Here is a 114,245-nt window from a genome sequence, read left to right on the forward strand (position 1 = left end):
TGTTGCGCATGGCGATCCTCGTTGCGTATCAAGTGATGGAGGACCCGATGGCCGTCATCGAGAACCCGGAGATCCTGCTCTACTCGCGGATCAGGAAGTCGCCGTACTTCTATGCCTCACGCCGCCACGGCGTGGCCAAGTACAGCGTGTACAACCACACCTACCACCCGCGCCACTACGGCGACCCCGTGGCCGAGTACTGGCACCTGCTCAACGGCGTCACCCTCTGGGATGTCGGCGTGGAACGCCAGGTCGAGATCACCGGCCCCGACGCGTTCACCTTCACGAACATGCTCGTCCCGCGCGACCTCACCAAGTGCAAGGTCGGGCAGTGCAAGTACGTGTTCATCACCGCGCCCGACGGCGGCATTATCAACGATCCGGTCCTACTGCGTCTCGGTGAGAACCACTTCTGGCTGTCCCTCGCCGACAGCGACGTCCTGCTGTGGGCCCAGGGCCTGGCCTACAACAGCGGGCTCGACGTCACGATCCGCGAGGCCGACGTCGGCCCGGTGCAGGTCCAGGGGCCGAAGTCGCGCGATGTGATGGTCGACCTCTTCGGTGAGCGGATCCTGGACATCGGCTACTACTACTGCGCCGAGTTCGAGCTCGACGGCATGCGGGTGGTCGTCTCGCGCACGGGCTACACCTCCGAGCTGGGCTTCGAGATCTACCTGCGCAACGCCTCGCGCGACGGCGTCCGGCTGTGGGACCGGGTGATCGAGGCCGGGACCCCGCACGGGATCGAGGTGATCGGTCCGTGCCACATCCGCCGCATCGAGGGCGGCATCCTCGCCTGGGGCTGCGACATCGGGCTCGACACCAACCCCTTCGAGGTCGGCTACGGCTACGAGGTGAGCTGGATGGTCGACCTGAAGCAGGAGGCCGACTTCATCGGCAAGGAGGCGCTGCGCCGCATCCGCGACAACGGCATCGACCGCAAGCTCGTCGGCGTGGAGATCGGCGGCATGCCGCTGGGCAGCTTCAACGACGGCTCGATGATCGACCCGTTCCCGGTGTATGCGCCCGGCGGCACGGAGCCGATCGGCAAGGTCACCTCCGCCTGCTTCTCGCCGCGGCTGGAGCAGAACATCGGGTTCGCCATGGTGCCGATCGAGCTGGCCGGACCGGGCACGGATCTGGCCATCGAGCGGCCCGGCGGGCTCGTGCCCGCCACGGTGGTCGAGAAGCCGTTCATCGACCCCAAGAAGTACGTGCCCAAGCAGGACCTGCACCAGCTCGCCACGGGCTGAGCGTACCCGGTGCGGGTGCCGGCGGCCGCGCGGCACCGACGGCGGTGAGCGGCGGGTGACGGCGCGCCGCGGGGTGCGGGGGTGCCACCCCGCGCCCCGCGGCTGCGCCCTGTGCTGTCTCGTGGGGCACAACTGGCGCCGCGCCCCGGACCTGCCCTGGTGTCCGGGGCGCGGGCTGCGTTGTCCTCCTGCGCCGTCGCGCTGATCAGCCGCGGCGGCTCCGCCTCCGCTTTGGTGTCCCGGGTGACCGGGATGTGCCGGAACTCCGCGCGGTAGGAGGCGGCCAGCGTCGCGGCGTCGGGATGGCTGGAGACCACCAGCGGGACCTCAATGCCGAGCGTGCCCCACCGGCGTCGGGACGTCGGGGTGGCGCGGGATGAGCGGGACCCCTGCCCGTGACCGCGCGCCGGGCAGGAGTCGCCGCCGGAGACTGTTGCATAGTTAGCAACTCATCCCTGTATATGAAACACTGAGAGCTCGCGTGGTGTTCCGTCGCGGGGCGTGCGGCATGCGAAAAGAGGCGAGAATCCGCCCCTTGACAGCGCGCCTCGGTGCGTCGGACCCTGTTGCGTAACACGCTGGTTGTTGCGCTGATAGAAACTCCGACGGTGAAGGTAGGGCTGCCATGGCCGCACCTCGTCCCGCCCCTCGGACCGTCCCCCGAATCGTGATCATCGGCGCGGGTATCGTCGGCTGCGCGCTCGCCGACGAACTCACCGTGCGCGGCTACACCGACGTCACCGTGGTCGACCAGGGCGATCTCTACCGCACCGGAGGCTCCACCTCCCACGCTCCCGGCCTGGTGTTCCAGACCAACGGCGCCAAGACCATGTCCGACTTCGCCGACTACACCGTGCGCAAGTACGGCGCGCTGCGCACGGCCGACGACCGCCCCTGCTTCAACCCCGTCGGCGGACTGGAACTGGCCGCCACCCCCGAACGCCTCGACGAGCTGCACCGCCGCTGTGGCTGGGCGCGCTCCTGGGGGATCGAGGCCCAGGTGCTCGACCCGGACGCCTGCGCCGCCGCCCACCCCCTCGTCCACGCCGACCGCGTCCTCGGCGGCCTGCACACGCCCACCGACGGCCTGGCCGCGGCGCTCCCGGCCGCGCGCGCCCAGGGCGAGGCCGCCATCCTGCGCGGGGCGCGCTTCCTGGCCCGGCACCGCGTCCTCGACGTCGAGACCACCGGTGGGCGGGTCACCGGCGTCGTCACCGACCAGGGCAACATCCCCGCCGACCTGGTGGTCTGCTGCGCGGGGATGTGGGGCCCGCGCATCACCCGCATGGTCGGGATGACGCTTCCGCTCACCCCCCTCGCGCACCAGTTCGGCTGGACCGGCCCGGTCCCCGCGCTCGCCGGGGCCCCGGCCGAGGCCGTCCACCCGATCCTGCGCCACCAGGAACACGACCTGTACTACCGGGAGAAGTTCGACCGCGTCGGCGTCGGCTACTACGGCCACCGGCCCATGCCCGTCGACCCCGACGCCATCGGCGCCCCCGGCCCGGCGGACGACGAGGGCATGCCCTCGGAGCAGCCGTTCACCCCCGTCGACTTCGACCCGGCGTGGACCGCCACCCTCGACCTGCTCCCCGACCTCGCCGAGACCAAGCTCGACGAGGGCATCAACGGGCTGTTCTCCTTTACCCCCGACAACATGCCGCTGCTCGGGGAGTCGCCCGACGTCGCGGGGTTCTGGGTGGCCGAGGCCGTCTGGATCACCCACTCTGCCGGGGTCGCACGCGCCGTGGCCGAGTGGATCGTCGACGGCACCTCCACCTTCGACCTGCACGCTTGCGACATCAACCGGTTCCAGCGCCACCAGCTCGCCCCCGGCTACCTGCTCGAACGCGACTGCCAGAACTTCGTGGAGGTCTACGACGCCCTCCACCCGCTCCAGCCGATGGAGGAGCCCCGCCCGCTGCGCGTCGCCCCCTTCCACTCCCGCCAGCACGAGCTCGGCGCCTTCTTCCTGGAAGCCAACGGCTGGGAGCGCCCGCACTGGTACGAGGCCAACGCCGACCTGGTCGAGGGGCGCGGCATCACCCCGCCCGGGCCGTGGGCCGCGCGCTACTGGTCGCCGATCGTCGGCGCCGAGGCCCAGGTCACCCGCGAGCGCGTGGCGATGTACGACATGTCCTCGCTGATGCGGCTGGAGGTCACCGGCCCCGGCGCCGCCGCGTTCCTCAACCGCATGACCACCGGCCGCGCCGAGCGCACCCCCGGCTTCGTCGCCTACTGCCTGCTGCTCGACGCCACCGGGCGGCTGCGCGGCGACATCACGATGGCCCGGATCACCCACGACCACTACCAGCTGGGCGTCAACAGCCCCCTGGACCTGGACTGGCTCCGCCGCCACCTGCCGTCCGACGGCTCCGTCCAGGTGCAGGACATCACCGCCCGCACCACCTGCATCGGGCTGTGGGGGCCGCGCGCCCGCCAGCTCATGCAGCCGCTGGCCGACCACGACCTGTCCAACCACGGCCTGCGCTACTTCCGCTGCGCGCGCATGCACGTGGGCGAGGTGCCGGTGCTGGCGATGCGCGTCTCCTATGTCGGTGAACTGGGCTGGGAGCTCTACACCACGCCCGACCTGGGCCTGCGGCTCTGGGACACGCTCTGGCGGGCCGGGCGGCCGCTCGGGGTCATCGCCGCCGGGCGCGGCGCCTTCAACAGCCTCCGGCTGGAGAAGGGCTACCGCGCGTTCGGCGTGGAGATGACCGACGAGCACGACCCCTACGAGGCCGGACTCGGCTTCGCCCTGCGCATGGCCAAGGACGACTTCCTCGGGCGCGACGCCCTGGCGGCGCGCGACCCGGGCGCGGTCCAGCGCCGGTTGTGCTGCCTGACCACCACGCCCGATCCCGCCGACACCGTCATGGGCGGCGAACCCGTCTACCTCCCCGGCGAGGACGGCACCGCCGCCGGGTACGTCACCAGCGCCGCCTACGGCCACACGCTCGGCACCGGCATCGCCTACGCCTGGCTGCCCGCCGACCGCGCCGAGCCCGGCACCCAGCTGGAGATCGGCTACTTCGACCGGCGCATCCCGGCCACCGTGGCCACCGACCCCCTGTTCGACCCCGAGATGGCGAGGCTGCGCGCATGATCGGCGACGCATCCCTGTGGCGGAAGCGCGACCCGGACGACCACTACGACGTGGTCATCGTCGGCTCGGGCGGGCACGGCCTGGCCACCGCCTACTACCTGGCGCGCGAACACGGCATCCGCGACGTCGCGGTGCTGGAGCGCGGCTGGCTGGCCGGCGGCAACATGGCCCGCAACACGGCCATCATCCGCTCCAACTACCTGTGGGACGCCAGCGCCGGGATCTACGAGCACGCGCTGGGCCTGTGGGAGGGGCTGGAGGAGGAGCTCGGCCGCCCCATGCTGCTCAGCCAGCGCGGCGTGCTCAACCTCGCGCACACCACCCACGACGTCCGCGAGTCCGTGCGGCGGGTCAACGCCAACCGGCTCAACGGCATCGACGCCGAATGGCTGGGGCCCGAGGAGGTCAAGAAGCTCGTCCCCATCATCGACACCACCCCCGCCCTGCGCTACCCGGTGCTGGGCGCCACCTACCAGCCGCGCGCCGGTATCGCCAAGCACGACCTCGTGGCCTGGGCGTTCGCAGCTGCGGCCGACGCGCTCGGCGTCCACATGATCGAGGACTGCGAGGTCACCGGCTTCCAGCGGAGCGGCGACCGCGTCGTCGGCGTGCACACGAGCCGCGGCCCCATCGGCGCGGGCAAGGTCGCGCTGTGCGCCGCCGGGCACACCTCCGTCCTGGCCGAGCGCCTGGGCCTGCGCCTGCCGGTGCAGAGCCACCCGCTGCAGGCCATGGTCACCCAGCTGCTGGAACCGGTCATCGACACGGTGGTCATGTCCAGCGCCGTGCACGTCTACGTCAGCCAGGCCGACAAGGGAGAGCTCGTCCTGGGCGCCGGTATCGACGCCTACAACGGCTACGGCCAGCGCGGCTCGTTCTGCACCATCGAGCACCAGGTCGCGGCGGCCGTCGCGCTCTTCCCGATCCTCGAGCACGCCCAGCTGCTGCGCACCTGGGGCGGCATCGTCGACGTCACCCCCGACGCCTCACCCATCATCGGCCCCACCCCGTTCGAGGGCCTCTACCTGAACTGCGGGTGGGGCACGGGCGGGTTCAAGGCCACCCCCGGCGCGGGGCACGTCTTCGCCGACACCATCGCCAACGACCGCCCGCATCCGCTGGCCGCGCCCTTCGGGCTGGAGCGGTTCACCACGGGGGCACTGGTCGACGAACACGGCGCCGCGGCCGTCGCCCATTGACCCGGCACACACCCACCCGGCACACCACGAAGGAGGAACCTCGGATGCTGCTCATCCCCTGCCCCTGGTGCGGCCCCCGGGACGAGGCCGAATTCCGCTACGGCGGCCAGGCGGGCGTCGCCTACCCGCGCGATCCCTGGGCCCTGGACGACGGCGCCTGGGCCGAGTTCCTGTTCGTCCGGGACAACCCCAAGGGATGGTTCGCCGAGCGCTGGTTCCACACCGCCGGGTGCCGCCGCTGGTGCCACGTCCTGCGCGACACCCTCGACAACCGCATCGCCGCCTCCGGCCCGGCCGGGACCCAGCTGCCGGAACCCGATACCGGCGATGTCGACGAACCCGCCGATCCGGCCACGGCGAATCCGGCCCGCCCGGCCCCGGGGAGCCGGGCATGAGCGGGCGACGGCGCCCCGCGTGGACCGACCCCAGCGGGGCCGAGGCACCGGAGGTCGGCGTCGTCTTCGACGGCCGGCCCCTGACCGCGCGCGCCGGGGAGCCGCTGTCCGCCGCGCTGCTGGCCGCCGGGGTGCGCACCGTGAGCACCTCCATCTCCACCGGGCGCCCGCGCGGCGTGTACGCCGTCGACTCCGCCGAGCCGTGCGCCTATGTGCGGGTGGACTCGCCCCCGGGCGAGGCCATGGCGCAGGCCACCCGTGTCGAGGCCCACGACGGACTGCGCGCCGCCGGGCTGGCCGGATACGCCCGCCTGCCCGACGACCGCGAACCCGCCCGCTCCGACAAGTCCTGGGCGCACTGCGACGTCCTCGTCGTCGGCGCCGGCCCGGCCGGACTCGCCGCGGCTCTGGCCGCCGCCCGTGCCGGGGCGCGGGTCATCCTCGCCGACGAGCGCCCGCACCCCGGCGGCGACCTGCTGGGATCGCGGCGCGACATCGACGGGACACCGGCCGCCGAGTGGATCGAGGCGGCCATCGCCGAGCTCCGCGCCCACCCCGAGGCGCGCGTGTTCACCCGCACCGCCGTCACCGGCCACTACGACCACGGCGAGCACATCGCGCTGGAGCGCCGACCGCGGCAGGAGGCGACCGGCGACGGCGCGTCGGACGAGCGGTCCCGGCCCGTCTCCTACCGGCTGTGGCGCATCCGGACCCGCCGCACCGTCCTGACCACCGGCGCCGGGGAGCGGCCGTTCGCCTTCCAGGGAAACGACCGCCCCGGCGTCATGCTCGCGGGCGCCGCCGCCCGGTACGCCTGGCGCTACGGTGTCCTGCCCGGACGCCGCGCCGTCGTCTCCGGCTGCCACGACGAGGCGCTGTGGGCCGCCGTCGACCTGCACGACGCCGGGATCGAGCTCGCCGCCGTCGCCGACGCCCGACCCGCCCCCGGAACCGCGCCCGTCGCCGCGCTGCGGGAGCGCGGCATCGACGTCCTGACCGAACACGCCGCCACCCGGACCGTGGCCACCGCCGACGGGGTGCTGTCCGACGCCGCGCTGGCCCCCGTCGACCGCCAGGGCCGCGTCATCGGACCGGACCAGACCTTCGCCTGCGACCTCCTCGCGGTCTCCGGCGGCCACGATCCCGCGATCGCGCTCGCCGCCCACACCGGCATGCGGCCCCGCTGGTCGCCGCCGCACGCCGCCTTCCTGCCCGGACCCCTGCCCGACGCGACGCACTGCGTAGGGGCGGCGGCCGGAACCCGCGGCGCCGACGCCGCCCGCGCCGCCGGACAGCAGGCGGGCCACGCGGCCGCCGTCGCGGCGCTGCGCACCGACGGCGGCGTCCCGGCACCGCGGGCCGGGAACGGCGCCCACGGGCAGGCGAGCGGGGAACACGGGGCCGGCGACGCGGCGGGCGGCACGCCGCCCATGGCGCTGTGGGCGGTCACCGCCCCGCACAGCGACGACGCGCTGACCTTCGTCGACCTGCACCGGGACGTCACGCTCGCCGACCTCCGCGCCGCCATCGAGGCCGGGATGACCTCCATCGAGCACATCAAGCGCTTCACCACCATCGGCACCGGCCCCGACCAGGGGCGCACCTCGGGCGTCCTCACCGCCGGGATCGTCGCCCAGTGGCTCGGCCGGTCCATGGACCAGGTCGGCGGCACACAGCAGCGCCCGCCGGCCGTGCCCATCCCGTTCGCCGCCCTGGCCGGGCCGGACCGCGGGGACCTGCTCTACCCGGCGCGCCGGACACCCATGCACGACTGGCACGTGGCCCGCGGGGCGGTCTTCGAGGACGTCGGGCAGTGGAAGCGCGCCCGCTACTATCCCCGGGGCGGGGAGGACATGCGCGCGGCGGTGCTGCGCGAGTGCCGGGCCGCCCGGGAGGGCGTGGCGGTCCTCGACGCCTCCACCCTCGGCAAGATCATCGTGGCCGGCCACGACGCCCCGGTGTTCCTCGACCGCGTTTACACCGGAAAGTTCTCCAGCCTGGGCGTGGGCCGCTGCCGCTACGGCGTCATGTGCGGCGCCGACGGCATGGTCCTCGACGACGGTGTCGCCGTGCGCCTGTCCGACCACCGCTACCTGGTCACCACGACGTCGGGCAACGCCGAGACGGTGCTCGCCTGGCTGGAGGAGTGGGCCCAGGAGGAGTGGCCGGACCTCTGCGTGCACTTCACCCACGCCACCGACCACTTCGCCACGGTCAGCGTGGTCGGCCCGCGCTCCCGCGACGTGATGGCGCGCATCGCCCCCGACCTGGACGTCTCCGCCGAGGGCTTCCCGTTCATGAGGTTCCGCGACGCCACCGTTGCTGGGGTCCCCGCCCGCGTGCTGCGCGTCAGCTTCACCGGCGAGCTCACCTTCGAGATCTACGTCTGCTCCTGGTACGGGCGCGCCGTGTGGGAGGCGGTCATGGCGGCCGGGGAGCCCCACGGAATCACCCCGTACGGCACCGAGACCATGCACGTGCTGCGGGCGGAGAAGGGGTTCATCGTCGTCGGGCATGAGACCGATGGCAGCGTCACCCCGCTCGACCTCGGCATGGGGTGGGCGGTCTCCAAACGCAAGGACTTCGTCGGCAAGCGGTCGCTGAGCCGCCCCGACACCGCGCGCGACGACCGGGAGCAGCTGGTCGGACTGCTTCCCGACGACACGGGGCACGTTCTCGCCGAGGGAGCGCAGCTGGTGGCCGGGCCACCGGGTGCCGCGAGCGGTGCCGCGTCCGGCGCCCCCGCGGCGTGGCCGATGCCGGTCGCGCCCCCACCGCGCCCGGCTCCGACCCAGGGCCGCGTCACCTCCGCCTACGACAGTGCGGCGCTGGGCCGCACCTTCGGGCTCGGCCTGCTGCGCGGTGGCCACGAGCGGCACGGCGAACGGCTCTACGCCGTGCACCTGGACCGGATCGTCCCGGTGACCGTGACCGATCCGGTGTTCTACGACAAGGAGGGCCTGCGCCGTGATGGATGAGACGACGACGGCCGAGGTTCCGGCCCCGCGCGCCGAACCGCGCAGCCCGGTCGCCCACCTGGCCGACCGCATCGGCGGAGCCGGCTCCGCCGACACCGCGCTCCTGCGGGAGCTGCCGTTCCTCGCCCAGGTCGAGCTGCGCGTCGACGCCGACGAGGAGCAGGCCGCCTCCCGCCTGGCCGGGGAGTTCCTGGGCTGCCCGTTGCCCGAGGCCGGCCGCGTGTCGGGGGGCGGGCACCCCTACGTGCTGTGGTGCGGCCCGGGCTGGTACCTGGTCGTGGACGGCGGTGCCACCGGGCGCGGGCTGGCCGCCGGGCTGTGCGCGGCGCTGGGCGGCGAGTACGGCGCGGTGTGCGGCAGCGTCGTCGACGTCTCCGGGCAGCGCACGGTGCTGGAACTGCGCGGCCCGCGCGCCCGCGACGTGCTGGCCCAGGGCTGCCCCCTGGACCTGCACCCGCGTGTCTTCGCGGCGGGAGCCTACGCGCAGACGCTGTTCGCCACGACCAACATCGGCATCCACCACACGGGGATGCATAGCAACGGAAACGGGGTAAGGGAGAAGGAGGGATCGGAGAACGGCGTACCGGTGTTCCGCATCCTCGTACGCGCGTCGTTCGCCGACCACCTCACGCGGCGGCTGCTCGATGCGATGGAAACCGAGACCCGGGGGAGTGCCACCACGAGCTGACGCCGGACTGTAGAGCCCAAAAAACCGCTCTGACCTGCGTGGATGACAGAACGGCCGCGCCTGTCCAGGGAGCGCTGACTCTCCCCCACTATCGTAGGACCATGGCTTCCAACGACCACCGCGCAGAGAAGATTCGGAACACACCACGAGGGGAACGGTCCGAGCGGGGGTCGGGTGGTGAAGCGGAGGCGACCAGGACAGCCTCCGGTAAGGATGGTGCGCCGGTGCAATCGGTGGACCGCGCCATCACCGTCCTGGAGATTTTGGCGCAGCACGGTGAGGCCGGAGTCACGGAGATCGCCGCGGAACTGGGAGTCCACAAATCGACGGCCTTCCGCCTGGTCGGCGCGCTGGAACGGCGCGGCCTGGTGGAGCAGCCGGGGCTGCGCGGAAAATACCAGCTCGGTTTCGGCATCATCCGGCTGGCCGGGACGATGGCAGCGGGGCTCGACCTCACCCAGCAGAGCCGTCAGGTCTGCGAGGACCTCGCCGCCGACCTCGGCGAAACGGTCAACATCGCGATCCCCAGCGGCGACATGGTCGTCAACATCGACCAGGTGCGCGGCTCCTCCGCCGTGGTCAGCCAGAACTGGATCGGCCGCCAGAACCCCCTGCACTCCACGTCGAGCGGCAAGGTGCTGCTCGCCTTCATGACCCGGCCCGAGCAGCGGCGGATCATGCGCGGGCACCTGGAGGAACTCACCCCCCGAACCATCACCGACCCCGACGCCCTGCGCGAGGAGTTCGACAAAATCCTGCGGCACGGGTACGCCACGGCCGTGGAGGAGCTGGAAGTCGGCCTCAACGCGGTCGCCGCCCCCATCCGCGGGCTGACCGGCGAGGTAATCGCGGCGGTCAGCGCCTCGGGCCCCTCGTACCGGATGGAGGAGTGCCGCCTCGACGTCATCGGTGAGACAGTCCTGAAGGCCGCCGAGGAGATCTCCGCCCGCATGGGGCATATGGCCTCCGCCTGAGACGCCTCACCACCCTCCCTCCCGCCCACCACCACCCACCATCGCCCACCCGATCCTGCCGGGCCACCGGCGCCCGCCCTACCCCTTCGGGGTCAGCCGCGGGCGCCCGGGACCCGCCCCAGACCCGCGGCGACGATGCCGACGACGCGCTCGACGAGGACGTCGGGTGTGGCTGCGATGTCCAGGGTGACGCCCTGCTCGTCGCGCTCCAGCGGTTCCAGGGCCTCCAGCTGGGAGTCGAGCAGCGCGGGCGGCATGAAGTGGTCCGAGCGCTCCGCCAGCCGCTGCGCGAGCAGGGATCGCGGACCGTGGAGGTGGAGGAACCGGATATCGGGCGCCCCCGTGCGCAGGATGTCCCGGTAAGCGCGCTTGAGTGCGGAGCAGGCCACGAGCGTCGGCTCACCGCGCCGCTCGTGCTCGGCGATCCACTCCGCCAGCGAGGCCAGCCAGGGGCGGCGGTCCTCGTCGGTCAGCGGCGCCCCTGCCGACATCTTCGCGATGTTGGCGGCCGGGTGGAACCGGTCCGCCTCGGCCAACGGCAGCCCCAGCCGCTCGGCGGCCCGCAGCGCGACCGTACTCTTGCCGCTGCCTGACACACCCATGACGACAAAGTGCATGGTTTCCCTCCCCGTGTGCGGGCACGCGACAATGTGACGTCCGCGCGCCCCGCGTACTAATAGTGTTACCAATGATTCGGCCCGGAGCATCGGCGCCCCCCGCGTTCGGCGCCGGTCCGGCCACAGCGAGGAGCCCGATGAGCGCCCACGCCGACCACGGCGGCTCGGCCCGCCGCACCCTGCACAACCGCGTTCTGGCGGAACTGGGCCCGGCGATCGCGGCCGGCGAGGTCGAGCCCGGCCACGTGTTCACGCTCGACCGCCTGGAGCGCGACTACGGGGTCTCGCGCACCGTGGCCCGCGAGGCGGTGCGGGTGCTGGAGTCCATGCGCCTGGTCGTCAGCCGTCCCCGCACCGGCGTCCGGGTCCGCCCGCAGGGGGAGTGGAGCGTCTACGACCCCCAGCTCATCCGGTGGCGGCTGGCCGGCCCCGGCCGCATGGCGCAGTTGCGGTCGCTGAACGAGCTGCGCGCCGCCGTCGAGCCTCCGGCCGCGGCCTCCGCCGCCCGCCGCGCCCGGCAGGAGGAGCGCGACGCGCTGGTCGAGGTGAACCGGCGGATGGCCGAGGAGGGCGAGCGCGGCGACCTGGCGGCCTTCCTCGACCTGGACATCGAGTTCCACCGGCGCATCCTGCTGCTGTCCGGCAACGAGATGTTCGCGGGGCTCTCCGACGTCGTCGCCGAGGTGCTCACCGGCCGCACGGCCTACCAGCTGATGCCGCACCGGCCCCGACCCCACGCGCTGCGCCTGCACGCCCACGTCGCCTCGGCGATCCACAGCGGCCTGCCCGAGGTCGCGGAGGCCGCCATGCGCGCCATCGTCACCGAGGTCGTGGCGGCCCTGGACGAGGCCGACACGGGTGCGGCGGGACCGGCGGACGCTCCAGGACTCACAGAACCAGGCTGAGCAGGAAGGCGAAGCCGAAGCCGATCACGCCGATCAGCGTCTCCATCACCGTCCAGGTGCGCAGCGTGGTCCGCACGTCCATGCCGAGGAAGCGGCCGACCAGCCAGAACCCCGAGTCGTTGACGTGCGAGAGCACCGTGGAGCCGCAGGCGATCGCGATGACGATCAGCGACAGGTCGAGCGTGGACAGCCCGCTGGTCGCCGCGACCGTGGGCGCGATGAGCGCCGCCGTGGTGGTCAGCGCGACCGTGGCCGAGCCCTGGGCCACGCGCAGCGCCGTCGCGACGACGAACGCCGCCACGATGACCGGCAGGCCGGTGGACTCCAGGCTGTGCGCCAGGGCCTCCCCGATGCCGCCGGCCCGCAGCACGCCGCCGAACATGCCCCCGGCACCGGTGATCAGGATGATCGAGCACACCGGCCCCAGGGCCTCGTTGCTGATCTGCTCGATGCGCTGGCGCGGGTGCCGCCCGCGGCCGAGCACCACCATGGCCGTGATCGCGGTGATGAGCAGCGCGACGGGCGTCTGCCCGAGGAGGACCAGCACCCGCACCCACGCCGCGTCGCCATCGACGGCCCCGATGGTGGAGAGCGTGGTCAGGCCGGTGTTGCCGAAAATCAGCAGCATCGGCAGCAGCAGGATTGCCAGGACGGTCGACAGGCGGGGCGGGTCGTCGTGGGCTGTGCCGTCGCCGAGGACGTCGTCGGGCACCGGGAGCTGCAACCGCCGCCCGGTGAACAGCGCGAACAGGTAGGAGGCCAGGTACCAGGTGGGAACGGCCAGCAGCAGCCCGACGACCAGCGTGGCGCCCATGTCGGCGCCGATGAGGCCGGTGGCGGCGACCGGCCCCGGGTGCGGTGGCACGAAGGCGTGCATGACGGCGAAGGCTCCCGCCACGGGCAGGGCGTAGAGCAGGACCGAGCCGCCCAGGCGGCGGGCGACGCTGAACACGATCGGCAGCATCACGATCAGCCCGGCGTCGAAGAAGATGGGGAAGCCGAAGAGCAGTGAGGCGACGCCGAGCGCCAGGGGTGCCCGCTGCTCACCGAAGGCCCTGATCAGCGTGTTCGCCAGGACCGCGGCACCCCCGGTGACCTCCATCAGGCGGCCGATCATCACGCCGAGCCCGACCAGCAGGGCGACACTGGCCAACGTGTCGCCGAACCCGTCGAGCATGGTCGGCACGATCTCGTCCGCGGGGATCCGGGTGGCCACCGCCACCAGCAGGCTGACCAGGGTCAGCGAGACGAAGGCGTGCAGGCGCACCTTCATCACCAGGAAGAGCAGGACGGCGACGGCGCCGACCGCTATGGCCAGCAGCGGCCCGGTGCCGTAGGCGGGTTCGATGGCTTCCACGAGGTGCCTCCCGAATGGTGCGCGCCGCGATCGGCGCGCGGTTGGGGTGATGCGGGGTGGTGAGTGGGGGTGGGCAGGCCTATCTGCTGTGCTCAGCGGCACATGGGAGGCAATGGTAATACCATTGTGAACCGCTGTGATCCGCCCCGTTCGGAATTGTTATCTCCTGTCCCGCCGCCGGTCGGCAGCGGACACGCCGGGTGGCCCGCCGTGTGCGCCCCGCTCGCGTCCCGCCGACCTTCCGACGATCGCGGTCCCCTCGTGCGAGGCGGACGGAAACCAGGGCTTGCACCGTGATCAGGGGGTACGGAGTTCGGTGTCTGCTGGGCGGCCTTGTCGGAGTTCTTCCTTTCCGATGTTCGGTGGTGAAAAGCGGCACCGACGAGGGCAGGGAGCTGGGGGCGCCGGTCGTCTGGCGGGTGCGGCCGGGCGGGGGCAGGGGTCTGCTGGGCGGCCTTGTCCGCGGTCGTCCTTTCCCATGTCCTTGGGCGAAAAGCGGCACCGACGCGGAGGCAGGGGTGGGCGTCGCCTGTCGGCTCCCGGACGGGCCCTGCGGGCGGCCCGGAACCCGCCTTGCGGCCCGCCGTGCGTCGGTTATGCCCGGATTGCCACAAGTTCCCCGCGATGATCATGGGGAATACTCCGGCAAAACGGACATCATCAGATGCACCCCCATGATCATCGCCAGCGGGGGCCTGCGGCGGGGGGTGCTCCCGTATCGCGGAAGCGGCTTCACGTCCAGCGGAAACGCGGCCTTCCGGCCCGCCCCCACTGCCGTTTCACCACCGCACCCACTCCTCTCTCCGTTGATCTCGGCGATATCGACCGAATACTCGCCGGTATTCGGTCGATATCGCCGAGATCAACGGAAGGACAGGACGGAGAGCGCTTTCCCGCTGCCCGACGCCGGTCCGGGCCCGTCCCGCCTGCGAGCCGACAGGGGCGCCCCAGCCCCCACCGCCCTCGGTGCCGCTTTTCACCCGAGAACGCCGGACAGGGCGACCGCCGACAAGGCCGCCCAGCAGACACCGGACTCCGCGCCCCGCTGATCACGGAAACCATCCGGCCGACCGGCCGGAACCAGAGGAAGCGCGTGATCACCGGCGCCATGGGAGCAGGCGACTCCCTCTATGGGGCCCTCCGCCATGAGCAGGGCGGATGAGAACGAACCGGAGAAGCCAGGCGACACCGCGGACCCCGGACTGTCACGATGAACTGGACAGCACAACCGGTTTGCAGATAAACCAGTCGGTAACATCGCCGGAACGTGTCGTCGGGTCGGTGGTGGTAGAGCAGGCACCACCCCGTCCTGTGGCGGTGCCGCTGCCGACGCGGCGATGACCCGTCCGCGAGACTGAGGGCTCCAGCGGTCCGACGAGGCGGGATGGGAAGAACAGAGCGGATGCACAGGCTGACCAACCAAGTACGCCCGTACGCGTGGGGATCGACGGTCGCCATCCCACGCCTGCTCGGCCGCGAGCCCGACGGCCAACCGCAGGCCGAGCTGTGGCTCGGCGCCCACCACGGCGCCCCCAGCACCCTGCGCACCGCCAACGGCGACATCAGCTTCGACGAGCTCATCGCCTCCGCCCCGAAAGACGTTCTCGGCAAGCAGGCCGTCAGCCGGTTTGGTGAACGCCTGCCCTTCCTGCTGAAGGTGCTGGCCGCCGAGGAACCGCTCTCCCTCCAGGCCCACCCGGACGCCGCGCGCGCCCGCGCCGGGTTCGCGGCCGAGGAGGCCGCGGGCATTCCCCTCGACGCTCCGCACCGCAACTACCGGGACCCCCACCACAAGCCCGAACTCGTGCTGGCCCTGGAGCCGTTCGAGGCGCTGTGCGGCTTCCGCGACCCGGACGACGCCCGCGAGGACCTCGACGGCCTCGTCAGCGAGCTGGCGGGCGCTCTGCGTGAGGACCTGTCCGCCCCCGACCCGCACCGCGCCCTGCGCGCCGCGCTGACGCGCGTCCTGACCCTGCCCTGCGAGGAGCGGGAACGGCTCGTCGGCGGGTTCATCGCCGAGTGCGAGCAGCGCGCCGCCGCCGGTGTCGCGACCGGGCGGCACAGCGACACCGTCATCGAACTCGCGCGGCGCTACCCCGGCGACCCCGGGGCGGTGGCCGCGCTGCTGCTCAACCGCATCACACTGCGTCCCGGCGAGGCCCTGTTCCTCCCGGCCGGCAACGTCCACGCCTACCTGCGCGGCACGGCCGTCGAGGTGATGGCCAGCTCGGACAACGTCCTGCGCGCCGGGCTTACCGGCAAGCACGTGGACGTTCCGGAACTCCTGGAGGTCGTCGACTTCTCCGTCCTCCCCGTCCCCTACTCCCAGCCGGTCGCAGCGGACGGGCGGACCGAGTTCCGGCCGGGCGTGGGCGAGTTCGCCCTCGCCGTGCTCGGCCCCGGCAGCATCGACTCACGCCTCCCCGACGGCTCGCCCGCCGTCGTCCTCGCCCTCGACGGCGCCGCCGAACTGCGCGCCGGGAACGGGTCCCGGCTCACCCTGGAGCGGGGCGAGTCGGTGTTCGTCCCTGCCGACTCCGGTGCCATCGCCGTCCAGGGCCGCGGTCACCTGGTCGCCGCCACGATCGGCGACTGACCCGCCGCACCCTCCGAGGGGCCCCGTGTCCCCCGCGCCGGTTTCCCGTTTCCCGCTGTCGGCGAACACGCGGTCGCACGGCGCCTGCCTGCGGCCACCGCCGATACCCTGAGGTGCTCATCTGTAGAGATCATCCTGAGGGGTAGCGATATGGCGCTCGAGCGTCCCGAGATCGACTTCATCGACGGCCCGCCTCCGGCGGACCTGGAGACCACCGACATCACCGTCGGGGAGGGCACGCAGGCCGGGCACGGCTCCCTCGTGGCGCTGCACTACGTCGGCGTCGCCCACTCCTCCGGCGAGGAGTTCGACGCCTCCTGGAACCGCGGCGAGCCGCTGCGCTTCAAGCTGGGCGCCGGCCAGGTCATCGCCGGATGGGAGCAGGGCGTGATGGGTATGCGCGTCGGCGGTCGGCGCCGCCTCGTCATCCCGCCGCACCTTGCCTACGGCGACCGCGGCGTGGGCCCGATCAAGCCGGGGGAGACCCTGGTCTTCGTCGTCGACCTGGTCGAGGTCGCCTAGCCGGGTCTGCGGCGCGACGCCGCGCGGGACCGCTAGGCGACCACACGCTGACCGAGGTCCCGCGCGGCGCCCGTTGTCCGGAGGATCTCCGCCGTCACGGCGCGCGGGTTATCGGACATCGGGATGTGCCCGCACCCCAGCAGCGTGACCTGCCGGGCGTGCGGGATCCTGCGCAGGGCGCGCCGGGCGCCGCTGGGCGGGAGCAGGCGGTCGCGATCGCCCCAGGCGACGGTCACCGGGCAGGGGACCATCGACGCGGAGAACGTGTAGGCCGCCACGTGCGGAGCGAGCCGCACATAGGGCGACCCGGCCGCGATCGCGCTCGCGTCGAAGGCGAAGTGCCGGTCGGCGGGGTCGGACGGATCGCCGCGCAGCGCCCGCCGCGCGAGCGCGCGTCCCGCCGGGCTGTGCGTCGCGGCCCGCAGCACCGACGGCGGCACGAACGCCGCCACCTGGGCAGCGCCCGCGAGCAGCCGCGCACCGGCCTCAGCGGGCGGGGTGTTGAAGCCGATGGGCGAGAGGGCCGTCACCGACGCCGCCGCACCGGACGCGCCCAGCTCCAGCGCGATCGCCCCGCCCAGGGAGTTGCCCACGAGATGCGGCCGGTCGAGCCCGAGGTCGTCGCAGGTCCGCCGCACTGTGTCGACGAGCGAACCGACGTCGTAGGCGCGTTCCCCGCCCGGAGCGGGGGAGTCGCCGAACCCCGGCAGGTCGAGGGCGACGACCTCGTGCCGCTCCATCAGGTCGGCCATGACCGGATACCACGCCTGGCGCCGATGCCCCAGCCCGTGCAGCAGGACCACGGGGGTGCCGCTACCCCCGCGCTCGTAGACGATGCGTGTCGTGTCCATGAACACCAGGTGTACCCGATGCGGACGCTTTTCGGCCTCGCCAAGTGGCGCTGTTGTGGGGGCCGCCGCGCGCGTGTCTGCGTTTTTCCAGATCAGTGCGTGTCGGCGGCCGCCAGGAAGTCATGGATGAGACCGTTCACAGCCTCTGGGCGCTTCGGCGCCGGAGATACGCGTGGTCTCGGGGAGACATCGTGTCGGCAGCCGAGGCGACGTAGAACCACCGATCACTCTGGGGCGGGGGTTAGATGTGACCGAATCCGGCCGCACATACGACGGCGTCTCGGGAACTCGACGCGAACCCCGTGGTCAAACAGGCGAACGCCAGGTCATGCGGTCAGCGTAGAGGCCGCGGCGACGCCACGGGCAGTCTCTTCTTCCGTCGGCTCGCGCTATCTTTGTGCTGATTTCCATCCACTGATGGATTCAGTGACCGGCATAACATCCGATGACAGGTTGAAAGTCAGCATCGTTCCGAGAACCGATGAACGGAAGGCGTCCATTACCGTGAACACCTCCGACGTCCGTCTCGCCACGCACGCCGACGTGCCCGCCGCAGTCCGAACGCTGTGCCGTGCCTACGCGACGTACCCCTTCACCCGCCACACCATTGCCGACGACGACAATGGTGGACGCCTTCAGCGGTTCAACGAGCTGTTCATCTCCCGAATCGGCCTCGAGCACGGGCGAGTCTGGATCGCGGACGGCGGTGCCGCGGTGGCTGTGGACGACCCCCGAAATTGCGGAGGCGGGCGACGTCTTCGCTGAACTCGCTCCGAAGTTCGCCGAGATCTCCGGTGACCGGGCGGAGGCCGCCGCACAGGCTGAAGCCGCGATGGCCCCGCACCGGCCGACCGAGCCGGTGTGGTTCCTCTGCTCGCTCGGTGTCGATCCGGACCGACAGGGATCCGGCCTGGGTCGCGCAGTGATCCGTCCCGGGCTCGAAGCCGCCGACTCGGCCGGGCTGTCCTCCTTCCTCGAGACCTCCGACAAACGCAATGTGCGGTTCTACCGGAATTTCGGCTTCGAGGTCAGCGCCGAGTACTCGCTTCCTGGCGGTGGGCCCGAACCTGGGCCATGGCACGCAGACCCGGAGCGTGAATTGCTGGGGCAGCGCCGTCGGCTCGCTCCAGTTGCGCGGCGCAAGGGCGTCTACGAGGGCCTGGAAGACGGCAGGATTGCCCTGACCGGGGACGTGGGGCGAGCCACCGAGGTCCGCGTCCACGAGAAAGCCCCCAGGGCGCTGTGCGCCGCTGGGGGCTTGTCGTCCGTACACTCGGCCCTCTTACGAGGAACCGAGGATACGAATGCGTTCGGTCTGGTGCGCGATACAGGATTCGAACCTGTGACCTCTACCGTGTCAAGGTAGCGCTCTAACCAACTGAGCTAACCGCGCCGATGCGAAGCATGGAGGCGGAGACGGGAATCGAACCCGTGTACAGGGATTTGCAGTCCCTTGCCTAAGCCACTCGGCCACTCCGCCACGAGCCGCGCTCGAGCCCGTGAGTGAACCCATGCGGCCTCTCCGAGCGGACGACGGGATTCGAACCCGCGACCCTCACCTTGGCAAGGTGATGCTCTACCAGCTGAGCCACGTCCGCGTGCTGCGGGGCTTGCGCCCGACAACCGTTTTTTACTGCGAGCGGACGACGGGATTCGAACCCGCGACCCTCACCTTGGCAAGGTGATGCTCTACCAGCTGAGCCACGTCCGCGCGGAGAGGGGTTCGTCCGGCCCGGTTTCCCGGGGCGTTGCCCCCTCGCTGCGTTAAGAACTCTAGCGGATATCGGCGCATGCGCGAAATCGAATGACCGACGGTGATGCCACGCGCTCCGGCGACCGGGATGCCCGAACCTCCGCACGGCCCGCTCACGCGGGCGGGCCGTGCCGACAGGGAACCGCCGACGCTGCCCCGAGGTGTGGGGCCTCGGGGCCGTCAGCGCTCCACATGCGCGGGCGTGGTGGGCATGTCCGGGCGCGGAGGCGCGGACAGGTACTCCCCGACGCGTTCGATCACCTTGTGCATCTCGAAGGCGACGGCGCCGACATCGCAGTCGGTGTCGGAGATCAGCGCCATGCAGGCACCCTCCCCGGCGGCCGCGACGAAGAGGAAGGCTTCGTCCATCTCGATGATGCTCTGCCGGATGCCGCCGGCTCCGAACTGTTTGCTGGCGCCTCCGGCCAGGCTGTGCAGCCCCGAGGTGATGGCCGCCAGGTGTTCGGCGGCCGAGCGGTCGAGTCTGCTGGATGAGGCCATCAGCAGGCCGTCGGTCGACAGCACGATGGCATGCTGCGTGCCTTGCGCGCGCGTGAGCAGGTCATCGAGCAACCAGCTCAGTTCGCCAGGGGCGGTGCTCTGTGAGGTCATAGCTCTCTTGATCTGTGTTCGTCCGGGTGGGCGGCGGCCGGCGACTGCGACCGGACCAGCCCACACATGGCCCACCGAGAGGCTCCGTGTATACGGGGCTCCCATAAGCGTTGCCCAGATGATAGCCATTCGTAACACATGTGTCCGGTTCCCCAGGGTCAGCCGGGAGTGGCGCGTCGGCGAACGGAGTGGAGATCACCGGCCGCGTCGTAACGGTACCCATCCGTAAGGTGCCTCTACAGGGATCGGCCAGAGTTGGTCACAGGACTTGCGTTCGGCCCCCGCGCCAACAGCCGCCCCGCCCGCGCCCCCGCGGCGCAATGCCTCCCGCGTGTCGCGACGCAGGTGGCAGGATCAGGGCTGAAGGTCAGTCCACGATGAGGAAAACCAGAACGAGGGGATGAGGACGATGCGGGTGTGGATCGCCGGTGCCGGATTCGGCCGGGGCGCGTACTCGACGCGGACGACGCCCGGATTCCGGTGCTGGACCACGGGATCACGGTGGGCGACGGCGTGTTCGAGACGGTGAAGGGATCGGAGGGGAGCCGTTCGCCCTCAGCCGCCACCTGCGTCGGCTGGCCCGCTCGGCGACGGGTATCGGACTGCCCACCCCCGACCTCGACCTCGTCGCCGACGGCGTGCGTCAGGCGCTGGACGCCAATCCGGACGTGCCCTCGTCCCGGATCCGGATCACCGTGACCGGCGGGCCGGGGCCCCTCGGCTCCCACCGGACCGGGGGAGAGCTCACCTACATCGTCGCGATCGGGCCCTTCCCGCCCATCGCCGCCACGGACGACGTCGTGGTGGTGCCCTGGCGGCGCAACGAGCACGGCGCTCTGACGGGGATGAAGACGACCTCGTATGCCGAGAACGTGGTGGCCGTTGAGTACGCGCGCAAGCGGGGGGCGGGAGAGGCGATCTTCGCCAACACCGCGGGAAACCTGTGTGAGGGGACGGCCACCAATATCTTCGTGGTGCTCGGGGGGCGGTTGGTGACGCCGCCGCTGTCGGCCGGGCCGCTGGCCGGAATCACCCGGGAGCTGGTCCTGGAGTGGGCCGGGGGCGAGGAGACCGACGTGCCGATGTCGGCGCTGTCGGACATCACCGAGGCGTTCCTGACCTCCTCCGGCCGCGACGTGCAGGCGATCCGCGCGATCGACGGCCGGGTGCTGCCCGGGGCACCGGGTCCGGTGACGTCGAAGGTCATCGACGTGTTCACCGAGCGCAGCGCCTCCGACTTGGACCCGTGATGGCGACGGCCGGGCGGCTGACCAGGCGTCACGGCGGATCACCGCAGGTCAGAAGGTAAGGAAAATGCCGCGGCTGCGAAGAGCCGCGGCATTTTTCTACGAATCCTGCCCATTACGGGTTTTGGTCCCAGGCCGTGGGGTAAACCAGCGACCGGAAACCTGTCTGTATCTCCGTATTTTCGGGCATGGTGGGTCCTGCGGGTGTCGATCCGGTGACCATCGGTTGCCCGTACGGTCCGTGCCACACAGGGGACCCGGCGGGGTCAGGTGAATGCCGCGGCGCGACCGCGGCCGACGCCTCAGGAGTAGAGGTGCCGCTCGATCTCGGAGTCCAGGTCGATGTAGTCGCCCTCCTGGCCCGCAGGCACGATCTCGTACGTGCGGTGCAGGAATTCCGCCAGCGGCGCGACCGGAGCGTCGAACTCGGCCTGCCCGAAGGGGGAGGAGAGCGCGATGTTGATGGTGCGCTCGCCCTCGCCGCGGGCGGGCCAGACCTTCACGTCGCCCTCGCCGACGGGGCGCACGATGCCCACCGTCAGGAGTTCGCGGGCGAAGATCCACTCGACGGGCTCGTCCTCGCCCGTGTGGAAGGCCACCTTGATGGCGTAGGGGTCATCGGCGGTGTAGTCGAGCCGCGCGACCAGAGGGACCGCCGTGCGGTCGGGGACCACGAGCCGAAGGCCCAGCTCGGCGCTGGCAGTGGTGCCGCTACTGTTCATGTTCGCCGTACCTTTTCTCGTCCGGCCCCGCGAAGTGCGGGTCGGTTACCGTCACCCGCTCTAACGCGGCCGGTCCAGACCTATGACGCGGAAAACCGGGAAGAATTGTTCTCGGATCCGGAGGGGGCATCGTCGCCACAGCTTCTCCGATCCTCCGCCACTGTAATGAGCTGGGGAAACCAGGAATTTCCGGATGATCTGTGTGCCGCGTCACGCACGACGGGGGGTCGGGGTGGGCCCCGTGTCCGCCAAGCGTCCAGACTCCCCGCCGCAGAGGGGATTCCACGTTGTGCGTGCTCTGGGACGACCCGACGAACCGTGCAATGAGACGTCGATCACAGCGCCGGACCCCTCCTGGGGAGCGGATGGCGCGTCAACCACCCGTCGGATGCGCTAGAGTCTTACTTGTTCGCCCCGCAGGGCAAGGCGGGCCAACACAGCAGGGCGATTAGCTCAGTTGGCTAGAGCGCGTCGTTCACACCGACGAGGTCACTGGTTCGAGTCCAGTATCGCCCACTTGCTCAGGGCCGACTCCATTATTCAGGAGTCGGCCTTTTTCGTTGCGTATCGGCACGGTCCGCGCACCGCGCAGCGGCGGCCGCAGAGCGGCCCGTCCCCGCCGCGCGGCGACCGTTGATTCCGGCTGCGTCGCAGGTCAGGGCGGGTAGAGGGGGCGCGGGAGCCATGTCGGTCCGGGCGGCGGACCGAACGACAGGATGTCCGGATCTGGTTGGGGCAGTGCTCCGAATTCGTGCCGACCGAATCTCAAAACGGGGGAGAACCGCCCCCCGGGACACCTACTTGCGGAAGCGCGACAGCAGTCCGTGGGGTCCCATGTGCCGCCGCTTCGCCCGCAGAGCGCGGTCCGTTGCCTTGACGGCCCAGCGTCGGGCGAGGCGAAGGGGGCGCCGCGCCCACGGGAACTCGGTGGCGAGGATCGCCAGCCCCATGATGATCCCGCCGATTCCCGGGCCGGGAGTGACGCACATGATGATGCCCGCGATCAGGACGACGGTGCCGACGACACCGACGAGGATCTGCCAGGTCCAGTGCAGGGCAGGGTGAGAGTGCATGCGCATCCGCCAGATCCGCAGGCGGGTGCGGAATCTGCGCCACCGCTTCGATCTACGTCGCGGTGGCGCGGAAAGGGAGGATGTCGCCGGGTCCGGATCCTCTGTTCTGGTCACGGTGCTCGGGGAACTCGGAGACATGCGCTTACGATAGCCGCCCCCACTCGCTAGATCCGATGATGGATGGCCCTGGACCGGAAACTTTTACCAGAACCACGCCAGGGCCTGAATCGAGCACTCTCGGTTACATCCTGGGGTGAGTGGGCTGATTCCCGTTGGAGGAGGAGGTTGCGGTCGTTCCGCCGTCGTGATCGGGGTCGTAGCCGTAGATCCAGCCGGCGTTGGCCATCTCGGAGTCGGCGAGGATGCCGCGCCGCTCCTCGGGGGCGGCCTGCGCGAGGGCCAGCAGCGACGTGCAGATGCTGGTGTGCACCTCCTTGACGCGCTGACTGCGCACCGTCGCGTACTCGGCCAGCGACCCGCCCACGGTCAGCGCCGTCGCCCCGCGCAGCCGGTCGGCCAGCACGATGGCGTCCTCCACCGCCAGGTTGGTGCCCTGGGCGAAGAACGGGAGGGTCGGATGCGCGGCGTCGCCCATCAACGCGATCCGGTCGGAGTGCCACACCGGCACCGCGGCGCGCTCCTGCAGCCCCCAGGCGCCGATCCACTCGGCCGCGGACAGCAGCGCGTGCACGTCGGAGTCCCAGCCGTGCAGCGCGCGCCCGAGGTCATCGATCCGCCCGGCGGCCGTCCACGACTCCGGATGGGGTTCCGCGGTCGGGATCAGCGCGTTGAAGCTGACCGTCTTCCCGCCCGAGACCGGGTAGCAGGAGAAGTACCGGTCCGATCCCATCCACACCCGCATCCGAGGCTCCGCCAGGTGCCCGGGGACGCGGTCCGACCGGATCAGGCCGCGGTAGATCACCCGCATTCCCGGATGTTGCCGCTCTTCGTTGAGCAGTGAGCGGATGATGGAGTGCACGCCGTCGGCGCCGATGGCGACGTCGCCGTTGACCTCCTGCCCGTCGGCACACCGCAGGGTCACCACGTCGCTGTTCTCCAGCACGTCGGTGACGTAGCGCCCGCGCCGGACACAATCGGGCGGAGCGGCATCCAGCAGGATGCCGTGCAGGTCGGAACGGAGCATGGTGTAGAAGGGGGCGCCGAAGCGCTTCTCGAACTCCGCGCCCATGGGGATGGAGTGCAGCAGCGTGCCGTCGGCCCAGTGGAGCATGTCCCGACTCTCCAGGGGCACGCCCACCTCGGCGAGCTCCGCGCCCAAGCCCAGCCGCAGCAGCGGGCGGGCGGCGTTCGGTGCCAGCTGCAGGCCCCCGCCTACCGGCGTGACCTCCTGTGTCTGCTCCAGTAGGACGGTCTCCACTCCGCTGTCGCGCAGAGCGGACGCCAGCGTCACCCCCGCGATGCCGGCGCCCACGACGACGATCCGCACGGAACCTCCTCGAGTTGTTCGACCCCACCCCGTGTAACTCCCCGGCTTGGGTTCCTACCCCGGCATCGCCGCGACGGCACCCTCGACTCCCCACTGTTCGTCGGGCAGCGGCTGCGAGCGCGGCTGTGCCCGCCTACGGATCGAGCGGGAACCCCTACGCCAGTAAGTACTATGAGGGGAGTCGGAGACCGTCCCTGGGCCAGGCTGACGTCGGCAAGGTCCGGCGGCGCTCCGACTCGTTCTTATTCGCGTTGCAACATCCCCGATGTGCTCTGAAGGAGTCACTGTGTCTGCCGTGCCTGAGCTGCGTGTCACCCTCGACGGAACCGAGCGTGTGGTGGCGGCCCGGACGACGGCCGGGCAGGCGCTGGACGCCGATGGGCGCACCGTGATCGCCGCCCGCGTCAACGGCGAGCTGCGCGACCTCTACCGCGAGCTGGCCGACGGCGACGTCGTCGAGCCGGTCGCCATCGACTCCGAGGACGGCCGCGCCATCCTGCGGCACTCCACCGCGCACGTGCTGGCGCAGGCGGTGCAGGAGCTGTTTCCCGAGGCCAAGCTGGGCATCGGCCCGCCCGTGGACAACGGCTTCTACTACGACTTCGACGTCGACGAGCCGTTCACCCCTGCTGATCTGAAGAACATCGAGAAGAAGATGCAGCAGATCATCAAGCAGGGCCAGCGCTTCGACCGCCGCGCCGTGAGTGATGAGGAGGCGCGCGCCGAGCTGTCCACGGAGCCGTACAAGCTGGAGCTCATCGGCCTCAAGGGCGGCGCGGGCGACGCCGCCGAGGGCGCGGGCGTCGAGGTCGGCGGAGACGGGCTGACCATCTACGACAACGTGCACCCGCGCACCGGGGAGCTGTGCTGGAAGGACCTCTGCCGCGGCCCGCACCTGCCGACCACCAAGGTCATCCCGGCGTTCAAGCTCATGCGTTCGGCGGCGGCCTACTGGCGCGGCAGCGAGCTCAACCCGCAGCTGCAGCGCATCTACGGCACCGCCTGGGAGACGAAGGACAAGCTCAAGGAGTACATCACCTTCCTGGAGGAAGCCGAGAAGCGCGACCACCGCAAGCTCGGTGCGGAGCTCGACCTGTTCTCCTTCCCCGACGAGCTGGGCTCGGGCCTGGCCGTGTTCCACCCCAAGGGCGGTGTGATCCGCAAGGAGATGGAGCAGTACTCGCGGCGCCGCCACGAGGAGGCGGGCTACGAGTTCGTCAACACCCCGCACATCACCAAGGCGAAGCTGTTCGAGACGTCGGGGCACCTGCCGAACTACGCCGACGCGATGTTCCCGCCCATGCAGTTCGACGGCCAGGACTACTACCTGAAGGCCATGAACTGCCCGATCCACAACCTGATCTTCCGGGCGCGCGGAAGGTCCTACCGCGAGCTGCCGCTGCGGCTGTTCGAGTTCGGCACGGTGTACCGGTACGAGAAGTCGGGTGTCGTGCACGGCCTGACCCGGGCGCGCGGCTTCACCCAGGACGACTCGCACATCTACTGCACCAAGGAGCAGATGCCGGGTGAACTCGACACCCTGCTCACCTTCGTGCTCGACCTACTCCGCGACTACGGGCTGAGCGACTTCTACCTGGAGCTGTCCACCCGCGGCGAGTCCGACAAGTTCATCGGTGAGCCGGAGGAGTGGGAAGAGGCCACCGAGATCCTGCGGCAGGCCGCCGAGAAGCAGAACCTGGAACTGATCATGGACCCGGGCGGCGCGGCCTACTACGGACCGAAGATCTCGGTCCAGGCCAAGGACGCCATCGGCCGTACGTGGCAGATGTCCACGCTCCAGGTCGACTTCCAGCAGCCCAAGCGGTTCGAGCTGGAGTACACCGCGGCCGACGGCTCGCGCCAGCGGCCGGTCATGATCCACCGCGCTCTCTTCGGCTCGATCGAGCGGTTCTTCGGAGTCCTGCTGGAGCACTACGCGGGCGCCTTCCCGGCCTGGCTCGCCCCGGTCCAGGCTGTCGGTATCCCGATCGCCGACGAGCACGTGCCTTACCTGGAGAAGGTCGCCGAGAAGCTGCGCGCCGAGGGCATCCGCGTGGAGGTCGACTCCAGCGACGACCGGATGCAGAAGAAGATCCGCAACGCCCAGAAGCAGAAGGTCCCCTTCATGCTCCTGGCAGGCGACGAGGACGTCAGCAAGGGCGCGGTGTCCTTCCGCTACCGCGACGGGTCGCAGAACAACGGCGTTGCCGTCGACGATGCGGTCGCTGAGATCCTGGCCGCTGTCCGCGAGCGCAAGTAGGCCGTGGCACGTAGCGGATAAGAACAAATAAGAGAGAACGAGGGGGCGCGCCACCGACCGAGCGCGCCCCCTCTTCCCAACCCTGAACGGAGATCCCCGTATCCGTTCAGAGGAGTCCTGTGGTGTGCAGAGGCCTGCACCGGCGTCGGAATAGTCCTCGCTCGACCTTCCACATAATCAGTTCGAGCAGGAATCTCCGGTCGAATTTGGACCGCCAGATAATGTCTCCGTCTTTGTTGACGATCTGGCAGTAGTAGCAGCCCTCTTGCTCGTCATCGGGGTACCAGGAGAATTCTCCTCCTTGCCACACTTCCAGTCGGCCGGACTCGGGGATGTCCGACTTCTTCATGATGATGTGTGTCCCGGTCATTGCAACCACCGGAAATAGCGGTGGAGGTGCATACCGGTGACGTAGGGGCGCACCGAGCTTGTGTTCCTCAGCCGAGTGCGGATCATGACCCGTCACCTCCTTTCGCTGACCTCTGCGGGCGTGGAACAAGCATCGCGCCACAAGCGGTGACCTTCCTCTATCGCCACAGATCCATAGCATCTTCGAGACTCCGTGGAATCTTGGAGACCAGCAGAGCATCCTGTGGACATGGCAGAAAAAGTTGATGCGGTCTGGGCTCAGTGGGGCGCAGAGCTGCGCCGTATTCGTTCTCTAGCTGGGAAAACGCAAGCGCAGCTCGCTCGGGACGCACCCCTCAGTAGGCAGCAAGTGAGTGCTCTCGAGAAGGGGACGAGAACCCCAAAGCGGGAGTATGCCGAAGAGTTGGACAGGGCGCTTGCCACAGGGGGTGCTCTCACTGCACTCTGGGATGAGATCAGTGACACGAAGGATGTCCCTGATCATCTGAAAAGTATTCTGAAAGTCGAGCGCCAGGCCGCTGAGATCCGGGAGTATCAGTCCGTAGTTGTCCCTGGGCTGCTTCAGACAGAGGACTATGCTCGTGCCATCCTGGGGCCGCGATACATGAGGCGAACCCCAGAGCAGCTCCAGCAGCTGGTCAAGGCTCGCACGAGTCGGTTGCCCGCGATTGTGTCGTCTGGGCCCCTCCTGTGGTTCGTTGTGCGCTCTCCCGTCATGCGGTGTCCTGTGGGAGGGGATGAGATCCTGAAGAGGCAGCTTGAGCGCATCATCGATCTTTCGGAAAAGGGTGAGATCGAGTTCCAGATACTTCCGGACTCCCGCACTGGTGCAGGTTTCCATCCTCCGTTTCGTGTCAGCACGATGCCCGATGGAAAGACTGTCGGGTACGCGGAACATGCCATGGGTGGCTTGACGTTCGACAAAATGAAGCGTGTTGCCGTACTGCAAGCAGCGTTCGGTGCCTTGCAGGCGGACGCGCTTTCCCCTGACGATTCGATAGCAATGATCTACAAGATCAAAGGAGGCCTCTAAGATGGGGTGCTGGCGTAAGTCCAGCTACAGCGACACTTCGGGTGGCAACTGCCTTGAGGTCGCCTCTTGGCATACCTCCAGATACACGGATGGCGGCCTGGGGCAGAACTGCGTTGAGGTTGCAGAGGGGAGAGTTACTGCGATTCGGGATACCTGGTATCGCGAGCATGGATTCCTTGAGTTCCCAGCGCGCGAGTTCATCTCCCTTGTGAAGGCCGTGCGTCAGGAATCGCTTTAGTCAACACAGACACCAGTCTACCTAACAACCGTTTGGTAGTCTGGTTGTCATGGAGCACAGGACATCGGCACCCGTATCTGTCTCCACTCACGGGCTACTGCGTGGCCGGACTGCCGTAGTCACCGCAGCGGCCGGGGCCGGCATAGGCGGCGCCACAGCACGTCGGATGCTCGATGAAGGGGCCCGCGTCCTCATCAGTGACGCCCACGAACGTCGGCTGAAGGATGCTGAGGCAGCGCTCGCCGCAGACTTCGGGCCGGGTGCCGTCGCCTCCGTCCCCTGCGATGTCACCGTCGAAGACCAGGTGGCGGCCATGTTCGACGCCGCCTGCGGTCGGTTCGGCCGCGTCGACATCGTGGTCAACAACGCCGGGCTCGGCGGCACCGCCAAGCTCGTCGACATGACCGACCACCAGTGGGACCGCGTGCTCGATGTCACCCTGAACGGCACGATGCGCTGCACCCGTGCCGCCCTCCGCCTCATGACCGCCAACGGCGGCGGAACCATCATCAACAACGCCTCCGTGGCCGGTTGGCGCGCGCAGGAAGGGCAAGCGCACTACGCCGCCGCCAAAGCCGGGGTCATGGCTCTGACCAGGTGCGCCGCGATCGAGGCGGCGCCGCACGGGGTGCGGATCAACGCCGTCGCCCCCAGCCTGGCCATGCATCCGCATCTGGCGAAGGTGACATCCGAAGAGCTGCTCGCCGAGCTGACCACCCGGGAGGTGTTCGGCCGATACGCCGAACCGTGGGAGATCGCAAACGTTATCGTCTTCCTGGCCAGCGATTACTCCTCCTACATGACGGGAGAAGTGGTCTCGGTATCGAGTCAGAGAGCATGAAGACGCAATGAGCCCACGGCGACGCGACGCCGACAGCACGGCCACGGCACGCACCCAGCGACGGGCGGAACTGCTCGGCATAGCCGCCGACATCTTCGCCGAGCAGGGGTACGCCGCCACGACGATCCGGGAGGTGGCCGACGCGGCGGGCATGCTCGCCGGAAGCCTCTACTACCACTTCGACTCCAAGGAGTCGATGGCCGACGAAATCCTCTCCACCTTCCTCACCGAGCTGTGGGAGTCCTACGACCGGATCCTCGCCGAGGACAAAGGCGCCCGGGAGACCCTGGAAGCGCTCGTCGCAGCGTCGTTCACCGCCATCGACGCGCACCGGCCGGCCGTGGTCCTCTACCAGAACGAATCCAAGCACCTGGCGCAGAGCCCTCGGTTCGCCTACCTGAACGAATCCCGGACCCGCTTCCGCGACATGTGGGTCGAACTACTGGAGCGGGGCGTCCGCGAGGGCGCGTTCCGCGCCGACATGGACGTGCCCCTGGCCTACCGGTTCATCCGCGACACCGTGTGGGTCGCGGCGAACTGGTACGCGCCGGGCGGGCGCCTGTCCGCCGACATGGTCGCCAAGCAGTACCTGACGATGATCCTGGAGGGTATCCAACCCCACCCCTCCTGACTACTGAGGCTTCACCGGCGATGTCGCCGGTGCCTCCGTTGATCTCGGCGATATCGACCGAATTTCGCCGCGAATTCGGTCGATATCGCCGAGATCAACGGAGGAGCAGGAGTATTAACTCTGCCGCCGAACCCAGTCAGCACCCGCGTGAGGAGAGTGTCCGCCGATGGCCGAGGCTTTCATCGTCGACGCGGTGCGTTCCCCTGTCACCAGGCGAGGCGGCGGACTGTCCGGCGTGCACCCGGCCGATCTGGGCGCGCACGTCCTCACCGCGCTCATGGAACGCACGGGCGCCGACCCCGCCGCCGTCGATGACGTCATCCTCGGCTGCGTCGACACCATCGGTCCCCAGGCCGGGGACATCGCCCGCACCTGCTGGCTCGCCGCCGGATTGCCGGAGGAGGTGCCGGGCGTCACCGTCGATCGGCAGTGCGGCTCCTCGCAGCAGGCGGTGCACTTCGCTGCGCAGGCGGTGCTGTCCGGGACCGCCGACCTGGTCGTCGCGGGCGGGGTGCAGAACATGTCGCAGGTCCCCATCGGCTCCGCGATGACCGCCGCCGAAGGGCTCGGATCCACCGAGGGACCCTTCGCCGGTTCCGAGGGCTGGCGGCGCCGGTACGGCACGCAGGAGGTGTCGCAGTTCCGCGGTGCCGAGATGATCGCGCAGCAGTGGGGCATCACCCGCGACGCCATGGAGGAGTTCGCCCTGGGCTCGCACCAGCGGGCGATCCACGCCATCGACTCCGGCCGCTTCGACCGCGAGACGGCGCCCCTCGGCGACGTCACAACCGACGAGGGGCCGCGGCGCGGGACGACCCGACAGGCGATGGCCGGACTGCGCCCGCTTGTCGACGGCGGGCGGCTCACCGCAGCGCTCGCATCGCAGATCTCCGACGGCGCCGCGGCGCTGCTAATCGCCTCCGAGCGGGCTGTGGCCACGCACGGGCTCACCCCGAGGGCGCGGATCCACCACCTGTCGGCGCGCGGTGAGGACCCGGTGCGCATGCTGTCGGCGCCGATCCCGGCCACCGCTCACGCCCTGCGCCGGACGGGCATGCGCATCGGCGACCTCGACGTGCTGGAGGTCAACGAGGCGTTCGCGTCGGTTGTGCTCGCCTGGCTGAAGGAGACCGGTGCCGACCCCGCCCGTGTCAACCCGAACGGCGGCGGCATCGCGCTCGGCCACCCCCTCGGCGCGACCGGCGCCCGGCTGATGACCACCCTGCTCCACGAACTCGAACGCGTGGGCGGCCGCTACGGCTTCCAGGCCATGTGCGAGGGCGGCGGTCAGGCCAACGTCACGGTGATCGAGCGGGTGTGAGCGGACGCCGCGTCCCTGTGGTCTCCGGGACGCCCCTACGATGCTCTTGGTATCGGCCGGGTCCCCCGCCCTCGTCGCCGTTCACTCCATCCCAGCGATCCGAACATTGGGAGAGATCATGTCTTCGGTGTCGATCGCTTCCGCGTCCTTCAGGTCGACGTTGTCGATGAGGCTGTTGTTCAGGGGGACGGTGTCCTCAAGCGTGTGAGTGGCCTTGTTCGGTGTGACCTTGTGGTTCGCGGTGGTGCCGGCGATGCTCTCGCCGCCGCCGACCACGGAGGTCAGGGTGTCGGCGTGGGCCGTTCCAGCGGACAGGCCCGCTATGGCGATCGCGGCGGTGGCAAGGGTGGCAGTGAGTATCAGCTTGGTCGTCGCCATGGGGGGATCCTTTTCTTGGCGCTCTGTGGACTTGCTTGAAGTCTAAAGGTTAGTGGCCAGAAATGTTTCGCATCGAGCCAATCGGATGCTCGCTCAGTCCAATTTGCGAATTCTATTGTGTTTAGTAGGCCCACGGTGGCGGATAGCTGGTGCATCCCCGGTGGTTCTGGCTTGGTGAACGGCGATCCTGTCGCTTGATGGTTGACGTGCTTGTTTGTCTCCTTCGCAGTTTGTGAGCCCCATTTTTCTCGTCTTTAGAGTATTGTGTTGGGAATCATGTGGAATTTATCTGAAGAGATTGATCTCCACTCTTGTCCGGAGAGAAGATGGAATGCCCGATATGGACGATGTGCTCTCTGCGGGCGGCTCATCTTCGGTATGTGGCTCCGGTGCGTTTCAGGCGTTCCAGGCCGTCCACGGTCGAGTGCGCATCGTCCATGATGTGGTCGATCAGCTCCGCGCGGGAGGGCAGGTCGTGCGTGTGGCGCAGAGTAGGCGGGCACGGCGCGTTCCAATGATGTGGCAGCAAACATCCAACTTTCGGTCACAGTCACCGTTTTCGGTGTCGATCCGCTTTGTCCCGGTAGTCACGTCATAGCGTGGGCAGAGGCGGCCACGTGCGTAGTGCACTGAGGTGACTTCAATGCGCACACAGCCGTGCTGTCAGGTATCGACGATCACAGGGGGCTCGTCATGGCGGTGTCAACCGTGGAACAACGCAATCAGGAATGTGTGGATGCCTGCGCCGAGTGTCAGCAGGCGTGCGAGGCGTGTAACTACAGGTGCTGCGCGGAGAACTCGGAGATGGCCGCGTGCGCGCGACTGTGCCTGGACTGCGCGGCGATCTGTGCGCTGTGCGTGACGTTGCTGTCGCGAGGGTCGAAGTGGGCGGCGCGGCTGTGTCAGACGTGCGCGGAGATCTGCGAGGCGTGCGCGGCCGAGTGCGAGAAGTACGACGCCGACTACTGCCGTGAGTGCGCGGCCGCATGCCGTCGGTGCGCGGAGCAGTGTCGGCAGATGGCCGGAGCGGGAGTCTAAGGTTCCCGACGTTCACGCGTTGAGGGAGGGGGACGGCCGTCGGCTGTCCCCCTCCCGCTGGTGGTTCCGCTCACTGACTGGGGTCTGGCGCTTCTCGTCCTCCAGGCTTGACCACGATGATCGAGCGGGTCTGAGGCGGCTCGATCTCCCATGGTTCCAGGCGAGTCGGGGCATCGAAGCGCTGCGCCACGTGCGCGACGCGACCTTCGGCGAGGATGTCGGCGAGGTTCGCTCGGGCGCAGGGCCGCCGGCCAACCTGGCGGCCCTGCGCATCCTTGCCGTCGTCCAACTGCGGGGGACTGGGGCGCGCGACGGTTCCCGACGCGATCCGCTGGCTCGCCTACGAGTGCTTTCAGCCGCCCCTCAGCCTGATCGCTATCCCCTGACCAGTACGGACTTCCGCGAACAGCGACAATGAATCATTCGTCCCAGAGGTCCGCGATGACCAGGGCTTCGACGTACCCCTTGAAGCCGATATCAAGTCGAGCCTGTGGAGCCATAGGGCGCAACTGCACCGTGAGGGTGACGCTACCGTCACCGTGTCCTCTTCCCGGATCCAGATCGAGCCTGATGTTCTCCCGACCCAGAAGGTACTCATAGACTCTGCCGTCTGTGAGGTACTGGAGGTCGAAGGACTTTAGCGCCACATCAACACAGGCGTGATGATGGTCGTCCCACCGGATGCGCTTACTGAAGTCGAATCGCTCTTCCTTCACCCAGTTATCCGTGGACGTGGTCACCGGGATGTCGAACCGGACGGTATAGAACGCGAGTGACACGAAACGTTCCTCTCATAAATATCGGCCGGGTCGCCGATATCCGCGTTGTAATCGAAAAGGATTAGCCCTTTGGAGTTCGTTGGTGAACTCCCTGTCACTGTGGCCAGCCTAAGAAGCTGCCGAAGGAAAGTAAAGAGAAAATCCGCATCTTTTCGAAGGGTTGGGATGATCAACGTTAATGATTAAATAATAGATGTATTTCTCAATTTTTGAATGAGGTCTCATCTCAAGAGGCCTGGTGGGGGATATTCTGCCTGGAATGTTCCCCGTCGTGAGTGATGTGCTGCCTGGGGGGTGGGGGAGACAGCCGGGCCGACACCTGGCCAGGGTCACGGGGACACGATCAGCTCTGCTTTGGGAATCGAGGCCTGCGAAATAGAGGTTTTCATCTCGTAGGCCAAAACCTGCTCAAGAGTGTTCATTCCTCCGGTCCCGCTCGTCGGGCGCATGTTGGAAGAAGATGTCGGCATTATCGAGTCTGGAATGGCTGACCTGCGAAATCGTTCACTCCCGTTTCATGACCGCAGTCGAGCCCCGCTCCAAGCGGTCGAGGGCCGCGTATGCCTCGGCCATGATTCGGTCGATCAGTTCCGCGCAGGAGGGCAGATCGTTTGGGTCGTCGATGACGCTGACGACCTGGCCGGACGCCATGACGCCGAGATCGGTGCGGCCGTCGACCATGGCGGACTTGAGCAGCATCGGAGTATTGGCCGCCATGAGCACTTGCGACCAGGACAAGCCGGTACCGCGCCGCAGCGCCGCGCCCTCGCGTAGGAGGCCCGGCCAGGACAGGCCGGAGAGGCGGCGGAAGCGGGCGGCGTTGCGGGCCGCGCTCAGGAGGCGTCGGGGGCGAGTGGAGGTCTCCAGAGAGTCGACGAGGTCGGTGCGCAGGACGCGGTGCGGCAGGCCGTCGACCTGGCGGGTCACCACGGTGTCGCGCGTTCTGAGGTAGAACCGCTTCACCTCGTCGGGGACCGGGCTGTCCGAGGTGAGCAGGAAACGGGTGCCCATCGCGATCCCGGCGGCGCCGTAGGCGAGTGCGGCGACGAGACCACGGCCGTCGAAGAAGCCGCCTGCGGCGATCACCGGAATCTCGACCGCGTCGACGACCTGCGGCAGCAGAACACCCGTGGCCACCGAGCCGGTGTGCCCGCCCCCTTCGCCGCCCTGGACCAGCACGGCGTCGGCGCCCCACGCCTCGACCTTCTCGGCGTGCCGCCGGGCGCCGACCGACGGGATCACCACCACACCGGCATCCTTCAGCCGACGGATCAGCTTCGGGTCGGGCGCCAGCGCGAACGAGGCGACCTTCACGCGCTCCCGGATCAGGAGGCCGACGCGGTCGCTCGCGTCCGCGGCATCGGCTCGAAGATTGACACCAAAGGGGGCGTCCGTCCGCTCCCGCACCTCACCGATGGCCTCGGCGAGCCGCTCCACGGGCATCGTCGCCGACGCCAGAATGCCCAGCCCACCGGCGTTCGCGGTGGCGGCGACCAGTTGCGGCCCGGCGACCCAGCCCATGCCCGTCTGCACGATCGGGTAGCGGCAGCCGACCAGTGCGGTCAGCGGGGTCGGGAATGGTGCCGGCTTCCTCTTCGGAGACGCCGAGGCCGGATGGGGGTCGGCGTCTCCGAGACCGGGGCTCATTCGGCAACCTCGCGGGCGCGCAGGCCGTCGGGGTCGAGTACGTCGCGAAGCAGGTGGAGCTCGCGCTCGGTCGGGTGGCGGGTGGTTCGTACACCGTCGCCCGGGACATGCAGGTCGAAGCCGGTGTTGTCACACACCTCCTCAACCGTGACGCCCGGGTGCAGCGACACCAGCCGCAGCGTGCGCCCCGGGCCGTCGAAGTCCAGCACCCCCAGGTCCGTGACGACACGGCGCAGGTCGTGGGCGTCGGTGGCGGCGACACCACTCACCATGTCGACCCTGTCCACGAACACGCGCCGAGTGTGGCGCGGGATCCAGTAGCTGGTGGTGTTCCGGATCGTGTTGCCTGGTGCCCCGCGAGCGCCGAGGAGCTGGGCGGTCGGCTGCGACCAGTCGCCGATACAGGAGATGTTGCTCCGGCCGTGCCGGTCGAGCTGGGCGGCGCCCATCATCACGTGTCTGCGTCCGTGGAGGACCAGCCACAGGTGGTCGCGGAAGGGGAGCCATCCCTCGGCCGTCGCGTCGGCGGCCGGACCGGCGGGGCGGCCGAGTGGCAACGGGTCGCGGCTGAGCAGTGCGCCGCCGTCCGTGGTGAGCAGGCCGGGCGCGAAGGTGAGGCGGGCCAGGCGGGCGCCGAGGGTCGAACAGGTCCCCATAGCGGCGGCCAGCACCTCGCCGTCGCCACGCCACGCGTCGGCGCAGGCGGTCACGCACATCTCGGCCCGCGTCGCTGGTGTCGACGGCGGCGTCCATGGGCCCGAGGGGGTCATCGCTGGCTCACCTCCCGCTGGTAGGAGCCCTCATCCACGTCCAGGTACCGGCTCCGGAACCGCCGCCATTCGGCGGGGTCGGAGGCGGCAGCCGCGTAGCGCCGCTGGAAGGGCTCGTCGCGTCCGTAGTCCGGCTCGCAGGTGGTGAAGTGCCCTCCGTTCGGGGTTTCCGCCACGCCCGCCACCATCATTCGGCTGATCAGGAGCGACTGCACCGGCCCCTCGAAGGCCTCGACCAGCCGCTCGCAGGACAGGTAGCAGTGGCGGGCGGCCTTGGCGAAGAGGTCGTCGAGGTAGGGATCGGGGCCGAGGTACTGCCCGTTGCCGCGCGCGTCGGCGCGGTTCATGTGCACCAGGGCGGCATCGAGGCGCAGCGGGGGCATGGCGACCAGCTCTTCGCCCGTGTCTTGTTCCTCTTCCTGGGCGCTGATGGGGCCGGGCCGGCTGGCGGAGGTGGGGTAGGGGGAGCGGATGGTCCGCAGACCGGGATTGACCCGCAGGACGTCCGAGGCCATCCCGGCGGGCGTGGGGAGGAACGGGAGGCCGTGGGCCGCCGCGAGGAGCCCGAACATGAACATGCCCTCGTCGTACTCGGTGAACCCGATGTCGCCGCGCTGGCGTGCCGTTCGGAACCAGGGGTCCAGCGGCATGGTGTCGAGCGTGACGAACGGGGCGACTACGTGCCGCACCTTGCCGTAGGCGCACAGCAGGCCGACGTCCGGGCCGCCGCAGGACACCACGGTCAGGTCGCGCACGGGGGAGCGGCAGATGGCCCGGACCAGCGCCATCGGCTTGCGGCGCGATCCCCAGCCGCCGATGCCGATCGTCATCCCGTCCGACAGTGACGCGGCGATCCCCTCGGGGGACATGACCTTGTCGGCGACGGTGGCGCTGTCCCCGTTCGTGTGTGCGCCCGTGTCCGCGTTCGGGCCGCTCACCGCGTCGTGCTCCGGTCGGTGTACCTGCGGGCGAGGTCTGGGGGCGCGGATTCGGCCTCCGCCTCCGCTTCCCGTTGGCCGGTGAAGCCGTCGCGGTGGGCACCGCCCGCGCCGGTGAGCGTGAGTTCGTAGGTGAAGCCCTGCTCGAACCGGTAACCGCGCTTGACGTCCACCGGGTCGATGCCGTTCAGCACCTCCTTGGCGCAGCGGATGACCCGCGGGTCCTTCTCGGCGATCTCGCCCGCCACGGCCAGTGCCGTCGCTCGCAGCTCGGCTGGCGGCACCACCGACAGCACCGAGCCGTAGGCGTGGAGTTCGGTGGCCAGAACGTTGCGGCATGTGTAGACCATGGCGCGCAGCAGGTGCTGGGGCACCAGTCGCGCGAGGTGGGTGGCGGCGCCCAGCGCGCCGCGGTCCACCTCGGGGAGGCCGAAGTAGGCGTCCTCGGAGGCGACCACGATGTCGGCGTTTCCGGCCAGCCCGACGCCGCCGCCGAGGCAGAAGCCGTGGACGGCAGCGATCACCGGGACTTCGCAGTCGTAGACCGCGGCGAAGGCGGCGTAGCAGCCGCGGTTGGCGCCGAGGAGAGCGCTGTATCCGGTCGTGCGCTGCATCTCTTTGATGTCGACGCCGGCGTTGAAGCCGCGCCCTTTCGCGCGGAGTACGGCGGCACGTACGGCGGGGTCGCGTCCGGAATGCCGTACGGCGTCGGCCAGGTCGTACCAGTCGCGGACCGCCAGGGCGTTGACCGGGGGAGTGTCGACCACGATCTCGGCGATGCCCGAGGAGTGGATGGTGGTGGAGACCGCCATGGCTTACCTTTCCACCAAACGTTTGTTAGAACTAAGACCGTAGCAGCCCGCCGCGGACGCCTCCAAGGGTGAGATCCGGGAGAGCTGAAGCAGCGACGAGTTCCGTTGATCTCGGAGATATTGGGGTCTCACGGGCAGTTTTGACCCCAATATCTCCGAGATCAACGGGGGACTGTTGGAACGGTTGGTGAAAAGCTCGGCAGGAGGTGGGCCGTGCCGCACGCAGCGGACCTCAGCGGGATGACGGTCGTGGTCACCGGTGGTGTGCGCGGTGTCGGTCTTGGCATCACCACCGCGTTTCGCGCGGCCGGTGCCCACGTCATCACCTGCGCCCGCCGAGAGCCGGACGGCCTGCCCGAGGGGGTCGGTTTCGAGCGGGTCGATGTCCGCGACGCCGACGCCGTGGCGGACTTCATCGGCGGGATCGCCGATCTCGACGTCGTCGTCAACAACGCGGGCGGCACCCCGTACCTGCCCGCGAGCGAGGGAGACGCGCGCAGGCACGCCAAGGTGATCGAGCTCAACCTCATCGCCCCGCTCATCGTCTCGCGTGCCGCCAATCGTGTGTTGCAGGGTCGGCCCGGGGGCGGCTCGATCATCATGATCGGCAGTGTCAGCGGGCATCGTCCCTCCCCGGGCACCGCCGCCTACGGCGCGGCCAAGGCGGGACTGGACAACCTCACGGCCTCCCTCGCGGTCGAGTGGGCGCCCAGGGTGCGGGTGAACGCGGTGACCGTCGGGATGGTGCGGACCGAGAAGTCGGCGATGCACTACGGCGACGCGGCGGGCGTCGCCGCCGTCGCCCGGACCGTGCCGCTGGGTCGGCTCGCTGAGCCCGCCGATGTCGGCCACGCGTGTGTCTTCCTGGCCTCGCCGTCCGCCGCCTACATCAGCGGCGCCTCGCTGCTGCTGCACGGCGGAGGTGAGCGCCCCGCGTTCCTGGACGCCGCGGCACAAGCATCGACGGCGTCACCCACCAGAGGCCAGCAGCCATCGACCGGTGACGCCATCGCCGACACGCACACCCCCGACCGGGAGGACAACGCATGATCTGTGAGAACAGAGTCGCCATCATCACCGGAGCCGGGCGCGGACTGGGTCGGGCACACGCCTTGGAGTTCGCGCGGCAGGGCGCCAAGGTTGTGGTCAACGACCTGGGTGTGGAGCGTGACGGCACGGGCCACTCGCGGGAGCCGGCCGCCCAGGTGGCGGAGGAGATCCGCGATCTCGGCGGGGACTCCGTCGCCGCGACCGGTGACATCTCCACGACCGAAGGCGCCGCCGACCTCATCCGCACCGCGCTCGACACGTTCGGGCGACTCGATGTGCTGGTCAACAACGCTGGTTTCCTCCGCGACCGCATGCTTGTCAACCTCACCGAGGAGGAATGGGACTCCGTCGTGCGCGTCCACCTGACCGGGCACTTTCTGCCGCTTAAACATGCTGCGACCCACTGGCGTTCCGAGGCGAAGGCCGGGCGCGACGTCGACGCGCGCGTGATCAACACGTCGTCCGGCGCCGGGCTCCTGGGCAGCGTCGGGCAGAGCAACTACGCGGCGGCCAAGGCCGGGAGCGTGGCCCTGACCCTGGTGGCCGCCGCCGAGCTCGCGCGCTACGGCGTCCGGGTCAACGCCATCGCCCCGGCCGCGCGCACCCGCATGACAGAGGACCTGTTCGCCGACACCATGGCCGTGCCGGAGAACAGCACCTTCGACCGGATGGACCCGGCCAATGTCTCGCCCCTGGTGGCCTGGCTCGGATCTTCGGAGTCAGCGAAAGTGACGGGCCGCGTGTTCGAGGTCGACGGCGGACGCATCTGCGTCATGGAGGGCTACCGCCACGGCCCCGCCATCGACAAGGGCGCGCGCTGGCACGCTGACGAAATCGGCGCCACGATCCACACCCTCCTCGCCGGTGCGGCGCCCCCGGAACCGGCCTACGGCAGCTGATTCTGGTTCGGTTGTGCAGTTCGTCGGCCGAGGTGGTGGGAACGGGATAAACGGGCCGATTATCATCCGGGTTACGGTGACCGATTTCCGTTTTAGATGGTCAGGAAGCTTGATCCGATTCGCGATGATTGTCCGGAATTGAGGTCGCGGCGCCCTTCGCACCATTCGCCTCCATGGTCTGGCAGGCTTCGATTCGAAGGCAGGGAGCCGCGACAGAGAGGAATCCATCGCCGTGCCGAGGAAGAATGTGACCGCGGACCGCTCCACCTTGGGTCACAAAATGGGCTATGCGCTGCGGAACCCCGGAAAGATACCGGGCTACCTCAAGCGGGCGGGGCGCGACAGGTGGCTGCGGCTGCGTTACCCGGACCATGTCTCCTACTACCGCGCCGTCATGAAGCATGACACCGCGAGCAGCCCCGAGGCCGCCGTCGGATCCCAGACCCATGACCGCTGGCTGGCGCTGGGGAAGATGCAGTTCGACTATCTCGTCTCCCACGGGTTGCAGCCGGGTGACCGCATGCTCGACATCGGGTGCGGAAACCTGCGCGCGGGGTGGCGGTTCATCGACTACCTCGACACCGGCAACTACTACGGCATCGACATCTCGCCGGACATCCTCGTCGCCGCCCAGGAGACCCTGGCCCGCCAGCGGCTGCAGGACAAGCTGCCGCACCTCACCCCGGTGCGCGACCTCACCTTCACCTTCCTGCCCGACGCCCGTTTCCGGGTGGTCCACGCCCACAGCGTGTTCTCCCATTCGCCGTTGGATGTGATCGACGAATGCCTGGCGCACGTGGGGCGGATTCTGGCCGCTGACGGGTGGTTCGACTTCACCTTCGACCGTACGGAGGGGAAGGAGCACCACGTGCTGCACGAGGACTTCTACTACCGCACCGAGACCCTGATCGCCCTGGCCGAGAGGCACGGGCTCAAAGCGCGCTTCATGGACGACTGGGAGAAGCAGCCGCACGGCCAGTCCAAGATCCGCGTCACCCACGGGTAGGCACCCGCCGGGGGCCGCGTGCGGCGCCGCATGCCGCGACCGGATGTCGTCGCTCGACCCGGCCGCGGCACGCGCGGCACAGAGTAGTTAGGCCGGGAGACCCAGTTCGCGGGCGATGAGCATCTTCTGGACTTCGCTGGTGCCCTCGCCGATCTCCAGGATCTTGGCGTCGCGGTAGAAGCGGCCCACCGGGTACTCGTTCATGAAGCCGTAGCCGCCGAAGATCTGGGTCGCGTCGCGCGAGTTGTCCATGGCGGCGTTGGACGCCACCAGCTTGGCGATGGCGGCCTCCTTCTTGAAGGGCTCGCCTGCGAGCATGCGCGCCGCCGCGTCGTAGTAGGCCAGGCGGGCGGTGTGGGCGCGGGCCTCCATGTCGGCGATCTTGAACTGGATGGCCTGGTACTGCCCGATGTGCTGGCCGAACGCCTCGCGCTCGGCGGCGTAGCGCAGGCTCTCGTCCACGCACCCCTGGGCCAGGCCCACCGACAGCGCGGCGATGGCGATGCGCCCCTCGTCCAGGATGCGCAGGAACTGGGCGTAGCCGCGGCCGCGCTCGCCCACCAGGTTGGCCTCGGGCACCCGGCAGTCGTCGAAGACCAGCTCATTGGTGTCGGAGGCGTTCCACCCCACCTTGGAGTAGTGCTGGCCCACGGAGAAGCCCGGGGTGCCGGACGGTACGAGGATCGCGGAGATCTCGGGGCGGCCGTCCGGGCGCTCGCCGGTGATGGCCGTGACGGTGACGAGCGTGGTGATGTCGGTGCCGGAGTTGGTGATGAACGACTTCGTCCCGTTGACCACCCACTCGCCGTTGTCGAGGCGGGCGGTGGTGCGGGTGGCTCCGGCGTCGGAACCGCCGCCGGGTTCGGTGAGCCCGAACGCGCCGAGCGCCTCACCCGAGCAGAGCCGGGGCAGCCAGGTCTTCTTCTGCTCCTCGCTGCCGAAGCGATAGATCGGCATCGCGCCGAGGGAGACCCCGGCCTCCAGGGTGATGGCCACCGAGGAGTCGACCCGGGCGAGTTCCTCCAGGGCCAGGCAGAGCGCGAAGTAGTCGCCGCCCATGCCGCCGAACTCCTCGGGGAACGGGAGCCCGAACAGGCCCATCCGGCCCATCTTCGCGATGATGTCGTAGGGGAAGGCGCCGCGCTCGTAGAAGTCGCCGATGACCGGCGCGACCTCGTCGCGGGCGAACGCCTCGACGGTTCGGCGCAGCTCCTCGTGCTCGTCGGAGAGTCGGTGGGTCATGTCGGTCACTCCTTGGGGGCGACGGAATCGGCGGGTCGCGCCGGTTCGGTGGGTGCGGTGGCGGACGGCGGGTGTGGTGCCGCCGATGGGTTGGCTGGTGGCTCGGTGGCCGGCGCGCTGTCGTCCGCGGAGATGACGGCCAGAAGCATGTCCATGGCAACGGGGCGGCCCGGGGCGACCTCCAGCCGGGTGACGACGCCGTCGATGGGGGCGGTGACCGCGTGCTCCATCTTCATCGCCTCGACCACGACGACCGGGGTTCCGGCGGTGACCCGCTGCCCCTGATCGACCGGGACTGAGAGCACCGTGCCCGGCATCGGGCTGCGGAGCGTGCCGTCGCCGCCGGATTCGGCCTCGCGGGCGGTCGCGAACGCGGGCTCCTCGTGGAGCTGCCAGGCCGAGCCCTCGCGGCCCAGCCACAGGTCGTCGCCGTCGACGGCGCGGGCGTAGCGCACGGTGCGCCCGCCGTAGTCGACGGTCAGGGAGCGGCCGTCCGGCGCTCGCGACGCGCGTGCCGGTAGCGGGTCGGAGTCGCCCACGCGGACCTCGTAGCCGATGGGCGCACCGGGCGAGCGGGGCGCGTCGGGTGTCGTGGTGCGCCGGACCAGCACCGTGACCGGGTCATGGCGGGGCGCGCGCAGCCGCCAGGTGGTCCAGGCAGGGCCGCCGACGCGCCAGCCGTCGGGGACGTCGAAGCGGTCGGTGCGCGGGTCGGTCGGCTCCAGCCGGAGTTGGTGGTCGAGGGCGGCGGCCGCGTAGAGCTCGACGGGTACGGCGTCGCCGGCCTCGGGGATGAGGTCGGGGCGGATGCGCTCGGTGAGGTCGGTGCTGAGGTTCCCGGCCGCGACGTCGGGGTGGCGCAGGAGGCGGCGCAGGAACGCGACGTTGGTGCCGCAGCCGAGCAGGGTGTAGCGGGCGAGCGCGGCGTCCATCCGGTCCAGCGCGGAGGGGCGGTCCGGGGCCCACGTGATGACCTTGGCCAGCATGGGGTCGTAGGCGGAGGTGATCTCGGCGTGGTCGTCCAGGCCGGAGTCGACGCGGGTGTCCTCGCCTTCGGGTTCGGCGAGGAGGAGGACCCGGCCGCCGGTCGGCAGGAAGTCGAGGGCGGGGTCCTCGGCGTAGACGCGGGACTCCACGGCGTGGCCGGACAGGCCGATGTCGGCCTGGGAGAAGGGGAGGCGCTCGCCAAGGGCGACGCGCAGCTGCAGCTCGACGAGGTCGACGCCGCGGTGGCCGTCGACGGTGGTGACGGCTTCGGTGACGGGGTGCTCGACCTGGAGGCGGGTGTTCATCTCTAGGAAGGAGTAGTCGAGTTCGCGGGTTGTCCCCAGGTCGGCGGATGCCGTTGGTCGGGTGCGTGCCCTGTCGGCTTCACTTGAAGTAAGGGGTTCCCCCGGAACCTCCGCCTCGTCGTGCCCGGGTGCCGTGCGCGCACCGGCCTCCCCGACGCCGCCGGACTCCGCGGTGGCACCGGGCCCCTGGACGATGAACTCCACCGTCCCCGCGCCCACATACCCGCACGCCGTGGCCGCGGCCACCGCCGCCGCGCCCATCGCCGCCCGCTGCTCCTCCGTCAGCAGCGGCGACGGCGCCTCCTCCACGATCTTCTGGTGTCGCCGCTGCAGGCTGCACTCGCGCTCACCGAGATGCACCACGTTGCCGTGCGCGTCGGCCAGCACCTGCACCTCGATGTGCCGGGGCCGCTCAACCAACCGCTCCACCAGCAGCGTCGCGTCGCCGAACGCCGCGGCCGCCTCGCGACGGGCCGCCGCTGCGGCCCCGGCCAGCTCACCGGCATCGCGCACCAACCGCATCCCCTTGCCGCCGCCACCGGCCGACGGCTTGATCAACAGTGGGTACCCGACCTCCGCCGCGGCCCGCTCCAACTCCGCGTCGGACAGCGGGCGCCCGGCCTCCTCCGCGAACCCGGGCAGCAGCGGCACCCCGGCCCCCGACACCGTGGCCTTCGCCTGGATCTTGTCGCCCATCGCCTCGATGGCCTCCGGCGGCGGGCCGACGAAGGTCAGCCCCGCCTTGCCGCACGCCCGCGCGAAGCCCGCGTTCTCCGACAGGAACCCGTACCCCGGGTGGATCATGGTCGCGCCGGTCGCCAGCGCGGCATCGATGATGGCGGTCCCGTTCAGGTAGCTGTCGGCCAGGCTCGCGCCGCCCACCCGCACCGCCACGTCGGCCGCCCGCACGTGGCGCGCGTCGGGGTCGCCGTCGCTGTAGACCGCCACCGACCGCATCCCCAGCCGCCGCAGCGTGCGCATGATGCGCACCGCGATCTCGCCCCGGTTGGCCACCAGCACCGTCGGAGCGGCGGTCATCGCCGCGCGCGTGTTCGTCATCTTCGACTCCGTCGCCTCCGCTGACACTGTCGCCCCAGCTCTCCCTGCGGCCCCTGAGGTCTCCGCGGCCCCGGCCGTCGCCCCAGGTGCTCCCGTTGACTCCGTCACCTGCAACCTCACATCCGGAAGACGCCGTAGCCGACCGGCTCCAGTGGCGTGTGCCGGGCCGCCGACAGCGCCAGCCCGAGCACCGTGCGGGTGTCCACCGGGTCGATCACGCCGTCGTCCCACAGCCGCGCCGTCGAGTAGTACGGGCTGCCCTGGTGTTCGTACTGGTCGCGGATGGGCGCCTTGAAGCTCTCCTCCGCCTCCGCCGACCACTGCTCGCCGCGCGCCTCCAGCTGGTCGCGCCGGACGGTGGCCAGCACCGACGCCGCCTGCTCGCCGCCCATCACCGAGATCCGCGCGTTGGGCCACATCCACAGGAACCGCGGCGAGTACGCCCGCCCGCACATGCTGTAGTTCCCCGCCCCGAACGACCCGCCGATGACGACGGTGAACTTCGGGACCCGCGCGCACGCCACGGCGGTGACCATCTTGGCCCCGTGCTTGGCGATGCCGCCGGCCTCGTAGTCGCGACCCACCATGAACCCGGAGATGTTCTGCAGGAACACCAGCGGAATCCGGCGCCGGTCGCACAGCTCGATGAAATGCGCGCCCTTCATCGCCGACTCGCTGAACAGAATGCCGTTGTTGGCGATGATTCCCACGGGGTGCCCGTGGATGTGCGCGAACCCGGTGACCAGCGTCGTCCCGTACTCCGCCTTGAACTCGGTGAACTCGCTCGCGTCCACGACACGCCCGATCACCTCGCGAACGTCGTAGGGCGTGCGCGTGTCGCCGGGGATGACGCCGTACAGCTCCTCGGGGTCGAGCGCCGGCGGGAGCGTCTCGCGCCGCTCCCAGATGGGTTCGTCGCGCGGCCCGAACGTCGCGGCGATCTGCCGCACGGTGTCCAGCGCGTGCGCGTCGTCCTCGGCCAGGTGGTCGGTCACGCCGGAGGTCCGCGAGTGCACCTCGCCGCCGCCCAGCTCCTCGGCGGTGACGACCTCGCCCGTCGCCGCCTTCACCAGAGGCGGCCCGCCGAGGAAGATGGTGCCCTGCTCGCGCACGATCACCGCCTCGTCGCTCATCGCCGGAACGTAGGCGCCGCCAGCGGTGCACGACCCGAGCACGGCCGCGATCTGCGGAATGCCCAGCTGCGACATGGTCGCCTGGTTGTAGAAGATGCGCCCGAAGTGCTCCCGGTCCGGGAAGACGTCGTCCTGCATCGGCAGGAACGCCCCGCCGGAGTCGGCGAGGTAGACGCACGGCAGGCGGTTGTGCAGCGCCACCTCCTGGGCGCGCAGGTGCTTCTTGACGGTCATCGGGTAGTAGCTGCCGCCCTTGACCGTGGCGTCGTTGGCCACCACCACGACCTCGCGCCCGGCGACCCGGCCGACCCCGGTGATCAGCCCCGCCGCGGGCGCGTCCTGCCCGTCGTCGCCGTAGAGGCCGTAGGCGGCCAGCGGCGAGAGTTCGAGGAAGGGGGAGCCCGGGTCCAGCAGCGCGTCGACCCGGTCGCGCGGCAGCAGCTTGCCGCGTTCGACGTGCCGGATCCTCGTCTTCTCCGGGCCGCCGAGCGCGGCGGTGGCGATCCGCTCGCGCAGCTCGGCGGCGAGGGAGCGGTTGGCCTCGGCGTTGGCGGCGTACGCCGCGCTGTTGGTGTCGATCGCCGAGGTGAGCACGGGTGCCCTGCTCATCGAGTCCCCTCTGGCCTGAGGTGTTAATGGTCGCTAACATGGCCGATGTTAGTGACCATTAACCTCGGTGTCCAGGGTCACATCGCAGCGGTCGGCGAGCGGCCGGTCGGCCCGCAGAACCGGGGACGAGGGGGAGACGAGAACCATGGCGAGCCGGACCGCGGGGACACGCCGGGCCGAGATCCTGCACGCCGCCGCCGACCTGTTCGCCGCGCGCGGCTTCCACGGCGTGTCCATCGAAGACCTGGGGCGCGCCGTGGGCACCAGCGGCCCCGCCCTCTACCGGCACTTCCCGGGCAAGGAGGCGCTCCTGGCCGCGATGCTGCTGGACATCAGCGAACGGCTGGCCGCCGACGGCCGGGAGCGCGTCGCCGCCTCCTCCGGTCCACGTGAGGCGCTGGACGCCCTGCTGCGCGGGCACATCGCCTTCGCGCTGCGCGAGCCCGCCCTCATCACCGTGCACGACCGCGAACTGGACAACGTCCCCGAACCCGACCGCCGCCGTGTCCGGCGGCTCCAACGCGGCTACGTGGAGGAGTGGGTGAACGTGCTCGCCCTGCTGCGGCCCACCGCCCCGCCCGAAGTCCTGCGCGCCGCCGTGCACGCCACGTTCGGGTTGCTCAACTCCACCCCGCACAGCGCCGGTCGGCTCCCGGAGGAGCGGATGGCCGAGCTGCTGCTCCACATGGGCACCGCCGCGCTCCTCGCCGGGGAGTGAGCGGCGGCCGCGCGCGGAGCCGCCGACCGGCGGGGTGCCGGCCCCGCTCAGGTCTTCCCGCTCACGGTCGGCGTACGTGGGGCCGCTGGCGCGCCCGAAAGCTCCGCCTGCGCCGATGACGCGCCGGAGCCGACCGGGCTATCTCCGGCCAGGAAGACGCGGCGCGTCATCCGTGGGCAGCCGCGGGAGATCACCGGGACTGATCGGAACCAAAGTTGCCGAGCACTGGCACATTGATCGTGTCCAGGCCGATGTCCTCGGCCTTCGCGCACAATGCTTCGACGACTTGCATGAGTTCATCCGGCTGCCCGACGTCCGCTCCCGCTGCGGGTGGCCGGTGACCCCCGGGTGCTTTGCGGTCAGGAACTCCTGGCACGTCGGAGGCGGCCGGAATCCGTTCGTCGGGTAGGGCAGCCCCCACGTCGCGGAGATCGGTATCCGGCAACTCGTCTGCCACCGAGCACACGTCTTCGACGGCTGCGAGAACCGCGACAAGGTCCTCGGTCGGGCCCTGAGCGGTCGCTTTCTCCGATGCGTTTCCGGCGGCCCCCGCGGTCGTCATGAGTAGGGCTCCGGTCGTGATCGCGATGGCCGCGCCCGTGCTGACACCACGCATGTGATTCCCTCCCCGGTGCGCCGAGGTCTCAGCGACCTCCGATATCGGCGCGTCTCAGCGCCGATCTCCATGGGTGACTGGATGGTCACACTAAGTGGTATTTGCTCGATTGTTGGTAGATGAAACCCGGGAATGAGCTTCGTCAGAAATGCGAATCCGGGTTAAAGGTGCAGGTCACCGGCGCGTCCTCCGTCTCGCCCCGCCGCCGCGGCCTACGTTTGACCTGAGCCGATACGGGCAGCCCTGATCACAGCGGCCAGAGTCTTCCGGCAGTGCGCACCCCGGAGGCGAGGGGCTGTCGAGCACGGTGAGCACCGGACGAGGCCACAGCGACAGCGGCCGCCGGGGTGGCGGTGCCGGGCCGATCAATAGGGGGATTCGACCATGGCACGACCTCGTATCGTGGTGATCGGTGCCGGATTCGCGGGGCTGCACGCCCTCCGCCGACTGGAACGGCGCATTCCCAAGGGCATGGCCGACATCGTGCTGGTCGCGCCCAACGACTACATGCTCTACAGCCCGCTGCTGCCGCAGGTGGCCTCGGGGCTCCTCACACCCCAGTCGGTCGCGGTGTCCCTGCACCGGATGCTGCACCGGACCCGCATCGTGCCCGGAACGGCGATCGGCGTCGACACCACCGACCACGTCGTCCTGATCAAGAAGATCTCCGACGAACTCACCTACGAGCGCTACGACCGGCTCATCCTCGCGCCGGGCAGCCTCACCCGGGTCTTCAACATTCCCGGCTTGTCCCGGCACGGCTTCGGCAACAAGAACCTCGCCGAGGCGGTCGTCCTCCGCGACCACGTCCTCGCCCAACTCGAACTCGCCAACGCCAGCAGGGACCCGGCGGAGCGCGAGGAGCGCTGCCGCTTCATCGTGGTCGGCGGCGGCTACACCGGCGTGGAGACCGCCGCCTCCCTGCGCCGCCTCACCGACGAGGCCGCGTCGCGCTACCCGGAGCTGCGCTCGGCCATCCGCTGGCACCTCATCGACATCGCACCGCGCCTCCTCCCCGAACTGGGCGTCAAGCTGGGCGAGGAGACACTGGACCTGCTCCGGAACCTCGACATCGAGGTCACGCTGGAGGACTCCGTCCGCAACGTGACGGAGAGCAAGGTGACCCTGACCGATGGCCGGGTGCTGCCGTGCCGCACGCTCATCTGGACGGCCGGAACCACGCCGAGCCCGCTCATGGCCTCCGTCGGCACCCCCACCGAGCGCGGGAAACTGCTGGTCGGCTCCGACCTCGCCACGGCCGACGAGCCCCATGTCTTCGCCATCGGGGACGCCGCGGCGATTCCGAACCTGGACTCACCCGAAGAGACGGCGCTCTGCCCGCCCACCGCCCAGTACGCGCAGCGCCAGGGCGTCATCGCCGCCGAGAACGTGATCTCCTCACTGCTGAACCGGCCGCTGCGCCCCTTCGTACACGAGGACATGGGGCTGGTGGTCGACCTCAGCGGAAAGGACGCCGTGGCGCGGCCGTTCGGCATCGACCTCTCCGGCCTCCCCGCATTCGCGGTGACCCGCGCCTACCACCTGTGGGCGGTCCCCTCGGCCCCGGCTCGCGCGCGTGTGGCGGCCAACTGGCTGATCCGCGCCACACTCGGCGGCGAGGTGTCCCGGCTCGGCTTCGCCCACGGCGTTCCCTCGACCTTCGTCGACCACGTCGCCGACCACTACCTGAACGCCGAGGCGGCGCGGAAGGAGAGCGCGCGGCTGCTCGACATCCCGGTGGCCGGGGGCTGAGGCAGGGCGCGCTCCGTCCGCTGCGGTGGATCCGCCCGGTCCGCCGGACGCGGACGGTTCCGTCGACGGCGGTGTCGTTCGGGCAGTGCCCGCCAGCGAGTCAGCCGGCGATCTCGTACCCGGCCTCGTCGATGGCGGCCGCCAGCTGCTCGTCGGTCAGCGGCGCCTCGCTCTCGATGGAGACGCGTCCGCTCTCCAGGTCCACGCCCACGGAGGTCACGCCGGGGAGGGCGCCGAGCTCCTCCTTGACGGCCTTCTCGCAGTGCCCGCACGTCATGCCGCTGACGGTGATGGTGGTGGTGGCCATGGAAAGATCCTCGATTCTCGGTCGGTGGACGGGGTGCCCGATGGCACGCGGTCAGGAGCGGACGAGACGCGCGACGGCGTCGGAAGCCTCGCGCACCTTGATCTCCGCCTCCTCGCCACCGTTCGCCACCGCGTGGGCGACGCAGTGCTTCAGGTGCTCGTCCAGCATGGACAGGGCGAACGAACGCAGCGCCTTGTTCACCGCGGAGGTCTGGGTGAGGATGTCGATGCAGTAGGCATCGTCCTCGACCATACGCTGGAGACCCCGGACCTGGCCCTCGATGCGGCGCAGCCGATTGAGATGGCTCTGCTTGTTGTCGTGATAGCCGTAGGTCGCCATGGCGGTGCTCCCCCGATCTTGCTCTTCGTCGGTCATCATATACCCCCTCAAGGTATTTTTGGCCGCTGCTGTTCCCGCTGTGCGCCCCAGCGGGACCCCGGACCCGTCTCGAGGCCGGAGTCCGAGGGGAGCCCGCGTCGGCATACTCCCAGAAGTATCGGTGTTTTTCCGGATCTCTCGGGTGGAATCGGGGTGCTCGCAGCGCGCTCCGACCGCGCGCCACTGAGTCGCTCCCGCCGCCCGGCCAGCTCTGAGCTGCGAGGACACGCAGAACCGGCACTTGCCGCAGGGGTGGGACTAGCCGACCATGGAACGCATGAACGATGCCAATGGTCGGGAGAGTGAGATCCTGAGTCGGATCGACGCCCTGGTCACCGAGGAGCGCGATCTCCGCGAGCAGAACGAGCACCGGCTGACGTCCCAGGAGCGCAGCCGGATGCGCGAACTCGAAGAGTCGCTCGACCAGTGCTGGGACCTGCTGCGGCGACGCCGAGCACTGCAGCAGTACGGCCAGGACCCCGACGCGGCCCAGCCCCGCTCGGCCGACGAGGTCCGGCGGTACCGCCAGTAGCCGACCCGTAGCCGACCGCCCTTCCCACCCCGCCGCGGGGGCACGCTCCGGAACCAGCGGCCGGTCCGGAGCGTCTCTCCTCGTGTGCCCCTGGCACGCGAGGGCGGAGACGAGCGGGAAGAGAGCACATGCTGGAGTTGCTGACCGGAACCGGTCTGGCGTCGGCGGCCGGATTGAACGCCTACATACCGCTGCTGGCGGTCGGGCTCATCGCCCGCTACACCGACCTCCTCACCCTCGGCCCCGGCTGGCAGTGGCTCGAACACCCGGCGGTCCTCATCCTGGTCGGCGTCCTGCTGGTCCTCGAGCTCGTCGCCGACAAGATCCCCGCGGTCGACAGCATCAACGACGTCGTGCAGACGTTCGTCCGCCCGACATCGGGCGGGCTGACGTTCGGCGCGGGCGCCGCCGCGGTCGACACCACCGACCTGGCGTCCGCGGGCACCGGCGACGGCTCCTGGTGGCCGATCGTCACCGGCATCGTCATCGCGCTGGTCTTCCACGGCCTCAAGGCGCTGGCCCGGCCGGTGCTCAACACCGTCACCTTCGGCGCGGGCGGCCCGGTCGTCAGCACCATCGAGGACATCTGCAGCGCCGTGATGTCGATCCTGGCCATCCTCGTGCCGATCCTCATCCTGGTGGTGCTGCCGCTGGCGGTCGCGGGCGGTGTGCTCCTGTGGCGCCGACGCCGCCGCAGGGCGGCCGAAGCGAAAGCTGGGCTCTCAGCGGACGCGGACACCGATCCGACCGGCGGGGCGTGACGCAGGGACGGTGCCACCCCGCGCGCAGCGGGCGCACACGCGCACCGGGCGGCGCCAGGTGACGGCAGGCGGCGGGCCCGGGGAAGTTCCCTCCCCGGGCCCGCCGCTGGTCGTGGGTGCGGTCAGCGCGGATAGCCGCCGCGTCCCTCGGAGACGGGGAGCGTGACCGTCGACGCCTTCGTGTCCAGGGTGACCTCGGTCCCGGCCGGGTAGCGCAGCGAGTAGTCGTGGTCGGTCGAGATCACCACGACACCGATCCGGTGCCCGGCCTTGAACACGTAGTCCTGGGCCTGCATCTCCCACGAGTACCGGTACATCGTGCCGCTGACGACCGGCCGCTGCCGCTCGGCGGAGAGGCGGTTGCGGGCGTCCAGGATGCCGCGCGTGACGATCTTGTAGTCGCTGGTCTCGGTCTTGTGGCGGCTCCGGTAGGTGCACCCGGGGTCCTCCGGGATGCCCTCGCCGTAGCAGACCCGCGCGTCGCGGTCGTAGCGAACCGCGCCGGTCGCCCGGGTGTCGGTGCCGTAGTCGACCAGCAGCGCGGTCAGGAACGGGGAAGCGCCGTCCATCGCGGCCCGAACCGAGACCTTCGGGAAGCCGTTGACCCGGACATCCTCGTCGAGCTCGTCGGAGACGTAGACGAGCGCGTTCTTTCCCGCGGCCCCGGGGTCGGTGGCCAGCGTGTCGGCGGTGACGGTCCGCCCGGCGTCGGTGAACGACTCCTCCTGGCCCCGACCCAGCTCAGGTGTGCGGTCCAGGGTGCCGGTCGCGTCCTCCGCCCCCTCGGCGGCGTTCATGTGCAGCCGCAGCGGAGCGGTTCCGGCGGTCGGCCAGTCGTCCTGCGTGGACCAGCTGAGATCGGCGTTCTCGACGTCGACCGCGGGCTCGTCCATGATGCCGTTGTCCAGGTCGTAGAGCCAGTAGTCGAACCAGCGGTGCAGCTGGTCCAGCCACTCCTCCATGCGCAGGTTCATCGGGTTGATGTGGCCGCCCTGGTACAACCACATCTTGCTCGGCACGCCGTGCTCGCCGAGCTCCCGCCACATCCGCAGGGCCTGGTCGGTCTTGACGTTCCAGTCGTTGAGGCCGTGCGCCAGGAACACGCTCGCGGAGATGTCCCCGACGTCGTTGCGGTAGTTCCGCTCGTCCCAGAACGCGTTGTAGTCCCCGCTGCGGCGGTCCTGGCCCTCGGTGATCGCGTCCATGACCGAGCCGCAGATCTCGCGGTCCTCGCGGGTGTAGACGAGCTTGGCCAGGACGTCGGTGTCCTCACCCTGGTAGCCGCCGGGCGCGACGACGCCGCCGTTCTCCCGGTAGTACTCGTACCAGGAGGAGATGGCGCCCTGCGGGACGATCGTCTTCAGCCCCTCCACTCCGGTCGTGGCGGCGGCCACGGGCAGGGTCCCGTTGTAGGAGATGCCGGTCATGGCCACGTTGCCGCTGGACCAGTCGGTGGCGGTGACCTCGTTGCCCTCGGCGTCGCGGCCGGTGGCGCGGCCGTTGAGCCAGTCGACGGCGGCCTTGATCCCCAGTGTCTCGTTGTGCGCGCCCGAGGTGGGGCAGCCGGTGGAGCCTCCGGTGCCCAGGCTGTCCAGCTGGGCGACGGCGTAGCCGCGCGGCAGGAAGTAGTTGTCGTAGTAGTTCGACATGCTGGCGGCGGGTCCCGCGGCCGCGGATCTTCGCAGTTCCTCGGGGTCGGCCGGGGCGTCCGTGTCCGCCAGCCCGCCCGGCCGGGAACCGCCCCGGGTGCGCGGGACGGTCCCGGCGTCCTCGTCGTCGAGGTCGACGTCGTACATCTCGGCGTCGTTGAGGTCGGACCAGTAGGGGCTGGGTTCGATGATCGTGGGCACCCGCAGCCCGCCGTCGGACTCCTTGGGGCGCATGATGCGCATCCGGACGGTGTCGGGGGTGCCGTCGCCGTCGCTGTCCGCCTCGGTCTCGATGTCGACCTCGTGGTAGACGGCGTCGGCGTAGTCGAAGACCGGCTGGGTGCGGCCGTCCTCGATCAGCGGGGCGGGGGTGTCGGCCAGGCCCGGTGCGGCCAGGAGGCCCGCGACGACCGCTGTGGTGGTGACCACGGAGCCGACGCGGGCGGTGCTGCGGTGGGGGTGTCGCATGCGCTGTTCCTCGCTTGGAGAGGGGAGCGGGGGTGGCGTCATCCCACCGGACTTCGGTCACCGGCCGACAACCCTGGGGTCTCCATTACGTCTCTAGACAGCGGAATGCAGGCAGAGAGACCCGCGGATCATGTAGGCGCCGGAAACGCCTAAAGTGCAGGGGTGGCTCACAACGCATTCGAACAGATGACCGGGATCAAGCACATCGTCTGGGACTGGAACGGGACGCTCCTCGACGACAACCACGCCAACCTCGCGGCCCTCAACGAGGTCTGCGTCGCGTTCGGGCGGCCCCAGGTCGACCTGGACTACTGGCGCTCGGTGTTCCGGCGGCCCCTGCTGGAGTGCTACGAGGAGCTGCTGGAGCGCCCCTTCGTCGACGGGGAGTGGGAGCGGGTCAACAAGATCTACGACCGCCATTACCTGGCCGCGGTGCCCGACTGCGGGCTGGCCCAGGGCGTGCCCGACGTGCTGCACCAGTGGGCCGCGGCCGGGGGCACCCAGTCGGTGCTGTCGATGGCCTCGGACCGGCATGTCAACGAGCTGATCGTCGAACGCGGCCTGCGCCCCCACTTCACCCGCGTCGACGGGCGCCGGTTCGGCACGGTGAACGACTCCAAGACCGACCACCTCGCCGCCCACATGGAGGAGCTGGGCGCCGACCCGGCGAGCGTGGTGCTCATCGGCGACATCGACGACGACGCCCGCGCGGCCCGCGAGGCGGGCGCCAACGCCATCCTCGTCGCCAGCGGGCTGATGAACCGCGAGCGGTTGCAGACCACCGGCCACCCCGTCGTGTCCACCGCGGTCGAGGCCGTCGGACTGCTGGGCGTCTGACCCCACTATCTCCGAGATCAACGGAGGGGCGAGACGCATTAGGGGCGGTACCGCCGTGGCGGTACCGCCCCTTGCGCGTTTTTCCGTACTGACCTGCTAGGCCAGCTGCACCTTGCGGGCCTCTTCGAAGCGACGCTGCACGTCCGCCCAGTTGACGACGTTCCAGAACGCCTTGACGTAGTCCGCCTTGACGTTCTTGTACTGCAGGTAGAAGGCGTGCTCCCACATGTCGAGCAGGAGCAGCGGGTAGGACCCGGCGGCGAGGTTGCCCTGGTGGTCGTAGAGCTGCTCGATGATCAGCTTCTGGCCGAGGATGTCCCAGGCCAGAATCGCCCAGCCGGAGCCCTGGATGCCGGTGGCCACGGCGCTGAAGTGCGCGCGGAAGGCGTCGAACGAGCCGAACTGGTCGTCGATCGCGGCGCCCAGCTCGCCCTCGGGCTTGTCACCGCCGTCCGGCGACAGGTTCGGCCAGAACACCGAGTGGTTGACGTGCCCGGCGAGGTTGAAGGCCAGGTTCTTCTCGAGCATGTTGACCGTGCCGAAGTCGCCCTTCTCACGGGCCTCGGCCAGCTTCTCCAGCGCGGTGTTGGCGCCCCCGACGTACGCCGCGTGGTGCTTGTCGTGGTGAAGCTCCATGATCTGACCGGAGATCCACGGCTCCAGAGCCGCGTAGTCGTACGGAAGCTCCGGAAGCGAATATGGCGCGGACATGTGCGCACCTTCCCAAGACGATTTTTCTAGGCTTGATGGGCGAAGACTCTCGCCCCTGAAAAGCTATCAGTCCAGGGCCCGGTCATCCTGTGTCGCCCTTGCGACAACCGGAACCGGGAATAAACCCGCCACCCGGCCACGCACCGGACCGAACCGGCGGGGGGTCACGCCGCACGCTCGAATCCGCTGCCGTTCCACGTGGTGCGGGCGCACGCCACGCCCCAGGCGCCCTTGCGCTTGAGGATGTCGTAGATGTGCATCCGGTCGATCTTCGGCGACACGCCGTACCCCGACGGCCACGTGATCGCCCAGTCCATGTCGAGGTCGACCAGCAGCTCCAGCAGCCGGGCGATCGTGGGGTCGTCCAGCCGCTCGAACGCCTCGTCGAGCAGCACCATCCGCAGCGGACCCTCCAGCTCCGTCTCCAACGCGTCGTAGAACGCCGCACTCGCGGCGAACAGCGTCACATACGACACCAGGCGCGTCTCTCCCGAGGACAGCTGGCGAACGCGGCGGTCGCGCGGGTTGCCGTCCGGACCCGTGTCGTGGATCCGCACCCGGTAGGTGTACCACTGCCGGTAGTCCAGCGCACCGGCCAGCACCTCGGTGTAGCCACTGCTGCGCCCCGCGTCGCGGGTGGCGCGGATGCGGTCCATCAGCGCCCGGCGCAGCCGGTCGTTCTCCTCGGCGGTGCGCCGCGCCACCGACTTCTTCGCCAGGGCGAACGCCGAGCGCTCGGCGGGGTCCAGGTGCGGCGCCGGCTCCCAGGACAGCTCCACCCGCACGCCCTGGCTGGAGTGGGCGCCCTCCAGCACGGTGTTCATCCGCCGGGTGAGCGACTCGGCCGACCCGATCTGGCGGTGCAGCTCCTCGGCGATGTCGCCGAGCAGGTACTCCTCGAAGATGCGCTCCTCGCTGTCGGTCAGGTTCTCCTCGGCCTGGGCGAGGCGCGCGGCGGTGAGCCGGGCCGTGGCCGCCACCGGAGCGGTTCCCGACTCGTCGCTGACCGCGACCGTGAGGATGCCGTGGTCCCGGTCGGCCTGCACGTCGTGCGTTCCGGCGAGGGCGGACTGGAGCTGTTGGATGCGGGAGATCAGGGTGCGCTCCAGCGCCGCCGGGTCGCCCGGGGCGTCGTCCGCCGCCTCCAGCGCCTCGGTGAGGGCCGCGCGCAGCTCCGGGCGCTCGAACGGCGGCTCGACCGCGCCGGTCGCCGCCTCCCATACGCCCGCGACGTCGGCGGCGTCGGTCAGCGCGTCCTCGGCATCGGCGACCTTGCCCTCGGCCTCGTCGACCTCCCGCTCGGTGGCCTCGACCCGCGCCTCGGCATCGGCCAGCGCCTTGATCCGGCCCTCCACCTCCGACTGCGCCTTGGGCGCCTGGGACCGCAGCCGCTGCCGCTCCTCGCCCAGCCGCCGCACGTCCTCGCTCACCTGCTCGGCGTCACGCCCCAGGCTGGAACGGAGCGTCGCCAGAACGGCGTGCGCCTCGGCGTAGGCGCGGTGCGTCTCGGCGGCGTCGGACTCGGCCTTCTCCCGCGCCCGAACGGTCCGCTTGTGGTCGGCCTGGGCCGCCGCCACCGACCGCAGCGCCTCGGGCAGGTCCCGGCGCAGCAGCCGGGCGATCTCCTCCAGGGCGGTGGTCGCGCGGCGGGCACGCTCGCACAGCTCCCGCAGTTCTTCCAGGCCGCTGCCGACGCCCAGCTCGCCGCAGGCGCGCTGGTGTTCGGCGCGCTCGGCGCCGAGCCGGGCGCGGGCCTGGGCGTGCTCGGCCTCGGCCTGCTCGGCGTCGGACGCGGCGCGGCGGGCGGCCGAGCGACGGGACTGCGTCTCGATGTGGGCGCGCAGCACCTCGGCGATGTCCGGGAAGGAGTCCAGGCAGCCGTGCCAGGCCTGTTCGAGCTGTTGGGCGCCGCTCAGCGAGTCGCGCAGCTCAGCGACCCGCTCTTCCAGCCGGGCCAGCTCGGCCTCCAGCTCCTCCACGCGCTTGCGGCGGGCCTGCTCGCGGGCTCCGGCACCGATGTGCTCGGCCGCGGCCTTGGTGTGCCGCCCGCGCAGGACCCCCGACCGCCAGTGGCCGTCCGTGCCGACGCTCAGCGGGGCGCCCGCCGGGCCGGTCGCGGCGGGCGCGTCCAGTAGGGGCACCGAGCACAGCAGCGCGGCGACCACGTCCCGCGACACGGTGCTCTCCGCATCGGTGCCGACGGCCGGGCACAGCACGTCGGCCAGCGACGGCCCGTCGACGGGGGCGCCGGGCTCCGCCCAGGTGTCGTGCTCCCCGTTGTCAGGCAGCGGGCCGCCGTCCCGGGTGACCCATGCGTTGAGCAGGCCGGAGGCGTGCAGGGACGCCTCCAGGGCGGCGCGCTCGGCGTCGGGGACCCCGGAACGGAAGTCGACCACCCGGTAGAAGGGAGCCCCCGCGCTCGGATCGCGCTCGGCCGTGGTCAGGGCGGGGTCGGCAAGTTCGACCTCGGCGGCCTCGCGCAGCCCGGCCAGGTCGGACCGCAGCCGGGTGCGCTCCGCGTCGGCCTCGGCGAGACGCTGCTCGGCCATGACGGCGGCGTGCTGTACGGCGCGAACGCGCGGCTGGAGCGCCGCCCGGACCTCGCGGTGGGCGTCGCGGAACGCGTCGGGGTCGGTGGCCACCTCGTCGGCCTCGGGGACGGGAGGCAGCTCTCCGGTGGCGGGGCGGTCGCCGGGCGGCAGCGCCTCGTCGTGCCAGCGCTCCACGGCGTGCGCCCACTGCCCGGCGAGCGCGAGCAGCCGTTCCTCGCTCTCCCGCGCCCGGCGCCCGGCCTCGGCGGCGTCCTCCGCGCTGCGCGCGGCGCCCTCGGCCAGCCGCGACAGGCGGGTCTCCTCCTCGACCAGCCGCTCGGCCTGGGACCGGAGGCCGCCCAGCAGCGGGGCGCGTTCGGCCGCCGCGTCGGCGGCCGTCGCGACGCTCTCGGCGGCCTGGGCGGCGCCGCTCTCCAGCGCCTCGACGTCGATGGTGGGAGCGGCGGCCCGGTACAGCTCTTCGGGCCGGGCGTCCGGCTCCGGGGAGAGGAGCACCCTACGGGCCTCCTCGTCGCGCTCCAGGGCCGGCAGGAGGGGCGGCAACGCGCCCAGAGCCGAGGGGACGCCGATCGCGCCCAGCGACTCGCGGGCCTCGGCGGCGCCCGACGCCACCCCCTCGCCGATACGGACCGCGAGGGCGGCCGAGCGCTCGATGGCGCCGATCGACTGCTCCTCGGTGGAGCGCAGTCCCTCGGCGTTGGCCAGCGCCGCCTCGACGTGCCGGCGCTGGGACTCCACGGTCGCCTGCTTGTCCTCCAGGTCGCCGAGGGCGCCGTAGGCGGGGGAGGCCTTCAGCGCCTCCAGCTCGGTCTGGACCTGCTCCAGCCGCTCGTTCGCGGCGTCGCGGTCCAGCTCGGCCTGGCGCAGGTCCGCCTCGGCGGCGGCGCGTTCCTTGTCCCGCTTGGCGCGCCGGTTGGCGGCCCGCTCCCGCCCCTTCTCGGCCGTCGCCAGCCGGCTGGCGCGGTCGGCCAGCACGCCGCGCGCGTAGTCGCGGTAGCCGGTGAGGAACTCGTCCAGAGCGGAGTCGGCCTGGCGCAGCCGGGCGACGTTGCGGCGGACGCCTTCGAGGTTGTCCAGGCCGGTGGCGGTGCGCGCGATGACGTCGGGGTCGACGGGCGGGAGCGCGTCGGAGAGGAGCTGCTCCAGCTGGCCCTGGAGCACCTTCAGGCCGATGTCGGGGTTGCGCAGGGTCCGCTGGAGGTGCAGCAGGTCGGTGTAGCGGTTGCCGCCGGTGATGCCGTAGACGGCCGCCGCCACCCGCTGCTGGAACGCCTCCTGGGCACCGACCACGGCGTCCTCGCCGATGTGCTCGCGCAGGCGCGCCTGGGTGATGGGCCGGTCCTGCTCCATCAGCGCGAAGTCCTTGTTCACCCGCAGCGGGGTGATGAACCGCCAGGAGTCGCTGATCTGGCGGCTGGACGCGCTGGCCTTCACGCCGATCCCGCAGGTGAGGAAGTCCTCGGACCCGTCGTCCAGGGTGCGGCGCAGCTCGATCCAGGCGTATCCGAGCCGCAGGGTGCCCGCGGTGTAGTCGTCGAGCATGAGGCGGCTCATGCTGACGGTGTCGAAGCCCTTGCAGCCCATGTTGCGCAGGTCGCCGTCGAGGCAGAGGGGGAGCAGCAGCTCCAGGGTGCGCGACTTGCCCGAGCCGTTGGTGCCCTTGAAGATGACCCGGCCTCCGGACAGGTCGAACTCTTCGTCGCGGTACTGCCAGATGTTGACCACGCCGCCGCGGTGCAGCTGCCAGCGCTCGCGGGGCCGGGCGGCCGCATGTCCGGTGCTCACATCGGTCCTTACTCGATCGTCGTGTGCCCGTCGGGCGGGGTCACAGGGAGAACAGGGAGTCCTGGGCGTCGTCGGCCGCCGGTGCGGGGTCGGGCGAATCGCCGTCGCCGGGCGCGTCGGTGCCGGGCGGGCCGTCGGGGACGGGGCGGTAGCGGGCGGCGGCCGGGCTGATCTGCACCAGGCCGCCGGGGCTCCGCCGGGCGAGCCCGGACTGGGCCAGAGTGTCGGCGACCGAGCGGGCCAGCCGGCGGGTGTCGCGGACGGCGTCCTTCGACCACGCCTGCGGATAACGCTCGACCAAGCCTGCCACGACCGTGCCCAGGCGGTCGAGGGAGACCGTGGTCCATGGCCCGCCGTCGGTGGCGGCGGAGCCGTCCGGCGCCGGTGCCGCGCCCTCCTCGCCGTCGGCCTCGCATGGGGCCGCGGCCGTGTCCGCGCCGTCGGCCGCGTCCGACGACCCGTCCGCCAGCAGCTCGGCCGCGGCCAGCAGCGCGATGCGGGCGATGGTGCCGGTCCCGGGGAAGACGCGGTCGGTGAGGTAGCCCTCGGGGTCGACGGCCAGGACGCCCTGCGAGCGCACCTCCAGGCGCAGGCCCAGCAGCTCCTCCAGCAGGTGCGCCTCGGAGCGCAGGTTGGTCCGCAGCCAGTCCCACTGCTCGGGGGCCAGGCCGGAGGCGAGCACGACCGGGTCCTCGACCAGGCGGCGGCGCACGCGGTGGCGCTCCTCGGCGCCCGCGCCCGCTGACCGGCTCAGCGCCTCGGCCGAGGGGAAGCGCCCCAGCGGCGCCGCGACCAGATGGCCCAGCAGCTCCAGGTCGACGGTGAGCAGCGCCTCGCGGCTCGCGTCGTCGGCCCACGGGGCGACACTGCCGTCGGTCTCGGTGAGCACACCCAGGTCGATCAGCAGCCGCAGGGCCGCGGCGAGGGCGCGCCGGTCCACGATGCCCGTGCCCAGGTCCAGCCCGGCCTCGGTCCCGGCCGCGCGCACGTCGGCGACCAGCCCGGACAGCAGGAGCTGCCGCCCGCCGCCGGTGAGGGCGGCCAGCACCAGGGCCAGGTAGGCGTAGCCGCGCGGGGTGAAGGGGGCGCCGTTGTGCTTGTGCGCGCCGCGCACGCCGTCGGGCGTGCGTCCGGTCTTGTACAGCCGGGCGAACGTCGGCTCGATGACCAGCCGGTAGCCGAGGTACCCGGCGAACAGCGCCTGCAGCCGGTCGGCGTAGCGGCGCATCGCCGGAAGCGCGTCGCCGTCGGGGCCGTCGGCGCGCAGCAGCGGGCGGCGCAGCAGCACCCGCGCGCACCGGCGCACCTGGGCGGCCTCGATGGCGTCCAGTCCGCCGAAGGCGGCCTTTTCGGGCGACCCCAGCGGATCCCTGCGGCTCACCGTCGGGCCTCCTCGTCTGCGGTATCGGCACCCTCCGCCGCGGGGGCGTCGTGCACCTCCAGCGCCTCGCCGACCCGCAGGCGCACGTCCACGCCGTGCAGTTCGAGCGTCCCCAGCGCCGAGCCGATGCGGGCGGCACCGCCATCGGGGCGCGGCTCCAGCAGCAGGGTCAGACCGGTGATCGGGTCACCGGCGCTGCCCGGTTCGCTGGGCACGTCGCGGGAGGCGCCGGCCAGGGTCAGCAGCTCGCAGAACAGTTCCAGGGCGTCGCCCGAGAGCCGCGCCCCGGCGAGGTCGGAACCGGCCGCGGCCAGCTCGTTGACCGCGGCGTCGCGGCGGCGCTTGCGGCGGTCCTCTTCCTCCAGCAGCTCGGCGCGGCCCAGGGGGTCGTCGCTGAGGCGCGGCAGCTGGCCCGCGGGCGCGCGCTCGCCGCGTGTGCGGACGTTGACCTCGACGTCCACCTGGCCGCCCTCGGCCCAGGTGCGGCCGGGGTCGGGGGTGTCGTCCTCGTTGGCCAGGGCCAGGTGCCGCGCGGAGAACAGGCCGAACGCCGCGGCGAACAGGTCGTGCGCGGCCTCGGGTGTCGCCGCGTCGAACCACCCGGCCAGTGTCAGCAGGTCGCGGCGGCGCCCGGGGTCGACACCGCCCACCCCGGTGGCGCGCTTGACGTTGCCGAGCAGGGCGGTGATGGCGCGGCTGGTGGCGTCGCGCAGGCCGTCGACCTCCGAGGGGCGGCCGGGGCGGCCGATGAACCAGCCCGTCAGCCCGTCCCAGTCGGCGGCGCGCCGGCCGGGGGAGCGCTCCATGAGTTCGGTCTGGCCGCTGCGCGTCTCGCGGGGGACGAGCACGTTGCCGGAGTCGTCCGTGGCGGAGGGCGGCGCGCCGGAGTCGGCTGCGCGGGTGCCGAGCTCACCGGTGCCGAGCAGGGCCAGCAGCTGGCTCCGCTGCCGGTTGAGGGTGCTCAGCCGCTCCACGATCGGCTCGGAGTGGCGCAGCACGTCCTTGGCGATGAGTTCGACGTACTCCAGCAGCATGTGCTTGAAGCCCGACATCTCGGCCGGCGCGAGATCGTAGCGGGCGATCACCGAGCCGAGGTAGGCGTAGAAGTCGCGGACCGCCGCGGCGAACTCGTCGTGCTGCAGGAACAGCGTGGTGACCTGCTGGGCGAGCTGCTCGCGCAGGGTGCGCACCGAGGTCGCCTCAGGGCCGCGGCCGTGCTCGGCGGCCAGCAGCTCGCCCAGGGTGCGCTGGATGTCGGCGAGCCCCTGCTCGATGGCGGGCAGCAGCTCGCGCGAGACCTCGCGGGCGCCCTCGGCGACGGTGAGCATGCCGTCGACGTCGCGCTGCACGCGCATGGCGAGCTTGGCGACCTGGTAGCGGACGCGGCTGCGGGTGAACTCGGCGATGGACGCGGCGGGTTCCCGCCGCCCGGGCACCAGGTTCCCCCAGCGGGCCAGCTGCTCCAACCGGTCGACGACGGTCTCCGGGCGCGACTCGCCCTCGTCGATCTCGCCGCGACGCTCGGCCGCGGCCAGGGCAGCGGCGACCTCCCCGGCGCCGAGGTCGGCCAGCAGCGTGGAGGTGAAGAGGCGCATGATCGCCAGGTAGGTCCGGCGCTCCGGCGCGCTGAGGTAGCTGTAGAGCCGCAGCCGGTCCAGGTCCCCGGAGGCGCCGCGGGGGCCGTCCCCGCCGTCCCCGGCGGTCCCTTCGCCCCCGGCGGGGTGAGGCGTTTCGTCGGCATCGTTCAGCATGACCCGCCCCAACTTAGCGGTTCGGCGCGGCCGCCGACGCCATGCGCGCGGGTGATCCCCGCCCCGCCCCACCGCCGTCGGCGCCCACGGCGCCCTGATGGACCGGCGGTGGACCGCTGGGGAGAGGGGGGTGATTGGTGGGTGAACACGCGGGGAATTACTCCGCGGGGTCGTTTCCCAAGGGCGTGGGGGCTGCTCAGGGGGCGTTTCGGTGGGCTACTGTCAGCCGCGTACCCGCCGTGCCGCGCCGCCCGGTGGAGGGTGGACGCGCCCCGTGGCCCGTGTGCGCGGCGTCGACGCGGGATCCCCCGACGTTCGGCCGTCCCACAGGGGCGGGCCTGACCACACTGGAGGTCTCATGCTGCGGTTCCTGCGGTCCCGGCTCCTGCTGTACGTGGTCGGGGCGGGGGCGCTGGGCGCCCTCGTGTTCGCGGCGCTCGCGGCGCTGGGCCTGCTCGACGCGGGGACCGCGGTGGGGCTGGCCGCGACGGGCGTCGTCGGGGCGGCGGTGGCCGCCGTGGCGGTCATGGTGCGGCGGCTCGCGCGGCGGGTGAACCTGCTCAGCAGGGAGCTGGAGGCGCGCACGGGGGAGACCGTGCGGGCGGTCGAGGAGCACCAGGCCCGGACCGGAGCGTCGTTCGAGGAGGTGACGGCGGGGCTCGCGCGGCTGCGCGACGAGACACTGCCGAAGCTCAGCCGGGACGTGGTCCGGACCGTCAACACGCAGGGCCGCAACGACTACGAGCAGCAGGTCGCCTGGACCGAGCTGCGGGACTACCTCCAGCCCGGCCCGTTCATGCCGCCGCTGCGCGGCTGGGCCGCCTCGCCGGACGTGCTGCGGCTGCTGGTCCGCATCATCGACGAGCGGCGGCCGGACCTCGTGGTGGAGTGCGGCAGCGGCTCCTCCAACGTCTGGCTCGGTTACGCGCTGCGGCGGCTGGGCAGCGGGCGCCTGGTCGCGCTGGAGCACGAGGAGCGCTTCGCGGAGCTGTCCCGGGAACTCGTCACCGCGCACGGGCTCGACGACATCGTCGACATCCGGCACGCGCCGCTGACCGACTGGGTGCCCGAGGACGGGACGGCCGAGGACGCCGCCCAGCCCTGGTACGACCTGAAGGCGGTGGCCGACCTCAAGGAGATCGGCCTGGTGTTCGTGGACGGGCCGCCCGAGGCCACGGCCCCGCAGGCCCGCTACCCGGCCGTCCCCGCGCTCCTACCGCACTGCGCGACCGACGCGGTCATCGTCCTGGACGACACCGTGCGCCGCGCCGAGCGCGACCTGAGCGACCGGTGGCTGGCCGCCTACCCCGAGCTGTCCTGCCGCCCGGAGACGGTGGAGAAGGGCGCGCGGGTCTTCACGCGGAACGCCGACGTGTTCTGACGGTGGGAGCCGCGGCTCCCACCGTCAGAACGGCACTACGCCCCGATTCCCGTGTCGCGTCGCGTCAGGAGTCGAGGAGTTCGCCGACCGCGCGGTGCGCCTGGTCGATGGCGGTGTCGGTGTAGGCGTTGGGAGCGGCGTCGGAGTTGGCGATGGCGATGCGGCCGAGCTTCCGGCGGGCTGTCTCGGCCGGGGTGGGGCCGTCCGGCCAGAACCGGTCGAACGGGCGCGCGTACTCGCGGGCGTAGCCGTGCCCCCACCGGTTGACGGTGATCGCCTCGATGTCGCGCTTGGCGTCGAAGCCGCCGTCGCCGAGCGCGCGGTTGAGCGTCTGGCGGATGCTGCGCTCATAGCCCTCGAAGGGGATGTGCAGGATATTGTGCCGGGCGGCGATCGCGGCCTTGGCCGGGGCCATGCCCTCGGGGGAGGGCACCCCGATCATCTGGATGATGATGGGCTCGTCGGGGTCTTGCGGGTGCTTGTAGCCGCCCAGGCTGACGGGGTAGTCGAGCTGGGCGACGGCCCAGTCGCCGCTGGAGAAGCGGATGTGCCGCATGCCCAGCTCCACCCACGGCTGCCAGTTCTTGACCACGACGTTGGCGTAGATCAGCGGCTGCTTCGAGGCGTCCTTCATGGCGATGCGCTGGGTGCTGGGCAGCTCGGTCATGAGGAACTGGCCCATGACGTGCCAGGCGGCCATGACGACGTGCGTGGCCGTTGCCCGGTGCAGCTTGCCGTCGGTGCTGTGGTAGGTGACGAGCACGCGGTCGGCGGCGTCCGGACTTCCGTCGTGCTGGAGGTTGGTGCAGGGCGAGGCCAGCCGCAGCCGGACGTCGTTGTCCGGCTTGTCGAGCTCGGTGTAGTCGAACTCGGCGAGCACGACGCTGTCCATGTCGAGCGTGTCCTTGCCCGGCACGGAGTTGGGGATGAGGCGGTGCACCAGCAGCCGCGCGATGCTCGCGTTGCCGTCGGGGAAGTGGTAGATGTACGGGTCCTCGTGGCCCCAGAAGCGCTGCACCGAGAAGGCGTTGAGCCGGTGCGCCGTGGAGTCGTCGAGGTTGAGGCCGTCGAAGCCGGGGTAGCCGTCGGCCCACGCGTCCAGGGCGCTCCAGTCGGCGGCGGGCACGGCCCACTCGTCGCTGGTCAGGGAGCGGCAGAAGTTCACCGCCTCCTCGCCCATGCCGGCGATGTCGCGGAGGTAGTCGGTGTAGGTCGTCTCGGCGAGACGGGTCTTCTTCTCGTCGTCGCTCAGGCCCGGCATCCAGTCCTCGGGCTTGTCGAGCAGGGTGACGAGGTCGGCGCGGCCCTCGTCGGTCAGCGGGGCGTCGGCGAGCCAGTCCTCGGTGGACATGTCCTTGGAGCGGACGGCGAGGTGGTCGCGGCCGAAGTCCTCGTAGCGGAAGAAGACGGTGTCGCCTTCCTCGGCCAGCTTGAACTTGTCGTAGAACTTCTGGTCGAAGTACTTCTCGAACTTCTTGAGGTCGATCCCGAGGTCCGTGAGGAGGCCCTTGGCCTCCGTGCTGTACACGGAGGGGGTGTCGATGGCCTGGGTGCCGCCGTAGCCGATGAGGACCTGGTCGCGGCCCTCGGGGTGGAACTCGTTGCGCCGCGCGTGCCCGCCGAACTCGTCGTGGTTGTCGAGGATGAGGACCTTCGCGCCCGGGTTGCGCTTCCGGTAGAAGTAGGCGGAGGCCAGCCCGCTGATTCCGGCGCCGACGACCACCAGGTCGTAGTGCTCGCCGGTGTCCTCGACGGAGGCGGTGTTGGTGACGCTGCCGAGGCGGTTGTCGCGGATGGCGTGCGGGATGCTCAGCGCCTGCGGGGTGTTGCCGCGCAGGCCGGTCAGCTCCGGCGGGTAGTCGGCGCCGTCGGGCACCGCGACGGGCGAGGCGGGGCTGGCGGCCCACGGGCGGTCGCCGCCCGGCGCGCATCCGGCGAGTGCCGTCACCGCCGCTCCGGCGACGGCGGTCGCGGCGACCCCGTCGAAGAAATCGCGTCGGCTGATCTTCGCGTCCATGCCCAGCTCGCGGTCACTGGAGGCTGGACAGCGCGGCTCCTCGGCCATGTTCTCCCCTTTGGTATCCCCCGTGCACCCTCGCCGGGGCCAGCTGAACACGGGGGGTATCAGGGCGGCGACACGACGTACCGTCTGCTTTGGGCTCTTTGCCGTGTGTTGACACGCCGGAGCGGCGGGGTGCGAACGTCTTCGAAAGGTCGGCGGTGCGGGAACGCACCGCGGAACCCCGAAAAGGCTAGTTCCTCGCCAAGGGGTGATTTGGGGCGATTTGCCGGATTTTTAGCCCGTCAATGGTGAATTATCATCGGCGTGCGCGCTCGGTGTCCGACACGCGACACGCCGACGTGACCTGGGGTGATGTGGATCAGAGGGGGGAGTGGGCCACGACTCAGGGAACGACCAGGACCAGAGCCTCGGCGACGAGAGCAGGGCGCTCCCCGCCCTCGATCTCCACCTCGTGCCGCAGCGTCAGCAGGAGCCCCTTGTCGGTCTCCTTGACTTCGACCAGTTCGATCCCGTCGCGGACGCGCGCACCCTCGGTCACCGGCTGCAGGAAGCGGACCTTGTTCAGGCCGTAGTTGATGCCCATCTTCGGGGCTTTCTCCAGCGTGTAGACGCGCGGTCCGAAGTAGGCGAGGAGGGAGAGGGTGAGGTAGCCGTGCGCGATCGTGCGGCCGAAGGGGCCCTCCGCGGCGCGCTCGGCGTCGACATGGATCCACTGGTGGTCGCCGGTGGCGTCGGCGAAGCGGTCGATCCGGTCCTGGGTGACGGTGAGCCAGTCGCTGTGGCCCAGGTGCTCACCCTCGGCGGCGACGAGTTCGGAGATGTCGGCGAACTTCCGCATGGTCTGCTGCGCTCCCCACGGTCGGATGGAACTACCGGTCTCGAGGACGACGGCCGGGCGCGGCCTGCGGCCGACTCTAGCGTGCACCGACCAAGCGGTATGTGACCGGGGTCATAGTTCGGGGCGGGGTCGTCGGCCATGGGTCAGTCGTCGACCGCGAGTGTGGCCGTGAGCTCGTCGAACACCACGTCGCTGCGGTAGGCACGCTCCGCCCGCGTCTCATACACGTAGATCCGCGTGAAGGTGAGCGGATGGGCGACGCCCTGCGGGACCGGGAACTCGATCTTCCGCCAACCGCTCCAGTCGATTTCCGGGCCGCGCAGCGTGTGCGTGCGCCCCTCGGCGTCGACGACCGTGAGGGCGGTCCCGGCGCCCTGCGCGTCCCCGCGCACCCGCAGACCGAACGAGAAGGCCTGCCGGTCGAGCCGGATGGGGGCGGGCGGGTGGGCGTAGGCGGCGCGCGTGCCCTGGGAGCGGGTGAAGTCGTAGGTGAGGGCGAGGCCGTCGCCCGAGTGGCCGGGTACCGGGCGTACCGACGCCTCGGCGCGTGCGGCGGAAGCCGTCCACCGCGCCGCGTCGTCGAATCCGGAGACCGGTTCGGTCACCGTGCCGAGGCGGACGGGAACGACGGTCCGCGCACCGCCGTCCGACCCGGCGACCGAGATCGCGATCTCGCCGGTGCCGCGCTCGGCCCGGGGCTCGACGCGGAAGGTCCCGTCGGCCTGGGGAGCGACGTCGACCAGCTCGGGATCGAAGTCGAGGACGGCGTCATCCGGCGCGATGGGGGCGCGGGCGCCGTCGGGAGCGACACCGGTCAGCACGAACCGGGCGGACTGCGAGGTGTCGGGGAAGGCGAGTGAGGCGGGTGCGGCCGTGATCCGCTGGGGACCGGGCAGCACCTCCAACTCGATTGTTCCGCGCATCGGTCCCCACCGTGCGGTGACCGTCGCCGTGCCCGGCGCGTCGGCGGTGTACCGGACGTCCCGGCTGCCGGAGACCGTCCCGTTCGACGCCGACCAGCGCAGACTTTCGGGGCGGGGGTAGCGGACGGGGCCGTAGGCCTCGTCGTGCGTCGTGGCGACGAGGGCGCGCCGCAGCCCGGAGAAGACGCGGTAGGGGTCGGCCTGGCGGGGAAGGGCGGAACCGCGCGGCGGTCGCGACTGGACGCGGGGGCGGATCCAGACGCCGCGCACCTTCCCGGAGCCGGGAGGGGAGAGCACGACCAGCCCGTTGGGAACCGCGCGGAAGAGTCCACCGGTGCGGTTCCGGACACCGGGCGCGGTCGCGCCGGGCTCGCGGGCCAGCAGCGTCGAGGACCCGCCGCCGTCGAGTTCGAGGGCGTCCGCGGCCCCGGCGCGCAGCATCCGCCTCGCCATCTCGCGCAGCGTCGCCCCCGGTGTTCGCGCTGTCCGGCCGTCCGCGGTCATCAGGTACATCCGGCGCCCATCGGCGGAGAATCCGATGGCGGTGCGCGGGTGGCGCGAGGCATCGTCGGGGGCGGTCACCCGCCCGTCGCGAAGGAGGACATGGCGTCCGCCCACGGCGGTATGCGGCCGGACGCCATCGGCGGTGAGGTCGTAGTCCAGCGCGACCGCGTCCCCCTCGTCGACCTGCTCCAACCGGTCGGCCGCTGTGTCCACGCCGACGAGCATGGTCGTGCCGGGACCGATGTCCCCGCTGCCGGGCTTGTCACGGACGTCGCGCACAACACCGTCGGTGATCTCCAGCTCGGTGACGCGCTCGGCGTCCCGGGTGGCGCGTTCGCGCGGGTGCTCACCCCAGTCGGAGGTGAAGGCGCCGACGCCGTCGTCGGGAATCTCGTGGCTGTTCAACCGGTCGATCCGTAACGGCCCGCTGGGCAGAGTGGCCGACCCGGTGAAGCGCACCCGCTGGATCCGCCCGGTTCCATCAGACTCAAACGTCGCGGCGTTCACATGCGTCCCCGTGGGCGACTTCAACACGCGCCCGTCACGAACAGCGGCGCCAATCGGCGCGGAGGAGAGGTTGATGTCGAAGTAGTCCCCGTTGACGGCGGCCACGGCGGTGTCATGGGGCTTCACCATCTGCGGCAGGGGAGCCGCACCGGTCACGGTCCCGCTGTCGACGTACCCGATGGTCGCGCCCCCACCATCGTCGAGATCGACGCTGAGCGTACTGAAGTGCTGTCGACGCGCGGTCGTCCCATCGGGCTCTTCGCGCACCTCGGTCGAGGTGAGCACCATCCCCGGAGCGACAGGCTGCGACCGCGACGTCTCTGCACCCAGCGCGTCCACGACATCGGCGACAGCCGCGGGCGAGAGGAGAACCAGGAGGAGGGGGATGACCAGCGCGGACAAGAACGCTCGCGCCGTGCCGAAACGGCTGGACACAGAACAACCTCCGAACGGCGGACGCCACCTGGTGTTGCGATGCCGAAGCGGAGTGTAACCATGTGTCCCCTGTGTCTAGACGAACGCCGCGCGGCCCTCAGTTGAATTTCGGCTGGTACCTGCGAACGCGTTTTCGATCCTTATCTCGTGAACTCGCCGGTAACCAGCCGGGCCGTCGGAACACTGGCCCTCATGTAACCAAGGAGGCACTATGTCTGTCATGACCATAGGAAGGTCCGAGCCGCAGCAGCGTCCGTTAACAGTAGAGGACCTGCAGCGGATGCCCGACGACGGGAGGCGGTACGAGCTGGTCGGCGGGAGGCTTGACGTGTCGCCCGCACCGGTCTCCCTGCATACCCGCATCGAAACACGGCTGTCCTATCACCTGACGGGCATTGCGCCTGACGGATACGAGGTGCAGACGGGGCCCGGGGTGAACTTTAACGCTGACCGCACTGACCACCGGATCCCCGACGTCGCCGTGTTCCGGGAGGAGGACTTCGAGGAGCCGTACTTCACCCGGCCTCCATTGTTGGCCGTGGAAGTCGTCTCTCCGGACAGCATTTTCCGGGACAACCACACGAAACGGTCCGAGTACGAGAAGTTCGGGATCGAGTCCTACTGGATCATCAACCCCCTGGCGGACAAGCCAGGACTACTCGAACTGCGACTTGTGGACGGCGCCTATCGGGAGGTCTCCCAGGTCTTCGGCATGAGCCTCTTCGAGACGGATGCCCCGTTTCCGGTGAAGTTCGTGCCGCACTGGCTTGTCGCTGACGGCGCATGGAAGACGTCCATCGGCGGCGAACACGGACCCGACTGATCCGCCACCCCGTCATTCCTCAGGCCAGGCTCGCCGCGTCGGCCGGTCGGGAGCCCTGGTGGTCGAGGGTGACCGACCGGACGGCAAGGGCACGCAGGGTGCGCGCGTCGATTTCGTGGCCCAGGCCGGGTTGGGTCAGGGGGATCGGGGTGATGCCGTCGTGGGCGCGTACCGGTGGGACCGCGACGTCGCGGGCGTGGATGCCGCCGGCTCCCGGCATTTCGCTGGGGAGGCTGATGCCCGGGAGGGAGGCGAGCGCGACGATGGCCGCGCGGCCGATTCCGGATTCACCGTCGGAGCCGCACCATACGTCCCATCCCGCGTCGGCGGCGCGGTCGTGGGCGCGGCGGGCCGGGGTGAGGCCGCCCATGCGGGCGACGCGGAGGTTGAGGGCGCCCGCGGCCTCCAGGCGGATGGCGTCGTCGAGGGTTGCCAGAGAGTCGACCGAGGTGTCCAGGGCGATGGTGGTGCGCATGTCGCGGCGGAGGCGGGCGTGCGCCGCGAGGTCGTCATCGGCGAAGGGCTGTTCGACGGCGAGCAGGCCGTACTCGTCCAGGGCGCGCAGGGCCTCCAGGTCGGCGGGGTCCTCGGTGTAGCGTCCCCGCCCTGTCACCTGCAGCACCAGGAACGGGAAGCTCTCCTGAACTGCGCGGATGGGTTCAACGTCCCAGCCGGGTTCGATCTCCAGCCGGATGCGCCGGAATCCGGAGCCGACCTGCCGGTTGACCTCCAGGACCATGGAGTCCAACGAGGGCTGGCGGTCGATGGTGACACCGGCGGTGATGGCGGTGCGTTCACCGCCGAGCGCGTGGGAGAGCGGCGTGCCGCGCTGCTTGCTCCACAGGTCCCAGCAGGCGACGTCGAGGCCGGACGCCACGGCCGGGTCGTGCGGCAGGTCCACCCAGGCCAAAGCGGCCTCGGTCGGGCGCATCCAGGAGTGTCGCAGCAGCGCGGGGGAGAAGCCGTCCACCAGCGCACGCCACCGGTCGGCGTCGACGGCCGGGATCTCGCCCCAGCCGCAGACCCCGTTGTCGTCGGTCACCCGGACCAGGGCGTGCTGGACCTGGCGTGGTCGTCTCTCCGCCGCGCGGGCCCCGGACCTGGGGTGGGCCGGCGGCAGGCGGACCAGAGTCGCGTCGATCGTCGCGACCCGAGTGACCGTTGCCGGTTCCGTGCGTGACACGCGCGCTCCGCCTCCAAAGCGTTCGGGAGTGTGCGGGGGGATGTCCCTCCACTCGAAGGTATCCCGTCTTATCGACCCCGACCACCTCGGGCTTCGGCGCCGTCCGCGGCTCACCGGCGGGTTCGCGGTTCAGCGGGTGGCGCTGAACACAACGGATGAGGGCAGCTCGGTCCGCTCGACCGCGCCGAATCGATCCCGCACCGCGGACTCGATGGCGGCGAACTCCTCCGCGGTGAGGCGGAACCGCGCCGGAACGCGGTGCCAGGTGATGACGGTACGGCCGCCCGGTCGCAGAACCCGGTGGAACTCCGCGACGCCGTCGTCGAGGCGAGGCCACATCGCCACAGTGTTCACCGACACCACAAGGTCCACCGACTCGTCGTCCATGCACGTCGAATCGGCTCCGCCGAGCCGGATACGCACGCGGCCGTCCCGCACCGCCGCCGCATTGCGCCGCTGGGCCATCCGCACCATTTCGGCGGACGGGTCGACGCCGGTCACGGTGACATTCGGGCGCGCCGCCAGCATCTCAATGAGGACGCCCGGACCGTGCCCGACCTCTAGGACGTGCGCCCCCTCGGGAACGTCGAGGATATCCATGATCTCCGCCTGCGCCCCGCGGTTGGCCCAGGCCAGGACCCATCCCGCCAGTCGGCCGACCAGGCCGCGGGGCAGAGCGAAGGGGTTGGCGCCGGGCGGTTCGCCCGTCCACAACTGCCTGTGCCTGCTGTCCGGACGTTCGGTGTCCCGACGCTCCATCCCGCTCACCATCCCGTTCGCCGGTGAACCGCCGCTGCCGCCGACCCTCGTGCCGTACCGCGCCGAAGCGGGCGCGACCGGGGTCCGATACCTGCGAACCTTCCCCGCGACCGGCGCGAGTGAACCGAGACGCACGGTGGGTGGCCTGGGAAATCCGGGACGTGTGGCGGGTGGAGAATGCGGGCGGGGGCGTGGGGAACCCGGGTTCCCCACGCCCCCGCCCGGGTGGCCTTGGCCCTTCTGCGGACCGAGGCGGCGCCGCGCCGCCTCTGCTGTCAGCCGCCGCTACGCCGAGAGCACCTCGGAGATGGTGCGGGACTTCAGGCCGTGGGCCTCGGCGACGGCGTCGTTGGTGAGGTCGCCGTCGAAGGTGTTCAGACCCAGAGCCAGGGCCGGGTCGTCGTTGAGTGCCTGCTTCCAGCCCTTGCCCGCCAGCGCGACGGTGTACCGCAGCGTGTCCTTGGTCAGCGCGTAGGTGGAGGTGTTGGGCACGGCGCCGGGCATGTTGGCGACGCAGTAGAAGACGGCGTCGTGCACCGCGAACGTCGGGTCCGCGTGCGTGGTCGGGCGGGAGTCGGCGAAGCAGCCGCCCTGGTCGATGGCGATGTCGACGAGCACCGCGCCCGGCTTCATCCGGGAGACCAGCTCGTTGGAGATGAGCTTGGGGGCCTTGGCGCCCGGGATCAGCACCGCGCCGATGACCATGTCGGACTCCAGGACCGCCTGCTCCAGTTCGAGGGAGTTGGAGGAGACGGTCTTCACACGGCCCTGGTACAGGTCGTCAGCGTGCCGCAGCTTGGCGACGTTGAGGTCGAGCAGGGTGACATCCGCGCCCATGCCCACCGCGATCTGGGTGGCGTTCATGCCGGACACACCGGCGCCGATGACGGTGACCTTGGCCGGGCGCACACCCGGGACGCCGCCCATCAGCACGCCGCGCCCGCCGTTGGGGCGCTGCAGGGTCGCGGCGCCGACCTGCGGGGCCAGCCGGCCGGCCACCTCCGACATCGGGGCGAGCAGCGGCAGCGAGCCGTCGGGCAGCTGCACGGTCTCGTAGGCGATACCGGTGACCTTGCGCTCCAGCAGCGCGTCGGTGCACTCGCGCGAGGCGGCCAGGTGCAGGTAGGTGAAGAGGGTCTGGCCCTCCCGCATCCGGTGGTGCTCCTCGGCGATGGGCTCCTTGACCTTGAGGATCAGCTCGCCTTCGCCCCAAACGTCGTCCGCGGTGTCGAGGATGCGCGCACCGGCGGCGGTGTACTCCTCGTTCTTGATGGACGAGCCGAGTCCGGCGTCGCGTTCGATGACGACCTCATGGCCACGGGTGACCAGCTCGTGGACGCCGGCCGGGGTGATGGCCACTCGGTATTCGTGGTTCTTGATCTCGCGGGGCACGCCGACGCGCACTTGGTCCTCCTAGCGTGGTCATTGCTACCCACTCACTGTGACCCCTCGAACGATGCCGAACCATCTCCAACATGGATAGCGATTCGAAGTATTGTTGACAGTGTGTAAGCCGTCGTCCCTGGGGAATCACGTGTTGACGTGCAGCGCAGGCCCACCCTGGGCATTGCGGCGCGAATTCGGTCGCTGCCGGGGGCGCGGGAAGACAGTGGTGCCCGCGACCCACGTGCGCTCCACCCGGCCGGTGAGGACGCGTCCGGCGTAGGGGCCGATGTCGGTGTCGGGAACGGTCTGCTCGGCGTCGGTGTCGAAGGCCACCAGATCCGCGTCGTAGCCGGCGGCGACCTGGCCCTTCCAGCGCATGCCCGCCACCTCCGCCGGGCCCGTGGCCGTCCACCGCACGAGGTCGTCCAGGTCGCGTCCGCGCCGCGACGCCGCCGTCCACAGCGCCGGCAGCGTCCAGGGGATCGCCGCCACCCCTGTGCCGGGGCGGTGGCCGGACCCGATCGTGCTGACCGCGGAGTCGCCGTCCGCCAGCAGCGCGCTCCACAGCGCGTTGCGGTTGGCGCCCGAGCGCAGCGGCGGTCGGCAGTGGAAGGCGGGGGAGTCGGCGGGCACCGTCTCGGCGGGCAGGCACAGGTAGTGCGGGCAGGTGTGGGCGCTCACCGCGACGCCGATGGCGCGGGCGGCGGCGAGGAGCGCCGCGCACTCGGCGGCGGTGAACGGGGAGACATGGGTGCGGGTTCCGGTCACCCGGGCCGCGGAGATGACGCGCTCCAGGCCGCGCCGCTCGGCCCGGGGCGGGCGCGGGGCGGGCAGTCCGTCGTCCGCGTGGTGCGAGCGGCCCGACGCGGCCAGCTCGCCCGCGTCTTCGGCGTGGACCAGCAGCGGGGCCTCCATCGCGGCCACTTCGGCCATGGCCTTGCGCAGCAGGGGTTCGTCCACGGCCGAGATGTCCGGCGCGCCGCCGTCCGAGAGGGAACAGTGGAACCCCGCCACCCCGGCTCCGCGGAGGTCGGCGAGGTCGGCCGGGGTGCTGCGGGGGGTGATCCCGCCGAGGAACGCCACGTTCACCTCGGCTCCGGCCGAGGCCGTCATGTGGGTCTTGAGGGCGGAGACACCCGTGATGGCGGGGCGGCCCGGCGCCGGGGTGACAACGATGCTGGTCACGCCGGCACGCACGGCGGCCGCGCTGGTGTTCTGGTACCCCTCGCGCAGTGGCTGGCCGGGCGCCTGGACGGCGACGTCGAGGTCGACGCACCCCGGGAGCAGCGCGGCCGCGCCCAGGTCGATCTCGTTCCGGGCGTCGGTGACGGAGGCGTCATAGGCCAGCAGCGCGGCGATGCGCCCGCTGCTGATGCCGACAGCCGCCGCCTCGACCCCGTCGGGGGTGACCACGCGGCGCGAGCGGATGACGGTGTCGATCTGGGGCATTGGGATCCCCTCCGTAGTTCGGTGGCCCAGTCGCGGAAAGGTGCCGAAAGCGCGGAAATTGTCGCTATACGGTTTTCGATTCGAGAGAATGGTGGGGGCAGGGTGGGAGACGAGAGAGGAGCCACCGATTGGTGGACGTCGTGATCGGATCAGTGGTGGCGGGCGCGTTCGCCCCGATGTTCGTCGTTGTCCTAAGATCAATGCGATGGCCTGCGAGACCCGTATTCCTCCCGGAGTAATCCACGGGATCGCCGGAGATTTCCGACGCGGACCCTGATTATGGCCGTAATGGTGCGTCGCGCGGGGAGAAAACCGGATATTCGTGGAGGGCGCGCGGAGAAAAGGTCGATACCCGCGCCCAGTCGCGCAGCGAAGCGGTGGAGCATCGGGGCGTGTGGGCCGACAGGGGCGACAGGTGAGCGGGCCTGTTCCGGTGCATCAGCGCGCAAGACGGGTATGTCCGACACGTTGTAGTAGTACGCGTAACCTAGGTCGAGGTGGTGTCCGTGCTGGAACTCGGAGGTCTCATCGCCGCTCACGCCGCCGCGGGGCTCGTCTCGTGGATGTGGAGCGGCATCGGCCTGCTGGTCGGCGCGGCCCTCGCGGTGGCGGTCCTGCGCCACAACACGAGCAAACAGCAATCCCGACCACGACGGAGTGGCACGCGTGGCTCCCCCTGGCGCACAACAGACCAGTAGTTCCCAGAGCACGGGCCTTCGGCGGAACAACGGCACCGACACGGCGCTCATCATCGCCGTCGCGGCCGTCGCCGCCTGCCTGATCGCTCTCCTCCTCGCCCTGGCCGCCGGGGGTGCGGTGACCGCCCAGGTGATCCCCGGCCTGCCCGATCCCGGAGCGCTCACGCGGTGGGGACTGCCCCTCTCCAAGATCACGATGGACCTCGCCGCGGCGCTCACGGTGGGGCTGCTCCTCCTGGCGGTGTTCCTGTTCCCCTCCGCCAAGGGGATGTTGGGCGAGCAGGCGCAGGGGTATGTACGGGCCGCTTCCTGGGCCGCTCTCACCTGGGCGGCGGCGGCCGGGGCGACGCTCGTCTTCCAGCTCTCCGACCTGCTGGGGCTGCCGCCCGGTGAGGTCCTCGGCGACGAGCTGACCAGCTACGCGGGGTCGATCCCGCAGGGCATCGGCCTGATGTTCGTCATCCTGCTCGCCACGGCCGTGGCGCTGTTCGGCCGCACCGTCCTCTCGGCCACCGGAACCTTCGCCCTGGTCGCGGCCGCCCTCGCCGCCGTGGTCCCGCCCGCGCTGACCGGGCACTCGGCCTCGGCCGGCTCCCACGAGCTGGCGATCAGCGGCCTGGCCGTGCACGTCCTCGCCATCTCGGTGTGGGTCGGCGGGCTCGCCGCGGTGACCTTCCACGGGCTGCGCACCAACGGCGAGAACGTGTCCACGGCCGTCACCCGCTTCAGCCGCATGGCGCTGTGGGCCTACGTCGGCGTCGCCATCGGCGGCCTGGCCAGCGCGATCAGTCGGCTCTACGGCGTGATGGAGCTGTTCACCACCGCCTACGGGCTGATCATCCTGACCAAGATCGCCCTGTTCGTCGTGCTCGGCGGTATCGGGTGGTGGCACCGCCGCTCGATCGTGCCGAAGATCGCCGAGAACAGTGGGCGCACGCTGTTCGCCCGGCTCGCCGGGGTCGAGATCGCCGTCATGGCCGCGGTGATGGGGCTGTCGGTCGCGCTCAGCCGGACCGCTCCGCCCCCGCCGCTGGAGTCCGAGGTCGACCCGGTCTTCGCTCTGCTCGGCTTCCCCATGCCGCCGCCAATGAGCCTGAACTCGCTGCTCACCCTCTGGCGCCCCGACCTGTTCTTCATCCTGGTCGTGGTGGTTCTGGGCGGGCTGTACGCGGCCGGAGTCGTCCGGCTGCGGCGGCGGGGCGACGCCTGGCCGTGGGCGCGCAGCGTCGCCTGGGCCGCGGGGCTGCTGACCATCGTCGCGACGCTGCTCACCGGTGTCGGCACCTACGCCATGGTGCTGTTCAGCACGCACATGATCCAGCACATGGTGCTGTCCATGCTGACCCCGATCCTGCTGGTGCTCGGCGCACCGGTGACGCTCGCGCTGCGCGCGCTGAAGCCCGCCGAGCGGCGCGGGGACCGAGGGCCGCGCGAGTGGCTCAGCCTGTTCCTGCAGAGCGGCTACTCGAAGGTCGTCACGCATCCCGCGGTGGCCACGTCCATCTTCGTGATCAGCCCCTACGCGCTCTACTTCACCCCGTTGTTCCCGCAGCTCATGAGCGACCACATGGGTCACATGTTCATGAACGTGCACTTCCTGCTGGCGGGCTTCCTCTTCTACTGGATCGTCGTCGGTGTGGACCCGGCCCCGCGCAAGCTGCCCTACCTGCTGCGCTTCGTCCTCCTGCTGCTGACCATGGGCATGCACGCGTTCTTCGGTATCTCGATCATGATGCAGTCGGAGCCGCTCGCGATGGACTACTACGGCCAGTTCGAGGTCCCGTGGAGCGACGGGAACAGCGACGATCAGTACATGGGTGGCGGGATCGCCTGGGCGGTCGGGGAGATCCCCACACTGCTGGTGACCATGGCCCTGATGAGGCAGTGGGCGCGCGACGAGGAGCGCACCGAGCGTCGGCGGGAACGGCACAGCAAGCGCGACGGTTCCGACGACGCCGACATGGACGAATACAACGCCTACCTGCAGCGACTCAACGAGCGCGCGAAAGGCCAGGGCTAACGTCTCGGGCGAAAGCCACGGAAAACGACAGAAAAGACCACCGGCCCTTCCTCGGTGACCGAACGAGTGCAAGAGCGCTCTGCCGGAAGCAGAAATCCCTCGCTCAGGGCGAACCCCACTGGTGAGGGGCCGGTGGATCCGATTGGGTGCACCCCATGAGGAATTTTCGATTCGGTGTGAATTTCGGCCGCCTGAACGTCGACGACTGGGCGGATTTCTGCCGTTCCAGCGAGGAACTGGGCTTCGATACCGTCCTGGCCCCCGACCATCTCGGGGCGGCATCCCCCTTCGCGATGCTGGCGACGGCCGCCGCGGTCACCACGCGGGTTCGGGTCGGCACGCTCGTCGTCAACAACGAGTTCTGGAACCCGTCCATGCTCGCCCGCGAGGCCGCCACGGTGGACCGCCTCTCGGGCGGACGGCTGGAGCTCGGCCTGGGGTGCGGCCACATGAAGTCGGAGTTCGACGCCGCGGGGATCGCGTGGCGGCCGCACGCCGAGCGTGTCGAGCGGCTCGAACAGAGCATCGCGCGGCTGAACCGGCTCTTCGCGCCGGACGGTGGCCAGGAACCGCTGCCCCGGCAGTCGCCCCGCCCGCCACTCCTGATCGGCGCACACGGCCGGCGCACGCTCGCACTGGCGGCCCGCCACGCCGACATCGTCGGTTACGGGGGCCTCACCCAGGTGAGAGGCGCGAAGATGGGCACGTTCGAAGTGGCGGACGCGGAGGAGACGCGGCGGCGTGTCGAGTTCGTCGCCGAGCAGGCCGGGGCGCGCGCCGATGCGATCGAATCCAACGTGCTCATCCAGGCGGTGCGCATCACCGACGACGCGGAGCGCACCGCGGCCGTGATCGCCCGGGAGTTCGCCGCGCCCGGACTCGACACCGCCGCAGCGGTCCTGGACAGTCCCTTCGTGCTCGTGGGCACGGCCGAGGAGATCGCGCGGGAGATCATCGCCAACCGCGAGCGGTTCGGCTTCAGCTACATCGCGACCCACGGCCCCTACCGGGACGCCCTCGCCGAGGTCATCCCCCTCGTGCGCGACCTCGCCGGGGAGCCTGGGGCGGCCGCGCGGTCTTAGCGCGCCGCCGCAGGTCAGCCAGCCAGAATCCCCACACCGGCGCCGACCAGGCCGAGCACGGCGCAGACCAGCAGACCGCCGCCGAGCAGGGCGGGGGAGAGGCGTGTCCCCGCGGCCAGCTCCTCCCCGCGCCCGGCGGCGGCCCGCCGCGCGACGAGGGGCAGGAAGGCGATGTTGACCGCGCAGATGACCAGCGCGACTCCGAACGCGACGAGGAACACCGGACCGAATCCGGTGCCGGGGGCGGTGCTCCGCAGGTTCACCGCCGCGAGCGCCGGAACGGCGATGAGCACGACCAGGGATATCGCCCCGAACACGGTCTGCGGCCCGCGCCCTTGGCCCCGACCGCCGAGGACCAGCAGCAGGCCGATGAGGGCCGCCATGATGACGGCGCCGACGATTCCGAACACAGCGATGTTGACCAGCGAATTCACCCCGACATTCTGTCACTGTCGGCGGGCCGCCCCGAACGGAACGGGAGTGAACTCGATCCCGCTGAGCCGCCCTACGCGCTCGCGGTCCATCAACACCAGCGACACCGACCCCGGCGCCACCGCAGCCGGGCGCTCCGCCAACGCGGTGAGCAACCGCCCCCACCGCCGGGCGTGCGCCCGATGACTGCGCGCGCTCACCCACCGGCCCCGCGCCTTCTGCCCGCGCAGCGCCTCGTCCGGCGAGACGTCGATCAACAGCAGGTGCACCCCGATCCCCAACGTCCGGCAGTACCACCCCAACAACCGACGGATCGGCCCCCGGGTCCCCGCCTCGTGCACGATCACCGGATCCCCGGCGCGCAGGGCCAGCACGAGGCGTAGATAGTGCAGCAGGTGCACCACCCACCGCCACGCGGGGTACGGCACCCAGCACAACCACGGCGTGAGGCGGTTCCGCGACTGCTGCGAGTCGATGATCCGCACCCCGTCGTCCGTGAGCACCGTGTCGGCCTCGCTGCCGTCCAACCCGTAGAGCCGGTTGAGCAACGTACTCTTCCCCGCTCCGGGCACGCCCCCGAGCAGCACGAGCGAACGCGCGGGATAGCGGAGCGACCCGACGGGACGGACACCGCTCGGCTCAACGGTCGGCATGGGGATCGACATCTGCGGGCCGGTGGGCGCTGGGGTGGTGGTCATGCGGTAGTTGTTCACACTTCGCATAGGACCGCAATAAAGACCACTTGAGAAGTGGGTGAGGACAAATGATGATCCTGATCCCTGGAGAGCTCGGTCCTCGCCCCTAATCCTGTCCGCTCCTGGTGCTGATTTTCACCTAAGAACACCGGGGGAGCGAACCGGGCCGACCCGGCAGGCCCCCCGGTCCCCATCCCTTCCAGGGCAGATCAACTAACCGGTCTGCTCCAGGCGGGATCCCGTGGCTGACTTGATCACCCTCAGCCGGGTGGTGATCCGGGTGCGCAGGTCGGCGACGTGGCTGACGACACCGACGGCTCGGCCGCCGTCGCGGAGGGAGTCGAGGACCTCGAGGACCTCCTCCAGGGTTTCCTCGTCCAGGCTGCCGAACCCCTCGTCGACGAAGAGGGTGTCGATGTCGGTGCCGCCCGCCTCTTCTCCGGCCACATCCCCTAGGCCGAGTGCGAGCGCCAGGGAGGTGATGAAGGTTTCGCCGCCCGACAGGGTCGCCGGGTCGCGGTCTTGGCCGGTCCAGGCGTCGAGGACGCGGAGGCCGAGGCCGCCCCCCGAGCGCGAGAGGTCGCCTGCGGACTTGTCGATGGTGTGGCGGAGTTCGTAGCGGCTGCTCGACATGGTGGCCAATCGGTCGTTGGCCGCGGCCACCACCCGTTCCAGTCGGGCCGCCAGCACGTAGGCCGACAGCCGGACGTTCTCGCGGTTGTCCTGGGAGGTCCCCGCTGCCAGTCGGGCGAGGCCGTCGGCTACGGCGTGGCGGTGGCGGGCCGGGCGGGAGCCCGACAGGCCGGTGTCGAGTTCGGTGCGGAGGTCGGCCAGGCGCTCGGCGCGGTGCGTGAGGCGGTCGCGCCAGGTCAGGGTGTGCTCGGCGGACTGTTCGGCGGCGTCGAGCGCCGCCTGGAGCCCCGCCAGGTCCGGAGCGGGGGCCGCGGCGGCCTGGGCCAAGGCCGGGTCGGCCAGCGCCGCGCGGACAGCCGCGCGTTCGTCGTCATAGGCCCGCGCGCGTTCGCGCAGGGTACGGAGGGCCTCGGGGGTGCGGTCCGCCGCCCACACCTGATCGGCCGAGGCGAAACCGGCCTCGGTCAGGCCGCGCACCGTCTCCTTCTCGGCGCCGCGGAGTTCCTCCAGGGCCGTGGAGCGCTGCCGCAGCGCCTCGGCCGCCGCCGCCAGCAGGTCGGCCTCGCTGTTCAGGCGGGCGATGCGGCTCGGCAGGTCGGGGTCGGTGCCGACCGCCGCCGCGAGCCGTTCGGTGAGCCGCGCGGCTTCCTCGGCCCGTGCGGTGCGCCGCTCGGCGAGTTCCGCCAGTTCGCGGGAGAGTTCGCTCTCCCGCGTGCGCGCCTTGTCCAGCGCGGCGTCGATCTCCGCCAGGCGCTCGGTCATCCGGGTCACCTGGGTCGCCGCGGCGTCGAGTTCGTCCAGCGCGCGCTTCCGGGCCGCCACCAGCTCGGCGGCGTCCTCTTCGGTGAGGCCGCCAGCGTTCGCCTCGGCCGCGGTGCGTCGTTCGGTCAGGACGGTGACCGCGTTCTCCGCCTGCGTGCGCCGCTCGCGCGCGGCCTGTTCGGCCTGCTGGGCGTGTTCCTCGTCCTCCGGCGTCGGCCGTGCGGCAGCGCCGACGGCCGGTTCCGGGTGTTCCCGCGACCCGCACACCGGGCACGGCCGGTCCGGCCCGAGCCCTCCGGCCAGCTCGGCCGCCATGCCTTCGATCCGCAGGCGGCGCACGTCCAACAGCGCATCGCGCGCGGCCTGCGCCGCGTCGACGGCCTCGATCCGCTGCTGCTCGGCCGCTGTCAGCTCGGCGCGCAGCCGCACGCAGTTCCGCGCCGCCTCCCGTCGCTGTCGGGCGAGGTCGAGCGCGTCGACGGCGGCCTCGCGCGATCCCGTCCGCTCCTGTGCCTGGGCCAGCTCCGCGGCCAGCGCGGCGCGCTGCTCGGGCAGTTCACCGGCTCGCTTCTGGCACTGGTCGAGTTCCCGCTGGGCGGCCTCGACGCGGGAGTCCAGCGTCGCGACCTCCCGTTCCAGGGCGACGCGGCGGTCGGCGTCGCCGCGCAGCTGCTCCAGCTGGGCGATCTCGTCGCGGCGGGCGCGTTCAGCGGTGTGCAGGGGGGTGATGGTGTGCTCGCGGGACTCCGCATCGCTCGAACGTGCCGAGTCGACCGGAACGAGGCTGCTGACCAGGGCGAGGCGTTCGGACGCGGTCAGCTCGGCCTTGTCCAGCTGGGTGCGGCGGTACTCCTCGGTGCGCAGCAGCTGCACCACGGTCGCCGCGCGCCCGGCGTCGGCGAGCTCGGTGTCGAGGGCCTGGCGCTCGTCGGCGCGTTCGGCGAGAGCGGCCTCCTTACGCAGTGCCTCCCTGTGTCGCTGTTGCCGCTCCTCCAGGTCACGCGCTTCCTGTACAGCGGTGCGGGCGCGGTCGCGCTCCGCCGCGGCGTCGGCGGCCACCCGTCCGGCGTCGTCGGCGGTCGCGGCGGTGACCAGGGCGAGCTCGGTGGCCCACGGCACGAGCGCGTCCAGGTCAGCGCGCCTACCGGTCGTCCCACGCCCATGCCCCGGCCTGCCCGTGGCGGCCGCGTCCGGTCGGGGCGCGCGCCCAACCTCGACGATGAGGTCGGCGACCCGGCTCACAGCGGACTCCGCGGTGTCCGCCGTTCGCCCGCGATCACGCGCCTCATCGATCAGCCAGTCCTCCACCTGAGTGAAGACGCCCGTGTTGAACAGGCGCTCCAGCGACACCCGACGGTCTTTGGCGTCGGCGCGCAGGAAGTTGGCGAACTCGCCCTGGGGAAGCAGCACCATCTGGCAGAACTGCTTCACAGTGAGGCCGAGTATGTCGCTGATGATCTGCCCGGCCTCGTCCGGCCGGTTGGTCAGCCCGTGTGATTCGCCGTCGACGAATTCGATGACGGTGGCGCTGGCTTTCTCCTCGGTGGTTCCAGTCCCGCGTTTTTTCGGCCGCCTCCAAGCGGGGGAGCGGGTGATGCGCAGATGCCGACCGCGGATGGTCGCCTCCAGGCTGACCTCGGGTTTGAGTCCGGGCGGCGCGTGGTTGCTCCGCAGGGAGCGCGCCGCCTGGCGGGCACCCGGCACCTGCCCATAGAGCGCGAACGTCACCGCGTCCAGGACGGACGTCTTCCCCGCGCCGGTGGGACCGTGGATGAGGAACAGGCCGCCGTCGCCGAGCCGGTCGAAGTCGACGGTCTCGCTCCCTGCGAACGGGCCGAACGCCTGGACGGTCAGGGTGTGCAACCGCATCAGTTCGCCGCCTCCCGAGCGCGGATTTCTTCGAAGGCGCGCTCGACCAACGCCCGTTCCTCATCCGTGGCGGGCGCGCCGCGTGCCCAGTCGACGAAGTCGAGAACCAGGTCGGGCTCGGAGCGGTCGGCGATCCGCCGCGCCCAGGTGCGGTCGTCCTCGGGGCGTCCGCCCTCCGGAGCGAACTCCAGCTGCAGGGTGTGTGGGAAGCGTTCGCGCAGCCGGTCCATGGGGAAGGCGGGGCGCGCCGGGTCGGTGAGCGTGACCTGGAGCCAGTGCTCGGTGTAGTGCTCCCACCGGGGCGCGGAGAGCAGGTCGTCGATCCGCCCGCTGATGCGTGCGATAGGGCGCGGCACCGGCGCCTCGGCGAACTCGTAGGAGACCGGGCCGGTGGCGTCCAGCTCCACGATCCAGTAGCCCTTGAGGTGGTGCTCCTCGGAGAAGGAGTAGGCGAGCGGCGATCCGCAGTAGCGCACGGTCTCGGTCATGCGCTGGCGGCCGTGGAGGTGGCCCAGGGCAACGTAGTCGACGCCGTCGTAGATCGACGCGGGTACGTGCGAGGCGCCGCCGACCGAGATGTCGCGCTCACTGTCGGAGGGGGCGCCGCCGCTGACGAACGCGTGCGACAGCACCACCGAGCGCGTGCCTATGGGACGGGTGGCCAGGTCGGCGCGGATCAGCTCCATGGCGCGGCCGATGGCGGCCGGGTGTCCGCGCTCCTCCAGGTGCCAGTGGTGTCGGGCGATCTCCGGCTCCAGGTAGGGGATGCCGTAGAAGGCGACCGGGCCGTGCGCGCCGCTGTGCTCGTCGTCGACCAGCACGGGCTCACCGATGCTCTCCAGCGAGCTGCGCAGGTGGATGCCGGAGGCGTCGATGAGCTCGGTGGCGTAGTCCAGCCGCGCCATCGAGTCGTGGTTCCCGCTGATCAGGACGGCGCGCGCCCCGGTGTCGCGGATGCGGCGCAGCGCCTCGCCGAACAGGCGCACGGCGTCCACCGAGGGCAGCGCGCGGTCGTAGAGGTCGCCGGAGACCACGACGACGTCGATGCGCTCGCTGCGGACCGTCGCGACGAGGTGGTCGACGAACGCCGCCTGGGCGTCGATCAGGTTCTCCCGGTGGAAGGACCGCCCCAGGTGCCAGTCGGAGGTGTGCAAGAGCCGCATGGTCCGCGAGACTACCGAAGGTGCTCCTGTGACCGCAGGAGAAGCGTGGCGGTCAGGCCTTCTTGCGGGCCAGCGTGAGGCCGTCGCCGATGGGCAGCATCACGAGTTCCACGCGGGAGTCGGCCAGGGCGTGGTCGTTGAAGTCGCGGATGCCCTGGACGCTGGCGTCGGTGATGGACGGGTCGACGACGCGGCCGTGCGAGAAGGTGTTGTCGACCAGCAGCGCCCCGCCGGGCCGGATGCGCGGCACGAGCTCGTCCCAGTAGCCGACGTAGCCCTCCTTGTCGGCGTCGATGAAGGCCAGGTCGAACATGGGGCCGGCGGGCAGCGAGCGCAGCGTGTCCAGGGCTGGGGCCAGCTTGAGCGTCACCTTGGAGGCGATCCCCGCCCTCTGCCAGTAGCGGCGCGCCACCGAGGTCCACTCCTCGCTGATGTCGCAGGCCAGCACGGTGCCGTCAGCGGGCAGTCCGCGCGCCAGGCAGATCGAGGAGTAGCCGGTGAAGGTGCCGACCTCCACCGCGTCGTGGGCGCCCATGAGGCGGGCCAGCAGGGTCATGAACGTGCCCTGCTCGGGTCCGATCTGCATGACGAGGCTGTCCGGGAACAGCCGCGCCGTCTCTTCGGCGAGCTCCCCGAGGACGTCGTCGACCGGCGCGCTGTGCGCCACCAGGTACTCGTACAGTTCCGGGGTGAGGGACTCGGTGGCTCGTGTCACGTGGGCCCACTTTCCAGCGGATCGCGGTGGGGTGTGCTCAACGCGATCACCCTAGCCTGCCCCCGTCACACAGGTCACGACTTGGGCAGCAGTTCGGGCCAGTCGAAGAGGTAGAACGAGTAGAGGACGACCGCCATCGTCAGCATGGGCGTGACGATCTTGCGCTCGACCGGACCGTCGGTCTTGAAGCCGACGTCCTGGCCGACGCGGTACTTGCTGAAGGGCCACATCAGCGGGACGCCCATGTGGGTGATGATGTCCCCGATGAAGTGGAGCAGGCAGCCGAACGCCACCGCGACGCCCATCCAGGAGTAGTCGGTCCCGGCCGTGAACAGCGCCAGTGTGATCCCGGCCGTGCCAAGCGCGTTGATGATCCCGGCGGCCGCCCGGTTCTTGTCCATGCCGAAGCCGAGGCCCTGCAGCGCGATGCCGACGAGCAGGAAGACGAAGATCTGCACGGCCATCTCCGACCACAGCGCCAGCGCCTGCGTCATCGCCCCCATGAGGAGGGCGAACAGCAGTGAGTGCGTGCCGTTGCGGTGCCCGCCGAACACCCAGTTGAGGAGCGCGCCGATGGTCTCGGTGAAGAACCCGTAGGTCTTGGTGATGGTCGCGCTCTTGTGGTCGAGATCGGGCAGGAGCGCCGCGCCCGCGCAGACCAGAGATCCCGCGATGATCTCGCCGGGGCCGAGGTCGAACCGTACGCCGTAGAACTCCAGTCCCTGGACAACGGGAACGATCGCCATCCAACCGACCACGCCGCTCAGTGCGTGAGAGTGCCCCATCATGGCGGGAACCCTAGCGATAGAGCGGTTTTCTGGCGAATTACCGGGTAGTGTCACTCCGCTGTGCGACCGTCACGGAGACCGGTCGGCGTCACCTCGTGTACCGGACCCCGAACGTGTCTCGCGCCGCGGCGGGCAACCCGTCCGGTGAGATGTCGTCGATGGGGGGCCACCGGGACTGTCGTGACGGTTGTGGCAGGGTACCCCTGCTCGATATCGCGATTGTGAAGGTTGTGTGACCGCGCCGGAGTAGCTCGTTGACGCTTTTCTGTACACGCTGGTAGACAACCAACATCCCGACGATGAGATCACCCTCGCTCCTCACGTCCGCACAAAGGGGTAGGCACGCACATGGTCGCTCGGCAGCAACAACCCAGACCACGCTCTCCCGGACGAACGGCCCCGTCCCGCTGGGTGGGCCTCCTGGCCGCTGCGGGCGCCCTCGTCATCGGGGCGCTCCCGGCCGCCGCGCCCAGCGCTGCCGCCGCCGAGACCACGGGCGACGACGACACGATGACCATCGCGGTCTCCCAGCCGGTCGACTCGCTGAGCCCCTTCGTGGCGCAGCGGCTCATCAGCACCAACATCCTGCGGCTGAGCTACGACTTCCTCACCAACTACGACGCCGAGACCAACGAGACGATCCCCGGGCTCGCGGAGTCGTGGGAGACCTCTGAGGACGGCCTCACCTGGACCTTCAAGATCCGCGACGACGTGACGTGGAGCGACGGCGAGCCGCTGACCGCCGAGGACATCGCCTGGACGTACACCACGATCATGGAGGACGAGGCGGCGGCCAAGGCCAACGGCAACTTCGTCGCCAACTTCGAGAGCGCTGAGGCGCCCGACCCCACCACACTCAAGATCACGCTCTCCGAGCGGCAGGCGACCATGCTCGCCCTGGACATCCCCATCGTGCCCAAGCACGTCTGGGAGAAGGTCGACGACTTCGGCACCTTCAACAACGACAAGGACTTCCCGGTCGTCGGCAGCGGGCCGTTCACCATCACCGGCTACCGGCCCAACCAGTCCGTCACGCTCGAGGCCAACACGGACTACTGGCGCGGCGCCCCCGAGTTCGAAAAGCTCGTCTTCCGCTTCATCCCGGAGAAGGACGCCCAGGTCGAGGCGCTCCGCTCCGGCGAGGTCGATCTCATCAGCGGCCTCACCCCGGCGCAGGCCGACGCGCTGCAGGGCGAGGAGAACATCACCGTCAACACCGCGAGCGGAAAGCGGTTCCAGGCCTTCACCATCAACCCCGGCGCCCGCACCCAGGACGGCGAGGAGTTCGGCGACGGCCACCCGGCGCTCAAGGACAAGACCCTGCGCCAGGCCATCATGCGCGCCATCGACAAGGACGAGATCGTCCAGAAGGTCTACGGCGGCTACGCCGAGCCCGCCGGCGGCTACATCCCGGCCCGCTACGAGCGCTACGCCTGGTCCCCCGAGGGCGATGAGCGCCTCGACTTCGACGTCGACGCCGCCAACAAGATGCTCGACGACGCCGGGTACGCGATGGGCGACGACGGGGTCCGGGTCTCACCCGACGGCGACCGCCTCAAGCTGCGCATGCACGTCCACAACAACCGCCCCGACTACGTGAGCATGGGTCGGCTCATGCAGGAGCGGCTCGCGGACATCGGCATCGAGGTCGACAACCGGACCGTCGACCCCGGCGTGCTCAGCGACGCCCTGCACAACGGCAAGTACGACCTCATCTTCACCGGCTGGAGCGTCAACCCCGACCCCGACTACGTGCTCGGCATCCACACCTGCGACGCGCTGCCCGAGACGCCCGGCACCATGCGCGGCGACGCCTACTTCTGCGACAGGAAGTACGACGAGCTGTACGACAAGCAGCTCGCCGAGGACAGCGACCCCGAGAAGCGCGCCGAGTACGTCAAGCAGATGCAGGCGGTCCTGTACGACGAGGCCGTGGTCAACACGCTGACCTACTCCAACCTGCTGGAGGCCTACCGCTCCGATGTGATCGGCTCGATCCAGGTCCAGCCCGACCCCGGCGGCAACATCTGGGGCCAGGACGGGCACTGGTCGTTCTCGATGGCCACGCCCGCCGCGGCGGGCAGCGGCGGCACGGGCCTGTCCGCCGGCGTGATGGCCGGAATCGCGGCCGCGGTCGTGCTCGGCGTGGCGGCCGGGGGCTTCTTCCTCTGGCGCCGCTCGGCCACGGCTGAGGATCGAGAGTGACGCGGTGATGGGTTCTCCCAGCACGCCAGCCGCCGGGGACACCCCGGCGGCCCCCGCACGGTCCGGCGTCCCAGCCTCGGGCGGCGGTACCCGGAGCGGACCGGGCGACGGCGCCGCCACCGGCACCGCCGGTGGGCCGGACGCCCGACGCGGCATCGACCGGCCCCGCACGCTCCGGCTGCTGCGCTACGTCAGCGGGCGCCTGCTCACCGCGGCGGTGTCGCTGTTCGCCGTGGTCGTCACCAGCTTCTTCCTGTTCCGCATCCTGCCGGGCGACCCGGTCCGCGCGCTCACCCAGGACCGGGCCGTCACCGTTGAGCAGATGGAGGCCATGCGCCGCGAGTTCGGCCTGGACCAGCCGCTGTGGCAGCAGTTCATCGACTACTGCCTCGGCATGCTCCGGTTCGACTTCGGTGTCTCCTACCAGTACCGCGTGCCCGTCACCGACCTCCTCCTCGACCGGCTCGGGCCCACGGTCCTGCTGGCCGGGACCGGGACCCTGATCGCCGCCGTTATCGGACTGGCCCTGGGAACCGGCTCGGCGTGGCGGCGCGGCTCGGTGATGGACCGCGCCAACACCGGCGTCGCGCTGACCCTGTGGTCGGTGCCGTCCTTCTGGCTCGGCCTGCTGCTGATCGTGGCGCTGTCCTCGGGCGCCGGGCTCTTCCCCACCAGCGGCATGATGAGTCCGGGCGTCACCGGAACGTTCAACGCGGCCGTGGACGTCGCCCACCACATGGTGCTGCCGCTGGCCACCATGGTCGCGGTCGTCTACGCCCAGTACATGATGGTCATGCGCTCGTCGCTGCTGGACGAGATGGGCTCGGACTACCTCACCACCGCCCGGGCCAAGGGGCTGCGCGACGCCCTGGTGCTGCGCCGGCACGCCGTGCCCAACGCGCTCCTGCCCACCGTCACCCTCATCTTCCTGGAACTCGGCCGGGTTCTGGGCGGCGTCATCCTGGTGGAGACCGTGTTCGCCTGGCCTGGTCTGGGCTCGCTGTTCTACTCCGGGCTCAAAGTGCCCGACCTGCCGATCGTGCAGGCCCTGTTCGTCGTCTTCGCCGGTGCGGTGATCATCATGAACCTCCTGGCCGACCTGGTGTACCCGCTGCTCGACCCCCGGGTGCGCTCATGAGCCGCCGGACGCTGGTCTGGGAGCGGCGCCGACGCGCGTTCGCCGAGTTCCGGCGCGAGTACGCCCGCAACCGCGCCGGTATGTTCGGCCTGGCCGGGCTGGTGTTCATCGGCCTGGTCGCGCTGGCCGCCCCGCTGTTCATCGACGGCGCCCACCTCACCGCCACGGGCGCCCCCGGCGGGCGCTTCGAACCGCCCAGCCTCACCTACCCGCTGGGCACCGACGCCTTCGGCCGCTCCGTCCTCGACCTGGTGGTCTGGGGCGCGCGGATCTCGCTCACCGTCGGGTTCCTGGCCACGTTCGTCTCGGTGTCGCTGGGCACCCTCATCGGCATCACCGCCGGGCACTTCGGCGGCTGGTCGTCCAACGTGCTGATGCGCATCACCGACTGGTTCCTGGTGCTGCCCACCCTGGTCATGGCGGTGGCGCTGGCCGCCGTCATGGAGCGCAGCACGCTGACCATCATCATCGCCATCGGCGTGACCGCCTGGCCGACCCCGGCGCGCCTGGTGCGCGCGCAGACGCTGGCGGTGGAGGCGCGCCCCTACATCGAGCGGGCCCGGGCGCTGGGCGGCGGCCACGTCCACATCATGCTCCGGCACGTGCTGCCCAACGTCATGCCGGTCGTGCTGGCCCAGACCACGCTGCTCGTGTCGAGCTCCATCATCATGGAGTCCACGCTCGCCTTCCTCGGGCTGGGCGACCCCGGGATCATCTCCTGGGGCGGCATCCTGCAGGAGGCGCGCACCGCGGGCGCGATCAGCTCCGGCATGTGGTGGTACATCGTTCCGCCCGGCGTGGCCATCGCCCTGGTCGCGCTGGCCTTCACCCTGTGCGGGCGGGCGCTGGAGGCCGTGTTCAACCCCAGGCTTCGGGAGCGCCGGTGAATCACGTCGACGGCACACCGCGCGAGGGCACGCCCCCGCGCACCGACTACCTGCAGGTCAACGACCTGCACGTCACCTACCGCACCGCCGGAGGCGAGATTCCGGCGGTGCGCGGGGCCTCCTTCTCGCTGGCGCCCGGCAGCAAGCTCGGGGTCGCCGGGGAGTCGGGCTGCGGCAAGTCCACCATCGCCCTGGCGCTGCTCCGCCTGCTGCCCAAGACGGCCCGCGTCACCGGCGAGGTCCTGCTCGACGGCGAGGACGTCCTCACCATGCGGTGGGGGCGGCTGCGCGCCGTCCGCTGGGCCGGGGCGTCCATCGTCTTCCAGGGAGCCATGCACTCCCTCAACGCCGTGCAGCGCATCGGTGACCAGATCGCCGAGCCGATCCTGCTGCACGGGTCCGGCGTCACGCCGGCCGAGCTGAAGCGGCGCATCGGCGCACTTCTGGAGCAGGTCGGCCTGCCGCCCGCGCGCGCCCGCGCCTACCCGCACGAGCTGTCCGGCGGGCAGCGCCAGCGCGTCATGATCGCCATGGCGCTGGCCTGCGAGCCGCGGCTGATCATCGCCGACGAGCCCACGACGGCGCTGGACGTGATGATCCAGGCGCAGATCCTGCGGCTCATCGACTCGCTGGTCGGCGACTCGGGCATCAGCATGCTGATGATCAGCCACGACCTGTCGGTGCTCGCCGACACCTGCGACCGGCTCGCGGTCATGTACGCCGGCCGGATCGTCGAGGAGGGGCCCGCCCACCAGGTGTTCGCGGACGCCCGCCACCCCTACAGCGCCGCGCTCAGCGCCGCCTTCCCGCGGGTCGGCGACCCGTCGTCGCGGCGCAACCCCCACGGCCTGGCCGGGGACCCGCCCGACCCGGCCGATCTGCCGGGAGGGTGCGCCTTCCGGCCGCGCTGCCCGGTCGCCCAGGACCGTTGCGCGTCGGTGGACCCCGTCCTGTGGCCGGTCGGCCCCGACCGCGCTGCCGCCTGTGTGCGGGTGCTGTCCGACGACGCCGCGCGCGCCGCCGGAGTTCCGCTGGAGCCCGACGCCTTCTCGGGGGAGGTGTCCCCTGCCCGGCCCGCGGATGCCCCGACCGAGAACGCCCAGCCCGAGGAGACGCGATGACCGCCCGTCTGGACGCCACCCCCGCCGAGGGTCCCGACCCCCGGCCGGGAGCCGAGGCCGCGGGCGCCGCCCCCACGGCGGACCCACTGCTGAGCTGCTCCGACCTGCACGTCACCTTCAAGGGCCGCGGCAGCCGGGCCACCGCCCGCGCCGTGGACGGCGTGGACCTGAACCTGCGGGCGGGCGAGATCGTCGCCCTGGTCGGGGAGTCGGGGTGCGGCAAGACCACGCTCGCCCGCACCCTGCTCGGCCTGGAGAAGCCGACCTCGGGGCGGGTCGACTTCGAGGGGAAGCGGCTGGGGTACTCGACCCGCGCGCTCAAGGCCTACCGGCGCCGTGTCCAGCTGGTTCTGCAGGACCCCAGCGGGTCGCTCAACCCCCGGCACACCGTCTACGACGCGGTCGCCGAGGGCCTGCGTATCCACGAGGGCGCCACGGCCGATGAGAGCGAGCGCGTGGCCGAGGCGCTCTCGCGCGCCGGGCTGCGCCCGCCCGAGCGGTTCTTCCTGCGCTACCCGCACGAGCTGTCCGGCGGGCAGCGCCAACGGGTGGTGATCGCGGGCGCTCTGGTCCTGCGGCCGGAGGTCATCGTGGCCGACGAGCCGGTGGCCTCGCTGGACGCCTCGGTGCGCGGCGAGATCCTCGGCCTGCTGCTGCGCCTTCGCGACGATCTGGGCCTGACCGCGCTGGTCGTCACCCACGACCTCGGCCTGGCCTGGAACATCGCCGACCGGGTGGCCGTGATGTACCTGGGCCGGGTGGTCGAGGTCGGAACCGTCGAGGAGGTGCTGTCCGCGCCCCGCCACCCCTACACGCAGGCGCTGCTGTCCGTGCTGCCCGAGGCCGATGTGGACGAGCCGGTGGTGCTCGCCGGAGAGCCGCCGGACCCGACCATGATCCCCGGCGGCTGCCGCTTCCACGCCCGCTGCCAGGTTCTCGCCTCGGGTGAGGCGGAGCGGGCCGGGGTGGCCGACCGCTGCCGGACCGAGGACCCCGGCGTCCTCCGCGGCGACGGAGACGGCGCCACCCAGGTCGCCTGCCACTGGGCGCGTCGGCGAGACCGCACGGAGACCTCCGCCTCGGCGTAGACCGAGCCGAATCCAGTGACATACCCGACACAGCGCGCAGCCGAAGCGGGCGCACCCGACCCCGACGGGGAGGGGCCGACACCGACTCCGAGAGCCCACAAGTCCCGTCACGCCGCACAATCGGCACGCGGCGCACCCCCGTTCCCCGCCGCGTTCCGCGGGCGGCCATCGGCCCGGTGCGTCCGTCTCGCTGAAAGCCAGTGGGTGACCAGGGCGTTTAGACTGCTTTTGTGACTCAGGTGAGTTCCGTGACCACTGGCGGTAGACCCGCGCACCCCGGACGCTCGACACCCCCGCCGAGCGTCGAGGCGGCGTTCGGCCCCGAGGCCGCCGACCTGCTCGCGGCACGCATCAAGGCCGTGGCCGACCCCACCCGGCTGCGCCTGCTCGCGACGTTGCTGCACATGCCGGACGGGGTGGCGTGCGTCCACGACCTGGCGGAGGCGTTGGAGACCGCCCAGCCGACCGTGAGCCACCACCTCAAGACGCTGAGCGACGCCGGATTCCTCGACTGCGCGAAGCGGGGCCCGCGGTCGTGGTACTCGGTCCGCCCGGAACGCACGGACGTCGTGCGCGACCTGGTGGGCTGAGGGCAGCCACCGTGATGCGCGCACCCACCGAACGGACCACGAGCCCGTGACCGACGACCCGCGAACCCCCGACCCGTCGGGGGCCGCTGCCGCCGCCGCGCGCCTCCCGGCCGGAACCGCGCGTCGCCTCGCCCGCCAGCTCAAAGACCTGGCCGAACCCGTCCGGCTGCGGCTGCTGAGCATGGTGGTGGCATCGGGGCACGAAGGGATCCGCGCGGGCGAGCTGTCCGCCGCGTTCGCCCTCACCAAGCCGACCGTGAGCCACCACCTCAAGGTGCTCGGCGAAGCCGGTCTGGTGGCCCGGGAACGTTCCGGAACCCAGATCATCTACCGCTCCACCCCGGTCGCCCAGCGGCTGCACACCGTACTGAGCAGGTTCTCCCGCCCCGACCCGTCCGGAGCTCCGGCGGTCGGTGACGCGCACGAAGGGCTCCGCAGTGTGCTCGACGAGCTGGGCATCGAGGAGAGGGCGGAGCGGCCACCCTGGCCCAGACGCGCGGCGGCCGACCGCCCCCTGCCCGGCCTGCTCGACCCCGAGGACCTGCTCGACCGCGTCCAGGAGCGGTTGACCATCCGCTTCAGCGGCATGTTCAGCCCGGAGACGGTGCAGCGGTACCTGCGCGACTCCTACGAGATGCTCTCCCACAGCGCGGCCGTCACCGCCCACCTCCCCGCCGTGACCGAGCGGTTCGCCGCCGAACGGCTGACCGCCATCGCCCAGCGCGACGGCATCGCCGACAAGACCGTGCCCGAGGTGCTGTTCGTCTGCGTCCTCAACGCCGGGCGCTCCCAGATCGCCGCCGCCCTGCTGCGGCATCTGGCCGGGGACCGCGTCCAGATCCGCTCGGCGGGGTCCGCTCCGGCCGAGGGCATCGATCCCATGGTCGACGAGGTGATGGCCGAGGTCGGCATCGACCTGTGCACCGAGTTCCCCAAGCCGCTGACCGACGAGATCGTGCACAGCGCCGACATCGTCGTCACCATGGGCTGCGGCGACGCCTGTCCCGTCTACCCGGGCAAGCGATACCTCGACTGGCAGATCCCCGACCCGGCCGGACAGAGCCGCCCGGTGGTCCGGCGCGTGCGTGACGAGATCGACGGCCGCATCCGCGCCGAACTGCTCCCGGACCTTCTCGGCTAGTCGCACAGAGGCGTAGCGCACACGGCGAGGGTGCCCCGTTGCGCTGGGGCAGCGTCGGCGCTTGTGCCGCCAGGTTCGCCCTCTTCCGCGCCGTAGGGAACCGAGGCGTCGATGGCCACGCGTGACGCGGTGTCGGGGATCGGAGGCGGGGCCGTGCAGAGCGACACCAGCAGGAGCGCCGCGCCGAGTACCGTGACCAGCGCGAAGAGGACAGGGGGACGGAGCCGCGGGCGCGACGCGGCCATGGGGGACAGCGCCATCGTTTTCTCCAGGGGCGCAGGGATGGGGGATGAGACGCGACGGGTGCGGGCCTCGCCATGTGGGTGGTGATCGACGAGGACGTCTTCCCGAAACGTCGGAATCGGAAGGTAATCGATTCATGTCTCTCCGTCAACAAGGGCCGCCTTCGACCAGAGGGTCGTGCCGGATTGCGAAGGGATGGTTACGCGGTGTTGAGCTGTTCCTTCCCGGGGGAGAAACGGAGGCATGAAACGACTCCTCCTGCTTCTGCTCCTCCTGCCACTCACACTCCTCACGGTCGGATGCGCCACCGGGGAGCGGGCACCGAACAGCGATACCGACGCCCGCGAAACGGGGGATTCCACGGCCAACGACGCGGGCCGGGCCGACGCACAGCACTACCCCGACGTCGTCAAGGTCGACGTCTCCGGTGAGGCGGGCACCTACGACTTCACCGTGACGATCAGCTCCCCGTACGACACCCCCGAACGCTACGCCGACGGCTGGCGCGTCACGGGCCCTGACGGCACCGTCTACGGCGAACACGAACTCGCCCACGACCACCAGAACGAGCAGCCGTTCACCCGGACTCAGAGGAACGTCGGCATCCCCACGGGAGTGGACGAGGTCACCATCGAGGGCCGCGACAGCGAGAACGGCTACGGCGGCGGGACACAGACCGTGCGCCTGCCGCGGTGAGGTACGCGTATCGCTGTTCTGGGGGAGGGCGGACGCGTCGACCCGCCCTCGTTCAGGCGCTGATGACGGAGAGCGTGGTGTCCTCGAAGCGGGTCAAGGCGTCATGGACGGCGCCGAGGACCACCGCGCGGTCGCCGAGGGCCGACAGTTCGAGGTCCGGCGGGAAGAGGAGGCGCCCGGCGAGGGCGGACCTGAGCGGGGCGCGCAGGGCGTCGCCGACACCGGAGATGCCGCCGCCGAGGACGACCAGGTCGGGGTTGAGGACCAGGAGCATGGGGGAGATGCCCTCGGCGAGGCGTTGGCAGAGGCGGTAGAGGACCCGCAGTGCGACCGGGTCTCCCTCCTTGGCGCTGGTGGCGATCGCTGGGACGTGTTCGCCGTCGGACGCCGCGGAGAAGCGGCGGCGCAGGGGAGAGTCGGTGGACGCGCCTGGCCGGGCGAACTCCTCGGTCACCATTTCCACGATCGCGTCGGCGTTGACGCTGGACTCCAGCGGGCCGAACCCGGCCGGGGGGTGAGGAGAGCCGGGCAATGGGGCATAACCGATCTCTCCGGCCGCGCCGTTGTGGCCGCGCAGAACGTGGCCGCCGGTGATGATCCCCGCCCCCAGACGCTGGCCGAGCAGCAGGAAGACCACGTCCTGGCGGTCGCGCGCCACACCGACCGCCTGCTCGGCGATCACGGCGAGGTTGGCGTCGTTCTCGACGTGCAGCGGGCACGGCAGGAAGTCGCGTGCCCAGAGGGCGAAATCCACCTCGTCCCAGTCGGGCAGGGCCGGGGCCAGGAGTACGCGGTGGGGCGGCGGTCCGACCACGCCGGGGGTCGCCAGTGACGCCGCCAGGATCGGGGCCGGTCGTGCGTCGGGGGCGCCGACGCGGCCGCTGACCGCGCCGTTGTCGACGCCGTTTCCGGCGATCCTCCCGGCGCCCGCGTCCGCCATCACGTCGTCGACGGCCGCGCGCGCCACGTCCAGGCGTTCGTCGGCGGGGGTGGACGGCGAGACCGGGTGCCGCGCCCACGCCCGGGGCGTACCGCGCAGGTCGGCGCGGCAGACCGAGACCTTGTGTGCGCCCACGTCGATCCCCAGCACCCATCCCGCGTGGGCGTTGAACTCATAGGTGCGCGCGGGGCGTCCGGGGGAGCGGCGGCCCGGCTGCGGAGCGCCCTCGCTCTCCACCAGCCAGCCCTGCGCGGTCAGCGCCTCGGTCAGTGCCTCGACCGTGGGCCGGGACAGCCCCGTGCGGTCCATGAGGGCCGACACGCGCATCGGCCCCCGCGCAGCGCGCAGCGCGTCGAGGACGAGCGACGTGTTGATCCGCCGCACCGCCGCCATCGAACCGGCGACCGGTTTGGCCATGGTGGGCTCCCAGCGTCCGCGCACCGCGCGCCTTTCGTTCTTCTTCCTCCTCAGGGGCGGCCTCGTCAATCTCCCCACGTAACCGAGGCCTCACCCCGTCACTTCCCATGATCGCTCGCGCGGCACCGGAAGATCACGAAGTGATCGCGGAGCGATCCGCGCGACGCGGTCCGGTGATGTCGCGCAGCAGAGTGTTGACATCACCTCACGCCATCCGGTTCGATTTGTAAATCGTGTTGTGAAACACACTCCTGCCCACGGGAGGCCGGATGGGTACCACCGGACCTGGATCGTGGACCCGATCACTGGCCCTGGCCGTCGCGGGAACCCTGCTCGCGGCCACCGGCTGCGCCGGGAGCCTGCCCGGCGAGGACGGCGACGCGGTCGTCACCTTCGCCGTGACCCGTGCCTCCGGCGGCGACATGGGCGCGATCGTCGAGCGCTTCAACGAGGAGAACCCCGACGCCCGCGTTCGGATCGTCTATCTGGCCGCCGGGGCCGACGCCCAGCGCAACGCCATGGTGCAGGACCTCCAGGCGCGCACCGGGCGCTACGACGTCCTGTACACCGACGCCGTCTGGACCGCCGAGTTCGCCGCCCGCGGCTGGCTGGAGCCGCTGGCCACGGAGCGCTTCGCCGGGCCGAACATCCTTCCGGCCGCCGCGGCCACCGGCATGTACCAGGGCGAGCTGTACGCGGCGCCCTTCGCCACCGGCACCGGCATGCTCTACTACCGCAGCGACCTCGTCGACGACCCGCCCACCACCTGGGCGGAGCTCATCGCGGCCTGCCCGATCGCCGAGGCCAACGACATGGACTGCTATGCCGGGCAGTTCGCCCGCTACGAGGGCCTGACCGTGAACGCCACCGAGGCCATCGCCTCGGCGGGCGGGCGGATCATCGACGAGGACGGTGATGTCGTCGTCGACTCCCCCGAAGCCCGGGAAGGCCTGCGGTTCCTGGTCGACGGCTTCCGGGAGGGCTACATCCCCAAGGCCGCGCTCACCTACATGGAGGACGAGGTCCGCCTCTCCTTCCAGCGCGGCGAGCTGCTGTTCATGCGCAACTGGGCGTTCGCCTGGCCCGCCATGCAGGAGCCCGGCCCCGAGTCGCGGGTGCAGGGCAAGTTCGACGCCGTCCCGCTGCCCGGACTCGACGGACCCGGCACCGGCACGCTCGGCGGCAACAACCTCGCACTGTCCACCTACAGCGACCACAAGGCCGAGGCGCTGCGCTTCATCGAGTTCGTGCAGAGCGAGGACGTCCAGCGTCGGTGGATGGCCGAGACCAACACCCCCACCTCCTGGACGTCCAACTACGAGGACGAAGAGCTGATGGCCGCGGCGCCGCACCTCGTCCCGCAGCGCAAGGCCCTGGACGCCGTCCAGCCCCGTCCCGTCTCCCCGCGCTACAACGACGTCACCAACGCCGTGCAGAAACACGTCCACGCCGCGCTCACCGGGGCCAAGACCGTCGACGAGGCCGTGAGCGACCTGCAGGAGGAACTGGAGTGGGCGGTGAAGGGCGCATGACCGCGCGTTCCTCGACCCCAGGGCGGGTGGACCCGGGCGCCGCCGTCACCCGGCGCGGCGGGCCGCGCCGCGGCCGCGGGGAGCGCGCCGTCGAACGCGGTCTGGCCTTCTGGCTGCTCCTGCCGACGCTCGCCGCGCTCGGCATCATCGTCGCCTACCCGGTCGGCCGCGCCGTCGTCCGCTCCCTGTTCGACGACCCCATCCACGGCGCCCCCGCCTTCGTCGGGTTCGCCAACTACGCCGAGGCCCTGTGGGGCTTCGAACGCCTCGACTTCTGGAACGCCTTCGGCAACACCGTGCTGTTCACCGTCGTCACTGTGGCCGTGGAGACGCTGCTGGGGCTGGTCATGGCACTGGTGATGCACCGGGCCTTCCGCGGCCGGGGCATCGTGCGCGCCGCGGTGCTGCTGCCCTGGGCGCTGCCCACGGCGGTCAGTGCGGTCATGTGGGGCTGGATGCTCCAGCCCGGCGGTATCGTCAACGCCCTGCTGGGGACCGAGATCGTCTGGGGCGGCGCGGAGTGGCCGGCCAAGTGGTCGATCATGTTCGCCGAGATCTGGAAGACCTCCCCGTTCGTGGCCTTGCTCATCCTCGCCGGCCTCCAGACGATCCCGCCGCACCTGTACGAGGCGGCGGCCATCGACGGCGCCTCCGCCTGGAGGCGGTTCACCTCCATCACGCTGCCGCTGGTCAAACCGGCCCTAGTGGTGGCGGTGCTGTTCCGCACCCTGGACGCACTGCGCATGTACGACCTGCCGCAGATCCTCACCGGCGGCGCCAACAACACCAACACCCTGTCCATGCTGGTCATCCAGGCGGCCACGCGCGAGCTCAAGCAGGGCTACGGCGGCGCGCTGTCGACGATCACCTTCCTGTTCGTCTTCCTGTGCGCCTTCCTGCTGATCAAGGCGATCGGGGCCAACGTGTTCGCCGGCTTCGGCCAGGCCGAGGGAGGAGCGCGACGGTGAGCACCACGGCCACGGCGGGGCAGGGGGCGGCGGGCACGCGGAACACCCGCTCCCGAAGACCCCTGACCTGGGAGTCCTGGGTGATCGCGGGCGGCATCCTGCTGCTCGTGCTCTACTGCCTGGCGCCCTTCTACTGGATGTTCGTCTCCAGCATCAAGGGGCCGGGGGAGATCGCCAGCAACAGCCTGTGGCCCGCCGATCCCACGCTCGTCAACTACCGCGGCGTGTTCGGCGGCGAGAACCACTTCGGCTACGCGGTGCGCAACAGCCTGATCATCGCCGTGGCCACCACCACCCTGGCCATGGTCATCGCCGTCTTCTCCGCGTACGCGCTGGCGCGGCTGCGCTTCCGCGGCCGCAACCTGGTGCTCGGGCTGGTGCTGGCCAGCTCGATGTTCCCCGGCGTGGCCATCGTGACCCCGCTGTACCAGCTGTTCAGTGACTGGGGGTGGATCGACCAGTACCAGGCGATGGTCCTGCCCAACATCAGCTTCGCGCTGCCGCTGGCCATCTTCGTGCTGACCACCTTCTTCCGTGAGATGCCCTGGGAGCTGGAAGAGGCCGCGCGGGTCGACGGATGCGGGCCGGTCGGCGCGTTCGCCCGGGTCATCCTGCCGCTGGCCACGCCGGGCGTGGCCACCACCGCCCTGCTGGTGTTCTTCGCGGCCTGGAACGAATACTTGATCTCCAGCGTGGTCTCCATCACTCTGGCGTCGAACCCGGTGACCGTCGCGCTCGCCAAGTTCGCCGGTGACACCGAGTTCCAGCAACCGTTCGGGTCGCAGATGGCGGCGGGCGTCGTCGTCACACTCCCCCTCGTCGTCCTGGTGCTCCTGTTCCAGCGCCGGATCGTCCGCGGACTGTCGGCCGGGGGGTTCCGCTGACGCCCGCAACGACAACACGTGGAGGGGGAGCCGTGGTACCGGTACGGGTCATGATCGTGGGAGCCGGGTCGCGCGGGGGCGGTTACGCGCAGTGGATCGGAAACAACCCCGAGGTCGCGAAGGTCGTGGCGGTCGCCGAGCCGCGCCCGGAGTACCGGGAGCCGCTCGCCGACGCCCACGGGGTGCCGCCGGAGGCACGGTTCGACAACTGGCGCGCCGCGGCGGCGCTGCCCCGGATGGCCGACGTGGTGCTGGTGTGCACGCTGGACGACGCCCACCTCGAACCATCGGTGGCCTTCGCCGACCTCGGCTACCACCTGCTGGTCGAGAAGCCGCTGGCGCAGACGCGGGAGGACTGCGCGGCGATCGTCGCGGCGGCGCGCCGCAACAAGGTCCTGCTCGGCGTCTGCCACGTGCTGCGCTACGCCCACTACACCCGCATGCTCAGGGAGATCATCGACTCCGGCGCCATCGGCGAGATCGTCAGTGTCGACCACGTCGAACCCGTGGGCTTCTGGCACCACGCGCACTCCTATGTGCGCGGCAACTGGCGGCGCGAGGCCGACACCGCGCCGATGCTGCTCGCCAAGTCCTGCCACGACCTGGACTGGCTGCGCTACATCGTCGGGCGCGATGCGGTGGCCGTGTCGTCGTTCGGCTCTCTCAAGCACTTCCGTCCCGAAGACGCCCCGCCCGGCGCGGGCGAGCGCTGCGTGAGCTGTGCCGTCGAACCCGACTGCCCCTACTCGGCACTGCGCATCTACCACCGCTTCCTGGACCAGGGCCGGACCGGATGGCCCCTGGACGTGCTGACACCCGCCCCCACGAAGGAGACCATCGACGCCGCCCTGCGCGACGGCCCCTACGGCCGCTGCGTCTACCACTGCGACAACGACGTGGTCGACCACCAGGTCGTGGCGCTGGAGTTCACCGGCGGGGTGACCGCCACGTTCACCATGACCGCGTTCACCAAGGCGGGCCCGCGCCGGACCGCCATCTACGGCACCCGCGGCGAACTGTACTGCGACGGCGATCGCATCACCCACTACGACTTCCTGACCGACACGACCGAGGTCGTCGACGTCGCCGCGGCCAACAGCGGAATGATCGACACCGGCCACGGAGGCGGCGACGGCGGCCTGCTGGCCTCCTTCCTGCCCGCGGCGGCCGCCGGAGACCCGGACCTCGTCGTCACCAGCGGGCAGGACGCGCTCCGCTCCCACCTGATGGTCTTCGCGGCCGAGCAGGCCCGCCACGAGGGCCGGGTCGTGCGGCTGGAAGCTGCGGGGGCGTAGCACCCGAAACGATCGGCCCCCGTGCGGCCCTCGGAGAGCACGGGGGTAGCCTGGCGGCCACACATCCCATCATCGGCTGAGGGGGCTGGTCATGGCGACGAAACGATCGGTGCGGCTGGGAACGGTGCAGGAGACCCTGCTCCTTCCCCTTTACGGGCGGGCCCGGCAGACGCGTTCGCGGCGATGGGGTGTGATCCACGACCCCAAGGCCGTCGAGATGGTCGAGACCCTGGACTACGACTTCGAGCGCTTCCGCGACGGCGGAAGCGCCGTCGGCGCGACGGCCCGGACCGTCATGTGTGACGCGTGGGTCCGCGCGTTCCTCCGGCGCAACCCCACCGGAACGATCGTGGAGATCGGCGCGGGTCTGAATACGCGCTTCGAGCGGATCGACAACGGCACCGCCCACTGGGTCGACATCGACCTGCCCGACAGCATGGCGCTGCGCCGGGAGTTCTTCTCCGAGGGCCCACGCCGCCGCATGGTGGAGGGATCGGTCCTGGACGACGCCTGGTTCGACACCGTCCGCGCTTTCCCCGGCCCCTACCTGTTCGTCATCGAGGGCGTGCTGATGTACCTCGACCGGGTCGAGGTCGAGCGCGCGCTGCGGCGCATGGCCGAGGCCTTCCCCGGAGCGCGGTTCATCTTCGACCTGTGCGGCTCGCGCATGCTGGAGTTCCAGGACCGCCGCGGCCCCCTGCGCCATGTCGACGCCCGGCTCGCCTGGGCCTGCGAGGCCCCGGGGGAGTTCGAGCGGTGCGGCCTGCGGCTGCTCGACAGCCGTAGCATGCGCGACCTCCCCCGCATGGTGCGGATTCCCCTTCCCCTCCACATCACCATGACGGTAGCGGGCCCGCTCCTGGCCCGAGGCCCCTCCCTGCACACCTTCAATCTCTACGAGGCGCCCGAGCCGAGCGGAGCGTAGCGGGTGCTCGAGGGGGTGTCCGGCGGACGGCACGGGACGCCCCTTCGATCCCCGTGGTCCTGCCGCTATCCGTCCTGTGCCGTACCGGCCGCCGAGGGGTAGAGGCGCAGCGCCGTCAGTGACGCGACCAGTCCCTCACCGGTGCGGACGTCCCAGCCGGTGAGGTCGCGCCAGCGGTCCAGGCGGTAGGCCACCGAGTTGGGGTGCAGCTGGAGTGCCCGGCCCGCCCCCGCGATCGACAGTCCGTTGTCGGCGAAGGCCTCCACCGCACCGCGCAGGTGCGGGGAGCGGCGGGCGGTCCGCACCGCGTCGGCGAACAGCGGTGCCAGCCGCTCGGCCTGCCGGGCCAGACCGATGGCCAGCCAGTCGTCGGTGAACCGGGCCGTCGGCCGCTCCGGCGAGGTCCGCGCCAGCGCCGCCTCGGCGTCGGTGATGCTCTCCACCGCCCCGGCCAGACCGGGGCGCACCATCCCCACGCCGATCGGGACCTCCTCCGACGCCAGCTCGCGGATCCGCCGTGCGATCCGCTCCTCGTCGGCACGCTGCGCGAGCACGATGACCACCGCACCGAGCGCCACGCAGTGCACCGCGCCGCCGGTCCCGGCCAGCGCGCGCTGCATCCGGTCGAGCCGATCCTCGGGCCACGCCTCGGCGGGCGTGCACAGGGCCAGGAACGCGCCGTCGGGGTCGTACCCCAGGCCGCGCGCGAGCGGCGCGGGCGGATCGGCGTCCGCGTCGGCGGCGGTGAGCGAGCGCAGGAATCGGTGCCGCAGGTTGGCCTGGGAGACCTGGCTGCTGCGCAAGGTCTCGGAGTAGGCGTCGGAAGCCGCCCCCGTCACCACCCGGACCCAGGTCCACACCAGGTCGACCATGTAGACCAGGTGGCCGACGAGCTCGGGATCGCGCTCCCGGGTGCGCAACAGGACACGGTTCCACGTCTCCCGGCTGGTGATGTGTACGGCGTCGAGCAGCATCTCGATCGGCAACCCTTGGCGCGCCCGGGCGCGGCTCAGCTCCCGGACGCCCTCCACCTGCGCGGGTCGGGGCGGCCGCTGCTCGGCGATGTCGTGGAGCAGCTCACGGAACTGCTCGGTCACCCACGCCCGATGGTCGGCCAGCGGGACCAGCGCGTAGTCGGGGATCTCCGCACGGATGGTGTCCACGACATCGGGCACCAGGTCGGCGGCGTCCTCGGCCACCTCGTGGCAGATGCGGGCGATCCGGCGCCGGACGTCCGCGCTCAGCTGCTCGGTCATCGTGCCTCCTTTGTGGATTCCACGAATACCACACGCCGAGATTCGGGCTTTCCTGGCAGATTTCGCGGGTCTCCCCGGTGAAAACTGGAAGCATCACGGAGTTTTTCACCGGACGCCGCCGGGCGATCCCCGGCCGCGTGTCCGAGAATCTGGAGGCGAACATGGCAGCGGAGATGACCGTCGGCGACTACCTGCTTCACCGGCTGGCCGAAGCCGGCGTGAGCACCCTCTTCGGTGTCCCTGGCGACTACAACCTGGCCTTTCTCGACCACGTCATCGCCGACGAGCGCATCACCTGGACCGGTAGCGCCAACGAGCTCAACGCCGCCTACGCCGCCGACGGCTACGCCCGCGTCAACGGCGTCGGGGCACTGCTGACCACCTACGGCGTGGGCGAGCTCAGCGCGATCAACGGGATCGCCGGGTCCTACGCCGAATACCTCCCCGTCCTGCACATCGTCGGCGCCCCCTCGACCTCCGCGCAGGCGGCCGGTGCGCTCAACCACCACACGCTCGGCGACGGCGACTACGGGCACTTCGCCCGCGCCCAGGCCGAGGTCACCGTCGCCCAGGCCTACCTGACCCGCGGCAACGCGGCCGCCGAGATCGACCGCGTGATCGCCACCAGCCTGCGCGAGCGCCGCCCCGGCTACATCGCGATCCCCACTGACGTGGCCGCCGCGCCGATCGATCCTCCGGCCGCCCCACTGGTCGTCCCGGCCGCCGACACCTCCGCCCGCGTGCTGCGGGACTTCCTGGCCGACGCCCGTCGTCTGCTGGAGGGCGCCGACAGCGCCACCGTCCTGGCCGACTTCCTCGCCGACCGCTTCGACGCGCGCGGCGAGCTGCGCGCGCTGTGCGACGCCGGGAACTTCCCGCAGGCGACGCTGTCCCTGGGCAAGGGCGTGCTCGACGAGAGCGACCCCCGCTTCGTCGGCGTCTACACCGGAGGGGTGGGCGACGCGCGGGTGCGTGCGGCCGTCGAACAGGCGGACGTGCTCATCGCGGCCGGGGTCCGGTTCACCGACACCATCACCGCCGGGTTCAGCCACGACATCGACCCTGCCCGGATGATCGACCTCCAGCCCTTCTCCGCGAGCATCGGCGAGCGGCGCTACGCTCCGCTACCCCTGGGCGCGGCGCTGGAGGGGCTGGCCGACCTGGCCGCCTCGCTGGGCCGCGACTGGAGCCGGAGCCCGGCACCCGCCCCCGAGACCGTGTCCGACGCCGCGGCCGACACCGCCGCACTCGACGGCGAGCTCGGTCAGGCCGATCTGTGGCGCGCGGTGCGCGGCTTCCTGCGGCCTGGCGACATCGTCGTGGCCGAGCAGGGAACCGCCTTCTTCGGGGCGTGCACGGTGCCGCTGCCCAGCGGAGCCACCTTCATCGGCCAGCCGCTGTGGGGATCGATCGGCTTCACCCTGCCGGCGGCCTTCGGTGCGCAGCACGCGGCCCCCGACCGCCGCGTCGTCCTGCTCATCGGCGACGGTTCGGCCCTGCTCACCGCCCAGGAGATCGGGTCGATGGTCCGCGACGGCCAGCAGCCGGTCATCGTCGTCATCAACAACGACGGCTACACGGTCGAGCGCGCCATCCACGGCCCGCACGAGCGCTACAACGACATCCCCAAGTGGGACTGGACGCTGGTGCCCCGGGCCATGGGGGCGGGCACCGACGCCCTGACCCTGCGCGCCACCACCCCCGGCGAATTCGCCGAGGCGCTGGCGGCGGCCGACTCCGCCGACCGCCTCGCCCTGGTGGAGGCGGTCCTGCCCAAGCTGGGCCTACCCGACCTGCTCAACGGGGTCAGCGCCGCCATCGCCGAGGCCAACGCCGAGTAGTTCACCGCCGCGACGCCGCGTCCCGGGCCTGTTCGGCCAGCCAGGCGAACAGGCTCGGGTCGTCGCCCATCTCCGGGTGCCACTGCACGCCGATCACCTGGGGCCGGTCGGTGTAGGCGATCGCCTCCACGATGCCGTCGTCCGTCCAGGCCAGGGGAGCGACGTCGCGGCCGAGCTCGGCCAGGCCCTGGTGGTGGTAGGTCGGCACGTCCAGCACGGTGCGGCCCAGAACGCGGGCGAGGGGGCTGTTCGGGGCGACCTTGACCGGGTGCGGGTCGAAGACGGCGAGGCGCTGCCGGTGCACCTCGCTGCGGACGACATCGGGCAGGTGCTGGTGGAGCGTCCCGCCCCGGGCCACGTTCATCACCTGCATGCCGCGGCAGATGCCGAGCACGGGGATACCGCGCTCCAGGGCCGCGGCCAGCTGCGCGAACTCGGCGCTGTCGCGGGCCGTGCGCACCCCCGCCGTCCGCTCGGCGGCATCGGCGCCGTAGCGGGCCGGATCGATGTCGCCGCCCCCGGCCAGCACCAGGCCGTCCAACCGTGCGACCGTGTCCTCCGCCCCGTCGACCGACGGCAGGAGAACGGGCGCCGCACCGGCGGCGGCCACCGAATCGACATAGGCCTGGGGGAGGAGCGTGGCCGGCAGGTCCCAGGCCTCGCCCCAGCGCGCCTGCTCGGCATAGGCGGAGATACCGATGATCGGCCGCGTCATCGTGCGTCCTTCCCTCATGTTCGTGGGCCGTGCGGCGGTCCGTACACCCTCGTGTGCTGCGGCGGTCTGTCCTCCAGCATCGCAGGTCCCGGCCGCGCGGGCGGCCGGACGCCGGTCCCGCCCCCGGCCCGGCGGAATCCGGGGCGGGACCGGGCGGATGCGGCTAGAGGGGCGTGACGTAGGCCCCGGAGATCCCGCCGTCCACCAGGAAGTTGGACGCGGTGATGAACGAGGCGTCGTCGCTGGCCAGGAACGCCACCGCGGACGCGATCTCCTCCGGCTCGGCGAACCGGCCGAAGGGAACGTGGACCAGCCGCCGCTGCGCGCGCTCGGGGTCCTTGGCGAACAGCTCCTTGAGTAGCGGCGTGTTCACCGGGCCGGGGGACAGCGCGTTGACCCGGACCCCGTCGCGGGCGAACTGCACGCCCAGCTCCCGGCTCATCGCCAGCACGCCGCCCTTGCTGGCGGTGTAGGAGATCTGCGAGGTCGCCGCGCCCATGGTGGCCACGAACGAGGCCGTGTTCACGATCGCGCCCTTGCCCTGCTCGCGCATGTAGGGCAGGGCGTACTTGCAGCACAGGTAGACCGAGGTCAGGTTGACCTCCTGCACCTTGCGCCAGGCCTCGATGCCGGTGTCCAGGATCGAGTCGTCATCGGGCGGCGAGATCCCCGCGTTGTTGAAGGCCACGTCCACACGGCCGTAGACCTCCTTGACCTCGGCGAAGGCGGCCTTGACGGCCTCCTCGTCGGTGACGTCGGCGGCGATGTACAGGCCGCCGGTCTCCTTGGCGACCGCCTCTCCGGCGTCGCGGTCCAGGTCGACGGCGACGACGGTCCCGCCCTCGGACGCCAACCGCAGCGCGGTGGCCTTCCCGATCCCGCTGCCCGCGCCGGTGATGACGGCGACGCGGCCCTCGTATCGCTGCATGTGGTGTGCTCTCCCTGGTCGTCTCAGGTGTCGTCGGAGACGAACACCGTCTTGGTGTCGGTGAAGGCGTCGAGTGCGTCGGGGCCGAGCTCGCGGCCGATCCCCGACTGCTTGAACCCGCCGAACGGGGTCCAGTACCGGACGGCGGAGTGCGAGTTGACCGACAGGTTCCCGGCGTCGACCGCCCGCGCGACCCGCAGCGCGCGGCCCACGTCGCGGGTCCAGACCGACCCGGCCAGCCCGAACGCGGTGTCGTTGGCGATGCGGACCGCGTCGGCCTCGTCGTCGAACGGCAGCACCGACACCACCGGCCCGAAGATCTCCTCGGTGAACGCCCGGTCGTCCGGCCCCGACGGCGTCAGGACGGTCGGCGGGAACCAGAACCCCGCCCCCTGCGGCGCCTTGCCGCGGAACGCCACGGGCGCGCCGTCGGGCACGTAGGAGGCGACCCGCGTGCGCTGCGCCGCCGAGATCAGCGGCCCCATCTCGGTGGCCGGGTCGCGGGGGTCGCCCACCACGACCCCGGTGACCGCGGGTTCGAGCAGCTCCATGAACCGGTCGAACACCTCGCGCTGCACCAGCAGCCGGGACCGGGCGCAGCAGTCCTGCCCGGCGTTGTCGAACACCCCGCCCGGTGCGGCCGCCGCGGCCTTCTCCACATCGGCGTCGGCGAAGACGATGTTGGCGCTCTTGCCGCCGAGCTCCAGCGTCACCCGCTTCACGTCGTCCGCGCAGGCCGCCATGATGCGCTTGCCCACGGCTGTGGAGCCGGTGAACGCGATCTTGGCGACGTCGGGGTGGCGCACCAGGCGCTCCCCGGACACCGGACCGGCCCCGGGCAGGACCTGCAGCACGCCCTCGGGAATCCCCGCCTCCAGGGCGAGCTCGCCGATGCGCATCGCGGTGAGCGGGGTCAGCTCCGCCGGTTTGACGATGACGGTGTTGCCCGCCGCGAGCGCGGGGGCGGCGCCCCAGGCGAGGATCGGCATGGGGAAGTTCCACGGCACGATCACGCCCACCACGCCGAGCGGTTCGGCGAAGGTGACGCTCCAGCCGCCGGGCACCGGGATCTGCCGCCCGGTGGTGCGCTCGGGAGCGGCGGCGAAGTACTCGAAGACGTCGCGCGCGTTGCCCGCCTCCCAGCGGGCCTGCCCGATGGGGTGGCCGGCGTTGCGCACCTCCAGCGCCGCCAGCTCCTCGGCGTGCGCGTCGATCGTGTCGGCGAGCGCGCGCAGCAGCCGCGCCCGGTCGCCGGGCGCCATGGCGCGCCACGCCGGAAAGGCGGCCTGCGCGCGGTTTACGGCGGCGTCGGTCTCCTCCGCGGAGGCCAGGTCGACGGTGGTGATCACCTCCTCGGTGGCCGGATCGATCACGGCATGGGACGTCGCTGCGGTCATCTCTCGGGAATCCCCCTTGGGTCGTGTCCCGCCCTTGTTCCGTTGATCTCGGGGATATCGACCGAATAATCGCCGACATTCGGTCGATATCCCCGAGATCAACGAAGAAGGGTCGTGGTCGGGTCGGGTTACAGGCGTTCGAAGCCGCGGTAGAGCTCCCAGTCGGTCACCGCGGAGTCGTAGGCGGCCATCTCCACCCGGGCGTAGTTGGCGTAGTGCGCCACGACCTCGTCGCCGAAGGCCGCACGTGCCAGCTCGCTCTTCTCCCACAGCTCCAGGGCGTCGCGCATGGTGGCGGGGACGGTCGGCAGGCCGGAGGTGTAGGCGTTGCCGTTCAGCGGCTCGCCGGGCTCCAGTTCCCGGTCGATGCCGTCGAGCCCGGCGGCGATCAGCGCGGCCGTCGCCAGGTAGGGGTTGACGTCGCCGCCCGGCACGCGGTTCTCCACGCGCAGGGACGGCCCGTCCCCGACGAGCCGTAGCGAGCAGGTGCGGTTGTCCACGCCCCAGGCCACGGCGGTGGGCGCGAAGCTGCCCGGCACGTAGCGCTTATAGGAGTTGATGTTGGGCGCGAGCAAGAGCGTGAGGTCGCGCAGCGCGGCGATCTGGCCGGCCAGGAAGTGGCGGCCGAGCTTCGACAGCCCCGCGCCCTCGGCCAGCACCGGGGTGCCGTCGTGGCCGCGCAGCGAGATGTGGATGTGGCAGGAGTTGCCCTCGCGCTCGTTCGGCTTGGCCATGAACGTGATGGCCATCGACTCCTGTGCGGCGATCTCCTTGGCCGCGTTCTTGTAGACGGCGTGGTTGTCGCAGGTGGCGACGGCCTCGTCGAAGCGGAACGCGATCTCGTGCTGGCCGAGGTTGCACTCGCCCTTGGCCGACTCCACGTACATGCCCGCGTCGGCCATCTCGGTGCGGATCCGGCGCAGCAGCGGCTCCACGCGGGCGCCGCCCAGCACCGAGTAGTCGACGTTGTACTGGTTGGCCGGGGTGAGGTCGCGGTAGCCGCGGTTCCAAGCGTCCTCGTAGGAGTCGCGGAACACCACGAACTCCAGCTCGGTGCCGATCATGGCCTGCCAGCCGCGCTCGGCGAGCCGCTCGGTCTGCCGCTTGAGGATCTGCCGCGGCGAGGCGGCCACGGGGGAGCCGTCGTGCCAGGTCAGGTCGGCGTTGACCATCACCTGCCCGTCCTGCCACGGGGTATGGCGCAGTGTGGCCAGGTCGGGGCGCATGACGAAGTCGCCGTAGCCGGTGTCCCACGACGACATGGCGTAGCCGTCGACCGTGTTCATCTCCACGTCCACGGCGAGCAGGTAGTTGCACCCCTCGGTGCCGTGGTCGAGCGCCTCCTGCAGGAAGTACCGTCCGGAGAGCCGCTTGCCCTGCAGGCGCCCCTGCATGTCGGTGAACGCCACCAGGACGGTGTCGATGGCGCCTGACTCGATGTCGGCGCGGAGCCGCGCCACGGTCAGTGGGGGATCGCCGTCGTTCGCTCGCACGTCGAGCTCCTTTGGTTCAATAGCAGACCATTTCCCGCATAGAAGCAGGCGGGCGACGGCGTGTCAATGGGTGCCCCCGGCGGACACAGGGGCGAAACACCCACGTCATGCGCGGCCCGTGAAGCGCCCTCACGCTGGGGTGAAAGTCCGCCGGCCCCCCCTTGACACCGTTCCCGCGCCCGGCACATAGTCACCGCTTAACACCAAAAGGACCGACCTAATACCTTTCCGACCCTGGTGGCCGGTAGGTGGAGGGCGGGGGACGGTCCCCGGCACTGCACGCGTCAGAGTGAGGGGAACATCGGTGACGCAGGAACAGAGACCAGCGGAGCAACCCAGAACACACGTCCAAGGCGCCGACTACGCCCAGGTCGACGCCGACTACCTGCAGCAGCGGCAGCTCAGGCGCGGCGCGGCCGGATGGCTGCTGCTCGCCGGGCTCGGCGTCTCCTACGTCATCTCCGGCGACTTCGCCGGATGGAACTTCGGCATCGCGGAGGGCGGCTGGGGCGGCCTGCTCATCGCCACCGTGCTCATGGGCACGATGTACCTCTTCATGGTCCTGGGCCTGGCCGAACTCGCCTCCGCCCTGCCCACGGCCGGGGCCGGGTACGGCTTCGCCCGCCGCGCGCTGGGCCCCCTCGGCGGATTCGCGACCGGAACCGCCATCCTCATCGAGTACGCCATCGCCCCGGCCGCGATCGCCGTGTTCATCGGCGGCTACATCGAGGCGCTGGGCCTGTTCGGAGTCACCAACGCCTGGCCGGTCTACCTGGTCTGCCACCTCGTCTTCGTCGGTATCCACCTGTGGGGTGTCGGCGAGGCCCTGCGGGTGATGTTCGTGATCACCGGCGTCGCGGTGGCGGCCCTGGCCGTCTTCGTCATCGGCATGGTCCCCAAGTTCGAGGTCGCCAACCTCCTCGACATCGCCCCCACCGACGCCGTCGGCGCCAGCGCGTTCCTGCCCTACGGCTACATGGGCGTGCTCGGCGCCTTCGTGTTCGGGATCTGGTTCTTCCTCGCGATCGAGGGCGTCCCGCTGGCCGCCGAGGAGGCCCGCGACCCCAAGCGCGACATGCCGCGCGGCATCATCGCCGGGATGGCCGTGCTGCTGGTGACCGCGTTCGCCATGCTGCTCCTGGCCCCCGGAGGCGCCGGAGCCGCCGTCCTGGCCGACTCCACCAACCCGCTGCCGGCGGCGCTGCGCGCCGCCTACGGCGGCGAGACGATCCTCGCCGACATCGTCAACTATGTCGGCCTGGCCGGGCTCGTCGCCTCGTTCTTCTCCATCATCTTCGCCTACTCGCGGCAGCTGTTCGCGCTGTCCCGGGCCGGGTACCTGCCCCGCTGGCTCTCGGTCACCGGTCGGCGCAAGACCCCCTACATGGCGCTGATCGTTCCCGGCACCATCGGCTTCGTGCTGGCCGCGGTGGTGGCCAACGGCGACCAGCTGATCAACATCGCCGTCTTCGGCGCGACCGTGTCCTACGCCCTCATGATGGTGTCGCACATCGTGCTCCGCCGCCGCGAGCCGGACCTGGAGCGCCCCTACCGCACCCCCGGCGGGACGCTCACCACCGGCATCGCGCTGGTCCTGGCGCTGTGCGCCGTGGTGGCCACGTTCTCCGTGGACATGCTGGGCGCCGGTATCGCCGCCGCGATCCTGCTCGCCTTCCTGGCCTACTTCTGGTTCTACTCGCGCCACCGGCTGGTGGCCAACGCGCCGGAGGAGGAGTTCGCCCTGCTGGAACAGGCGGAATCGCAGCTCAACTGAGGACGGGGGCCGGTACCGGACCGCGGCGCGAATGGCGGGGAACGCCTGCGCCGCGCGTCCGGTATCGGGCACCATGGACCCGTGGATGCTCAACACGTAGAGGTACTGCGCGAGATCCTGGCGTCGACCCCGTGGGTCGAGCGCACCGAGGACTTCGCCCATGCGCTGCGCCGCACCCGCACGCCCGGCGGCCTGCTCCTCGTGGGCACGCCCGAGGAGGAGCCGTGGCACCTCGCGGCGCACTTGGACGACGAGAGCCGCTATGCCGGGATTCCGCAGCTGTCACCCAGCCTGGTGCGGTGGCAACCACCGCCGGGTGCCCCCGCACACCTGAGTATCGGCATGGAGCGGCTGGCCGATGCCAGGCGCGGCGAGACGCTCTTCGTGGTCAACCCCGCCGAGGAGGCGCCCGTCCCGCTGCTGGAGCGGGTCGACGACGCCCGCCGCACGGGGGCGACCGTGCTCGCCCTGGACCAGGGCGACCGTGAGCTCACCTCGCTGGCGCACGACGCCATCAGCCTGGCGCCCGATACCGCCCCGCTGACCTTCGAAGGACTGCAGCACCTGGTCAGCAGCGCGGCCGGACAGCAAGACGGGCGCCGCAAGGGGGGAAGCCTGCGCGACCGGCTCTCCCGCTTCCTGGACGTCGTCAGCGGTCCGCGCGTCCTCGACTGACCGCGGCCGTGCGGCGGCCTGCGGCTAGAAGTCGCGTTCGTCCTGCTCGTCCCAGGCCTCGTTCCGCTCGTGGGCGATGTGCAGAGCGTTGGTGGCGGTCGCCTCATCCGGGTAGGGGCCGAGACGGTACTTGTTCGGGCATCCCGGTCCTCGCTCAGGCTTGCTGTGCTTGAGGCAGTACCACCAGTTCAGCTCGCCGCTGACGTTCTCCGGGTCGCTCATGTGTTCACTCCTGGGGGATGATCCGTTCCCACTCCACAGTCCTCGCATCCGGATCCTTACCCCAGCACCGGCGGCGTGACGCGGATCGGGAAGTGGAGAGCAGGAACTACACTTCCCAACCATGACGACTCCGCTGGTTCCCGGGCGTATCTCGCCGCCCCGTTCGGTCCCCTCTCGCATCGTGCGGCCGGAGTATGTCGGGAAGAAAAGTCCGGTCGAGGGGGTGCTGGGGGACTTCCAGACCCCCGAGACGATCGAGGCGATGCGGGTGGCCGGGCGCATCGCGGCACAGGCGCTGGAGGAGGTCGGCAAGCACGTCCAGCCGGGCGTGACCACCGACGAGCTCGACCGCATCGGCCACGAGTTCCTCATCGACCACGGCGCCTACCCCAGCACGCTGGGCTACAAGGGCTACCCCAAGTCGCTGTGCTCCTCGCTGAACGAGGTCATCTGCCACGGCATCCCCGATGACACCGTCATCTCCGACGGCGACATCGTCAACATCGACATCACCGCCTACATCAACGGCGTGCACGGGGACACCAACGTGACCTTCCTGGCGGGGGACGTCGACGAGGAGTCGCGGCTGCTGGTCGAGCGGACCCGCGAGGCCACGATGCGCGCCATCAAGGCGTGCCGCCCCGGACGCCAGATCAACGTCATCGGCCGCGTCATCGAGTCCTACGCCAAGCGTTTCGGCTACGGCGTGGTGCGCGACTTCACCGGACACGGCGTCGGTCCCGAGTTCCACTCCGGACTGGCCATCCCGCACTACGACGACCCGCGCGCGACCACGGTCATGCAGCCGGGGATGACGTTCACCATCGAGCCGATGATCACCCTCGGCACCGTCGACTACGACGTGTGGGACGACGGCTGGACCGCCGTCACCGCCGACCGCAAGCGCACCGCCCAGTTCGAGCACACCCTCGTCATCACCGAGGACGGAGCGGAGATCCTCACCCTTTCGTAACGCCATCGTCGCCGCGGGTCACGCCGCCGCACGCGTCGCGCCCGATCGCCGGGGAACGGGTGCGGCGGAGGTGCCCGAGGGAATAGGGTCGGGCCCGTGAGGATCCTCATCTCCGCCGATATGGAAGGCGCCACCGGGGTCACCTGGTCCGCGGACGTCGAACCGGGAACCGAGCAGTGGCAGCGCTGCCGGTCGATGTTCACCTCCGACGTCAACGGCGCCATCGCCGGGTTCTTCGCCGGAGGGGCCACCGAGGTCCTGGTGAACGAGGCCCACGCCACCATGCGCAACCTCCTGCTGGAGCGGCTCGACGAGCGGGCCGAGATGCTCACCGGACGGCACAAGGACCTCTCCATGGTCGAGGGTGTGCAGCGCGGCGACATCGACGGCGTGGCCTTCCTCGGATACCACTGCGGCGCCGGGGCGGAGGGCGTCCTCGCCCACACCTACCTGCCCAACTCCATCACCGGCGTATGGCTCAACGGCGAACCCGCCAGCGAAGGGCGCCTCAACTCCTACGTCGTGGCCGAGTACGGCGCCCCCGTCGTGCTGGTCACCGGCGACGACCGGGCCTGTGCCGATGCCGCGACGTACGCTCCGCACGCCCGCACGGTCGCCGTCAAGGACTACGTCTCGCGCTACGCGGCCATCTGCCGCCCGCCGGCCCGCACGTCCGCCGCCATCGCCGCCGGAGCCGAGGCGGCCGTGGACCTCGCCGGCCGCGTCGACCCCGTCCGCCACGACCCGCTCACCCTGGAGGTCGAAGTCGACGCCGCGCACCTGGCCGGTGCCGCCGCGACCGTCCCCGGTGTCGAGCAGGTCGCCGAGCGGCGGGTCCGCACCACCTCGCCGGACGCCTACGAGATGATCCGCTGCTTCAAAGCCGTCTGCACCCTCATCTCCAACGCCGTGGAGATGCCCTACGGGTGAACGCGGTGCGGCTACCGGTCCGGGGGGACCGGAGGGGACGCCGGAGCGGGTCCCGGCGGAGGATAACGACCGGTCGACGAACGGGGGCACGATGTTGCGGGACAGCGCGAGCGCCGACGGCGGGGGAGACACCGCGGCGCGGCCGACCGCCGAGGCGGCGGACTGGACGGTCGTGGACGACGAGGTCGTCCGCTTCACCTCCGAACTGATCCGCCTCGACACCACCAACCGCGGCGGCGGCGACGGCCGGGAGCGGCCCGCCGCCGAGTACATCGCCGAGCGGCTCGGCGAGGCCGGGCTGGACCCGGTGATCCTGGAATCAGCCCCCGGCCGCGCCAACGTCGTCGTCCGGGTGAGCGGCTCGAACCCGGCGGCGCCCGGACTGCTCGTCCACGGCCACCTCGACGTCGTGCCCGCCGACCCCGCCCAGTGGACCGTGCACCCGTTCTCCGGCGAGGTGCGCGACGGCCTGGTGTGGGGCCGCGGCGCCATCGACATGAAGAACGCCGACGCCACGATGGTGGCGCTGGCGCGCTCGTGGGCGCGCACGGGCCGGCGGCCGCGGCGCGACCTCGTGTTCGCCTTCACCGCCGACGAGGAGGGCACCGGCGGCTACGGCGCCGAGTGGCTGGCGCGCGAGCACGCCGCGCTGTTCGAGGGCTGCACCGAGGGCATCAGCGAATCCGGCGCCTACACCTTCCACACCCACGCCGAGCGGGGCGCACCCGTGCGGCTGTACCCGATCGGGGCGGGCGAGCGGGGCAGCGCCTGGCTGACGCTCACCGCCACCGGCCGCGCCGGACACGGCGCCAAGCCCAACCACGACAACGCGGTGGGCGCGCTGGCGGCGGCGGTCGCGCGCATCCAGGCCCACCAGTGGCCGGTGCGGCTCACCCCCGTCACCCGGGCCGCCATCACCGAGATCGCGGCGGCCGTCGGGATCAAGGTCGACCTGGACGCGCCGGACTTCGACCCCGAGCGCGACCTCGACACCCTGCTGGAGCGGCTGGGACCGGCGGCGAACCTGCTGCGCCCCACCGTCCGCAACAGCACCAATCCGAC

The 114,245-nt window shown here is 70.9% G+C and carries 96 protein-coding genes, 5 tRNA genes and 1 pseudogene (1 of these 102 cut by a window edge); 52 read left to right on the forward strand and 50 right to left on the reverse strand.

Annotation, left to right across the window (positions count from 1 at the left end):
• The first annotated feature begins 47 nt into the window (after positions 1 to 47).
• The 7 genes from CDO52_RS10670 (at position 48) to CDO52_RS10700 (ending at position 10,596) form a co-directional block, all read left to right on the forward strand.
• On the forward strand, positions 48 to 1,253 hold the full coding sequence (locus CDO52_RS10670) for a glycine cleavage T C-terminal barrel domain-containing protein (RefSeq protein WP_094932354.1): 1,206 nt from the start codon (positions 48 to 50) through the stop codon (positions 1,251 to 1,253).
• Between the two features lie 625 nt (positions 1,254 to 1,878).
• The gene (locus tag CDO52_RS10675) at positions 1,879 to 4,362 is read left to right on the forward strand and encodes a GcvT family protein (RefSeq protein ID WP_051060646.1); all 2,484 of its coding nucleotides are present in this window, start codon (positions 1,879 to 1,881) and stop codon (positions 4,360 to 4,362) included.
• Positions 4,359 to 5,561, forward strand: coding sequence for a sarcosine oxidase subunit beta family protein (locus CDO52_RS10680; RefSeq protein ID WP_017617259.1), 1,203 nt, complete (start codon positions 4,359 to 4,361; stop codon positions 5,559 to 5,561). The genes CDO52_RS10675 and CDO52_RS10680 overlap by 4 nt, the downstream gene beginning before the upstream one ends.
• Before the next feature lie 44 nt (positions 5,562 to 5,605).
• Positions 5,606 to 5,956, forward strand: coding sequence for a sarcosine oxidase subunit delta (locus CDO52_RS10685; RefSeq protein ID WP_017617258.1), 351 nt, complete (start codon positions 5,606 to 5,608; stop codon positions 5,954 to 5,956).
• The gene (locus tag CDO52_RS10690; protein WP_094932355.1) at positions 5,953 to 8,934 is read left to right on the forward strand and encodes a 2Fe-2S iron-sulfur cluster-binding protein; all 2,982 of its coding nucleotides are present in this window, start codon (positions 5,953 to 5,955) and stop codon (positions 8,932 to 8,934) included. The genes CDO52_RS10685 and CDO52_RS10690 overlap by 4 nt, the downstream gene beginning before the upstream one ends.
• Positions 8,927 to 9,622 (forward strand): sarcosine oxidase subunit gamma, encoded by a 696-nt coding sequence (locus CDO52_RS10695; RefSeq protein ID WP_017617256.1) that lies wholly within the window; start codon positions 8,927 to 8,929, stop codon positions 9,620 to 9,622. The genes CDO52_RS10690 and CDO52_RS10695 overlap by 8 nt, the downstream gene beginning before the upstream one ends.
• 224 nt (positions 9,623 to 9,846) lie before the next feature.
• A complete protein-coding gene (locus CDO52_RS10700) occupies positions 9,847 to 10,596 on the forward strand; it encodes an IclR family transcriptional regulator (RefSeq protein WP_026125508.1) in 750 nt (249 codons plus the stop codon).
• A gap of 92 nt (positions 10,597 to 10,688) precedes the next feature.
• On the opposite strand, the gene CDO52_RS10705 is transcribed toward CDO52_RS10700, so the two are convergent.
• Positions 10,689 to 11,213: a gluconokinase gene (locus CDO52_RS10705; protein ID WP_094932356.1), complete on the reverse strand. Its 525-nt coding sequence runs from the start codon at positions 11,211 to 11,213 to the stop codon at positions 10,689 to 10,691.
• Between the two features lie 137 nt (positions 11,214 to 11,350).
• Between CDO52_RS10705 and CDO52_RS10710 the strand changes: the two genes are divergently transcribed.
• Positions 11,351 to 12,118 (forward strand): FadR/GntR family transcriptional regulator, encoded by a 768-nt coding sequence (locus CDO52_RS10710; protein ID WP_094932357.1) that lies wholly within the window; start codon positions 11,351 to 11,353, stop codon positions 12,116 to 12,118.
• On the opposite strand, the gene CDO52_RS10715 is transcribed toward CDO52_RS10710, so the two are convergent.
• Positions 12,102 to 13,475, reverse strand: coding sequence for a GntP family permease (locus CDO52_RS10715; protein ID WP_094932358.1), 1,374 nt, complete (start codon positions 13,473 to 13,475; stop codon positions 12,102 to 12,104). The genes CDO52_RS10710 and CDO52_RS10715 overlap by 17 nt on opposite strands.
• A gap of 1,402 nt (positions 13,476 to 14,877) precedes the next feature.
• Between CDO52_RS10715 and manA the strand changes: the two genes are divergently transcribed.
• Entirely contained in the window at positions 14,878 to 16,071 is a 1,194-nt protein-coding gene (gene manA, locus CDO52_RS10720) for a mannose-6-phosphate isomerase, class I (protein WP_017617251.1), read from the forward strand.
• A gap of 150 nt (positions 16,072 to 16,221) precedes the next feature.
• Entirely contained in the window at positions 16,222 to 16,593 is a 372-nt protein-coding gene (locus CDO52_RS10725; protein ID WP_094932359.1) for an FKBP-type peptidyl-prolyl cis-trans isomerase, read from the forward strand.
• Between the two features lie 32 nt (positions 16,594 to 16,625).
• Here CDO52_RS10725 and CDO52_RS10730 read toward each other — a convergent pair whose 3' ends face one another.
• The gene (locus tag CDO52_RS10730; protein WP_026125507.1) at positions 16,626 to 17,444 is read right to left on the reverse strand and encodes an alpha/beta fold hydrolase; all 819 of its coding nucleotides are present in this window, start codon (positions 17,442 to 17,444) and stop codon (positions 16,626 to 16,628) included.
• A 417-nt stretch (positions 17,445 to 17,861) separates the two neighbouring features.
• Here CDO52_RS10730 and CDO52_RS29230 point away from each other — a divergent pair, with 417 nt between their 5' ends.
• Both CDO52_RS29230 and CDO52_RS29235 read left to right on the forward strand, forming a co-directional pair.
• Positions 17,862 to 18,209 carry a hypothetical protein gene (locus CDO52_RS29230; RefSeq protein ID WP_332459814.1) on the forward strand — a complete coding sequence of 116 codons (348 nt, stop codon included), beginning with the start codon at positions 17,862 to 17,864 and terminating at the stop codon, positions 18,207 to 18,209.
• 67 nt (positions 18,210 to 18,276) lie between these two features.
• Positions 18,277 to 18,810: a GNAT family N-acetyltransferase gene (locus CDO52_RS29235; RefSeq protein WP_332459821.1), complete on the forward strand. Its 534-nt coding sequence runs from the start codon at positions 18,277 to 18,279 to the stop codon at positions 18,808 to 18,810.
• On the opposite strand, the gene CDO52_RS10740 is transcribed toward CDO52_RS29235, so the two are convergent.
• From CDO52_RS10740 to CDO52_RS10760, 5 genes are all read right to left on the reverse strand, one after another.
• A tRNA-Val gene (locus CDO52_RS10740) sits at positions 18,761 to 18,837 on the reverse strand. The two genes, CDO52_RS29235 and CDO52_RS10740, sit on opposite strands and share 50 nt — an antisense overlap.
• Before the next feature lie 12 nt (positions 18,838 to 18,849).
• Positions 18,850 to 18,924 (reverse strand) — tRNA-Cys (locus tag CDO52_RS10745).
• Between the two features lie 45 nt (positions 18,925 to 18,969).
• Positions 18,970 to 19,042, reverse strand: a tRNA-Gly gene (locus tag CDO52_RS10750).
• A 40-nt stretch (positions 19,043 to 19,082) separates the two neighbouring features.
• Positions 19,083 to 19,155: transfer RNA gene (locus tag CDO52_RS10755), tRNA-Gly, on the reverse strand.
• A gap of 222 nt (positions 19,156 to 19,377) precedes the next feature.
• Positions 19,378 to 19,809, reverse strand: coding sequence for a roadblock/LC7 domain-containing protein (locus tag CDO52_RS10760; RefSeq protein ID WP_017617247.1), 432 nt, complete (start codon positions 19,807 to 19,809; stop codon positions 19,378 to 19,380).
• Between the two features lie 409 nt (positions 19,810 to 20,218).
• Here CDO52_RS10760 and CDO52_RS10765 point away from each other — a divergent pair.
• Positions 20,219 to 21,059 (forward strand): annotated as a pseudogene (locus CDO52_RS10765) (aminotransferase class IV).
• Between the two features lie 299 nt (positions 21,060 to 21,358).
• On the opposite strand, the gene CDO52_RS10770 reads toward CDO52_RS10765, so the two are convergent.
• Positions 21,359 to 21,778, reverse strand: a complete 420-nt coding sequence (locus CDO52_RS10770) for an SsgA family sporulation/cell division regulator (protein WP_017617245.1) — start codon at positions 21,776 to 21,778, stop codon at positions 21,359 to 21,361.
• A gap of 442 nt (positions 21,779 to 22,220) precedes the next feature.
• Between CDO52_RS10770 and CDO52_RS10775 the strand changes: the two genes are divergently transcribed.
• Positions 22,221 to 22,294 (forward strand) — tRNA-Val (locus CDO52_RS10775).
• 281 nt (positions 22,295 to 22,575) lie between these two features.
• Here the strand turns inward: CDO52_RS10775 and CDO52_RS10780 are convergent.
• Together CDO52_RS10780 and CDO52_RS10785 are read right to left on the reverse strand one after the other, a co-directional pair.
• On the reverse strand, positions 22,576 to 22,857 hold the full coding sequence (locus CDO52_RS10780; RefSeq protein WP_017617244.1) for a PGPGW domain-containing protein: 282 nt from the start codon (positions 22,855 to 22,857) through the stop codon (positions 22,576 to 22,578).
• 235 nt (positions 22,858 to 23,092) lie between these two features.
• A complete protein-coding gene (locus CDO52_RS10785; protein ID WP_017617243.1) occupies positions 23,093 to 24,298 on the reverse strand; it encodes an FAD-dependent monooxygenase in 1,206 nt (401 codons plus the stop codon).
• Positions 24,299 to 24,584: 286 nt separating this feature from the next.
• On the opposite strand from CDO52_RS10785, the gene thrS reads away from it, so the two are divergent.
• From thrS to CDO52_RS10820, 6 genes are all read left to right on the forward strand, one after another.
• Complete coding sequence (gene thrS / locus CDO52_RS10790; RefSeq protein ID WP_026125506.1) at positions 24,585 to 26,558, forward strand: threonine--tRNA ligase; 1,974 nt, start codon at positions 24,585 to 24,587, stop codon at positions 26,556 to 26,558.
• 598 nt (positions 26,559 to 27,156) lie between these two features.
• Positions 27,157 to 27,960, forward strand: a complete 804-nt coding sequence (locus CDO52_RS10800; protein WP_152471502.1) for a helix-turn-helix domain-containing protein — start codon at positions 27,157 to 27,159, stop codon at positions 27,958 to 27,960.
• A 1-nt stretch (position 27,961) separates the two neighbouring features.
• Complete coding sequence (locus CDO52_RS10805; protein ID WP_083919715.1) at positions 27,962 to 28,198, forward strand: DUF397 domain-containing protein; 237 nt, start codon at positions 27,962 to 27,964, stop codon at positions 28,196 to 28,198.
• Positions 28,199 to 28,247: 49 nt separating this feature from the next.
• The gene (locus CDO52_RS10810; RefSeq protein WP_026125505.1) at positions 28,248 to 29,039 is read left to right on the forward strand and encodes an SDR family oxidoreductase; all 792 of its coding nucleotides are present in this window, start codon (positions 28,248 to 28,250) and stop codon (positions 29,037 to 29,039) included.
• Positions 29,040 to 29,046: 7 nt separating this feature from the next.
• Positions 29,047 to 29,670 carry a TetR/AcrR family transcriptional regulator gene (locus CDO52_RS10815; protein WP_017617238.1) on the forward strand — a complete coding sequence of 208 codons (624 nt, stop codon included), beginning with the start codon at positions 29,047 to 29,049 and terminating at the stop codon, positions 29,668 to 29,670.
• Positions 29,671 to 29,836: 166 nt separating this feature from the next.
• Positions 29,837 to 30,991, forward strand: coding sequence for an acetyl-CoA C-acetyltransferase (locus CDO52_RS10820; protein WP_017617237.1), 1,155 nt, complete (start codon positions 29,837 to 29,839; stop codon positions 30,989 to 30,991).
• A gap of 81 nt (positions 30,992 to 31,072) precedes the next feature.
• Here the strand turns inward: CDO52_RS10820 and CDO52_RS10825 are convergent, their stop codons facing one another.
• The 7 genes from CDO52_RS10825 to CDO52_RS10855 form a co-directional block, all read right to left on the reverse strand.
• Positions 31,073 to 31,369 carry a hypothetical protein gene (locus tag CDO52_RS10825; RefSeq protein ID WP_017617236.1) on the reverse strand — a complete coding sequence of 99 codons (297 nt, stop codon included), beginning with the start codon at positions 31,367 to 31,369 and terminating at the stop codon, positions 31,073 to 31,075.
• A 1,108-nt stretch (positions 31,370 to 32,477) separates the two neighbouring features.
• Positions 32,478 to 32,696, reverse strand: coding sequence for a hypothetical protein (locus CDO52_RS27370; RefSeq protein ID WP_157745521.1), 219 nt, complete (start codon positions 32,694 to 32,696; stop codon positions 32,478 to 32,480).
• 130 nt (positions 32,697 to 32,826) lie between these two features.
• Positions 32,827 to 33,186: a hypothetical protein gene (locus CDO52_RS10835; protein ID WP_017617234.1), complete on the reverse strand. Its 360-nt coding sequence runs from the start codon at positions 33,184 to 33,186 to the stop codon at positions 32,827 to 32,829.
• Between the two features lie 504 nt (positions 33,187 to 33,690).
• On the reverse strand, positions 33,691 to 34,833 hold the full coding sequence (locus CDO52_RS10840) for an NAD(P)H-dependent flavin oxidoreductase (protein WP_094932360.1): 1,143 nt from the start codon (positions 34,831 to 34,833) through the stop codon (positions 33,691 to 33,693).
• A complete protein-coding gene (locus CDO52_RS10845) occupies positions 34,830 to 35,603 on the reverse strand; it encodes a CoA-transferase subunit beta (protein WP_026125504.1) in 774 nt (257 codons plus the stop codon). Before CDO52_RS10845 ends, CDO52_RS10840 begins: the two co-directional genes overlap by 4 nt.
• A complete protein-coding gene (locus CDO52_RS10850) occupies positions 35,600 to 36,472 on the reverse strand; it encodes a CoA transferase subunit A (RefSeq protein ID WP_094932819.1) in 873 nt (290 codons plus the stop codon). Before CDO52_RS10850 ends, CDO52_RS10845 begins: the two co-directional genes overlap by 4 nt.
• A gap of 65 nt (positions 36,473 to 36,537) precedes the next feature.
• Complete coding sequence (locus tag CDO52_RS10855) at positions 36,538 to 37,353, reverse strand: enoyl-CoA hydratase family protein (protein WP_017617230.1); 816 nt, start codon at positions 37,351 to 37,353, stop codon at positions 36,538 to 36,540.
• 213 nt (positions 37,354 to 37,566) lie between these two features.
• Here CDO52_RS10855 and CDO52_RS10860 point away from each other — a divergent pair, with 213 nt between their 5' ends.
• From CDO52_RS10860 to CDO52_RS10870, 3 genes are all read left to right on the forward strand, one after another.
• Positions 37,567 to 38,403 carry an SDR family oxidoreductase gene (locus CDO52_RS10860; protein ID WP_269769183.1) on the forward strand — a complete coding sequence of 279 codons (837 nt, stop codon included), beginning with the start codon at positions 37,567 to 37,569 and terminating at the stop codon, positions 38,401 to 38,403.
• Positions 38,400 to 39,302 carry an SDR family oxidoreductase gene (locus tag CDO52_RS10865; RefSeq protein WP_017617228.1) on the forward strand — a complete coding sequence of 301 codons (903 nt, stop codon included), beginning with the start codon at positions 38,400 to 38,402 and terminating at the stop codon, positions 39,300 to 39,302. The genes CDO52_RS10860 and CDO52_RS10865 overlap by 4 nt, the downstream gene beginning before the upstream one ends.
• Positions 39,303 to 39,582: 280 nt before the next feature.
• Positions 39,583 to 40,308 carry a class I SAM-dependent methyltransferase gene (locus tag CDO52_RS10870; protein WP_394296712.1) on the forward strand — a complete coding sequence of 242 codons (726 nt, stop codon included), beginning with the start codon at positions 39,583 to 39,585 and terminating at the stop codon, positions 40,306 to 40,308.
• An 87-nt stretch (positions 40,309 to 40,395) separates the two neighbouring features.
• Here the strand turns inward: CDO52_RS10870 and CDO52_RS10875 are convergent, their stop codons facing one another.
• From CDO52_RS10875 to CDO52_RS10885, 3 genes are all read right to left on the reverse strand, one after another.
• Entirely contained in the window at positions 40,396 to 41,550 is a 1,155-nt protein-coding gene (locus CDO52_RS10875) for an acyl-CoA dehydrogenase family protein (RefSeq protein WP_026125502.1), read from the reverse strand.
• Positions 41,551 to 41,555: 5 nt separating this feature from the next.
• Complete coding sequence (locus CDO52_RS10880; RefSeq protein WP_232524438.1) at positions 41,556 to 43,901, reverse strand: acetyl/propionyl/methylcrotonyl-CoA carboxylase subunit alpha; 2,346 nt, start codon at positions 43,899 to 43,901, stop codon at positions 41,556 to 41,558.
• 116 nt (positions 43,902 to 44,017) lie between these two features.
• Positions 44,018 to 45,628 (reverse strand): carboxyl transferase domain-containing protein, encoded by a 1,611-nt coding sequence (locus CDO52_RS10885; protein WP_094932361.1) that lies wholly within the window; start codon positions 45,626 to 45,628, stop codon positions 44,018 to 44,020.
• A gap of 160 nt (positions 45,629 to 45,788) precedes the next feature.
• On the opposite strand from CDO52_RS10885, the gene CDO52_RS10890 reads away from it, so the two are divergent.
• Positions 45,789 to 46,361, forward strand: a complete 573-nt coding sequence (locus tag CDO52_RS10890) for an SACE_7040 family transcriptional regulator (protein WP_017617224.1) — start codon at positions 45,789 to 45,791, stop codon at positions 46,359 to 46,361.
• A gap of 190 nt (positions 46,362 to 46,551) precedes the next feature.
• Here the strand turns inward: CDO52_RS10890 and CDO52_RS10895 are convergent, their stop codons facing one another.
• Complete coding sequence (locus CDO52_RS10895; RefSeq protein ID WP_017617223.1) at positions 46,552 to 46,977, reverse strand: hypothetical protein; 426 nt, start codon at positions 46,975 to 46,977, stop codon at positions 46,552 to 46,554.
• Between the two features lie 384 nt (positions 46,978 to 47,361).
• Between CDO52_RS10895 and CDO52_RS10900 the strand changes: the two genes are divergently transcribed.
• Entirely contained in the window at positions 47,362 to 48,729 is a 1,368-nt protein-coding gene (locus CDO52_RS10900; protein WP_033299307.1) for an NAD(P)/FAD-dependent oxidoreductase, read from the forward strand.
• A gap of 100 nt (positions 48,730 to 48,829) precedes the next feature.
• Here the strand turns inward: CDO52_RS10900 and CDO52_RS10905 are convergent, their stop codons facing one another.
• Positions 48,830 to 49,036 (reverse strand): heavy-metal-associated domain-containing protein, encoded by a 207-nt coding sequence (locus CDO52_RS10905; protein ID WP_017617221.1) that lies wholly within the window; start codon positions 49,034 to 49,036, stop codon positions 48,830 to 48,832.
• Between the two features lie 51 nt (positions 49,037 to 49,087).
• Positions 49,088 to 49,375, reverse strand: a complete 288-nt coding sequence (locus CDO52_RS10910) for a metal-sensitive transcriptional regulator (protein ID WP_026125501.1) — start codon at positions 49,373 to 49,375, stop codon at positions 49,088 to 49,090.
• 316 nt (positions 49,376 to 49,691) lie between these two features.
• Between CDO52_RS10910 and CDO52_RS10915 the strand changes: the two genes are divergently transcribed.
• Complete coding sequence (locus CDO52_RS10915) at positions 49,692 to 49,946, forward strand: DUF2630 family protein (protein WP_017617219.1); 255 nt, start codon at positions 49,692 to 49,694, stop codon at positions 49,944 to 49,946.
• Between the two features lie 128 nt (positions 49,947 to 50,074).
• Complete coding sequence (locus tag CDO52_RS10920; RefSeq protein WP_017617218.1) at positions 50,075 to 50,707, forward strand: DUF4126 domain-containing protein; 633 nt, start codon at positions 50,075 to 50,077, stop codon at positions 50,705 to 50,707.
• 122 nt (positions 50,708 to 50,829) lie between these two features.
• Here CDO52_RS10920 and CDO52_RS10925 read toward each other — a convergent pair whose 3' ends face one another.
• Positions 50,830 to 52,824 (reverse strand): Xaa-Pro dipeptidyl-peptidase, encoded by a 1,995-nt coding sequence (locus CDO52_RS10925; protein WP_017617217.1) that lies wholly within the window; start codon positions 52,822 to 52,824, stop codon positions 50,830 to 50,832.
• 162 nt (positions 52,825 to 52,986) lie between these two features.
• On the opposite strand from CDO52_RS10925, the gene CDO52_RS10930 reads away from it, so the two are divergent.
• The gene (locus tag CDO52_RS10930) at positions 52,987 to 53,661 is read left to right on the forward strand and encodes an HAD family hydrolase (RefSeq protein WP_017617216.1); all 675 of its coding nucleotides are present in this window, start codon (positions 52,987 to 52,989) and stop codon (positions 53,659 to 53,661) included.
• Between the two features lie 96 nt (positions 53,662 to 53,757).
• On the opposite strand, the gene CDO52_RS10935 is transcribed toward CDO52_RS10930, so the two are convergent.
• The 4 genes from CDO52_RS10935 to CDO52_RS10950 form a co-directional block, all read right to left on the reverse strand.
• On the reverse strand, positions 53,758 to 54,372 hold the full coding sequence (locus CDO52_RS10935; RefSeq protein ID WP_017617215.1) for a superoxide dismutase: 615 nt from the start codon (positions 54,370 to 54,372) through the stop codon (positions 53,758 to 53,760).
• A gap of 164 nt (positions 54,373 to 54,536) precedes the next feature.
• Positions 54,537 to 58,709 carry a TIGR02680 family protein gene (locus CDO52_RS10940; RefSeq protein ID WP_094932362.1) on the reverse strand — a complete coding sequence of 1,391 codons (4,173 nt, stop codon included), beginning with the start codon at positions 58,707 to 58,709 and terminating at the stop codon, positions 54,537 to 54,539.
• A 40-nt stretch (positions 58,710 to 58,749) separates the two neighbouring features.
• On the reverse strand, positions 58,750 to 60,090 hold the full coding sequence (locus CDO52_RS10945) for a TIGR02678 family protein (RefSeq protein ID WP_198345846.1): 1,341 nt from the start codon (positions 60,088 to 60,090) through the stop codon (positions 58,750 to 58,752).
• Positions 60,087 to 61,841 carry a DUF2397 domain-containing protein gene (locus CDO52_RS10950; protein ID WP_017617211.1) on the reverse strand — a complete coding sequence of 585 codons (1,755 nt, stop codon included), beginning with the start codon at positions 61,839 to 61,841 and terminating at the stop codon, positions 60,087 to 60,089. The genes CDO52_RS10945 and CDO52_RS10950 overlap by 4 nt, the downstream gene beginning before the upstream one ends.
• A gap of 358 nt (positions 61,842 to 62,199) precedes the next feature.
• Between CDO52_RS10950 and CDO52_RS10955 the strand changes: the two genes are divergently transcribed.
• A complete protein-coding gene (locus tag CDO52_RS10955; protein ID WP_094932363.1) occupies positions 62,200 to 63,222 on the forward strand; it encodes a class I SAM-dependent methyltransferase in 1,023 nt (340 codons plus the stop codon).
• Between the two features lie 64 nt (positions 63,223 to 63,286).
• On the opposite strand, the gene CDO52_RS10960 is transcribed toward CDO52_RS10955, so the two are convergent.
• From CDO52_RS10960 to CDO52_RS10970, 3 genes are all read right to left on the reverse strand, one after another.
• Positions 63,287 to 65,287 carry an FAD-dependent oxidoreductase gene (locus tag CDO52_RS10960; protein ID WP_017617209.1) on the reverse strand — a complete coding sequence of 667 codons (2,001 nt, stop codon included), beginning with the start codon at positions 65,285 to 65,287 and terminating at the stop codon, positions 63,287 to 63,289.
• 340 nt (positions 65,288 to 65,627) lie between these two features.
• Positions 65,628 to 66,083: a MaoC family dehydratase gene (locus CDO52_RS10965; RefSeq protein ID WP_017617208.1), complete on the reverse strand. Its 456-nt coding sequence runs from the start codon at positions 66,081 to 66,083 to the stop codon at positions 65,628 to 65,630.
• 143 nt (positions 66,084 to 66,226) lie between these two features.
• Entirely contained in the window at positions 66,227 to 68,452 is a 2,226-nt protein-coding gene (locus CDO52_RS10970) for a phosphodiester glycosidase family protein (RefSeq protein ID WP_094932364.1), read from the reverse strand.
• Positions 68,453 to 68,663: 211 nt separating this feature from the next.
• Between CDO52_RS10970 and CDO52_RS10975 the strand changes: the two genes are divergently transcribed.
• The gene (locus CDO52_RS10975) at positions 68,664 to 69,275 is read left to right on the forward strand and encodes a Uma2 family endonuclease (RefSeq protein ID WP_017617207.1); all 612 of its coding nucleotides are present in this window, start codon (positions 68,664 to 68,666) and stop codon (positions 69,273 to 69,275) included.
• 19 nt (positions 69,276 to 69,294) lie between these two features.
• Here CDO52_RS10975 and CDO52_RS10980 read toward each other — a convergent pair whose 3' ends face one another.
• The 4 genes from CDO52_RS10980 to CDO52_RS10995 all read right to left on the reverse strand — a co-directional run bounded on the left by CDO52_RS10980 (position 69,295) and on the right by CDO52_RS10995 (position 74,052).
• Entirely contained in the window at positions 69,295 to 70,458 is a 1,164-nt protein-coding gene (locus CDO52_RS10980; RefSeq protein WP_017617206.1) for an enolase C-terminal domain-like protein, read from the reverse strand.
• Positions 70,459 to 70,587: 129 nt separating this feature from the next.
• Positions 70,588 to 71,217: a class I SAM-dependent methyltransferase gene (locus CDO52_RS10985; protein WP_152471500.1), complete on the reverse strand. Its 630-nt coding sequence runs from the start codon at positions 71,215 to 71,217 to the stop codon at positions 70,588 to 70,590.
• 285 nt (positions 71,218 to 71,502) lie between these two features.
• A complete protein-coding gene (gene ald / locus CDO52_RS10990) occupies positions 71,503 to 72,621 on the reverse strand; it encodes an alanine dehydrogenase (protein WP_094932365.1) in 1,119 nt (372 codons plus the stop codon).
• Positions 72,622 to 72,747: 126 nt separating this feature from the next.
• Positions 72,748 to 74,052, reverse strand: coding sequence for an amidohydrolase family protein (locus tag CDO52_RS10995; RefSeq protein ID WP_017617203.1), 1,305 nt, complete (start codon positions 74,050 to 74,052; stop codon positions 72,748 to 72,750).
• A gap of 506 nt (positions 74,053 to 74,558) precedes the next feature.
• On the opposite strand from CDO52_RS10995, the gene CDO52_RS27375 reads away from it, so the two are divergent.
• From CDO52_RS27375 to CDO52_RS11005, 3 genes are all read left to right on the forward strand, one after another.
• Positions 74,559 to 74,750, forward strand: a complete 192-nt coding sequence (locus CDO52_RS27375; RefSeq protein ID WP_152471499.1) for a hypothetical protein — start codon at positions 74,559 to 74,561, stop codon at positions 74,748 to 74,750.
• Positions 74,719 to 76,770 carry a bifunctional copper resistance protein CopD/cytochrome c oxidase assembly protein gene (locus tag CDO52_RS11000; RefSeq protein WP_017617202.1) on the forward strand — a complete coding sequence of 684 codons (2,052 nt, stop codon included), beginning with the start codon at positions 74,719 to 74,721 and terminating at the stop codon, positions 76,768 to 76,770. The genes CDO52_RS27375 and CDO52_RS11000 overlap by 32 nt, the downstream gene beginning before the upstream one ends.
• Before the next feature lie 176 nt (positions 76,771 to 76,946).
• Positions 76,947 to 77,852 (forward strand): TIGR03621 family F420-dependent LLM class oxidoreductase, encoded by a 906-nt coding sequence (locus CDO52_RS11005; protein ID WP_017617201.1) that lies wholly within the window; start codon positions 76,947 to 76,949, stop codon positions 77,850 to 77,852.
• Positions 77,853 to 77,866: 14 nt separating this feature from the next.
• Here the strand turns inward: CDO52_RS11005 and CDO52_RS11010 are convergent, their stop codons facing one another.
• The 6 genes from CDO52_RS11010 to CDO52_RS11035 form a co-directional block, all read right to left on the reverse strand.
• A complete protein-coding gene (locus CDO52_RS11010) occupies positions 77,867 to 78,286 on the reverse strand; it encodes a hypothetical protein (protein ID WP_017617200.1) in 420 nt (139 codons plus the stop codon).
• A 12-nt stretch (positions 78,287 to 78,298) separates the two neighbouring features.
• Positions 78,299 to 78,982: an AAA family ATPase gene (locus CDO52_RS11015; protein ID WP_017617199.1), complete on the reverse strand. Its 684-nt coding sequence runs from the start codon at positions 78,980 to 78,982 to the stop codon at positions 78,299 to 78,301.
• Between the two features lie 210 nt (positions 78,983 to 79,192).
• Positions 79,193 to 82,243, reverse strand: coding sequence for an AAA family ATPase (locus tag CDO52_RS11020; RefSeq protein WP_094932366.1), 3,051 nt, complete (start codon positions 82,241 to 82,243; stop codon positions 79,193 to 79,195).
• Complete coding sequence (locus tag CDO52_RS11025) at positions 82,243 to 83,406, reverse strand: exonuclease SbcCD subunit D (protein WP_017617197.1); 1,164 nt, start codon at positions 83,404 to 83,406, stop codon at positions 82,243 to 82,245. The genes CDO52_RS11020 and CDO52_RS11025 overlap by 1 nt, the downstream gene beginning before the upstream one ends.
• A 52-nt stretch (positions 83,407 to 83,458) precedes the next feature.
• Entirely contained in the window at positions 83,459 to 84,121 is a 663-nt protein-coding gene (locus tag CDO52_RS11030; RefSeq protein WP_017617196.1) for an O-methyltransferase, read from the reverse strand.
• 74 nt (positions 84,122 to 84,195) lie between these two features.
• Positions 84,196 to 84,909 (reverse strand): metal-dependent hydrolase, encoded by a 714-nt coding sequence (locus CDO52_RS11035; RefSeq protein WP_026125499.1) that lies wholly within the window; start codon positions 84,907 to 84,909, stop codon positions 84,196 to 84,198.
• A 348-nt stretch (positions 84,910 to 85,257) separates the two neighbouring features.
• Here CDO52_RS11035 and CDO52_RS11040 point away from each other — a divergent pair, with 348 nt between their 5' ends.
• From CDO52_RS11040 to CDO52_RS28685, 7 genes are all read left to right on the forward strand, one after another.
• Positions 85,258 to 87,114 carry an ABC transporter substrate-binding protein gene (locus CDO52_RS11040; protein ID WP_094932367.1) on the forward strand — a complete coding sequence of 619 codons (1,857 nt, stop codon included), beginning with the start codon at positions 85,258 to 85,260 and terminating at the stop codon, positions 87,112 to 87,114.
• Positions 87,115 to 87,121: 7 nt separating this feature from the next.
• Positions 87,122 to 88,252 carry an ABC transporter permease subunit gene (locus CDO52_RS11045; protein WP_017617194.1) on the forward strand — a complete coding sequence of 377 codons (1,131 nt, stop codon included), beginning with the start codon at positions 87,122 to 87,124 and terminating at the stop codon, positions 88,250 to 88,252.
• Complete coding sequence (locus tag CDO52_RS11050) at positions 88,249 to 89,139, forward strand: ABC transporter permease (RefSeq protein WP_017617193.1); 891 nt, start codon at positions 88,249 to 88,251, stop codon at positions 89,137 to 89,139. The genes CDO52_RS11045 and CDO52_RS11050 overlap by 4 nt, the downstream gene beginning before the upstream one ends.
• Positions 89,136 to 90,260 carry an ABC transporter ATP-binding protein gene (locus CDO52_RS11055; protein ID WP_017617192.1) on the forward strand — a complete coding sequence of 375 codons (1,125 nt, stop codon included), beginning with the start codon at positions 89,136 to 89,138 and terminating at the stop codon, positions 90,258 to 90,260. The genes CDO52_RS11050 and CDO52_RS11055 overlap by 4 nt, the downstream gene beginning before the upstream one ends.
• A complete protein-coding gene (locus CDO52_RS11060; protein WP_094932368.1) occupies positions 90,257 to 91,348 on the forward strand; it encodes an oligopeptide/dipeptide ABC transporter ATP-binding protein in 1,092 nt (363 codons plus the stop codon). The genes CDO52_RS11055 and CDO52_RS11060 overlap by 4 nt, the downstream gene beginning before the upstream one ends.
• A 230-nt stretch (positions 91,349 to 91,578) precedes the next feature.
• Positions 91,579 to 91,938 (forward strand): ArsR/SmtB family transcription factor, encoded by a 360-nt coding sequence (locus tag CDO52_RS11065; RefSeq protein WP_083919711.1) that lies wholly within the window; start codon positions 91,579 to 91,581, stop codon positions 91,936 to 91,938.
• A 46-nt stretch (positions 91,939 to 91,984) separates the two neighbouring features.
• Positions 91,985 to 93,079, forward strand: coding sequence for a metalloregulator ArsR/SmtB family transcription factor (locus CDO52_RS28685; protein WP_017617188.1), 1,095 nt, complete (start codon positions 91,985 to 91,987; stop codon positions 93,077 to 93,079).
• Here the strand turns inward: CDO52_RS28685 and CDO52_RS11075 are convergent.
• Positions 93,076 to 93,339, reverse strand: a complete 264-nt coding sequence (locus CDO52_RS11075) for a hypothetical protein (RefSeq protein ID WP_017617187.1) — start codon at positions 93,337 to 93,339, stop codon at positions 93,076 to 93,078. The two genes, CDO52_RS28685 and CDO52_RS11075, sit on opposite strands and share 4 nt — an antisense overlap.
• 226 nt (positions 93,340 to 93,565) lie before the next feature.
• Here CDO52_RS11075 and CDO52_RS11080 point away from each other — a divergent pair, with 226 nt between their 5' ends.
• A complete protein-coding gene (locus tag CDO52_RS11080) occupies positions 93,566 to 94,018 on the forward strand; it encodes a hypothetical protein (protein WP_017617186.1) in 453 nt (150 codons plus the stop codon).
• Between the two features lie 52 nt (positions 94,019 to 94,070).
• On the opposite strand, the gene CDO52_RS11085 is transcribed toward CDO52_RS11080, so the two are convergent.
• On the reverse strand, positions 94,071 to 95,375 hold the full coding sequence (locus CDO52_RS11085) for an ROK family transcriptional regulator (RefSeq protein WP_017617185.1): 1,305 nt from the start codon (positions 95,373 to 95,375) through the stop codon (positions 94,071 to 94,073).
• A 269-nt stretch (positions 95,376 to 95,644) separates the two neighbouring features.
• On the opposite strand from CDO52_RS11085, the gene CDO52_RS11090 reads away from it, so the two are divergent.
• The 5 genes from CDO52_RS11090 to CDO52_RS11110 all read left to right on the forward strand — a co-directional run bounded on the left by CDO52_RS11090 (position 95,645) and on the right by CDO52_RS11110 (position 100,979).
• Entirely contained in the window at positions 95,645 to 96,907 is a 1,263-nt protein-coding gene (locus CDO52_RS11090; RefSeq protein WP_017617184.1) for an ABC transporter substrate-binding protein, read from the forward strand.
• Positions 96,904 to 97,875: a carbohydrate ABC transporter permease gene (locus CDO52_RS11095; RefSeq protein ID WP_193373642.1), complete on the forward strand. Its 972-nt coding sequence runs from the start codon at positions 96,904 to 96,906 to the stop codon at positions 97,873 to 97,875. Before CDO52_RS11090 ends, CDO52_RS11095 begins: the two co-directional genes overlap by 4 nt.
• Complete coding sequence (locus CDO52_RS11100) at positions 97,872 to 98,759, forward strand: carbohydrate ABC transporter permease (RefSeq protein WP_017617182.1); 888 nt, start codon at positions 97,872 to 97,874, stop codon at positions 98,757 to 98,759. Before CDO52_RS11095 ends, CDO52_RS11100 begins: the two co-directional genes overlap by 4 nt.
• A gap of 50 nt (positions 98,760 to 98,809) precedes the next feature.
• The gene (locus CDO52_RS11105; RefSeq protein WP_017617181.1) at positions 98,810 to 100,054 is read left to right on the forward strand and encodes a Gfo/Idh/MocA family protein; all 1,245 of its coding nucleotides are present in this window, start codon (positions 98,810 to 98,812) and stop codon (positions 100,052 to 100,054) included.
• A 91-nt stretch (positions 100,055 to 100,145) separates the two neighbouring features.
• A complete protein-coding gene (locus CDO52_RS11110; RefSeq protein WP_033299265.1) occupies positions 100,146 to 100,979 on the forward strand; it encodes a class I SAM-dependent methyltransferase in 834 nt (277 codons plus the stop codon).
• A gap of 65 nt (positions 100,980 to 101,044) precedes the next feature.
• Here CDO52_RS11110 and CDO52_RS11115 read toward each other — a convergent pair whose 3' ends face one another.
• Entirely contained in the window at positions 101,045 to 102,235 is a 1,191-nt protein-coding gene (locus CDO52_RS11115; RefSeq protein WP_017617179.1) for a PucR family transcriptional regulator, read from the reverse strand.
• 137 nt (positions 102,236 to 102,372) lie between these two features.
• Between CDO52_RS11115 and CDO52_RS11120 the strand changes: the two genes are divergently transcribed.
• The gene (locus CDO52_RS11120) at positions 102,373 to 104,076 is read left to right on the forward strand and encodes an alpha-keto acid decarboxylase family protein (RefSeq protein ID WP_017617178.1); all 1,704 of its coding nucleotides are present in this window, start codon (positions 102,373 to 102,375) and stop codon (positions 104,074 to 104,076) included.
• 1 nt (position 104,077) lies between these two features.
• Here the strand turns inward: CDO52_RS11120 and CDO52_RS11125 are convergent, their stop codons facing one another.
• From CDO52_RS11125 to CDO52_RS11140, 4 genes are all read right to left on the reverse strand, one after another.
• Positions 104,078 to 104,791 (reverse strand): gamma-glutamyl-gamma-aminobutyrate hydrolase family protein, encoded by a 714-nt coding sequence (locus CDO52_RS11125; protein WP_017617177.1) that lies wholly within the window; start codon positions 104,789 to 104,791, stop codon positions 104,078 to 104,080.
• A 163-nt stretch (positions 104,792 to 104,954) separates the two neighbouring features.
• Positions 104,955 to 105,719 carry a 3-oxoacyl-ACP reductase gene (locus CDO52_RS11130; protein WP_017617176.1) on the reverse strand — a complete coding sequence of 255 codons (765 nt, stop codon included), beginning with the start codon at positions 105,717 to 105,719 and terminating at the stop codon, positions 104,955 to 104,957.
• A 23-nt stretch (positions 105,720 to 105,742) separates the two neighbouring features.
• Positions 105,743 to 107,116 (reverse strand): aldehyde dehydrogenase family protein, encoded by a 1,374-nt coding sequence (locus CDO52_RS11135; protein WP_017617175.1) that lies wholly within the window; start codon positions 107,114 to 107,116, stop codon positions 105,743 to 105,745.
• A 128-nt stretch (positions 107,117 to 107,244) separates the two neighbouring features.
• Complete coding sequence (locus tag CDO52_RS11140) at positions 107,245 to 108,609, reverse strand: glutamine synthetase family protein (protein WP_094932369.1); 1,365 nt, start codon at positions 108,607 to 108,609, stop codon at positions 107,245 to 107,247.
• A 304-nt stretch (positions 108,610 to 108,913) separates the two neighbouring features.
• Between CDO52_RS11140 and eat the strand changes: the two genes are divergently transcribed.
• Positions 108,914 to 110,383 carry an ethanolamine permease gene (eat, locus tag CDO52_RS11145; RefSeq protein ID WP_017617173.1) on the forward strand — a complete coding sequence of 490 codons (1,470 nt, stop codon included), beginning with the start codon at positions 108,914 to 108,916 and terminating at the stop codon, positions 110,381 to 110,383.
• Between the two features lie 81 nt (positions 110,384 to 110,464).
• Positions 110,465 to 111,058: a hypothetical protein gene (locus tag CDO52_RS11150; RefSeq protein ID WP_017617172.1), complete on the forward strand. Its 594-nt coding sequence runs from the start codon at positions 110,465 to 110,467 to the stop codon at positions 111,056 to 111,058.
• Between the two features lie 24 nt (positions 111,059 to 111,082).
• On the opposite strand, the gene CDO52_RS11155 is transcribed toward CDO52_RS11150, so the two are convergent.
• The gene (locus CDO52_RS11155) at positions 111,083 to 111,280 is read right to left on the reverse strand and encodes a hypothetical protein (protein ID WP_017617171.1); all 198 of its coding nucleotides are present in this window, start codon (positions 111,278 to 111,280) and stop codon (positions 111,083 to 111,085) included.
• A 121-nt stretch (positions 111,281 to 111,401) separates the two neighbouring features.
• On the opposite strand from CDO52_RS11155, the gene map reads away from it, so the two are divergent.
• The 3 genes from map to CDO52_RS11170 all read left to right on the forward strand — a co-directional run.
• Positions 111,402 to 112,253 (forward strand): type I methionyl aminopeptidase, encoded by an 852-nt coding sequence (map, locus tag CDO52_RS11160; protein ID WP_017617170.1) that lies wholly within the window; start codon positions 111,402 to 111,404, stop codon positions 112,251 to 112,253.
• A gap of 96 nt (positions 112,254 to 112,349) precedes the next feature.
• Positions 112,350 to 113,183 carry a M55 family metallopeptidase gene (locus CDO52_RS11165; protein WP_017617169.1) on the forward strand — a complete coding sequence of 278 codons (834 nt, stop codon included), beginning with the start codon at positions 112,350 to 112,352 and terminating at the stop codon, positions 113,181 to 113,183.
• 91 nt (positions 113,184 to 113,274) lie between these two features.
• Positions 113,275 to 114,245, forward strand: partial view of a M20/M25/M40 family metallo-hydrolase gene (locus CDO52_RS11170; protein ID WP_094932370.1) — the 5' portion only. It continues 442 nt past the right edge of the window; 971 of the gene's 1,413 nt are visible here — the first part of the coding sequence; the start codon lies at positions 113,275 to 113,277; its stop codon lies off the right edge, out of view.

The sequence above is a fragment of the Nocardiopsis gilva YIM 90087 genome (assembly GCF_002263495.1).
Taxonomy (GTDB): Bacteria; Actinomycetota; Actinomycetes; order Streptosporangiales; family Streptosporangiaceae; genus Nocardiopsis_C; species Nocardiopsis_C gilva.

What these genes read in the sequence shown, in the direction of transcription:
- CDO52_RS10670 (WP_094932354.1), top strand. Translation starts at nt 48, where the DNA reads ATGGCCGTCATCGAGAACCCGGAGATCCTGCTCTACTCGCGGATCAGG.
- CDO52_RS10675 (WP_051060646.1), top strand. Translation starts at nt 1,879, where the DNA reads ATGGCCGCACCTCGTCCCGCCCCTCGGACCGTCCCCCGAATCGTGATC.
- CDO52_RS10680 (WP_017617259.1), top strand. Translation starts at nt 4,359, where the DNA reads ATGATCGGCGACGCATCCCTGTGGCGGAAGCGCGACCCGGACGACCAC.
- CDO52_RS10685 (WP_017617258.1), top strand. Translation starts at nt 5,606, where the DNA reads ATGCTGCTCATCCCCTGCCCCTGGTGCGGCCCCCGGGACGAGGCCGAA.
- CDO52_RS10690 (WP_094932355.1), top strand. Translation starts at nt 5,953, where the DNA reads ATGAGCGGGCGACGGCGCCCCGCGTGGACCGACCCCAGCGGGGCCGAG.
- CDO52_RS10695 (WP_017617256.1), top strand. Translation starts at nt 8,927, where the DNA reads ATGGATGAGACGACGACGGCCGAGGTTCCGGCCCCGCGCGCCGAACCG.
- CDO52_RS10705 (WP_094932356.1), bottom strand. Translation starts at nt 11,213, where the DNA reads ATGCACTTTGTCGTCATGGGTGTGTCAGGCAGCGGCAAGAGTACGGTC.
- CDO52_RS10710 (WP_094932357.1), top strand. Translation starts at nt 11,351, where the DNA reads ATGAGCGCCCACGCCGACCACGGCGGCTCGGCCCGCCGCACCCTGCAC.
- manA (WP_017617251.1), top strand. Translation starts at nt 14,878, where the DNA reads ATGCACAGGCTGACCAACCAAGTACGCCCGTACGCGTGGGGATCGACG.
- CDO52_RS10725 (WP_094932359.1), top strand. Translation starts at nt 16,222, where the DNA reads ATGGCGCTCGAGCGTCCCGAGATCGACTTCATCGACGGCCCGCCTCCG.
- CDO52_RS10730 (WP_026125507.1), bottom strand. Translation starts at nt 17,444, where the DNA reads ATGGACACGACACGCATCGTCTACGAGCGCGGGGGTAGCGGCACCCCC.
- CDO52_RS29230 (WP_332459814.1), top strand. Translation starts at nt 17,862, where the DNA reads ATGGATTCAGTGACCGGCATAACATCCGATGACAGGTTGAAAGTCAGC.
- CDO52_RS29235 (WP_332459821.1), top strand. Translation starts at nt 18,277, where the DNA reads ATGGCCCCGCACCGGCCGACCGAGCCGGTGTGGTTCCTCTGCTCGCTC.
- CDO52_RS10760 (WP_017617247.1), bottom strand. Translation starts at nt 19,809, where the DNA reads ATGACCTCACAGAGCACCGCCCCTGGCGAACTGAGCTGGTTGCTCGAT.
- CDO52_RS10770 (WP_017617245.1), bottom strand. Translation starts at nt 21,778, where the DNA reads ATGAACAGTAGCGGCACCACTGCCAGCGCCGAGCTGGGCCTTCGGCTC.
- CDO52_RS10780 (WP_017617244.1), bottom strand. Translation starts at nt 22,857, where the DNA reads ATGCGCATGCACTCTCACCCTGCCCTGCACTGGACCTGGCAGATCCTC.
- CDO52_RS10800 (WP_152471502.1), top strand. Translation starts at nt 27,157, where the DNA reads ATGGCAGAAAAAGTTGATGCGGTCTGGGCTCAGTGGGGCGCAGAGCTG.
- CDO52_RS10805 (WP_083919715.1), top strand. Translation starts at nt 27,962, where the DNA reads ATGGGGTGCTGGCGTAAGTCCAGCTACAGCGACACTTCGGGTGGCAAC.
- CDO52_RS10810 (WP_026125505.1), top strand. Translation starts at nt 28,248, where the DNA reads ATGGAGCACAGGACATCGGCACCCGTATCTGTCTCCACTCACGGGCTA.
- CDO52_RS10815 (WP_017617238.1), top strand. Translation starts at nt 29,047, where the DNA reads ATGAGCCCACGGCGACGCGACGCCGACAGCACGGCCACGGCACGCACC.
- CDO52_RS10820 (WP_017617237.1), top strand. Translation starts at nt 29,837, where the DNA reads ATGGCCGAGGCTTTCATCGTCGACGCGGTGCGTTCCCCTGTCACCAGG.
- CDO52_RS10825 (WP_017617236.1), bottom strand. Translation starts at nt 31,369, where the DNA reads ATGGCGACGACCAAGCTGATACTCACTGCCACCCTTGCCACCGCCGCG.
- CDO52_RS10840 (WP_094932360.1), bottom strand. Translation starts at nt 34,833, where the DNA reads ATGAGCCCCGGTCTCGGAGACGCCGACCCCCATCCGGCCTCGGCGTCT.
- CDO52_RS10845 (WP_026125504.1), bottom strand. Translation starts at nt 35,603, where the DNA reads ATGACCCCCTCGGGCCCATGGACGCCGCCGTCGACACCAGCGACGCGG.
- CDO52_RS10850 (WP_094932819.1), bottom strand. Translation starts at nt 36,472, where the DNA reads ATGTCCCCCGAGGGGATCGCCGCGTCACTGTCGGACGGGATGACGATC.
- CDO52_RS10855 (WP_017617230.1), bottom strand. Translation starts at nt 37,353, where the DNA reads ATGGCGGTCTCCACCACCATCCACTCCTCGGGCATCGCCGAGATCGTG.
- CDO52_RS10865 (WP_017617228.1), top strand. Translation starts at nt 38,400, where the DNA reads ATGATCTGTGAGAACAGAGTCGCCATCATCACCGGAGCCGGGCGCGGA.
- CDO52_RS10870 (WP_394296712.1), top strand. Translation starts at nt 39,583, where the DNA reads ATGGGCTATGCGCTGCGGAACCCCGGAAAGATACCGGGCTACCTCAAG.
- CDO52_RS10875 (WP_026125502.1), bottom strand. Translation starts at nt 41,550, where the DNA reads ATGACCCACCGACTCTCCGACGAGCACGAGGAGCTGCGCCGAACCGTC.
- CDO52_RS10880 (WP_232524438.1), bottom strand. Translation starts at nt 43,901, where the DNA reads ATGACGAACACGCGCGCGGCGATGACCGCCGCTCCGACGGTGCTGGTG.
- CDO52_RS10890 (WP_017617224.1), top strand. Translation starts at nt 45,789, where the DNA reads ATGGCGAGCCGGACCGCGGGGACACGCCGGGCCGAGATCCTGCACGCC.
- CDO52_RS10895 (WP_017617223.1), bottom strand. Translation starts at nt 46,977, where the DNA reads ATGCGTGGTGTCAGCACGGGCGCGGCCATCGCGATCACGACCGGAGCC.
- CDO52_RS10900 (WP_033299307.1), top strand. Translation starts at nt 47,362, where the DNA reads ATGGCACGACCTCGTATCGTGGTGATCGGTGCCGGATTCGCGGGGCTG.
- CDO52_RS10905 (WP_017617221.1), bottom strand. Translation starts at nt 49,036, where the DNA reads ATGGCCACCACCACCATCACCGTCAGCGGCATGACGTGCGGGCACTGC.
- CDO52_RS10910 (WP_026125501.1), bottom strand. Translation starts at nt 49,375, where the DNA reads ATGGCGACCTACGGCTATCACGACAACAAGCAGAGCCATCTCAATCGG.
- CDO52_RS10915 (WP_017617219.1), top strand. Translation starts at nt 49,692, where the DNA reads ATGAACGATGCCAATGGTCGGGAGAGTGAGATCCTGAGTCGGATCGAC.
- CDO52_RS10920 (WP_017617218.1), top strand. Translation starts at nt 50,075, where the DNA reads ATGCTGGAGTTGCTGACCGGAACCGGTCTGGCGTCGGCGGCCGGATTG.
- CDO52_RS10925 (WP_017617217.1), bottom strand. Translation starts at nt 52,824, where the DNA reads ATGCGACACCCCCACCGCAGCACCGCCCGCGTCGGCTCCGTGGTCACC.
- CDO52_RS10935 (WP_017617215.1), bottom strand. Translation starts at nt 54,372, where the DNA reads ATGTCCGCGCCATATTCGCTTCCGGAGCTTCCGTACGACTACGCGGCT.
- CDO52_RS10950 (WP_017617211.1), bottom strand. Translation starts at nt 61,841, where the DNA reads ATGCTGAACGATGCCGACGAAACGCCTCACCCCGCCGGGGGCGAAGGG.
- CDO52_RS10955 (WP_094932363.1), top strand. Translation starts at nt 62,200, where the DNA reads ATGCTGCGGTTCCTGCGGTCCCGGCTCCTGCTGTACGTGGTCGGGGCG.
- CDO52_RS10960 (WP_017617209.1), bottom strand. Translation starts at nt 65,287, where the DNA reads ATGGCCGAGGAGCCGCGCTGTCCAGCCTCCAGTGACCGCGAGCTGGGC.
- CDO52_RS10965 (WP_017617208.1), bottom strand. Translation starts at nt 66,083, where the DNA reads ATGCGGAAGTTCGCCGACATCTCCGAACTCGTCGCCGCCGAGGGTGAG.
- CDO52_RS10975 (WP_017617207.1), top strand. Translation starts at nt 68,664, where the DNA reads ATGTCTGTCATGACCATAGGAAGGTCCGAGCCGCAGCAGCGTCCGTTA.
- CDO52_RS10985 (WP_152471500.1), bottom strand. Translation starts at nt 71,217, where the DNA reads ATGGAGCGTCGGGACACCGAACGTCCGGACAGCAGGCACAGGCAGTTG.
- CDO52_RS10995 (WP_017617203.1), bottom strand. Translation starts at nt 74,052, where the DNA reads ATGCCCCAGATCGACACCGTCATCCGCTCGCGCCGCGTGGTCACCCCC.
- CDO52_RS11015 (WP_017617199.1), bottom strand. Translation starts at nt 78,982, where the DNA reads ATGACCACCACCCCAGCGCCCACCGGCCCGCAGATGTCGATCCCCATG.
- CDO52_RS11020 (WP_094932366.1), bottom strand. Translation starts at nt 82,243, where the DNA reads ATGCGGTTGCACACCCTGACCGTCCAGGCGTTCGGCCCGTTCGCAGGG.
- CDO52_RS11025 (WP_017617197.1), bottom strand. Translation starts at nt 83,406, where the DNA reads ATGCGGCTCTTGCACACCTCCGACTGGCACCTGGGGCGGTCCTTCCAC.
- CDO52_RS11035 (WP_026125499.1), bottom strand. Translation starts at nt 84,909, where the DNA reads ATGATGGGGCACTCTCACGCACTGAGCGGCGTGGTCGGTTGGATGGCG.
- CDO52_RS11040 (WP_094932367.1), top strand. Translation starts at nt 85,258, where the DNA reads ATGGTCGCTCGGCAGCAACAACCCAGACCACGCTCTCCCGGACGAACG.
- CDO52_RS11045 (WP_017617194.1), top strand. Translation starts at nt 87,122, where the DNA reads ATGGGTTCTCCCAGCACGCCAGCCGCCGGGGACACCCCGGCGGCCCCC.
- CDO52_RS11050 (WP_017617193.1), top strand. Translation starts at nt 88,249, where the DNA reads ATGAGCCGCCGGACGCTGGTCTGGGAGCGGCGCCGACGCGCGTTCGCC.
- CDO52_RS11060 (WP_094932368.1), top strand. Translation starts at nt 90,257, where the DNA reads ATGACCGCCCGTCTGGACGCCACCCCCGCCGAGGGTCCCGACCCCCGG.
- CDO52_RS11075 (WP_017617187.1), bottom strand. Translation starts at nt 93,339, where the DNA reads ATGGCGCTGTCCCCCATGGCCGCGTCGCGCCCGCGGCTCCGTCCCCCT.
- CDO52_RS11080 (WP_017617186.1), top strand. Translation starts at nt 93,566, where the DNA reads ATGAAACGACTCCTCCTGCTTCTGCTCCTCCTGCCACTCACACTCCTC.
- CDO52_RS11085 (WP_017617185.1), bottom strand. Translation starts at nt 95,375, where the DNA reads ATGGCCAAACCGGTCGCCGGTTCGATGGCGGCGGTGCGGCGGATCAAC.
- CDO52_RS11090 (WP_017617184.1), top strand. Translation starts at nt 95,645, where the DNA reads ATGGGTACCACCGGACCTGGATCGTGGACCCGATCACTGGCCCTGGCC.
- CDO52_RS11095 (WP_193373642.1), top strand. Translation starts at nt 96,904, where the DNA reads ATGACCGCGCGTTCCTCGACCCCAGGGCGGGTGGACCCGGGCGCCGCC.
- CDO52_RS11105 (WP_017617181.1), top strand. Translation starts at nt 98,810, where the DNA reads ATGATCGTGGGAGCCGGGTCGCGCGGGGGCGGTTACGCGCAGTGGATC.
- CDO52_RS11110 (WP_033299265.1), top strand. Translation starts at nt 100,146, where the DNA reads ATGGCGACGAAACGATCGGTGCGGCTGGGAACGGTGCAGGAGACCCTG.
- CDO52_RS11115 (WP_017617179.1), bottom strand. Translation starts at nt 102,235, where the DNA reads ATGACCGAGCAGCTGAGCGCGGACGTCCGGCGCCGGATCGCCCGCATC.
- CDO52_RS11125 (WP_017617177.1), bottom strand. Translation starts at nt 104,791, where the DNA reads ATGACGCGGCCGATCATCGGTATCTCCGCCTATGCCGAGCAGGCGCGC.
- CDO52_RS11130 (WP_017617176.1), bottom strand. Translation starts at nt 105,719, where the DNA reads ATGCAGCGATACGAGGGCCGCGTCGCCGTCATCACCGGCGCGGGCAGC.
- CDO52_RS11135 (WP_017617175.1), bottom strand. Translation starts at nt 107,116, where the DNA reads ATGACCGCAGCGACGTCCCATGCCGTGATCGATCCGGCCACCGAGGAG.
- CDO52_RS11155 (WP_017617171.1), bottom strand. Translation starts at nt 111,280, where the DNA reads ATGAGCGACCCGGAGAACGTCAGCGGCGAGCTGAACTGGTGGTACTGC.
- map (WP_017617170.1), top strand. Translation starts at nt 111,402, where the DNA reads ATGACGACTCCGCTGGTTCCCGGGCGTATCTCGCCGCCCCGTTCGGTC.